The organism is Collinsella sp. AM10-26, assembly GCF_003472525.1.
Taxonomy (GTDB): domain Bacteria; phylum Actinomycetota; class Coriobacteriia; order Coriobacteriales; family Coriobacteriaceae; genus Collinsella.
In genome coordinates this window covers 115,344-230,686 of the sequence record NZ_QRMC01000001.1, presented here as the reverse complement: position 1 = coordinate 230,686, position 115,343 = coordinate 115,344, and the positions used below count along the sequence as shown (strand labels likewise).

At 59.3% G+C, this 115,343-nt stretch carries 94 protein-coding genes, 2 pseudogenes and 1 riboswitch (2 of these 97 cut by a window edge); of the genes and pseudogenes, 63 read left to right on the top strand and 33 right to left on the bottom strand.

The genetic code is table 11. The features are described 5' to 3' along the window. The 7 genes from DW123_RS01020 to DW123_RS00990 all read left to right on the top strand — a co-directional run. Positions 1–740: the 3' portion of a DegV family protein gene (locus tag DW123_RS01020; protein ID WP_117743234.1), read on the top strand. 115 nt of this gene lie to the left of the window's left edge; 740 of the gene's 855 nt are visible here — the last part of the coding sequence; its start codon lies beyond the left edge, outside the window; its stop codon occupies positions 738–740. 188 nt (positions 741–928) lie between these two features. After that, positions 929–1,747, top strand: a complete 819-nt coding sequence (gene pflA / locus DW123_RS01015) for a pyruvate formate-lyase-activating protein (protein WP_117635676.1) — start codon at positions 929–931, stop codon at positions 1,745–1,747. A 316-nt stretch (positions 1,748–2,063) separates the two neighbouring features. After that, the gene (locus DW123_RS01010; RefSeq protein ID WP_117635677.1) at positions 2,064–3,182 is read left to right on the top strand and encodes a serine hydrolase; all 1,119 of its coding nucleotides are present in this window, start codon (positions 2,064–2,066) and stop codon (positions 3,180–3,182) included. A 78-nt stretch (positions 3,183–3,260) separates the two neighbouring features. Next, positions 3,261–4,001: a 5'-methylthioadenosine/S-adenosylhomocysteine nucleosidase gene (gene mtnN / locus DW123_RS01005; protein ID WP_118272973.1), complete on the top strand. Its 741-nt coding sequence runs from the start codon at positions 3,261–3,263 to the stop codon at positions 3,999–4,001. 39 nt (positions 4,002–4,040) lie between these two features. Beyond that, positions 4,041–4,631 (top strand): ribosome biogenesis GTP-binding protein YihA/YsxC, encoded by a 591-nt coding sequence (gene yihA / locus DW123_RS01000; RefSeq protein ID WP_006234871.1) that lies wholly within the window; start codon positions 4,041–4,043, stop codon positions 4,629–4,631. A 93-nt stretch (positions 4,632–4,724) separates the two neighbouring features. Beyond that, a complete protein-coding gene (locus DW123_RS00995) occupies positions 4,725–5,408 on the top strand; it encodes a DUF3990 domain-containing protein (protein ID WP_118272972.1) in 684 nt (227 codons plus the stop codon). 31 nt (positions 5,409–5,439) lie between these two features. Then, on the top strand, positions 5,440–6,072 hold the full coding sequence (locus DW123_RS00990; RefSeq protein ID WP_118273031.1) for a helix-turn-helix transcriptional regulator: 633 nt from the start codon (positions 5,440–5,442) through the stop codon (positions 6,070–6,072). A 283-nt stretch (positions 6,073–6,355) separates the two neighbouring features. Here the strand turns inward: DW123_RS00990 and thrB are convergent, their stop codons facing one another. Beyond that, the gene (gene thrB / locus DW123_RS00985) at positions 6,356–7,237 is read right to left on the bottom strand and encodes a homoserine kinase (RefSeq protein WP_006234874.1); all 882 of its coding nucleotides are present in this window, start codon (positions 7,235–7,237) and stop codon (positions 6,356–6,358) included. 208 nt (positions 7,238–7,445) lie between these two features. Next, positions 7,446–8,963: a threonine synthase gene (thrC, locus tag DW123_RS00980; RefSeq protein WP_117635681.1), complete on the bottom strand. Its 1,518-nt coding sequence runs from the start codon at positions 8,961–8,963 to the stop codon at positions 7,446–7,448. A gap of 104 nt (positions 8,964–9,067) precedes the next feature. Between thrC and DW123_RS00975 the strand changes: the two genes are divergently transcribed. The 3 genes from DW123_RS00975 to DW123_RS00965 all read left to right on the top strand — a co-directional run bounded on the left by DW123_RS00975 (position 9,068) and on the right by DW123_RS00965 (position 12,637). After that, positions 9,068–10,456 (top strand): aspartate kinase, encoded by a 1,389-nt coding sequence (locus DW123_RS00975; protein ID WP_117743714.1) that lies wholly within the window; start codon positions 9,068–9,070, stop codon positions 10,454–10,456. Positions 10,457–10,629: 173 nt separating this feature from the next. After that, entirely contained in the window at positions 10,630–11,655 is a 1,026-nt protein-coding gene (locus tag DW123_RS00970; protein ID WP_117743715.1) for an aspartate-semialdehyde dehydrogenase, read from the top strand. Between the two features lie 403 nt (positions 11,656–12,058). Beyond that, on the top strand, positions 12,059–12,637 hold the full coding sequence (locus tag DW123_RS00965; protein WP_233503857.1) for a methylated-DNA--[protein]-cysteine S-methyltransferase: 579 nt from the start codon (positions 12,059–12,061) through the stop codon (positions 12,635–12,637). A 206-nt stretch (positions 12,638–12,843) separates the two neighbouring features. Here DW123_RS00965 and DW123_RS00960 read toward each other — a convergent pair whose 3' ends face one another. Further along, positions 12,844–14,079, bottom strand: a complete 1,236-nt coding sequence (locus tag DW123_RS00960) for a chloride channel protein (protein WP_199407155.1) — start codon at positions 14,077–14,079, stop codon at positions 12,844–12,846. A gap of 317 nt (positions 14,080–14,396) precedes the next feature. Between DW123_RS00960 and DW123_RS00955 the strand changes: the two genes are divergently transcribed. Both DW123_RS00955 and DW123_RS00950 read left to right on the top strand, forming a co-directional pair. Beyond that, the gene (locus DW123_RS00955) at positions 14,397–15,098 is read left to right on the top strand and encodes an ABC transporter ATP-binding protein (RefSeq protein WP_117743716.1); all 702 of its coding nucleotides are present in this window, start codon (positions 14,397–14,399) and stop codon (positions 15,096–15,098) included. Between the two features lie 5 nt (positions 15,099–15,103). Continuing rightward, on the top strand, positions 15,104–17,869 hold the full coding sequence (locus DW123_RS00950) for an ABC transporter permease (protein WP_233540099.1): 2,766 nt from the start codon (positions 15,104–15,106) through the stop codon (positions 17,867–17,869). A gap of 116 nt (positions 17,870–17,985) precedes the next feature. Here DW123_RS00950 and DW123_RS00945 read toward each other — a convergent pair whose 3' ends face one another. The 4 genes from DW123_RS00945 to DW123_RS00930 all read right to left on the bottom strand — a co-directional run bounded on the left by DW123_RS00945 (position 17,986) and on the right by DW123_RS00930 (position 22,388). Then, positions 17,986–18,306, bottom strand: coding sequence for a multidrug transporter (locus tag DW123_RS00945; RefSeq protein WP_117734238.1), 321 nt, complete (start codon positions 18,304–18,306; stop codon positions 17,986–17,988). A gap of 444 nt (positions 18,307–18,750) precedes the next feature. Then, positions 18,751–19,689 (bottom strand): helix-turn-helix domain-containing protein, encoded by a 939-nt coding sequence (locus tag DW123_RS00940; RefSeq protein WP_118272971.1) that lies wholly within the window; start codon positions 19,687–19,689, stop codon positions 18,751–18,753. Positions 19,690–20,082: 393 nt separating this feature from the next. Then, a complete protein-coding gene (locus DW123_RS00935; protein WP_118272970.1) occupies positions 20,083–21,162 on the bottom strand; it encodes a 6-phosphofructokinase in 1,080 nt (359 codons plus the stop codon). Between the two features lie 140 nt (positions 21,163–21,302). Next, positions 21,303–22,388 carry a carcinine hydrolase/isopenicillin-N N-acyltransferase family protein gene (locus tag DW123_RS00930; protein WP_118272969.1) on the bottom strand — a complete coding sequence of 362 codons (1,086 nt, stop codon included), beginning with the start codon at positions 22,386–22,388 and terminating at the stop codon, positions 21,303–21,305. Between the two features lie 161 nt (positions 22,389–22,549). On the opposite strand from DW123_RS00930, the gene DW123_RS00925 reads away from it, so the two are divergent. Next, the gene (locus DW123_RS00925) at positions 22,550–23,935 is read left to right on the top strand and encodes a M18 family aminopeptidase (protein WP_233540098.1); all 1,386 of its coding nucleotides are present in this window, start codon (positions 22,550–22,552) and stop codon (positions 23,933–23,935) included. Between the two features lie 251 nt (positions 23,936–24,186). Here the strand turns inward: DW123_RS00925 and DW123_RS00920 are convergent, their stop codons facing one another. The 3 genes from DW123_RS00920 to DW123_RS00910 form a co-directional block, all read right to left on the bottom strand. Then, complete coding sequence (locus DW123_RS00920; RefSeq protein ID WP_118272968.1) at positions 24,187–25,122, bottom strand: D-2-hydroxyacid dehydrogenase; 936 nt, start codon at positions 25,120–25,122, stop codon at positions 24,187–24,189. A 130-nt stretch (positions 25,123–25,252) separates the two neighbouring features. Then, a complete protein-coding gene (locus DW123_RS00915) occupies positions 25,253–26,140 on the bottom strand; it encodes a methionyl aminopeptidase (protein WP_118272967.1) in 888 nt (295 codons plus the stop codon). A gap of 115 nt (positions 26,141–26,255) precedes the next feature. Next, the gene (locus tag DW123_RS00910; RefSeq protein WP_117734244.1) at positions 26,256–27,032 is read right to left on the bottom strand and encodes a radical SAM protein; all 777 of its coding nucleotides are present in this window, start codon (positions 27,030–27,032) and stop codon (positions 26,256–26,258) included. Positions 27,033–27,207: 175 nt separating this feature from the next. On the opposite strand from DW123_RS00910, the gene DW123_RS00905 reads away from it, so the two are divergent. The 4 genes from DW123_RS00905 to DW123_RS00890 are packed head-to-tail and all read left to right on the top strand — an operon-like array spanning position 27,208 to position 29,753. Next, on the top strand, positions 27,208–28,005 hold the full coding sequence (locus DW123_RS00905; RefSeq protein WP_158570701.1) for an alpha/beta fold hydrolase: 798 nt from the start codon (positions 27,208–27,210) through the stop codon (positions 28,003–28,005). Positions 28,006–28,060: 55 nt separating this feature from the next. Continuing rightward, the gene (locus tag DW123_RS00900) at positions 28,061–28,480 is read left to right on the top strand and encodes a hypothetical protein (protein WP_147351586.1); all 420 of its coding nucleotides are present in this window, start codon (positions 28,061–28,063) and stop codon (positions 28,478–28,480) included. Continuing rightward, positions 28,450–29,373 (top strand): HD-GYP domain-containing protein, encoded by a 924-nt coding sequence (locus tag DW123_RS00895; protein WP_199570167.1) that lies wholly within the window; start codon positions 28,450–28,452, stop codon positions 29,371–29,373. The genes DW123_RS00900 and DW123_RS00895 overlap by 31 nt, the downstream gene beginning before the upstream one ends. A 23-nt stretch (positions 29,374–29,396) precedes the next feature. After that, a complete protein-coding gene (locus tag DW123_RS00890; protein ID WP_199570166.1) occupies positions 29,397–29,753 on the top strand; it encodes an Hpt domain-containing protein in 357 nt (118 codons plus the stop codon). Positions 29,754–29,856: 103 nt separating this feature from the next. Here DW123_RS00890 and DW123_RS00885 read toward each other — a convergent pair whose 3' ends face one another. The 6 genes from DW123_RS00885 to DW123_RS00860 form a co-directional block, all read right to left on the bottom strand. Further along, complete coding sequence (locus DW123_RS00885) at positions 29,857–30,666, bottom strand: gamma-glutamyl-gamma-aminobutyrate hydrolase family protein (RefSeq protein ID WP_118066507.1); 810 nt, start codon at positions 30,664–30,666, stop codon at positions 29,857–29,859. Positions 30,667–30,754: 88 nt separating this feature from the next. Then, positions 30,755–31,519: an amino acid ABC transporter ATP-binding protein gene (locus DW123_RS00880; protein ID WP_118272963.1), complete on the bottom strand. Its 765-nt coding sequence runs from the start codon at positions 31,517–31,519 to the stop codon at positions 30,755–30,757. Positions 31,520–31,555: 36 nt separating this feature from the next. Then, positions 31,556–32,389: an amino acid ABC transporter permease gene (locus DW123_RS00875; protein ID WP_118272962.1), complete on the bottom strand. Its 834-nt coding sequence runs from the start codon at positions 32,387–32,389 to the stop codon at positions 31,556–31,558. Then, positions 32,386–33,045 carry an amino acid ABC transporter permease gene (locus DW123_RS00870; RefSeq protein WP_117798473.1) on the bottom strand — a complete coding sequence of 220 codons (660 nt, stop codon included), beginning with the start codon at positions 33,043–33,045 and terminating at the stop codon, positions 32,386–32,388. The genes DW123_RS00875 and DW123_RS00870 overlap by 4 nt, the downstream gene beginning before the upstream one ends. A 138-nt stretch (positions 33,046–33,183) precedes the next feature. Continuing rightward, positions 33,184–34,179, bottom strand: a complete 996-nt coding sequence (locus DW123_RS00865) for a glutamate ABC transporter substrate-binding protein (protein ID WP_118272961.1) — start codon at positions 34,177–34,179, stop codon at positions 33,184–33,186. A 377-nt stretch (positions 34,180–34,556) separates the two neighbouring features. After that, positions 34,557–36,338, bottom strand: a complete 1,782-nt coding sequence (locus DW123_RS00860; protein ID WP_118272960.1) for a 1-deoxy-D-xylulose-5-phosphate synthase — start codon at positions 36,336–36,338, stop codon at positions 34,557–34,559. Positions 36,339–36,566: 228 nt separating this feature from the next. Here DW123_RS00860 and DW123_RS00855 point away from each other — a divergent pair, with 228 nt between their 5' ends. From DW123_RS00855 to DW123_RS09805, 6 genes are all read left to right on the top strand, one after another. After that, positions 36,567–37,124 (top strand): HD domain-containing protein, encoded by a 558-nt coding sequence (locus DW123_RS00855; RefSeq protein ID WP_118272959.1) that lies wholly within the window; start codon positions 36,567–36,569, stop codon positions 37,122–37,124. A 3-nt stretch (positions 37,125–37,127) separates the two neighbouring features. Beyond that, positions 37,128–38,147, top strand: a complete 1,020-nt coding sequence (locus tag DW123_RS00850; RefSeq protein ID WP_233539417.1) for a putative ABC transporter permease — start codon at positions 37,128–37,130, stop codon at positions 38,145–38,147. Between the two features lie 198 nt (positions 38,148–38,345). After that, positions 38,346–39,623: an ammonium transporter gene (locus DW123_RS00845; RefSeq protein ID WP_118273027.1), complete on the top strand. Its 1,278-nt coding sequence runs from the start codon at positions 38,346–38,348 to the stop codon at positions 39,621–39,623. A 192-nt stretch (positions 39,624–39,815) separates the two neighbouring features. Beyond that, positions 39,816–40,154: a P-II family nitrogen regulator gene (locus DW123_RS00840; RefSeq protein WP_118272958.1), complete on the top strand. Its 339-nt coding sequence runs from the start codon at positions 39,816–39,818 to the stop codon at positions 40,152–40,154. A gap of 87 nt (positions 40,155–40,241) precedes the next feature. Continuing rightward, positions 40,242–41,099 carry an HAD-IIB family hydrolase gene (locus DW123_RS00835; protein ID WP_117743732.1) on the top strand — a complete coding sequence of 286 codons (858 nt, stop codon included), beginning with the start codon at positions 40,242–40,244 and terminating at the stop codon, positions 41,097–41,099. A gap of 472 nt (positions 41,100–41,571) precedes the next feature. Then, on the top strand, positions 41,572–41,697 hold the full coding sequence (locus DW123_RS09805; protein WP_255412936.1) for a hypothetical protein: 126 nt from the start codon (positions 41,572–41,574) through the stop codon (positions 41,695–41,697). A 152-nt stretch (positions 41,698–41,849) separates the two neighbouring features. Here the strand turns inward: DW123_RS09805 and DW123_RS00830 are convergent, their stop codons facing one another. Both DW123_RS00830 and DW123_RS00825 read right to left on the bottom strand, forming a co-directional pair. After that, positions 41,850–45,137, bottom strand: a complete 3,288-nt coding sequence (locus DW123_RS00830; protein ID WP_118272957.1) for an ATP-dependent DNA helicase — start codon at positions 45,135–45,137, stop codon at positions 41,850–41,852. A gap of 7 nt (positions 45,138–45,144) precedes the next feature. After that, positions 45,145–46,155 carry a YafY family protein gene (locus tag DW123_RS00825; protein ID WP_158570700.1) on the bottom strand — a complete coding sequence of 337 codons (1,011 nt, stop codon included), beginning with the start codon at positions 46,153–46,155 and terminating at the stop codon, positions 45,145–45,147. A 222-nt stretch (positions 46,156–46,377) separates the two neighbouring features. On the opposite strand from DW123_RS00825, the gene DW123_RS00820 reads away from it, so the two are divergent. The 3 genes from DW123_RS00820 (at position 46,378) to DW123_RS00810 (ending at position 49,657) form a co-directional block, all read left to right on the top strand. Beyond that, entirely contained in the window at positions 46,378–47,475 is a 1,098-nt protein-coding gene (locus DW123_RS00820; RefSeq protein WP_118272955.1) for an RtcB family protein, read from the top strand. A gap of 10 nt (positions 47,476–47,485) precedes the next feature. After that, positions 47,486–48,316, top strand: coding sequence for a hypothetical protein (locus tag DW123_RS00815; RefSeq protein ID WP_118272954.1), 831 nt, complete (start codon positions 47,486–47,488; stop codon positions 48,314–48,316). Between the two features lie 219 nt (positions 48,317–48,535). Continuing rightward, positions 48,536–49,657, top strand: coding sequence for a hypothetical protein (locus DW123_RS00810; RefSeq protein WP_118272953.1), 1,122 nt, complete (start codon positions 48,536–48,538; stop codon positions 49,655–49,657). Positions 49,658–49,871: 214 nt separating this feature from the next. Here the strand turns inward: DW123_RS00810 and DW123_RS00805 are convergent, their stop codons facing one another. Genes DW123_RS00805 through DW123_RS00795 form a run of 3 tightly spaced genes read right to left on the bottom strand, consistent with a single transcriptional unit; the run spans position 49,872 to position 54,123 of the window. After that, positions 49,872–50,906, bottom strand: a complete 1,035-nt coding sequence (locus DW123_RS00805; protein WP_118272952.1) for a hypothetical protein — start codon at positions 50,904–50,906, stop codon at positions 49,872–49,874. A gap of 8 nt (positions 50,907–50,914) precedes the next feature. Next, positions 50,915–51,988 (bottom strand): hypothetical protein, encoded by a 1,074-nt coding sequence (locus tag DW123_RS00800; RefSeq protein ID WP_118272951.1) that lies wholly within the window; start codon positions 51,986–51,988, stop codon positions 50,915–50,917. 2 nt (positions 51,989–51,990) lie between these two features. Further along, on the bottom strand, positions 51,991–54,123 hold the full coding sequence (locus tag DW123_RS00795; protein ID WP_118272950.1) for a hypothetical protein: 2,133 nt from the start codon (positions 54,121–54,123) through the stop codon (positions 51,991–51,993). Between the two features lie 147 nt (positions 54,124–54,270). Between DW123_RS00795 and DW123_RS00790 the strand changes: the two genes are divergently transcribed. Further along, positions 54,271–54,861, top strand: a complete 591-nt coding sequence (locus DW123_RS00790) for a macro domain-containing protein (RefSeq protein WP_158570699.1) — start codon at positions 54,271–54,273, stop codon at positions 54,859–54,861. A gap of 70 nt (positions 54,862–54,931) precedes the next feature. On the opposite strand, the gene DW123_RS00785 is transcribed toward DW123_RS00790, so the two are convergent. Continuing rightward, complete coding sequence (locus DW123_RS00785; protein ID WP_118272948.1) at positions 54,932–57,055, bottom strand: hypothetical protein; 2,124 nt, start codon at positions 57,053–57,055, stop codon at positions 54,932–54,934. A gap of 506 nt (positions 57,056–57,561) precedes the next feature. Here DW123_RS00785 and DW123_RS00780 point away from each other — a divergent pair. Further along, complete coding sequence (locus tag DW123_RS00780) at positions 57,562–58,272, top strand: TetR/AcrR family transcriptional regulator (protein ID WP_117743743.1); 711 nt, start codon at positions 57,562–57,564, stop codon at positions 58,270–58,272. 12 nt (positions 58,273–58,284) lie between these two features. Next, positions 58,285–63,084: a 2-hydroxyacyl-CoA dehydratase gene (locus DW123_RS00775; protein ID WP_118272947.1), complete on the top strand. Its 4,800-nt coding sequence runs from the start codon at positions 58,285–58,287 to the stop codon at positions 63,082–63,084. A 574-nt stretch (positions 63,085–63,658) separates the two neighbouring features. On the opposite strand, the gene DW123_RS00770 is transcribed toward DW123_RS00775, so the two are convergent. The 6 genes from DW123_RS00770 to DW123_RS00745 all read right to left on the bottom strand — a co-directional run bounded on the left by DW123_RS00770 (position 63,659) and on the right by DW123_RS00745 (position 68,998). Beyond that, on the bottom strand, positions 63,659–64,801 hold the full coding sequence (locus DW123_RS00770) for a hypothetical protein (protein ID WP_117743989.1): 1,143 nt from the start codon (positions 64,799–64,801) through the stop codon (positions 63,659–63,661). A 364-nt stretch (positions 64,802–65,165) separates the two neighbouring features. Next, positions 65,166–65,528, bottom strand: a complete 363-nt coding sequence (locus tag DW123_RS00765) for a YccF domain-containing protein (RefSeq protein ID WP_117743990.1) — start codon at positions 65,526–65,528, stop codon at positions 65,166–65,168. Positions 65,529–65,600: 72 nt separating this feature from the next. After that, positions 65,601–65,801, bottom strand: a complete 201-nt coding sequence (locus tag DW123_RS00760) for a hypothetical protein (protein WP_118272946.1) — start codon at positions 65,799–65,801, stop codon at positions 65,601–65,603. 104 nt (positions 65,802–65,905) lie between these two features. Beyond that, positions 65,906–66,370, bottom strand: a complete 465-nt coding sequence (locus tag DW123_RS00755; RefSeq protein WP_117743930.1) for a low molecular weight protein-tyrosine-phosphatase — start codon at positions 66,368–66,370, stop codon at positions 65,906–65,908. A 165-nt stretch (positions 66,371–66,535) separates the two neighbouring features. After that, on the bottom strand, positions 66,536–67,729 hold the full coding sequence (locus DW123_RS00750; protein WP_117743929.1) for a site-specific integrase: 1,194 nt from the start codon (positions 67,727–67,729) through the stop codon (positions 66,536–66,538). 204 nt (positions 67,730–67,933) lie between these two features. Further along, positions 67,934–68,998, bottom strand: a complete 1,065-nt coding sequence (locus DW123_RS00745) for a Rep family protein (RefSeq protein ID WP_117743928.1) — start codon at positions 68,996–68,998, stop codon at positions 67,934–67,936. A 66-nt stretch (positions 68,999–69,064) separates the two neighbouring features. On the opposite strand from DW123_RS00745, the gene DW123_RS00740 reads away from it, so the two are divergent. Further along, on the top strand, positions 69,065–69,259 hold the full coding sequence (locus DW123_RS00740) for a hypothetical protein (RefSeq protein WP_117743927.1): 195 nt from the start codon (positions 69,065–69,067) through the stop codon (positions 69,257–69,259). Between the two features lie 289 nt (positions 69,260–69,548). Here the strand turns inward: DW123_RS00740 and DW123_RS00735 are convergent, their stop codons facing one another. Then, the gene (locus DW123_RS00735) at positions 69,549–70,277 is read right to left on the bottom strand and encodes a B3/4 domain-containing protein (RefSeq protein ID WP_117743926.1); all 729 of its coding nucleotides are present in this window, start codon (positions 70,275–70,277) and stop codon (positions 69,549–69,551) included. 174 nt (positions 70,278–70,451) lie between these two features. Between DW123_RS00735 and DW123_RS00730 the strand changes: the two genes are divergently transcribed. The 11 genes and pseudogenes from DW123_RS00730 (at position 70,452) to DW123_RS00680 (ending at position 84,612) form a co-directional block, all read left to right on the top strand. Then, positions 70,452–71,198, top strand: coding sequence for a carboxymuconolactone decarboxylase family protein (locus DW123_RS00730; RefSeq protein ID WP_117743925.1), 747 nt, complete (start codon positions 70,452–70,454; stop codon positions 71,196–71,198). A 357-nt stretch (positions 71,199–71,555) separates the two neighbouring features. Beyond that, positions 71,556–72,101 (top strand): annotated as a pseudogene (locus DW123_RS00725) (polyphosphate polymerase domain-containing protein); the annotation flags it as partial. A 14-nt stretch (positions 72,102–72,115) separates the two neighbouring features. Beyond that, entirely contained in the window at positions 72,116–72,799 is a 684-nt protein-coding gene (locus DW123_RS00720; protein ID WP_117743924.1) for a DUF4956 domain-containing protein, read from the top strand. 10 nt (positions 72,800–72,809) lie between these two features. Continuing rightward, a complete protein-coding gene (locus DW123_RS00715) occupies positions 72,810–74,360 on the top strand; it encodes a CotH kinase family protein (RefSeq protein ID WP_118272945.1) in 1,551 nt (516 codons plus the stop codon). A 47-nt stretch (positions 74,361–74,407) separates the two neighbouring features. Then, a complete protein-coding gene (locus DW123_RS00710) occupies positions 74,408–76,564 on the top strand; it encodes a hypothetical protein (protein ID WP_118272944.1) in 2,157 nt (718 codons plus the stop codon). A gap of 6 nt (positions 76,565–76,570) precedes the next feature. Beyond that, a complete protein-coding gene (locus tag DW123_RS00705) occupies positions 76,571–77,695 on the top strand; it encodes a HEAT repeat domain-containing protein (protein ID WP_117743921.1) in 1,125 nt (374 codons plus the stop codon). Next, entirely contained in the window at positions 77,689–79,113 is a 1,425-nt protein-coding gene (locus DW123_RS00700) for a glycosyltransferase (protein ID WP_118272943.1), read from the top strand. The genes DW123_RS00705 and DW123_RS00700 overlap by 7 nt, the downstream gene beginning before the upstream one ends. 114 nt (positions 79,114–79,227) lie before the next feature. After that, positions 79,228–80,595 (top strand): diguanylate cyclase, encoded by a 1,368-nt coding sequence (locus DW123_RS00695; protein WP_118272942.1) that lies wholly within the window; start codon positions 79,228–79,230, stop codon positions 80,593–80,595. 122 nt (positions 80,596–80,717) lie between these two features. Then, complete coding sequence (locus tag DW123_RS00690; protein WP_199570165.1) at positions 80,718–81,683, top strand: HD domain-containing phosphohydrolase; 966 nt, start codon at positions 80,718–80,720, stop codon at positions 81,681–81,683. 2 nt (positions 81,684–81,685) lie between these two features. After that, on the top strand, positions 81,686–82,048 hold the full coding sequence (locus DW123_RS00685; RefSeq protein WP_117743917.1) for an Hpt domain-containing protein: 363 nt from the start codon (positions 81,686–81,688) through the stop codon (positions 82,046–82,048). Positions 82,049–82,053: 5 nt separating this feature from the next. Next, positions 82,054–84,612 carry a hybrid sensor histidine kinase/response regulator gene (locus DW123_RS00680; RefSeq protein WP_117743916.1) on the top strand — a complete coding sequence of 853 codons (2,559 nt, stop codon included), beginning with the start codon at positions 82,054–82,056 and terminating at the stop codon, positions 84,610–84,612. 103 nt (positions 84,613–84,715) lie between these two features. Here the strand turns inward: DW123_RS00680 and DW123_RS00675 are convergent, their stop codons facing one another. Continuing rightward, entirely contained in the window at positions 84,716–84,931 is a 216-nt protein-coding gene (locus DW123_RS00675) for a hypothetical protein (protein ID WP_199407170.1), read from the bottom strand. Between the two features lies 1 nt (position 84,932). Here DW123_RS00675 and DW123_RS00670 point away from each other — a divergent pair. From DW123_RS00670 to DW123_RS00640, 7 genes and pseudogenes are all read left to right on the top strand, one after another. Then, positions 84,933–85,358: pseudogene (locus tag DW123_RS00670) on the top strand (ZIP family metal transporter); the annotation flags it as partial. Between the two features lie 41 nt (positions 85,359–85,399). Then, the gene (locus DW123_RS00665; RefSeq protein WP_117743915.1) at positions 85,400–86,257 is read left to right on the top strand and encodes an HAD-IIB family hydrolase; all 858 of its coding nucleotides are present in this window, start codon (positions 85,400–85,402) and stop codon (positions 86,255–86,257) included. Between the two features lie 125 nt (positions 86,258–86,382). Then, on the top strand, positions 86,383–87,234 hold the full coding sequence (locus DW123_RS00660) for a TetR/AcrR family transcriptional regulator (protein ID WP_233505150.1): 852 nt from the start codon (positions 86,383–86,385) through the stop codon (positions 87,232–87,234). 2 nt (positions 87,235–87,236) lie between these two features. Further along, positions 87,237–91,850: a 2-hydroxyacyl-CoA dehydratase gene (locus DW123_RS00655; protein ID WP_118272941.1), complete on the top strand. Its 4,614-nt coding sequence runs from the start codon at positions 87,237–87,239 to the stop codon at positions 91,848–91,850. Between the two features lie 414 nt (positions 91,851–92,264). Further along, the gene (locus DW123_RS00650; RefSeq protein ID WP_118272940.1) at positions 92,265–93,224 is read left to right on the top strand and encodes a 3-hydroxyacyl-CoA dehydrogenase; all 960 of its coding nucleotides are present in this window, start codon (positions 92,265–92,267) and stop codon (positions 93,222–93,224) included. Positions 93,225–93,348: 124 nt separating this feature from the next. Further along, on the top strand, positions 93,349–94,146 hold the full coding sequence (locus DW123_RS00645; protein ID WP_117763482.1) for an aminoglycoside N(3)-acetyltransferase: 798 nt from the start codon (positions 93,349–93,351) through the stop codon (positions 94,144–94,146). 263 nt (positions 94,147–94,409) lie between these two features. Next, positions 94,410–94,859, top strand: coding sequence for a hypothetical protein (locus tag DW123_RS00640; RefSeq protein ID WP_118272939.1), 450 nt, complete (start codon positions 94,410–94,412; stop codon positions 94,857–94,859). A 123-nt stretch (positions 94,860–94,982) separates the two neighbouring features. On the opposite strand, the gene DW123_RS00635 is transcribed toward DW123_RS00640, so the two are convergent. Then, complete coding sequence (locus tag DW123_RS00635) at positions 94,983–96,122, bottom strand: DUF389 domain-containing protein (RefSeq protein WP_117734262.1); 1,140 nt, start codon at positions 96,120–96,122, stop codon at positions 94,983–94,985. A gap of 215 nt (positions 96,123–96,337) precedes the next feature. Beyond that, positions 96,338–98,041, bottom strand: a complete 1,704-nt coding sequence (locus DW123_RS00630; RefSeq protein ID WP_117734263.1) for an OPT/YSL family transporter — start codon at positions 98,039–98,041, stop codon at positions 96,338–96,340. 306 nt (positions 98,042–98,347) lie between these two features. Here DW123_RS00630 and DW123_RS00625 point away from each other — a divergent pair, with 306 nt between their 5' ends. The 11 genes from DW123_RS00625 (at position 98,348) to DW123_RS00575 (ending at position 108,732) form a co-directional block, all read left to right on the top strand. Further along, complete coding sequence (locus tag DW123_RS00625) at positions 98,348–99,199, top strand: type III pantothenate kinase (RefSeq protein WP_117734264.1); 852 nt, start codon at positions 98,348–98,350, stop codon at positions 99,197–99,199. An 83-nt stretch (positions 99,200–99,282) separates the two neighbouring features. Continuing rightward, positions 99,283–99,807, top strand: coding sequence for a dCMP deaminase family protein (locus DW123_RS00620; protein ID WP_117763487.1), 525 nt, complete (start codon positions 99,283–99,285; stop codon positions 99,805–99,807). 172 nt (positions 99,808–99,979) lie between these two features. Next, positions 99,980–100,258: a NifU family protein gene (locus DW123_RS00615; protein ID WP_035137589.1), complete on the top strand. Its 279-nt coding sequence runs from the start codon at positions 99,980–99,982 to the stop codon at positions 100,256–100,258. A 109-nt stretch (positions 100,259–100,367) separates the two neighbouring features. Further along, complete coding sequence (gene lgt, locus DW123_RS00610) at positions 100,368–101,189, top strand: prolipoprotein diacylglyceryl transferase (protein WP_118272938.1); 822 nt, start codon at positions 100,368–100,370, stop codon at positions 101,187–101,189. An 85-nt stretch (positions 101,190–101,274) separates the two neighbouring features. Then, positions 101,275–103,458 (top strand): DUF6020 family protein, encoded by a 2,184-nt coding sequence (locus tag DW123_RS00605; protein ID WP_233540096.1) that lies wholly within the window; start codon positions 101,275–101,277, stop codon positions 103,456–103,458. A 165-nt stretch (positions 103,459–103,623) separates the two neighbouring features. Continuing rightward, positions 103,624–104,430 carry a YebC/PmpR family DNA-binding transcriptional regulator gene (locus DW123_RS00600; protein WP_117734266.1) on the top strand — a complete coding sequence of 269 codons (807 nt, stop codon included), beginning with the start codon at positions 103,624–103,626 and terminating at the stop codon, positions 104,428–104,430. Positions 104,431–104,596: 166 nt separating this feature from the next. Further along, positions 104,597–105,142: a hypothetical protein gene (locus DW123_RS00595; protein ID WP_118299280.1), complete on the top strand. Its 546-nt coding sequence runs from the start codon at positions 104,597–104,599 to the stop codon at positions 105,140–105,142. Beyond that, a complete protein-coding gene (locus DW123_RS09695) occupies positions 105,135–105,512 on the top strand; it encodes a DUF2273 domain-containing protein (RefSeq protein WP_233505175.1) in 378 nt (125 codons plus the stop codon). The genes DW123_RS00595 and DW123_RS09695 overlap by 8 nt, the downstream gene beginning before the upstream one ends. Before the next feature lie 44 nt (positions 105,513–105,556). Next, positions 105,557–106,078 carry an Asp23/Gls24 family envelope stress response protein gene (locus DW123_RS00585; RefSeq protein ID WP_117734268.1) on the top strand — a complete coding sequence of 174 codons (522 nt, stop codon included), beginning with the start codon at positions 105,557–105,559 and terminating at the stop codon, positions 106,076–106,078. 207 nt (positions 106,079–106,285) lie between these two features. Then, entirely contained in the window at positions 106,286–107,308 is a 1,023-nt protein-coding gene (locus DW123_RS00580; RefSeq protein WP_117734269.1) for a YitT family protein, read from the top strand. 149 nt (positions 107,309–107,457) lie between these two features. Then, positions 107,458–108,732 carry a zinc-ribbon domain-containing protein gene (locus DW123_RS00575; protein WP_158570698.1) on the top strand — a complete coding sequence of 425 codons (1,275 nt, stop codon included), beginning with the start codon at positions 107,458–107,460 and terminating at the stop codon, positions 108,730–108,732. Between the two features lie 140 nt (positions 108,733–108,872). On the opposite strand, the gene DW123_RS00570 is transcribed toward DW123_RS00575, so the two are convergent. Further along, positions 108,873–110,336, bottom strand: a complete 1,464-nt coding sequence (locus DW123_RS00570; protein WP_118272935.1) for a M20 family metallopeptidase — start codon at positions 110,334–110,336, stop codon at positions 108,873–108,875. 168 nt (positions 110,337–110,504) lie between these two features. On the opposite strand from DW123_RS00570, the gene DW123_RS00565 reads away from it, so the two are divergent. The 4 genes from DW123_RS00565 to DW123_RS00550 form a co-directional block, all read left to right on the top strand. Next, a complete protein-coding gene (locus tag DW123_RS00565) occupies positions 110,505–112,142 on the top strand; it encodes an amidohydrolase (protein ID WP_233540095.1) in 1,638 nt (545 codons plus the stop codon). A gap of 380 nt (positions 112,143–112,522) precedes the next feature. Next, entirely contained in the window at positions 112,523–112,816 is a 294-nt protein-coding gene (gene groES / locus DW123_RS00560; protein WP_022094351.1) for a co-chaperone GroES, read from the top strand. A 96-nt stretch (positions 112,817–112,912) separates the two neighbouring features. Beyond that, positions 112,913–114,550 carry a chaperonin GroEL gene (gene groL, locus DW123_RS00555; RefSeq protein WP_117763491.1) on the top strand — a complete coding sequence of 546 codons (1,638 nt, stop codon included), beginning with the start codon at positions 112,913–112,915 and terminating at the stop codon, positions 114,548–114,550. 372 nt (positions 114,551–114,922) lie between these two features. Next, positions 114,923–115,115, top strand: a riboswitch (FMN riboswitch). 5 nt (positions 115,116–115,120) lie between these two features. Next, a protein-coding gene (locus DW123_RS00550; RefSeq protein ID WP_118291468.1) for an ECF transporter S component crosses the window boundary here: on the top strand, positions 115,121–115,343 show its beginning. Its footprint extends 368 nt past the window's final position; only the first 223 of its 591 coding nucleotides appear in the window; the start codon lies at positions 115,121–115,123; its stop codon lies beyond the right edge, outside the window.

The following is a 115,343-nucleotide window of genomic DNA, read 5'->3' as shown; positions in this document are numbered from 1 at the left end:
AGGACGGCTCGATCGATCCGCTCGAGATTTATTCGCGCTGCAACGAGTTTGGTGTGATGCCCAAGACCAGTGGCTGTTCGCCAGCGGATTTTGCGTATGTGTACGACCGCATCCATGCCGAGCAACCCGACGCGACTATTTTGCATCTTGCATATTCCGAGGCCACGACCTGTTCGCATCAGTCCTCTAAGATTGCGGCTCAGGGGCGCGACTACGTGTTCTCCATGGACACGCGCTTTGTCTCGGTGGGCCAGTCGCTCGTTGTCGTCGAGACCGCCAAATACATCGAGGCTCACCCCGATGTCACCGTCGACGAAATCTTTGCATTTACGAACTCCGTCATGGACCGCGTGCTGCTGGGCTTTGTTCCTACGGACCTTGCCTTCCTTAAGGCGGGCGGTCGCTTGTCCAACGTCGCGTTCCTGGGCGCCCATCTGCTCAAGATTAAGCCCTGCATTGAGGTGACGGGTGGTAAGTTCGTGGCGACCAAGAAGTTCCGCGGCTCTATGCTCAAGTGCGCCCGTGCCTTTATTGATCACATGGTAGAGAAGGGCGAGATCGACTACTCGCATATTGGCCTGGCGTATTCGGTAGGCCTTTCCGAGGAATTGCGCGACGACATGGAAGTCTATGCGCACGGCCTGGGCTTTAAGGACGTTACCTGGACTCAGGTCGGCGGCGTCATCTCGAGCCATTGCGGCCCGACCGCCTTCGGCGCGGTGCTCACACTCAAGGCGTAAAGGCCTGGCGTCTATCGATTTCTATTGCCACGGCGGCGGGCGGGTTGCGATAACCCTCCCGCCGCTCTTGCGTGGGGTCAAATAGAACAATCCAATTGACCGCTAAACCATTTCACCATCATGCGTATGGGCTAGAATGGCTCTGGCATTTTAATTGGTTGCACCCAAGGAGAGGCAAGGTAGCGCGAATGGCAGAAATGACGCTTGAGGGTGTGGACGCTCGTCCCGAGGACTCTGCGTTTGCCCTTGGCCGCGTGCATTCAATCGAGACGATGGGAACGGTCGACGGACCCGGCATCCGCTTTGTGGTGTTTGTCCAAGGCTGTCCCATGCGCTGCGCGTATTGCCACAATCCCGATACCTGGTCGGTCAACGGCGGCACGATGGTGACCGTCGAGCACCTCATGGATGAGTTCCAGAGTAACCACGAGTTCTATCGCAGCGGCGGAATTACGGTGTCCGGCGGCGAGCCGCTCCTACAGCCTGAGTTTTTGGCCGACCTGTTCCGTGCAATGCACAACAACCCCGATGGCCGCGTGCATACCTGCTTGGACAGCTGCGGCTATGCGTTCGATCCCAACCACCCCGAGAAGTTCGATGCCGTTCTCAACGAGACCGACATGGTGCTGCTCGACATCAAGCATGCCGATCCGGCTGAGCATAAAAAGCTGACCGGTTGCGATCCCGCACGCATCTTGGCGTTTGGCGATGAGCTTGCACGTCGCAAGATCAAGGTCGTTATCCGCCACGTGGTGGTGCCCGGCATTACCGACACGGTGGAGGAGTGCGAGGCGCTCGGTCGTCTGATCGCTCCATGGCACAACGTGGTGGGCCTGGAAATGCTGCCGTATCACACCATGGGTGTCGCCAAGTACGAGCAACTGGGCATTCCCTATAAGCTTGAGGGCGTGCCCCAGATGGATACCGCGCGCATGCCCGAGCTGCGCAACGCCGTCATGACGGGCATGAAAAAGCGCCGCGCCGAACTCAAAAACGCCATCGGCTAGCGAGCCATTTTCGCTCCCCAAAGGCACTCATTGGGGACAGACTTAAATGAGTACCCCTGGGCACCAAGTTGATTGCCAAAGAGCCCCGTCAAGTTGCGGTGGAATAGTTCTTGTTTTTCGGCTTATGCCGTCCAAACAGGAACTATTTCACCGCAACTGCGTTTTGGGTAGAGATGTGCAACAGAATTGGCAAAAATGCATAGAAACGCTTGTGGTTTCTTTAAAGACACCTTAAACGCCACTGAATATCTTTGGAAAGAAATGCCTGCTCGGTATCATGCTGCTCGTATATAAACGGTAGCAGTCAGGAGACCACGTGCGAAACATCGCATCGCGGGACGAGTATGTGCCGCAGCATGGCAGCAGATATAAGACGAAGGACACGTCTTCGCGTGGCCTTGCCGACACTCGCATCCGCGTGAGGAAGATTGCCGCCATTGGGATGCTAACGTCGGCGGTTATTATCCTCGGAATTACCGCCAAAACCTACGCGTCGGAGCGAATGGCACACTCAGATGCGTCAACGGTACAGACGCAAAACAAAAAGGTCTCTGAATCTAAAGTCACCGCAAGTCAAACCCTGTCGACAGCGAACCTCAAGACGGGGCTTTCGAAGGCGGACTTTAACGATATTCCCTCAGGCGATACCGTGCAGACCTTCTCGCTGGTTGATGACCAGATCCTCGCCCTGGAGGATGAGAACCTCGCCGCACTCCAGAATGCGCTTGACCAGGCGCAGGAGCTGGGCGATGTGGGCGTGGTGTTTTACGACCTGTCGAGCGGTAAGGGCGTGACGTATAACGCTGATGTCGAGGTGTACGGTGCGAGTAGCTACAAGGCACTCTATGCGTTGTACATTTGCGAATCTCTGGTCGAGACGGGCCAGGTTTCACTCGATGACTCCCTTGGCACCTATGGTGGCTACAACATGGGTTGGCAGACGGTACGCGACTTGATCGAGGCTGCGGTCGTTTATTCAGACAACGATTCGTTTATTGCGTTACGTGCGGCGTTTGACCGTGTCGGTTACGAGGATTGGATTGTCGGTCTTGGCATCGATTACGATACGGCACTGGATCCGATGAGTGATTTTCCGACCTACTGCCCGCGCACTTCTGCGAGGTTATGGCGTGAGATGAGCGAGTATCTGAGCATGGATACCGAGACTTCACAGTGGTTGTCGGGCCTTCTGACATCAACATCGCGCTCGTTTATTCGCGATGGCATTGCGGACGAGCAGGTTTTGGTGCGCAACAAGGCAGGCTGGATTAGCGAGGATGGTTACTATTCGACATGCGATGCAGGCCTCATCGACATCGATGGCCGTACCTATGTCATGAGCGTCATGACATCGATGCCATGGAGTGACCGTTCGAGCGAGGTTACGGCCGCGATTGCAAAGGCTCTGTTTGATACGCGAGCTGCACTGGCTTAGCGTGTTCGTTTGGCGAGGTCAAACAAAATGCTGGTACCATACCTTGGTTGAGAATTTCGTATAGGTTTGGGGAATGGTATGGCTACCATCGCGATTATCGGTGCGCTCGAAAAAGAGATCATGCAGATTAAGGAAGAGCTGAGCGACGTTTGCGAGGCACGGGAGGCGGGCTTGACCGTTGTGAGCGGTGGGCTCGACGGCCTGACAGTTGTCGCCACAACGGCGGGCATGGGCACGGTGAACGCCGCCGCTGCGACACAGCATCTCATAAGCAAATATGCCCCGCAGGCCGTTGTGTTTTCGGGCATTGCGGGCGGCCTAAATCCCAAGCTCCATATTAACGACGTGGTTATAGGCAAGTGCCTGCGCTATCTCGATACCGACACGGCGCTCATCGCCGAGTCGGCGCCGGGGCTCGAGGAGTTTGTCTCGACGCCGGCGTTGGCTGATGTTGCCGCCGCCGTGCTTGCCGAGCACGGGTTTGTGGACGTATCGCTGGATGTGGCGGCTGCGGAGAAGGACCCCAAGCAGTTCCTGCGTGGCACTATCGCCACGGGTGACCGCTTTGTTACGGGTGACGCCATGCGTAACGCTGCGATTGAGGCCACGCATGCCGATTGCGTCGAGATGGAGGGCGCGGCAATTGCGCACATCGCAGCCAAGAATGGTGTCGATTGCCTGGTGCTGCGCGCTATCAGCGATAATTGCGACGAGGCATATGACGCGTTTTGCGAGCGCGAGTTCGATCTGGATGAGTACGCTCGCACCGCGAGCGGCATCACGCTTGACATCGTTCGTCGTATCGCCGCCGCGCAATAGCACGCCCGTTTTGTAAAAACCTACGACCAAGGAGTGTCCATGGCCGATTCCATTAACTACCAGCTTGCCAAGTTCGTCGCCAGCTACGGCAAGGTTTCGCAGATTCCCGAGTCCACCTGCCCCGAGGTGAGCTTTGTCGGCCGCTCCAACGTGGGCAAGTCGTCGATTATGAACAAGCTCTTTGGCCGCAAGAACCTGGTCAAGGTTTCCAGCACGCCGGGCAAGACGAGCAACATCAACTTCTTCGAGGCCGATGACGTACACTTTGTGGACCTGCCGGGTTACGGTTTCGCCCGTCGCTCCAAGGCCGAGCGCGACCGCTGGGCCGAGCTTATCGGCGACTTCTTCGACTCCGAGCGCAGCTTTAACCTGGTTGTGTCGCTGGTGGACATTCGCCACGACCCCAGCAAGCTCGACCACGACATGATTGACTACCTACAGGGCAACGAGTTCAACTTTATCGTCTGCCTCACCAAGGCCGACAAGCTCAGCCGCACCCAGCAGGCCCGTCAGGCAGCGGCCATCAAGAAGCAGCTTAACGTCCCGGCCGAAAACGTAATCATCACAAGCTCCCAAACCGGCACCGGCATCGACGAACTAAAAAAGCGCATCGCCGAGGCTTGCCTCTAGTAAGGCTGCAGCCCCTCAAAAGCTCTCATCTATATCACCCCAGTGATAGTTATTGGTAAACTATCACTGGGGTGATATTTTTAGGAGGTCGATATGGAGCTTTGGCACGGGTCGGAGGTTGTTGTCGAGCATCCATCGTTGGATAAATGCAGGCAATTCAATGACTATGGGCGCGGGTTTTATTGCACACCACATGAGGAAATGGCAATGGAATGGGCATGCCGGACCGAGTCTGATGGCATTGCCAATCGATATGAGCTTGATTTAGATGGCCTTGCGATTTTGGATTTGGAATCAGGTGGGTTCTCGATTCTCAACTGGCTTGCAATTCTGGCGAATAACAGAGAGTTCAATGTTTCAACGCCAGTAGCACGCGAGGGGCTTCGTTATCTGCTGGATAACTGCCTGATTGATATTTCTCCCTATGACGTTATTCGAGGCTATCGTGCAGACGATTCCTATTTCTCGTTTGCAAGACAGTTTGTCAACGGCATGATCTCGCTCAGGCAATTGCAGCGCATTATGTTTTTGGGGGATTTGGGCATTCAATATGCGCTTATGAGTGAGCGTGCGTTCTCGGCGATTAAGTTCCGCGATTGGAAGCAGGCTTCGGGAGCTGAGTTTTATCCCAAACGATTTGAGCGAGAACAGAACGCTCGACGAAAGTACCTGGATACGGTAAACGGATTTGACTCTGATGGTGTCGACATTAGGGATTTGATGGCAGGGAGGGTTGATTTAAATGATCCAAGAGTTAACGGATCGTGGGCCGAGTAGGACATATCCCGTCTATTACCTTGAGGACGCAATGAACAACCTCGGGGATTGCTTCGACTATGCCGTTAACGATTACGGAGCAGAAGGATCGGAAGTTGCTGAACTCTTTTGCCTGAGCGGCGTAGCTCGCGAGTTCGAACGCGGCAACGCATGGGTAGTGTCGGGAAAGTCGGGCGTTGAACTATTTGCGCTCATCTCCGAAAGATCTGGTTACCAAACAGGGTCGATGCCAGATCGGACCTACCGATTTGAGAAGACACCAGAATATTGGACGGGCTGGATACTGGCATATTTGCAGTGGCGCCTAGGGGAATCGTTCGAAGATCTGCTTCATGTTGTTCCATTTGATGCGCTGCGAAACCTGTACTACCCCTGGCACGAAGCCTCGGAGGAACGCGTGGCTCGTCTCGTCTGCGATATGGCGAAAAAAGCGTCCAGGCAAACCAAACTTGCGTTAGCGAGAAAGAAGCTTAAGAAAACCCAACAAGACCTAGCATACGAATCGGGTGTGTCACTCCGCTCAATCCAAATGTACGAGCAGCGCCAGAGAAACATCAATGAAGCTTCGGTAACAAGCGTAAGAGCCATAGCAAAAGCCCTCCACTGCAACATCGAAGACCTCCTAGAACCAGTCTTTGAATTCAAAGAATCCAGCGCCGCCTAAACCAAGCACACAGCCGATGCCCGCCTCTAGGAAGTGCTCCAGCCTAGTAAGAGCCCCTATCAATAAAAAGCCAAACTATCAGCCCGGCGCTTTTACAGAGCGAAGGTCCCTGTAGCCGCCGCCAGCGAAGTTAACGTAGGGAGGCCAGGGGCTTTGCCCCCAAATCTTTCCGCAGGACGGCAGGACCCCCGCCGCACGAAGTGCGCAGCGGGGGTCCTGTCATGTCCGAGGACGATTTGGGGGCAAAGCCCCTGGCCTCCCCGGCGGGTATAAAGTACGGCGACTACAGGTATTCGATTTGAGCGCCTTCCGTGTCGCACGTCAGAATATGCGTATCACACTTGGGGAACTGCTCGCGCAGCTTGACCTGCAGGAACTTGGCTACGATGGTGTCATCGGTTACGGCCATGAGGGTTGAGCCCGAACCGCTGATCCAGATGGTCTTGGCACCGCCGTTCAGGCAGGTGTCGCGCACGGCGTTGTAATCGGGGATCAAGCGGCGACGATAGGGCTCCTGGATGCGGTCGTCATTGGCGGCGGCAATAAGGTCCAGGTCGCCGGTCTCCAGGCCGCGCGTCATGCCGGCGATGCGGCCCATTTGCCACACGGCGGTGGAGAGCGGAATCTCCTGCGGCACGACTTTGCGCGCCTCGCTCGTGTGCACCTCGTAGGGCGGAATCACGGTAATAAAACGCAAGCGATCGCTCACCTCATAGCGCAGGCACTGGGGCAGCGAGTCGGTCGGCGTAAAGGAGCAGACGGCGCCGCCCAGGATAGCGGGGGCGACGTTATCGGGATGGCCCTCGACCTCGGTGGCGATGCGGACGAGCTCGGCGCGGTCGACGGTGTGGCCTGTCAGCGCGGCGGCAGCCATAATGCCGGCGACGACGCAGGTGGAGCTGGAACCCAGGCCGCGGGCGACGGGCACGTCAGTCTGAATGTCGATAGCGACGGGGAATGCCGGCTCGCCCCAGGCGGCCAGAGCATCGACAAAGCTCACATAGACCAGGTTATTCTCGTTTTGGAACTCCTCGGGGCAGCCCGTGATGGTGAGTTTGTCGGCGCGCTCGAAGGTGAAGTGCGAGTAGAGGCTGACGGCCATACCGAGGGTGTCGTAGCCGATGCCTAAGTTTGCGCTGGTGGCGGGGACGGTGATCTTGATCATTGCTGTTGGTCCTCCTGGGGGTCGGTTTCACGCTTGCTCCGCTGCTCGGACAGTCCTGCTCGCACGAAGGCCACATTTAGTGGCCTTCGGCTCGTGCGGAACTCGCGACGGAACAAGCGTGAAACCGGCCTACGCCGTCTCCTCACCGCGCTGGGGAGCCAAATTAAAAGAAAGTGCGCCGGCTTTCGCCGGCGCCTTATAAGGGGTTTTAGTTGGTAGTCATCTTTTTTGCTGCAGACTCTACGTAGTTGGCCATCTCATCGACGTCACAGACGTCTTCGAAGCGGACGGGTTTGGATTCGAGTTCGGCGAGCTGGGTCGGGGCGACCGTGTTGGTGGCCTGCTCGAGCACACGCATGGCCTCAAAGTCGTCCTCGGGAACGTCGAGGCCCAGGGCGTCGCAGCAGGCGCGCGGGAACTTGTAGGGGCTGGCGGTCGAAAGCAGCACGCGGACCTTGGCGCCCTCGGCGGGGGCGACCTGCTCAAAGACGTGATAGCCGCAAGCGGTGTGCGGGTCGATCACGTAGCCGTTGGCGTCCCAGCAGCTCTTGATGGCAGTGCGGACCTCGTCCTCGCTGGCCCAACCGCAGCCAAACACACTTTGGATCTTGGCCAGCAGCTCGGCGGGCACCTCGTAGCGGCCGGTCTGGGCAAGCTGCTCCATAAGGCCGGCAACGAGCTCGCAGTCGCCGTCGGACAGGAAGTAGAGCATACGCTCCAGGTTGGAGCTGATAAGGATGTCCATCGACGGCGAGATGGTCGTGAAGAACGGACGGTTGCGGTCGTAGACGCCGGTGGTCAGGAAGTCGGCCAGCACGTTGTTCTTGTCGCTCGCCACGACGAGCTTGGCGACGGGCAGACCCATGCGCTTGGCGTAGTAGCCGGCCAAGATATCGCCAAAGTTGCCGGTGGGCACACAGAACTCTACGGCGTCGCCAGCCTCGATAGCGGCGGCGCGCAGCAGCTGCGCATAGGCGGCAAAGTAGTAGACGACCTGCGGCACCAGGCGGCCGACGTTGATGGAGTTGGCGCTCGAAAGCACCGTGCCGGCGGCCTCCAGGCGCTCGGCCAGCTCCTTATCGGCAAAGATGCGTTTGACGGCGCTCTGGGCGTCGTCAAAGTTGCCGCGGATACCGCAGACGGCGACGTTGTCGCCCTCCTGTGTGGACATCTGCAGATTCTGGACGCGGCTGACCTTGCCCTCGGGATAAAAGACGGTAATGCCCGTGCCCGGAGCATCGGCAAAACCAGCGAGTGCGGCCTTGCCCGTGTCGCCTGACGTGGCGGTGACGATCATGATGCGCTCGGCGCCGCCTTCTTTGGCGGAGGTGCGGGCCATCAGGCGGGGGAGCATCTGCAGGGCGACGTCCTTAAAGGCGCTCGTGGGGCCGCCAAAGAGCTCCATCACATAGGTCTGAGGGGCGTCGGCGCCCGGTGCGGCATCGAGTTTGACGAGCGGCGTAACCTCTTCGCTCGCGAACGTGCCGCGGTATGCTTCGTCGACACACGCCGAAATTTCTTCGGCCGTGTAATCATTCAGTAACATTCCCAACACATCTTGAGCGATTTCAAAGTACGATTTATCTGCAAGCGAGCTGATATCGACCTGCTGGGTGCCGAGCTCGTCCGAGACAAACAAACCCCCGTCGGGAGCGATGCCAGTACGGATTGCCACCTTACTTGAGCACGATAAAGTGCGTCCTCGTGTACTATGATAAGTTCCCATATAACACTGCTCCTCGGATGCCTTGGTCCCAATCGGTGAAACCATGGTATCAGAGCGCGCAAAATAGGTTCGCAGAGGCTTTTTAGAAAGGTAACCTCCAGCCCATGATTAAGATTGCCAAGTTTGGCGGCTCGTCGGTCGCCGACGCCGAACACTTTAAGAAGATCAAGGCCATCGTCGATGCCGACCCTGCCCGCCGTTTTGTGGTGGTTTCTGCCTGCGGTCGCCGTTTTAAGGGCGACACCAAGGTGACCGACCTGCTTTACCTGGTTAACGCGCACGTTAAGTACCACGTGTCGTGCGAGGAACTGCTCGAGGACATTGGCCAGCGCTACTTTGATATCGCTGACGAGTTGGAGCTCACCTATCCCATCCGCGAAGAGTTTGCGGCCTTTGCCGAGCGTGCTCGCTCGGGCGGCTACTCCACCGAGGAGCTCGTGAGCCGCGGCGAGTACTTCACCGCTCGCCTGATGGCCGAGTACCTGGGCCTGCCGTTCCTGGACGCCGCGACGGTCGTTGCATTCCATCACGATGGTACGCTCAGCATGAACCGCACCTCCGAGTTGGTGCAGGAGTACGGTCAGCAGGGCGGCTTTGTTATGCCCGGTTTCTATGGCGCGACGCGTGAGGGTCAGATCAAGCTGCTCGATCGTGGCGGCGGCGATATTTCCGGCTCGATTCTGGCCAAGTGCCTGGGCGCCGATCTGTACGAGAACTGGACCGACGTTTCGGGCTTCTATTCTGCCGATCCGCGTATTGTGCCCGAGGCGCAGCCCATCGCCCGCGTTACCTACGAGGAGCTGCGTGAGCTTTCGTACATGGGCGCAAGCGTCCTGCACGAGGAGGCCGTGTTTCCTGTGCGTGAGGCGGGTATTCCGCTGGTCATCAAGAACACCAATGCGCCGCAGGACCCCGGCACCATCATTAGCGAGACGGCTGACGAGGGCGAGGCAGAGCCCATCATTACCGGCGTGACCGGCAAGCGCGGCTTTGTCGCCATCAATGTGGCCCGCGACCGCACCAAGCCCCGCGTCGGCTTTATGCGCCGCGCGCTTTCGGTGTTCGAGCGCTATGACGTTTCCGTTGAGCACATGCCCACCGGCGTCGATCGCTTTGGCGCCGTGGTGCAGGAGCAGGATGTGCACGATTCGCTGTACTCGCTTGTGGGCGACATTCAACAGGAAGTCGAGCCGCTCGAGATCGAGGTGGTTGAGGGTCTGGCACTTATTGCTACCGTCGGTCGTAACCTGCGCGGTCGTGCAGGTATCTCGGGCCATCTGTTTGGCATGCTCGGCCAGGCCGGCGTGAGCGTGCGCATGATTTCGCAGAGCTGTGACGAGATCAATATCATTATCGGTGTCGAGGAGAAGGACTTTGACCTGGCGATTCAGACCATCTACCGAGCCTTCTCCGACGAGAACGGCATTGTGAAGGTCTCCGATCTGGAGGCTCCTGCGCCGGTCGATCCCGCTCTGGCCGCACTCCACAAGTAGTTTCCGTCCCGGTAGATTTTTAGGATGTCCCAAAAATCTACTGCCGGGCGTTTCGTTTCGGTTTCGTTTCGACGGGGCGGGTTTTGTATCCGCCCCGTTCTTGTATAAACTGGGCAAGAATATCCGGCCTGCTTGGCGTGCGGGCGATAGCTACAACCTTTAAAGGGGGAAGCATGAAACAGTACACGGTTGCTATTTTGGGCGCGACGGGAGCTGTGGGCACCCAGATGCTCGAGTGCCTCAACGAGCAGGAGTTTCCGGTCGGTAAGCTCAAGCTGCTGGCGAGCGCGCGCTCTGCGGGCAAGACCGTTGAGTTCCGCGGCGAGCAGGTTGTGATCGAAGAGGCTTGCCCCGAGGCCTTTGAGGGCTGCGACATCGTACTCGGCGCTGCCGGCGACGATATCGCCAAGGAGCTGCTGCCCGAGGCCGTCAAGCGCGGTGCCGTTGTGGTCGACAACAGCCACGCCTTCCGTCTGGATCCCGAGGTGCCGCTGGTCGTGCCCGAGATTAACGCCGATGACATTAAGTGGCACCACGGCCTGATCGCCAACCCCAACTGCGCGACCATCATCGGTCTGGTTCCTACGTGGCCGCTACATCAGCTCGCCGGCGTGAAGCGCATGATCGTGTCCACGTATCAGGCAGCTTCGGGTGCTGGCGCTCCCGGTATGGCCGAGCTCGAGGCTCAGCTGGCCGCTCTGGGCCGTGGCGAGGAGATTCCCGAGCCGCGTGCATTTGCCGCCCAGCTGGCGAGCAACCTGATTCCGCAGATTGGCGGCGTCAAGGAAGAGGGCTTTACCTCCGAGGAGATGAAGCTGCAAAACGAGGGCCGCAAGATCATGCACCTGCCCGAGCTGCGCGTGAACTGCACCTGCGTGCGCGTGCCCGTGCTGCGCTCGCACTCCGAGAGCATTACGCTCGAGTTCGAGCGCGACATCACGGTGGAAGAGGCCCGTGCTGCGCTTGCCGCCGCTCCGGGCGTCAAGCTGGTTGACGATCTGGGTGCCGAGGATGCACACGATCGCTTCCCCATGCCGATGGACACCTCCGACCAGGACCTGATCTGGGTCGGTCGCGTGCGCCGTGATATCTCGAACCCCGAGGCCGCACGTGGCATCACCTTCTGGTGCTGCGGCGACCAAATCCGTAAGGGCGCGGCAACCAACGCCGTCCAGATCGCTAAGCTGCTCTGCGAGTAGGTTGACCTGTCCGGCGGGGGCCGGGTTTAGTTTTCAGAACGTCCTCGACCATGTGTGGCGCCTTGTCCTGCTCCTTCGGAGCCGCGGACAAGGCGCCACACTGGTCTGCGGAGTGTTCTGAAAACTAAACCCGGCCCCCGCCTGCGGTGACGCTGCTGCGCGCGGCCTGCGATGGGGCCGTTGTTGGTTGGGGCCGTTGGGCTGATGTGGGGGCACGTGGTTGTTGCGGGCCCTGGTCCCGGCGGCGGCCTTGGCGCTTCGCGCCTGCCGCCTTTGGGGACTGTGGGGCTCGGCCGGCAGCTGCGGCGCGTTCGCGCCTGCTGCCTTGGGTGACTTTGGGGTCGATTGGGGTTGTCTGCACAATTCGCGGTATTATGTTGCGGAGTTTTGAAAGGAGCCGCTGGTGGTCACGACGACGTTTGCTTCGCCTTTGGGCGAAATCCTGCTTGCCGCTGATGGCCGCGGTTTGACGGGGCTTTGGTTTGAGAGGCAGGAGCACTTTGGCTCTACGCTACTCAAAGAGGATGCGGAGTATGTCGTAGGTGCCGATGCGGTTTCTGGTGCCGGTGGGATGTCTTCGGTGAGTCCGGCAAATGGTGCGGCTTCTTCGGTGCTTGAGCGTTCCTGGGCTTGGCTGAATGCTTATTTTGCGGGGCAGGAGCCTCGGTTTACGCCGCCGTTGCATATGATTGGCACGGCGTTTCAGCGTGAAGTTTGGTACGAGCTGCTTTCAATTCCGCGTGGCGAGGTCGCTACGTATGGCGAGATCGCCCAGCGTGTTGCGGCTCGACATCGTGTGCCGGGAAATGAGGCACCCGTTGTGTCTCCCCGTGCCGTGGGGGCCGCGGTCGCGCGTAATCCCATTTCGATTATTGTGCCGTGCCATCGCGTGGTTGCCGCCGATGGTTCGCTCAACGGATATGCTGGCGGCCTTGACCGCAAGGAGTGGCTGCTGCGGCTTGAGGGCGCGTACGAGGAGTAACGCTCGAGCACTTTGCATAGCCAAGATGCCGTGAAAGAACGGGACACGCTTTCCGAATGGAGGCTCAGACGGAAACCACGTTCCGGAACTCTGTTATAAAGCGGGATGCGCTTTCCGAATGGCGTCCCGAGCGGAAACCGTGCCCCGGAATACAGCCTCAGAGCGGGACGCCGCTTCCGGTTGAGACCACCTGCCTGGACATCGATCTACGCCCGCTCCTGCAGGGCGTAGATGGACTTGTCCATGTTGAACAGATAAGCCACAACGCAGACGATGAAGAACGCCGGCAGATTACCGAAACCGAAGACCTCGCAGCCAATGAGGATCGGCGCGAGCAGCGTGTTGGTGGCGCCGCCAAAGACGGCGGCGTAGCCCAGCGCGGCGCAGAACTCGACGGGCATGCCGAGAATTCCGGCGAGCACGACACCCAGGCTTGCTCCGATGGAGAACAGCGGCGTTACCTCACCACCTTGATATCCTGCGGCAAGCGTGGCGATGGTGAGTGCGAATTTAAGCGCCCAGTCCCAAGGCATGATGGCAATCTTGCCGTTGTCGTCCAGCGCTGCCGATATCAGGTTTGTGCCAAGGCCGCAGTATCGCCCCTGCCACAGTACGAACAGAATCGCCGACAGTGCAAGGCCCATAACGGCAACGCGTATGTAAGGGTTGGGGAACAGCCGCGCTGCAAGGGTCTTGGCATGGGCAAGGCACCAGGCAAAAGCGCCGCCTACCATACCAAACGCGATACCCAACAGCGCTAGCCGTCCAAGACCGGGGAGGTCGAGCGCATACGAGGCGGTAACGGCGACCTCGAACTTCTCGAGTCCTAGGGCGCCGGAGGTCATACTTGCTGCGAGTGAGGCCGTAAGCGCGGGAAACAGCGCGCGGTATTCCATGCGTCCTGCGACCAGCACTTCGATAGCAAAGACCGTGGCTGCAAGTGGCGTTCGAAAGAGTCCGGCAAAGCCGGCAGCCATGCCGATAAGCAAAAACGTGTTGCCGGGGTCGCGGAAAGGCAAACGTCGGCCGATCCAATGTGAGACGGTTGCACCGATCTGCACGGCCACGCCCTCGCGTCCCGCGCTGCCGCCAAAGAGGTGCGTTCCCCACGTGCTCAGCATAATGAGCGGCACCAAGCGCGGGGAGATAGCGTCTTCGCGCCCGTGGCCTACGTCGAATACTAAGCTCATACCGCGTTCGGTGCCTTTGCCCCAAGTGCGGTAGGCAAACACGATGGCAAGGCCCGCGAGGGCGAGGAGGGGAAGGAGCAGAGTGATGTGCTCGTCACGGAAGGTGCCAATCGCCAGAAGCACGCGACCAAAGAGCGCGCAGATGGCGCCAACGATAATGCCGACGGGGATTCCGACAGCGCCCATAAGCACGAGGCCGCTATAGGTGTTGACCAGGCGTTTAATCCTGCTCGATGTGCTGCTTTCTGACACTTCTCCTCCAAAACAAAAAAGACTCCTGCCGCGGCGTGATACCTAGGAGGCACCACGTAACAGCAGAAGTCATCAGCAACAAGGCGGTTTAGGGTGACGCGACAGCTTAGCTAGCGCACCCAGCGGAGACATTCATTCCGAAGCGGCATCATAGCGGTGGGCGAGGCTTGGGTCAAATGGTTGACTTGGATAGCCTCAATGCCTCGCCCACACCCGCCATTCCCCCATATAAAACCTGCCAAAATGAGCCTGTCCCTTTTTGGTGGGTGGGAAATGGGTAATACTAAAGAGTTATCCGACCAGATGGGAATTAATCGATGGCCTATATTGAATTCAAAGACGTCATCAAGGCATACGGCGAGGGCGACGCCCGCATCCACGCGCTCGACGGCGCGAGCTTTACGGTCGAGCGCGGCGAGCTCGCCATCATTCTGGGTGCTTCGGGTGCCGGCAAGACCACGGCGCTCAACATTCTGGGCGGCATGGATACGGCGACCTCCGGCACCGTGACGGTGGACGGGCGCGACGTGAGCTCCGCCAACGAGGCGCAGCTCGTGGAATACCGCCGCGCCGACGTCGGCTTTGTTTTCCAGTTCTACAATCTGGTCCCCAACCTGACGGCACTCGAAAACGTCGAGCTCGCGGCGCAAATCTGCCCCGATTCGCTCGATGCCGAGCAAACGCTTTGCCAGGTCGGCCTGGGCGAGCGCCTCGCCAACTTTCCCGCGCAGCTTTCGGGAGGAGAGCAGCAGCGCGTGTCCATTGCCCGCGCGCTGGCCAAGAACCCTAAGCTGCTCCTTTGCGACGAGCCCACGGGCGCGCTCGACTACAAAACCGGCAAGCAGATTCTGCAGCTGTTGCAGGACACCTGTCGCAAGCAAGGCATTACGGTCATTATCATCACCCACAACTCCGCGCTGGCGCCCATGGCCGATCGCCTGATCCGCTTTAAGAGCGGCCGCGTGGAGAGCGAGACTGTCCAGCAAAATCCTGTACCTATCGAGACGATCGAGTGGTAGCGCCCATGGACCAGGATCGCCAAAACAGCCAAAACCGTGATACGGAGCACGTCTGTCGCGACCGAGAGTTCGCGACCTACCGCACTGCCCAAAGTTCAAACGACATGGTGCCGACGGTGTTTCGCCGTGGCATCTACCGCACAATCCGAGGCGGTCTTAAGCGCTTCTTGTCCATCGTGGTCATCACGGCGCTTGGCGTGAGTGTGATGTGTGGCCTTAAGGCGGGCTGCGAGGACCTGTGCGATTCGGTTGACGCCTACTTTGACCAGCAGAATGTCTATGACATTAACGTGCAGTCGACCTATGGCCTTACGCGCGACGATCTTGCGGCCATTCAAGAGGTCGACAGCGTCGAGACAGCCGAGGGCATCTACACCGAGACCGCCTACACCGCCGTGGGTACAACGCGCGAGCGCGTGGTCGTCCAGAGCCTTTCCAGGGATAATATCGATCAGCCGGTGCTGGTGAGTGGCGATTTGCCCGAGCGTGCCGGCGAGGTCGCGGTGACCTCGCGTTTTTTGAAGGCTTCGGGCAAGAAAATCGGCGATACGGTGAGCTTTGCCGCCAACGATGCGAGCTCGTCCAATCAAAGTGCCAAGGATCAGTTCGCCGCGGGTGATTACACCATTACGGCTGAGGTCCTTGACCCCACCGATGTGAGCTCCGACTCGACCGTCAATGCCTTTCGCGCTGCTTCGGCTGCGGACTATAAGTTCTATGTGAGCGAGGATGCCGCGACATCTTCTTCCTACTCCGCGGTTCACGTGACCGTCGAGGGGGCTAAGAGCCTCAATTCCTATTCGGATGCCTACACGACAAAGATTAATGAGGTCAAGGGCAATATCGATAAGATCCGCGACGGACGCGAAAAGGCACGTGCTCAAGAGTTGACGGTCGATACGCCGGCAAGTTTGGATGCGGCCGAGCGCCAAGCGAATATGCTCTTTGGGATTGAACAGGACAACATCGATCGTATGGCCGAGGGCAGCGAGGAGCGTGCGCAGGCGCAAGCCGACCTGGACCAGCGCCGTGCCGCCGCCGACCAGCAGTTTGCCGATGCCCGCGCCGAGATTTCCGACCTTGGCGAATGCACCTGGTACATCCAGGACCGCGGCAACATCGCGAGCTACTCGAGCGTCGAGAGCGATAGCTCCTCGATCGAGGCCATCGCCACGGTTTTCCCGTTCATCTTCTTTATCGTCGCTGTGCTCATCAGCCTCACCACCGCCACGCGTATGGTCGAGGAGGAGCGCACGCTCATCGGTCTGTACAAGGCACTCGGCTATTCACGCGGGCGTATCCTGTCCAAATACGTGGACTATGCGCTGTGGGCTTGCCTGATTGGCGGCGTGCTGGGCAACATCATTGGATTTGTGGGCCTGCCGCTGTTCCTGTTTACGGTATTCGACGACATGTACTCGCTGCCCCAGATGCTGCTTTCGTACGACATCGTGTCCTCGATCGTTTCGGTGGCGCTGTTTGCCGTGGGCGTGGTGGGCGCCACGATTATCGCCTGCCGCCACGAGATGGCCGAGACCCCGGCCTCGCTCATGCGCCCCAAGGCCCCGCGCGCCGGCTCGCGCATCTTGCTCGAGCGCATCGGCTTTATCTGGCGCCGCATGGGCTTCTTAAATAAGGTCGCTGCACGTAACCTATTCCGCTACAAAAAGCGCGCCTTTATGACCATCTTTGGCATCGCGGGCTGCACGGCGCTCGTGATCTGCGGTATGGGCATCCGCGATACATCGGTGGCGCTTTCGCCCAAGCAGTACGGGCATATCACGCGCTATGACCTGCTAGCGGTCGCCAATCCCGACGATTTTTCGCAGACGTGCGCGGCGCTCGACGAGCGAAGCGCAGCCAAGGATTCCGACGTGACCGTGACTTCGACGCTGCCGATTATGACCGACAACGTCACCTTTACATTTGGCGGCAAGAGCGAGACCGTGCAACTGATCGTGGTGCCCGATGACCGCACGAACGACCTGGACGACTACGTGTGTCTCGAGGACGAGTCCGAAGAACCGCTCGCCCTGCGCGACGGTGATGTGTATTTGAGCAAGAGCTCTCAGCTGGTGCTGGGGATCAAGCCGGGTGACACGGCTCACGTCCAGGATTCGTCGCTCAATGTTGCCAAGGTCAAAGTCAGCGACATTTCGCTTAACTATCTGGGCAACACGCTCTATATGACGCAGAGCACCTATGAGAGCGCGTTCGGTCGAAGCGCGCGCCTCAACGGCATCCTTGCGCTGCTTAAGGGTTCGTCGGCCGATCAGATTGCGTTTACCAACCGTCTTAAGAGCGATGGTTGGATTACGCTGTCGAGTACCGCCGAGCATTGGGAAAACTATGAGGCAAACTTTACGATTATCAATTCGGTCGTGGTGCTTGTGACCTTTATGGCGGCGTGCCTGTCGTTTGTGGTGGTATTTACGTTGTCTAATACCAACATCTCGGAGCGCGAACGCGAGCTGGCGACTATCAAGGTGCTGGGCTTCCGTCGTGGCGAGGTGCACCACTACGTTAACAAGGAGACGCTGATTTTGACGGCGATTGGTGCCGCGCTGGGCGTGCCGCTGGGTGGCCTGCTTGCCGAGAGCTTTACGTACATCCTGCAGATGCCGTCGCTGTACTTTGACGTCGAAGTCGAGCCGCTGAGCTACGTGCTTGCCGTGGTGCTTTCCTTCGGCTTTACGATCATCGTCAACCTCGCCACCAACCGAACGCTCAACAAGATCGACATGGTCGGCGCCCTCAAGAGCGCCGAGTAACCTGCCAAAAAGGGACAGGGTTATTTTGGCAGGTTTTATCTGGGCGAACGCCGGACAACCATTAGGTGGCCCAGCGTTTGCCCCGTTTTGCTGGGGAGGTCTGTCGTTCAGTGCTCTTACTGCCCAATCCAGCGTTGCGCATAGCTCTTAATGTCCTCGGTAAAACCGTCAAGGTCGTCAAGGGTGATCACGCTGTCGATAAGCAAATTGGCTATCTCGCGGTGCATTGTGCTGCGGCGAATGTTGTTTGCGATTACGCCTGAGGACAGCTTGTCTCTATTGAGGCGCTCTTCTAATGCCCAAAATCTACTGGACGCTTCGCTGTCGCCGTTCAGCATCTCAACGTACTGGGCGATGAGCTTTTCCATATAACGTTCTTGCCATTGAGGAAGCATTTTCTTAAACAGCTTCCAGTCGCTTTCGGCTACGTCGCGCATATGTCCTCCGCTCGTCAAACGGGCTTTCCATTTGCCTTTCATTCTATTTGGTTTTCGCTCCCAGGCGTGGATGAGAGGCTCTCTTTAGCCTTCGAGATTGGGCTTGAATGGGTCGTATGCCACAAAACGGGCCTATCTACTACGTTTGCTACCACACCCTCGACCATGACAAAGATTATGAAATTAAAACCGCAGGTAGAGGGCTTGCCATTTTTCGGAAAAGGCGGGTATGGTCGGCCCTCTCGAGTTAAACGTAGTAAATAGGCCCTTTTCTTGGCGCGCGGTCAGCTCAATGCTAATCTCCGTGCCGGAACTGACCCAGTTGTTTGTAAGTTGTGGTGATATACGGACTGTTTGGCGCTTTGGAACTTCGAAACAGTCCCTATCTCACCGCAACTTAGGAGAAGGGCGGGGGGTGGTTGGGTGCTGGTGGGTCGGAGCGTGTTAGGCCTGTTTGCGGTGCTTCCATTGTTTGCGGCACCAGCGCATGAGCGCCTTTATGACGGGAATCGTGATGAGGATGATCCATGCAGGATGGGGCTGTCCCAAACAGAGCCACATGTAGAGGAACCAAGCGATGGCGGCTGCCGGGTAGATGGCCTCGATCAGCTTAGACAGGTGGCGCCGATCGATGAAGTCACCAATCGCGTAGTAGACGGGAACCAGAAAGACGAGGAAAAGCCCCATGCCCCATGTGCCGTAGACAATGCCGAGCACCAGATAGGCGAGAGCGACAAGTGCGGGGAAGGGAAACTTGTTCCACGCACGACCGACCTTGGTGTGGAAATGCTTGCCATGATGGTCGAGCTTGTCGTGTGCTTCCTTCCAGCTGGAAAACGTCTCGCCGTCGATGGTGACGGTGCCATCGTCATTGGTATGCACGTTATGTCCATCGTCCTCTAGCGTATCGATATGCAATCCGCCTGGCCCCACATGGACCTCTTCACCCTTGCGCTCGTTAGCCACATGGATGCCACTCCAGCCAACATGGACCTCTTCGCCTTTGTTGGGATCAATAACGTGGATGCCGCGCGCGAGGGAAATATCGACAAGTGGCTTATCGCTGCAATCAGCGTGCTCAGTAGAAGCCTCAGCCTCTTCAGCCCCATCTGGAGCTTTGGTGCCGGCGTTGCTGTTCTGTGCCTCATCATCAGTCTGCGAGTCATCAGTGCTATCCACCGCCTCTCCATACAGCAGTTCATCCAGCGACACGCCATACAGCGCGGCGAGCGCAATAAGGTTATCGGTATCGGGTGAGGATTCGCTGCGCTCCCATTTACTGACAGCCTGACGACTCACACCCAGCTGGGCGGCAAGCGCCTCCTGAGAAAGCCCGGCAGCCTTGCGGCAATCAACGAGCTGCTGCGCCATCGCAAGATCCATAACAGTTCCTTTCATGTGGTGACCGTAATCGAGTGAGCCGAGTATGCCGAGAACAACCAGTAGCGACCACCATTTCTAGTTAGAATCTGCTCCAACCCTACCGCAACTACCGGTAGCAACCCCTAACGACCAGCCATTTCAGGACAAATGTCAGTGCTACTCTCAGCTAAGAGCCTGCAACATCCCAAAATCTCAGCCCACGCACTTGCAGCAAGAAGACGAATAGCCTCGACCTCCCTAGTTACCGCAGGAGGCCCCAGGGCTTACCTCCCAAATCTTTCCGCAGGACGGAAGGATCCCGCCGCGCGGAGCGCACGGCGGGATCCTGACATGTCCGAGGACGATTTGGGAGGTAAGCCCTGGGGTCTCCGATGAGAGCAGTTTCGGCCGAGGCTATTCGTCGCCGAAGCTGATGCCCAATGCCTTGGCCTCGCGCACCAGGTCGCTCTGGGGGTCGACAAACTTGAGCTTGCCGGCGACATCCTCGAGCGGCATGTGGCACATCTTGCCGTCACGCAGGGCAATCATGTAGCCAAACTCGCCGCGTAGGCAGCCCAGTGCCGCCTCGACGCCGCACTGGGTCGCAAAGATGCGGTCCTGGGCGTCGGGCTGACCGCCGCGCTGCGTGTGACCGGGGATGGCGACGCGGGTCTCGCGACCGGTCTTGGCCTCGATCTCCTTGGCGATGTCGTAGACAATCGACGGGCTCGTACGCTCGGCGAGCTTCTTCTTGTACTCCTTCTTGGACAGCGCCGAGTCCTCCTTGGAGATAGCGCCCTCGGCGACGGCCACGATGGTAAAGCGGCTGCCGGTCTCCATGCGATGCTCAATGGTCTTGATGACGTTATCCATGTCGTAGGGGATCTCGGGAATCAAGATGACATCCGCGCCGCCCGCGACGCCGGCGTACAGCGGGATCCAGCCAACCTTGTGGCCCATGATCTCGATGACGAACACGCGGCCGTGGCTCGAGGCGGTGGTGTGGATGTCGTCGATGCACTTGGTGGCGACGTCGATGGCGCTCGTAAAGCCAAACGTCATCTCGGTGCCCCAGGTGTCATTATCGATGGTCTTGGGCAGAGCGATAACGTTGAGGCCTTCTTGGCGCAGACGGTTGGCGGTCTTGGTGGAGCCGTTGCCGCCCAGCATAAACAGGCAGTCGAGCTGCAGCTTGTGATAGGTGTGGACCATCGCGGGCACCTTTTCGACGCCGTCAGCCTCGGGAATGTCCAAGCGCTTGAACGGCGTGCGGCTCGTGCCCAAAATGGTGCCGCCGCGGGTGAGGATGCCGCTAAAATCGGCGGGAGTCATAACGCGGAACCTGCTGTAGATAAGGCCCTGGTAGCCGTCCTCAAAACCATAGATCTCGATAGGCTCTTCGCTATTGGTCATGAGCGTTTTGACAATGCCGCGCATGGTGGCGTTGAGCGCCTGGCAGTCGCCGCCACTGGTAAGAAGACCGATCCTAAGCATGATGAATCCTTCCGGGCAAGTTATAACATGCGCATAAGTTTACCCCCGCACACTGTTGATACAGGGGTAAAACGTGTTAGCTCAAGCGTATAGAAATGTAAGCAACGTCAGGCGAGCGTAAGGTCGACGGGCCTGGCTCCTTACAGCGCGAAGGCGTCGACGTCGCCCCAGTGGCGGCGCAGCGTGATGGCGGCAGCGGGCTCGGTGTTGTCAAAGACGACCGACCACTGCGTGTTGCTGGTGATGTCTTCCGGATTGGGCTCTTGCGCCGCAGCGCGTAGGGCCTTCCAAGCGACTGCCTCGTCTTGGGCGCCGGCACGGGCGTCGAGGACATCGGCGATTGCGACGGCGCGTTCTTTACCATGGCCCAGCTCGCCGTTCTTTTGGTTGGGGAGCACCTCGTCACCATAGCAGGCGTAGAAGTTCGTGACCTGGCGTACGGGCGTCGCCTTGCATGCACGGTCAGGATCGCGCGGATCCCACTCCACCACCCGCGCGTCACCGGCGGCGTCGTTGATAAAGAAGTGGTAGTCGCGTCCGGCCATGGCGTGCATGTCGTAGGCAGAAAGCAGGTTGACGGCCTCTTGCGTGGTGGCGGCACGGTCGAGCACCAGACGGATGGCGAGCGAGGTATTGATGACGGGGCGTTGCGTGTCCTGGTCACAGGGTTTGGAATCCAGGGTGAGCACGGCAATGGACACGCCACATTCGTTGACGCCGTCGAGCTGGGCAAACGGGCCCATCAACGCCGCAGCGCGTCCGTCGACGGAGTCAAGCGGAGTGTTATCGCCCAGGTTGTTAAGGGCGGCAAACCCGATGGAGGCATAGCCGTCGCACGGGTGATTACGCACCAGCAGCGCCGAGGTGTCGTCCTTAAAGTCGTAATTGCGACCGGTGCGCACGCGGCCTTCGGCATCTACGGCGACAAAAGCGCTGCAGGCAAACTGGGGCGCCTGGACATGTGCCGGCACACCGGGCAGCACCTGTGCCACCACGGCATCGATGTAGGCCTGGTCGTCGCGCACGCCAGTGGCGATGATGCGATCAAGATCGTAGTCGTAGGCAATGTCGATTGCGTACAGGTCATAGCCATCCGCGTAGCCGGTCAAGCGTTTGAGTGACGCGGCAGACTTGATTTGTTTGTGATAAACGATGCCGGTGGCAGCGGCAAGGCCGACGGCGACTCCTGCGACACCGCAGGCGATGGCAATGTTACGTGGCTTCATGACGGCTCCTTTCGTCCTGTTAGCGTAATTGTCGCAAAAGGAGTGCGGGCATGATGGCTCAACTTGGCGAGCGGCGCGGGATTAAACATGGAATGAAAGGCACGGCACTGGCGCGGCGGGGTATGCTGGAGGGGACCATCAGCCCAGTGAAAGGGGAGAGCATGACGGATCAGGAAACGCCCGAGCGCGCGCATGTGACGGCCGACGATATCGAGGCCGCCAACGACCTCATCGACTTTATCGAGGCATGCCCCAGCATGTTCCATACGGCGGCGACCATTATGGCCGAGCTCGACGAGACGGGCTTTACCTTCCTGCCCGAGAATGCGGCGTGGGACATCGAGCCGGGCGGGCGTTATTACACGCAGCGCAATACCTCGAGCGTTGTTGCCTTTAAAGTGGGCGAGGACCTGGCTGCTACGTGGGGCGAGGACGGCGTTGCCGGCGACTACCATTTTCAGCTTACGGCGTCGCACAGCGACTCGCCGACGTTTAAGGTCAAGGCCGTGCCTGAACTCGACGGCGCGGGCGAAACGCTGTGCCTGAACACCGAGGCATACGGCGGCATGATCGACTACACCTGGTTCGACCGTCCGCTGGCACTCGCGGGCCGCGTGTTGGTACGCGAGGGCGACCGTATTGAGAGTCGTTTGCTCGCTACCGAGCGCGAAGTCGCCATCATCCCGAGCCTTGCCATCCATATGAACCGCGGCGTTAACGAGGGCTTTGCGCCCAACCGAGCCGTTGACCTGTGCCCTCTCATCAGCGCTGGCGACCTTAAGCAGGGCGACTTTGACGCCCTGATCGCCGACGAGCTGGATGTTGAGCCCGAGCAGATTTTGGGCCGCGATTTGTTCCTGGTCAACCGCCAGGATGCGCGCATTTGGGGCTGGGCCGACGAGTTTATCTCGACGCCCAAACTCGACGACCTGGCCTGCGCCTACACCTCGCTGCAGGCATTTTTGGGAGCTGAGAACGCGCACGACGTTTCGGTCTTCTGCTGCTTTGATAACGAGGAGGTTGGCTCCGAGACCAAGCAAGGCGCCATGTCGACGTTCTTGGCCGACGCGCTGCGCCGCATTAACGGATCGCTGGGCTTCGACGACGAGTCGTACCACCGTGCGCTTGCCGCTTCGATGCTCGTGAGCTGCGACAACGCGCATGCCGTGCACCCCAACCACGCCGAGAAGTGCGACGCCCGCAACCAGGTTGTGCTCAACGGCGGCATCGTCATCAAGGAGGCCGCCAACCAGCACTACTGCACCGATGCCTTTAGCCGCGCGGTGTTCCAGGCTATTTGCGATGACGCCGACGTACCCACGCAGGCCTTCGCCAACAAGAGCGATATGGCCGGCGGCTCCACCCTGGGCAACCTGTCGAACATGCAGGCGAGTATGCACGCTGTGGACGTGGGCCTGCCGCAGCTGGCCATGCACTCGAGCTACGAGACCGGCGGCGTGCGCGATGTGATGTGCGCCATCCGCGCCCTCACCGCTTTCTACGAGCGCGACCTGAACATCAACGGCGCCGAAAGTGTAGAGCTCTAAAACCTACCAAAAAGGGATGTTAATTTTGGCAGGTTTTATCTGGGCGAATGCCAGCGACATTACAAGCCGCTGAGTCCCTAAAGCTTTGCGGGTAGAGAAAAAGTCAGCGAGAGCCCGTCTGGGCGAGCAAGGTGCCTTGAAAGAGGAGGGCATTGGCCTTCTGGCCATGCCCGACGATTGAAAGGCAGATTGCCGTCCAGACGGGCTCGTAGCGTCGGCTCATTACGCCGTTCGTTAGAACGGCGTAATACCTAGTGCTCAATCCAGCAGCGTAGCGTCTCGCCAGCCAGAAGATGGCGTAGATTCTCGGCGGCGATGTCGACCACGTTGTTGAGCGTGGCCTCTAGGTGGAACCAGCCCGAGATATGCGGCGTGATGAGCATGTTGGGAGCGTCCCACAGCGGGCTTGTCGCGGGCAGGGGCTCGGGGTCGGTGACGTCGACCGCGGCGCCGGCAAGATGTCCCGACTCCAGGGCGGCAACCAAGTCGTCGGCGACCACAAGGTCACCGCGGCCGCCGTTGGCAAAGAAGGCGCCCGGCTTCATTGCGGCAAAGAACTTGGCGTTCGCCAGACCGCGGGTCTCGGGCGTGCTGGGCATAAAGGATGCGACGATGTCGGCCTCCGCCAGGCGCTCAGACAGGGCATCCATGCCGTCCATGTCCTCAAACACAATGGGGTAGACGAGCGGATGACGCTTGATGCCGCGGACGTGCGCGCCCATGTTGCGGCAGAGCGTGGCGAAGTGACCGCCAATGTCGCCCGCGCCCAGCACCAGCACATTGGCATTTTTGAGCGAGGTGACCGGGCCCAAGTCCTCCCAGCGATGCTCGCGCTGCAGGTCCTGGTAGCCGGGCAGGCGCTTCATCATTGACAGCACCATGGCAAACATGTGCTCGCTTACGGCCTGACCGTAGGCGCCGATCGAGGAAGACAGCTTGGCGTCAGCCGGCACGGTGCCGGCGGCCAAGTAATCGTCATAGCCCGCGGTCTGCAGTTGCAGTAGCTGGAGGTGCTCGCATGCGGTAAGCAGGGCAGGGTCTATGTTGCCCAAGATTACGTCGGCGTTGGCGACCTGCTCGCACGTGATGGCGTCGGCGCTCGTGTAGATAAAGTCCTCGCCTGGAGCGCTCGACTCGAGGATCGCTCGATGACGGTCGTTGACGGGCAGCAAAACTAGGATGTTCACAAGCAGTCCTCTCCGCTTGACCTACCAAAAAGGGACAGGTTTATTTTGTCAGGTTTTATCAGGCAAAACGTTCAAATAAAAACGCCGGATGCAAGACGAGCGTGCCCGTCAGCATCCGGCGCATCCACGGTTACCAGCTCAGCAGCTCGTAACCGTCCTCGGTCACCACGAGCTGTACCTCGCATTGAGCCGAATCGCTACCGTCTTTGGTGCGCACGCACCAGCCGTCGCCCTTGCTAATCTTGATGTCGGGCGCTCCGGCATTGACCATGGGCTCGATGGTAAAGACCATGCCCGGAGCCATGATGATGTCCACATCGGGCGCCTCGGTGGTAAAGCCCACAAACGGGTCCTCGTGGAACTCCTTACCGATTCCGTGTCCGCCGTACTCGCGCACCACGCTAAAGCCGGCGTCCTCGACGGTCTTTTGCACAGCCTCGGCCATCACGGACAGCGGCAGCCACGGCTTGACGGCGGCAAGGCCAGCCTCCACGCTGGCGCGGGTGACGTCGACCAGGCGCTGGCGCTCGGCCGAGACCTCGCCGATGCAGAACATACGGCTCGAATCACTAAAGTAGCCGTCCAAGATTGTGGAACAGTCCACGTTGATGATGTCGCCCTCGTGCAGCACATCCGCATCGCAGGGGATACCGTGGCAGACGACGTCGTTGATTGAGGTACACACGCTCTTGGGATAGCCCTCGTAGTTGAGGTCGGCCGGCGTGCCGCCGTGCTCGACGGTGTAGTCGTAGATTATCTGGTCGATCTGGTTGGTGGTCATGCCCGCGGCGATGTGTTCGCCCACGTAGTCGAGCACGCCCACGTTGATGGCGGCCGAGCGCTTAATGCCCTCGATATCGGCGGGCGTCTTGTAGAGCGTGCGGGGCAGAACCTCCCAGCCCTCTTCCCACAAGCGCTCGAGGCGCTCATCAAAGGCGCTATGGCATTTCTTGTATTTCTTGCCGCTGCCGCACCAGCAAGCGTCGTTGCGGCCAGGCACGGGTCCTTTGTCATACATGGCTAACTTCCTTTCATTTGCAGCTAGTATAGCTCACCCGCAGACCAGCTCATTTGGGACGGGGCTTTTTTAGCTACCCTGTCAGTTGAGGATGATTTGCTGGCGGGCGGCCGCGCTAGTAGCTCACCTGGCAGGGAATGCCGAGGGCGCGCACACGTGCGGCGATCGCATCGAGCGCCTCGGGCGCTGCTTTGGCAAGGCCGGCGATCGGTGTTTCGCGCGCTACCGTGTAGATGGTCGCCTCCTGTGGGCGAATGCGCTCGAGCGCCGCGAGCCAAGGGCCGACATACGCTTCGCCGGTGTTATCGAGGGACTTGCCCTGATACTCGCCGGTCAAAAAGATCGTCTGGATAATAACGTGACCGTCAAAGCTCGCGAACGTCTCGATCTGGTGCTCGACGTCGTAGGGGCCAACAGGCTGGTCGAGCAGCTGGATAAATGTCGGGTCGACGGTATCGAGCTTGAGGATGTTGTCGTCGACCATCATGAGCGCATCGTGCACCTCGGGGCGATCGGTGCGCGTGCCGTTGGAGAGCACGGCGATCTTGGAGTTCGGGGCAAGCTCGTCGCGCAGCGCGACGGCGCCGGCGATGGCCTGCGGAAACTCCGGTGCGGCGGTGGGCTCGCCGTTGCCTGCGAAGGTGATCACATCGGGGAGCTCGCCCTCGGCTGCCATCTCGCGCAGCTTTGCCTCGAGCGCGTCGAGTACCACGGCAGCTGTGTTGTACGGCTCATGGCAGGGGCGCTCGGCGTTGAGGCCGTTCTCGCAGTAGATGCAGTCAAACGTACAGATCTTGCCCGATGCCGGCATCATGTTGACACCGAGAGAAAGGCCCAGACGGCGGCTGCGCACCGGTCCAAAGATGGGGCTGGCATTTAAAAACGTAGACATAGGCATATGCTCCTTGGGACAGTTGTGCCTAAGCATAGCATCGGCGCCAAAGTCTGGTTTGGGCTTGTGCTCTTAGGTTTCGTTTTTTCATTCCGCCCTCGATGCCTGCGATATGAAAGGTTTCGGGTCGGGTACAGTTCATGTGTTAACAAGGCACAAGACGATGGGGCATAACATGGATTTTACGGTCGAGAATGCGGGCACTACGATTGCCTGTCGCGAGTTTGCCGAGTCGGGCGTGCCGTCGGATGCGCCTGCCTTGATATGCGTGCACGGTGCCTGCGTCGATGGCACATTTTTTGAGGGCATCGCCCGCGAGCTCAGCCAAGTGTGCCGCGTAGTTGCCTACGACCGCCGCGGCTGCGGCGAGAGCGGCGACGCCGCGGACGGGCGCTACGACCTCGCCGCCCAGGCCGACGACCTGCAGGCCGTTATCAAGCATATCGGCGCTCCGGCAAACGTGCTCGCGCACAGTGCCGGTACGCTGGTGACCCTGGAGCTTCTCCGTACAAACCCGACCATTGTCTCGCGTGCGATTCTGCATGAACCCGCCGTGACAAACGAAGGCGCCGGCCTGGGTGCGGCCCCGGTTTTACTCGAGATGATTGCTGCGGGAAAGGTCTCGAGGGCGCTAAGGGCCTTCCTGGGCGCCATCGGCGATTCGGACCCTCAAGCCCCCAAGTTAACCGAGGCAGAAGCCAAGCATGCCCTGCGCAACGGCCGCAGTTTCATGGCAAACGAATACGAGATCACTATGACCTGCGTTCCCAATTGGGATGGCGTCCGCGTATCGAAAACGGTGGCCGCCGTGTTTCTGGGCGAGCTCTCGATTGGCACGCCCCGCGAGGCGGGCACGAGAACGGCGGCTGAGCTTTTGAATTGTCCGCTCGTAGTAGTTCCCGGCGCGCACAACGGGCTGCGCGATCGCCCGACAGCGGCCGCCCAGGCTGTCCGCGGCATCTTGGGGCTCTAGCGGCCGAATCATCAAACGGGCTTCTTTCGTAGACGTTTCGGCTGTGTTAACAAGGGTGCTCAAAACCCAACGTCTGCGGCTTCAGCCCTACCCCGTGGTGCGTTTGCTGTCGGCCGACCAGATTAAGGGCGATCCCAACTGCCTGCTCGCCGGCGATCGGTGTCCCTGTCTGCGCCAGTCAGGTCTGGAGGCCTTGGCAGGTTCCGATGATGTATCGGAGCAGCTGCTCAATGATGGTACCGAGTACCGCGCTCGCCTGCGCCCTCTGAAGGTCGAGGGCGAGCCTCACGTCCTGCTGATGGTGCGTCCGATTGATGAACAGGAGGCCGCAGAAGAGGACCTTGTCTACACCGACGTGCTGACGAGTGTGCGCAATCGCCGATATTACGAGGAAAAGCTTCGCAGCGCCCGCATGCAGGCCGGTGTGGCGATGAGCTGTCGCTCGTGCTGCTGGACATTGTCATGCCGGGCATGAACGGCTTTGAGGTGTTGGGCGATCTGTCGCGCCGGTCGATTATTGACAATCTGCCTGTCATCATGATCTCGAGCGAAGATTCCGACGATGTGGTGCTGCGCGCGTACGAGCTGGGTGCTTCGGACTATGTCAACCGCCCGTTTGACTCCCGTGTCGTGCGCCGCCGTGTAAGCAACACCATCCGCCTGTACGCCAAACAGCGTCGTCTGACGAGCCTGCTGTCCCAACAGTACAACGAGCGCGTCAAGAACAGCCGCATGCTCATCGGCATCATGGCCGGCGTCATGGAGCTTCGCAATGGCGAGAGCGGCAGGCACGTTACGAACATCGAGAAGCTGACCGAGCTACTGCTCGGCTGCCAGGCCCACCGTAGCGACAACATCTCCCTCGACAACGAGGAGCGCTCCACGATTGCCCTGGCTTCGGCGCTGCACGATATCGGCAAGATGTCGATTGACGATGCGATTCTCAACAAGCCCGGGCGCCTCACGCCCGAGGAGTTCGAGATTATGAAGACGCATACCACGATCGGCGCCGACATGCTGCATGAGCTGGGCCGCCATCACGCCGGCAATGCGCTTATGGAATATGCGTACCAGATTGCGCGCTGGCACCACGAGCGCTGGGACGGCAAGGGTTATCCCGACGGCCTTAAGGGCGACGATATCCCCATCGCCGCGCAGGTAGTTTCGGTGGCCGACGTGTACGATGCGCTGACGAGCGTTCGCGTGTACAAGGATGCCATCCCGCACGAGGAGGCGATCCAGATGATCCTGGACGGTAAGTGCGGCACCTTTAACCCGCTGCTGCTGGACTGTCTGCTCGAGGTGCAAGACCGTATTGCCGAAACATTGGCGCGTCCTGCCGAGGTCGTTGCGCTTCCTACGATTTAGTTTGACCAAAGGAGTTTGAATCCATGATTTCCATGCGCGAGACGTATGAGAAGATCGGCGCCAATTATGATGACGCTTGCGCTCGGCTGATGGGCGAGGAGATGCTTGCCCGCTTTGCCCTCAAGTTTTTGGATGACGAGAGCATGGACAAGCTGGAGGCCGCCATGGCGGCAGGAGACGCCGAAGGTGCGTTTATGGCGGCGCACACGCTCAAGGGCGTGAGCCAGAACCTGGGATTCGATAATCTGTACGAGCCGGCGGTTGTGGTGACCGAAGCGCTGCGCGGCGCCGATGCCGTTGACGGCGCTCGCGAGGGAATGCATGCGCTGCAGCAGCAATATACAGCTACGATGTCGGCCTTACGCGAGGCGGCTGAATAAGAGCTTGCGAGCTTTGATGCGCGCCGGATGCATATAGGCAAAAGGGCGCCCCGTCGGACCATGTGGCCGGCGGGGCGCCCTTATTTGTTGTGCTGTCCGTGAACTAACGGGCCTGCTTAACCTTTGCCGCTGCCTCGACAAACGACTTCCACAGGTTAAAGTCGGTCTCGAGCGTCTGCCAGGTGTACTCGGGATGCCATTGCACGCCTAGGCAGAACGGCTGGCCCTCGACCTCGATGCACTCGGGTACGCCGTCGGTTGCCTTGGCGACCAAGCGCGTGCTTTTACCCAGACGATCGACGCAGCAGTGGTGTGCGGAGTTGGTCTGGATCAACCTGTGCCCGCCAACCGCGCGCTCCAGCAGCGAGCCCGGCACGACCTCGACAGGATGCACAGGGTCGTTGAGCACGTGGGTATGGCGCCACTGCGTGCGGCCCTCGCGCGCGCCCAGGCTCGGCACGTCCATGCACAGGGTGCCGCCGGTGGCGACATTGAGCAGCTGCGTGCCTCGGCAGGTGGTAAAGAGCGGCTTCTTGGCGCGAAGCACCTCGTTAACCAGCTTAAACTCAAAACGGTCGCGAATCTCGCAGCACAGCGTGGGGTCGTAAGGACGCTCGTCGCCCCAGCGTTTGGGGTTGACGTCCGGGCCGCCAGGAATGGCAATGCCGTCGGCGATTTCCACGTAATGACGGATAACATCGATGTCTTCGGTAATAGACATCTGCAGCGGCAGGCCACCGGCGGCAAGGATGGCATCGACAAAGACACTTGCGATTTCCTCGTTGGGGGAGAGCGTTTCGCTTAAAAACGGCTTCGCCTCTTCCCAGCGCGGCGCGACGAGGATGAGCGGGCGGTCGGCGGGGGCAACGTCGACGTGCGGGGTATAGGACGATGAGGTGCGAGTTCCGATCATGGGTGTGGCTTTCGAATCCGGGTGGACATAGCACAGGGGTGACGCGGGACAAACGCTGGTGATGAATTAGTCCCGCGTGGCAATGGGGTTAGTGGCCCTTGATGGAGTTGAGGAAGTCCTGGGCGCGCTTGGTCTGGGGGTGGTCGAAGAACTCGTCGGGCGTGCCAGTTTCCACGATCTGACCGTCGGCCATAAACACGACGCGGTCGGCAACGCGGCGGGCAAAGTTCATCTCATGCGTAATCACGATCATCGTCATGCCCTGTTGGGCCAAGCGAACCATGACCTCGAGCACCTCGTTGATCATCTCGGGGTCAAGGGCGCTCGTGGGCTCGTCGAAGAGCATGGCCTTGGGCTGCATGGCAAGCGAACGGGCGATGGCGACGCGCTGCTGCTGACCGCCCGAGAGCTGTGCGGGCACCTTATCGGCCTGCTCCGCAACGCCTACGCGACTCAACAGGTCCATGGCGCGCTCGCGAGCCTCATCCTTGGAGATGCCCAGCACATCGACCGGTCCCAGCATGACGTTTTGCAGCACCGTCATATGTGCGAACAGGTTGAACTGCTGAAACACCATGCCCAGCTCGGCGCGCATGCGGGCAAGGTCCTTGCCTTCCTGCGGCAGGGGCTCGCCCTCGATGAGGATCTCGCCTGAGTCGATGGTTTCCAGGCGGTTGATGGTTCGGCACATGGTCGACTTGCCCGAGCCCGAGGGTCCAATCACAACGACGACCTCGCCGCGGTCGACCGAGAGATTGATGTCGTTGAGGACGTGCAGATCGCCATAGTGCTTATCGACGTGTCTGAGCTCGATCAGCGGGTGATTGCCGGTGGAAGAGGTGCTCTGTGCCATGGTGCTTGGCTCCTTATGACTCGAAATGGTAAAGCGTTAGCGGATGATGGTCGCGCCGGTCTTGTGCGAAACATAGACAGCGGCCTTGTTGATCGCGACGTTGATGAGGATGTAGATGACCGCGATAACCAGGTAGACCGACACGAGGGCGTCGTAGTTGGTAATGAGCACGCGGGCGTTTTGCATGAGGTCGGGGTAGCTCACCACGTAGGCAACGGTGGTGTCCTTGACTACGACCACAAGCTGCGAAATCAAGGACGGAATGATAAACCGAATCGCCTGCGGCAACACGATTTTGAAGGTGATTTTAGCTTTGGAGAGACCGAGTGCCTGGGCGGCCTCGACCTGGCCGCGCGGCACGGCGTTGACGCCGGCACGGAAGATCTCGGCAAGCACGCCGGCCGCAGCGAGCGCGACGGGAAGCGTGAGCATCCAAAACGACGGCAGCGCAATCTTGTACTGGGGCAGCACCAAAAAGAAGAAGTAGATGAACAGCAGGCTCGGCACGCCGCGGAAGAAATCGGTGAGCACGCGGCAGACCAGTTGCAATGGCTTAATTCCGCTGGTACGGCCGAGCATAAGGGCAAGACCCAGCACCAGCGCGATGGCGCCGGCGGTGAGTGCGACCTTAACGGTGCCCTCAAAGCCGGCAAGCAAGAACTTCCAGGTGGTGAGGTGCGTAAAGAAATACCAATAGTGAACCGAAAGCTGGCCGGTCACATAAAAGCGCTGCAACACAAGGGCAACGAGTGCGACGACGGCAACCAGCGAGATGGCGGTGCCGATGCGAATCTTGGCGCGCATCTTGGGGCCGGGAGCCTCGTAGAGCGCATCGCGCATGGTGAGCGCGGGGGAGGAGTGCTTGCTCATCGGAGGATCCTCACCTTCTTATCGATATAGTTGCCAATGTGGCTCACCACAAAGGCCGTGCCCAGGTAGCCGAGCGCCGAGATAAAGAACGCGGCGACGCCGCCGAGCGAGCGCGTGTTGATATAGCTCACCACGCCGGTGAGCTCCTGCGGTTTAAGCGGCACCTGACTGCCGAGCGCGGTGGTGAGCATGACGGCGATAAAGAGGTTGGTCATGGGCAGCACGCTCGAGCGCAGTGCCTGCGGAATCACGATCTTGGCGAGGATGCGGTTGAAGCTCATGCCCAGCGAGCGGGCGGCTTCCACCTGGCCGACGCCGACGGTGTTGATGCCGCTCATAAAGTTCTCGGAGCCAAAGGCCGAGCCCAGCAACACCGTGGCGACGATAACGCAGGTACGGTAGGGCAGGACGACCTTGAGCGGCGGCAGCGCATAGACGACGATGATGAGCAGCGCGATGCCGGGAATGTTACGGAAGACCTGAACATACAGGTCGCCAAAGACGCGCAGCGGCTTGAGCGGCGACACGCGCATCACGGTGACGGCAACGGCCAGCACCATGGCGATGGCAAACGACTCAAGCGTCATGCTCCAGGTTGCTAGCAGCGCGTCGATATAGTTCTGGCCATAGAGCGACCAGAGCTCAGAGAGACTCATGCGGACCTCCCGCCGATAAGGAAAGGGGCTCCCGCGTGTACGGGAGCCCCGACAACTCAGTGAGGAAACAGTTTAGCGCAATAAAGCGCACCGTGCGTTTCCGTATGGTTTCGTTGCGGCCGTTACTAGGCGCGTTGCCTAGGCGCCGATCTCGGGCAGCTCGGGAACATTGGTGTCGCCCGTGCGGTCGCCGATGCAGATCTGCCACAGCTCGGTCCAGGTGCCGTCGTCCTCGATCTTCTTAAGGAAGTCGTTGACAAAGGCGACGCCGTCGGAATCGAGCGGCAGGCCGATGCCGTAGGGCTCCTTGCTGCCGAAGGGCTTGCCGGCAATCTTGTACTTACCGGGCTCGCGGACCAGGGCGCTCTGCTGCATGTTGTTGTCGATGACATAGGCGTCAACGCGACCCTGCTGGAGTGCCTGGCGGGCCTCCTCGTCGGTCTTGAACTCCTGCTGGCTGGCCTTGGGAGCGAGCTCCTCCAGGATGGCAGGGCCGTTGGAGCCGGACTGGACGGCGACGTTCTTGTCGGCCAGGTCGTCGACGCTCTTGATGTCATCGTTGTCGGCGAGCACCAGGATGGCCTGCTGGGTGTAGTAGTAGGGACCGGCAAAGGAGACGAGCTTCTTGCGATCGTCAGTGATGGTGTAGGTGGCAAAGACGGCGTCGACCTGGCCGTTCTGCAGGACGGACTCACGCGTGTCAGAGGTCACCTGGGTGATCTCGACCTTGTTCTCGCCCAGAATGTAGTTGGACAGGAGCTGTGCGATACCGGCGTCGAAGCCGCGGGTCTGACCGTCCTTCTCGTTGAGGAGGGAGAAGAGCGTGGAGGTCTGGACGCCACCGATCGTAAAGACGCCGGCATCCTTGACGGCCGTAGCCCAGGTGCTGGCGGCGATGACGTCGTCATCGGCCTTGGGGCCGTCGTTGACGAGCTTGTCGAATGCCTTGGCGTCGAGCGTGGTGGAAGCCTCGGTATTTTTGGAGCTCTTGGAAGAGCCGGCGGCGGAACCCTTGTCGGCCTCGGCGCTGGTGTCGGAGCAGCCGGCAAGACCAAGGCCGGCGACGGTTGCGAAGGTGGCGGCAACGAAGCCGCGGCGGTCGAGAACGACCTGCTGGGAGAGGTTCTTGCTCATGGGAGAACACCTTTCTCAAAAAAATCCTAGTGGTTGAGTAGAGTTATACCCTATTGCGCTCAAATGGGTCAACACGAAATAACTTAGAAACATACTTACCTTGTGGGTTATTCTACCTACCAAATAGGGACAGGCACCTTTGTGGTGGTTCTGACCGATGCAGCGGCATGTCTCGCTGCTTTATCTCAATCTGTAACATCTGGACGGCCAAAAGGTCTCTATCTGTTACAGATTGAGACAAAGGTCAGGGGCAAAGACGGTTTGTCTCGACCTGTAACAGTTAGACGGGAATTCGGGTCCTAGATGTTACAGATCGAGATAATTGAGTTGGGGGAAATAAAAACCTCCGCAGGGGTGCTTCCCTTGCGGAGGTTTTCTTACTCGTTCAGCAGCTTCACGGCTTCGGCGGCCATGTTCTCGACCGTCATGCCGCTCTGAGCGAGCAGTTCGTTGGGGTCGTAGCGGTCGGGGAAGCCCTTGGCGATGCCGAAGGTGCGCGTGCGCACGGGCGTGCAGGCCAGGTAACACGCCACACGCTCGCCCCAGCCGCCGTCCAAGATTCCGTCCTCGAGGGTGACGACAACGCGATGCTCGGCGGCAAGGCTGTCGAGGAACTCGCGGTCGAGCTCGGTTGCAAAGCGCGGGTTGACGAGTGTGGCCTCGATGCCGTACTCGGCAGCCAGGCGGTTTGCCACGCGCTCGCCCAGCTCAAAGAAATCGCCAAGCGCGAGCACGGCCACATCGCGGCCCTGGCGCACCATGTTGTAGCGAACGGCGCTGTAGTCGGCGTCTTCGGCGGGCGCCAGATCGGGACGGCTTACCAGGCCAATGCCCGGCACGCGAATCGCCACGGGATGCTCGCGGTGATCGAGCGACCAACTCAGCATGGACAGGTATTCCTCCATGCAGGAAGGCGCCAGGTAACGCATATTGGGAAGACCGCCCAGCATGGAAATATCGAAGAACGAAAGATGCGTCTCGGACGTGGTGCCAAAGATCGAGGCGCCAAACACCAGGATGGTTGCCGGGGCGTCGTTGAGGCACAGGTCGTGCCACAGCTCGTCGTAGGCGCGCTGCAAAAACGTGCCGTACACACCAAAGACTGGCTTGGCGCCCGAGCGCGCAAGCGCGGTGGCAAAGGTTACGGCATGCTCCTCGGCAATGCCCACATCGACGAACTGCTTGCCGGCGGTAGCGCGAAGCTCGGGTGTAAAGCCCATGATGTAGGGCGTGGCGGCCGTGATGCCCACGACCTGCGGATCGTGCTCGATGGCGGCGCTGAGCGCCTCGCCCGTAATGTCGGCATAGGTGCGCGGCGCAGGCTCGCTCGGATGGCCCGGGCAGAGCTTGCGTCCAGTTGCCATGTCAAACGGACCCACGTGGTGCCAGCGCTCGGGGTCGTTCTGGGCTGGCTCAAAGCCCTTGCCCTTGGCGGTGGAGACGTGCAGCACGATGGGATGATCGATATCGCGCAGCTCCTGCAGCGTGTCGACCAGGGCCAACACATCGTTACCGGCATCCAGATAGCGGTAGTCGAGTCCCATCGCGCGGAAAACGTTGCGCTCACAGGTGCCGTTGCTGGCGCGCAGCTCGGCCAGATTGCGATACAGGCCACCGTGGTTCTCGGCGATGGACTGGTCGTTATCGTTGACGATGATGATCAGGTTGCTATCGAGTTCGGCGGCATTGTTAAAGCCCTCAAACGCCAGGCCGCCCGAAAGCGAGCCGTCGCCAATGATGGTGATGACGTTGTACGCATCGCCCGCCAGGTCACGAGCGTGCGCCAGGCCGCAGCCCAGGCTCACCGACGTAGAGGTGTGACCCATGGCGAACAGGTCGTGCTCGGACTCGTCGGGATTGGCAAAGCCAGAAGCCTCACCATAACGCTCCGGATCGATATAAGTGTACGCGCGCCCAGTCAGCGCCTTGTGGGCGTAGGTCTGGTGCGAAACATCAAAGACAATCTTGTCGATGGGGGAGTTAAACACGCGATGAAGCGCAACCGTGAGCTCAACGACGCCCAGGTTGGGGGCAACGTGCCCGCCGACGGCGGCGGAGCTTTCGAGGATGGCGTGGCGAATCTCGCCGCAGAGCTGCGGGAGCTCGGCGCGATTAAGAGCCTTGACGTCCTCGGGCGTTGTCGTTTGCGTAAGCAGCATCGTTGTGGGTTACTCCATGCGAATCGAGCGCCGGCGCTCCCTCGGCCGGCACAATTGCACAAGACAGTCTCGCACATTTTGGCGTTTGATATGTGACGGCGGCGCGGTAATTCGCCAACTGGCGGGGCAAAACGTTTTGCCCGATGCCATACTGATAAGTTCCATGATGATTTTATTCATTGCGTGCAGGCTGTGGCTTGCCGCCGAGAGCCGCTGGAAGGAGGCCGCATGTCCGATACCGTTTGTGCCAAGAGCATCGCGCGCGAGGTCGACAATGCCGCCCGTCAGCTGGCCCAGGCGGGCCGCTTGGGCCTGACGCACGAGTTTATTCAGCATGGTGACGTGACGGTTTATGCACATGTGACCTCGGTGGCGCGGGCGAGCCTGTCTTTTGCCGAGCGCCTTGGCCGTGCTGGCATTTCGGTCGACCGTGCCTCGCTGCTGCGCGGAGCCCTGTTACACGACTACTTTCTCTACGATTGGCATGACCCCGACCCGAGCCATCGACTGCACGGATTTCGGCATCCATTTTTTGCCCTGGCGCGTGCCGAAGAGGATTTTGAGCTGACGCCGCGCGAGCGGAATACCATCGTGCGCCATATGTTTCCGCTGGTACCGGTTCCACCGACGTGTCGCGAGGCATGGATTGTGTGCCTGGCCGATAAATGGTGCGCTCTGTGCGAGACGGTCGCCGGCCGTCTGCCGCGCAAAGGCGGCGCGAACGATTTGAACGAGGGCTCGAGTGACGGCTCGAGCAAAGATTCGAGCGAAAAGAGGAGAGGGTAGACGGTGGGGACCGCGATCGACATGGCATTTGACGGCGCGACGCTTGCCGCCTGTCCGCTCTCGGCGCTGGTGCTCTCGTTTGCCTTCTACGGTTTTTGCGGCTGGGTGTGGGAGTCGACAGTCTGCGCCATGCTCAACCACGGACGATTTGCCAACAGTGGCTTTTTGCTGGGGCCGTGCTGCCCCATCTATGGCGCGGGCGGCATTGCCTGCTGGCTGCTGTTGCGCGGAATTCCTGACGCGTCGAGCCAGTTTGTCGCTGCAGCGCTCGTATGCAGCGTGATTGAGTACAGCGTGGGTGTGCTGTTGGAAAAAACAACAGGCGCGCGCTTTTGGGATTACTCGCACCTGCCGTTTAACTTGCACGGACGCATCTGTCTGTACTGGGCCTGCGCGTTTGGCTTGGGTGCGTTGTGTATTTGCCGCTTAGTGGAGCCGGCATTGCTGGGGCTGCTCGGCCATCTGCCGGTGCTGATTGTGCGGCTGTCCGCCTTTATCGTCGCGGTCGCGATGATGGTCGACGCGGTGTGCTCGTTGGCGAGCTGGCGGCGCCTGTCTGATCAGCTGGAGCGCGTCCGGGCCGACCTTGCCGACCGCATCAATGAGTCGCTTGCCGATGCCTCGGATTCAATGCTCGAACGTATTCCCGATTCTACGATTGACTCGGTGGCACAGACGCACATTCGTAGCCGTGCCGTTAACGCGTGGCTGGCCGAGCTGGGTGACGCCGCGCTCGATGCCCTGCGCGAGAAGGCTTCGATGCCGACGTTTATCGCGGATGGTGCTCGCGGCCTGGCGCTTGCCGCCCGCCGCGTGGCCGGTGCCGCGCCGAGCATGCCGCGTCCGTCGCTCAGTCGTCGCCTTGCCGGCAAGCGCATGAGCCGTCCGGTGCCAAGCGTGTCGCTCAGCCGACGCGACCTGCGCTTCTTCAATGCCTTCCCGCGCTTGCGCATCAACCGCTACGAGGGCGTCATCCGAGCCACCGACCTTCGCGACCGAGCCCGCGAGCTGTTCCGGCGCTAGCCGGGACGGATGCGCTCACGGCTCCCTTGCTTGCGTATTTCCCGTTCGTTTCGCGTCCGTTGCCGCGCCGTTTCCAAGATTGCGGCGCCGTTTCCATTCGACAACGCCGCGTTTAACAACGCCGTATCTGGTCTACACCAGTTGTCCCTCGGCCGCATTATGGGCGCCGACAACGTTCATGCGACCAAGGGGGAGCGAATGTACGATACAGGATCGACAACGTTTATGCTCATCTGCACCATGCTCGTGTTTTTAATGACACCGGGTCTGGCGTTTTTCTATGGCGGCCTGTCTAGGCGCAAAAATGTCATCAATACCATGCTTATGTGCTTTGGCGCCATTGGCCTGGTCGGTGTGCTGTGGATTGTTGCCGGCTGGTCGCTGGCCTACGGCGGCGACGGCTCGAGTCCGTTTATGGGGGGCCTTGACCAGCTGCTGTGCCTGCCGGTGCTCAACCAGGTGCTGCAGGCGGCCGAGGGCAACGTCGCGGACGGCGCCGTCTACCCCCAGATCATCAACATCGCCTTTCAGATGGCGTTTGCCATGATCACGGCCGCTATCGTTACGGGCAGCCTGGCCGGCCGCGTTAAGTTTGGCGCCATGACGGCTTTCCTGGGCATTTGGCTGCTCGTGGTCTATGCGCCACTCGCCCACATGGTCTGGGGCGGCGATGGCTCTTTTATCGGCGACATCATCGGCGCGCTCGACTTTGCCGGCGGCGACGTGGTGCACATTTCGTCTGGTCTTACCGGCCTGATCCTCTGCTTAATGCTCGGCCGTCGTCGCGGTTTTGGCATGGTGAGCTACCGTCCGCATAACGTGCCGTTTGTGGCGCTCGGCGCCGGCCTGCTTTGGTTTGGTTGGTTTGGCTTTAACGGCGGCAGCGAGTTCAAGGCCGATGCCGTTGCGGCGCTTGCTATCCTCAACACCGTGACGGCCAGCGCGGCGGGTATGGTCTCGTGGCTTGTCGTGGAGCGCGTGCATACCGGTCGTCCCACGCTGGTGGGTGCCAGCACCGGTCTGGTCGCGGGCCTTGTGGTGGTCACGCCGGGTGCGGGCTTTGTCGAGCCATGGGCGGCGCTGGTCATGGGCTTGATCGTGTCTCCTGTCTGCTATCTGGCTATCAGCCATCTTAAGACGAGGTTCGGCTACGACGACGCTCTTGATGCGTTTGGCTGCCATGGCATCGGCGGCATTTTGGGCGGCGTGCTCACGGGTCTGTTTTGCGTGCCGGAACTCTCGTGGACCGGTAAAGGCGGCCTGTTCTATACGGGCGACGCGTCGCTGCTCGTTTCGCAGGTCCTGGGCATTGTAGTGACGGTCGTTATCGTGCTGGTGCTCGACGTGGTGATCGCCGCAGTGGTCAAGGCACTGTTCCACGGCAGCCTGCGTGTGGACGAGGCCGACGAGGCGCTGGGCCTGGATGCGAGCCAGCACGGCGAGAGCGCATATCCTTCTTTCTCCGGACTCGATTAGCAGCTTCCCCAAGCACCGCACCTTGCCGTTCAGACCGTCGCGCGGCTTTCCCAGGCGCCCGACCTTGCCCCTCAAACCGTCGCTTGCGTACCGAAGTACGCGGCGCTCCTCTTTCGGGGCAATCTCGGGCACCTCGAAAACCCGCGTCATTGAATGGCAATTCATTTCTTTTATTGAAGAGAGGAATTCACTATGAAGAAGATTACGGCGATTGTTCGTGCTGAGAAGCTTGAGGTTCTCAAAGACGCGCTGTTTGCTGCTGATGTTTGCGGCATGACTATCAACCAGGTGCAGGGCTGCGGCGCACAGCATGGCTGGAAGGAATACGTGCGCGGCAACGAGTTGCTTGTCAACACGATCCCTAAGGTGCAGTTCACCCTTATCTGCGCCGATGAGCACGTCGACGGCATTGTCGACATCATATGCAATGCCGCCCGCACCGGCGCCGTCGGAGACGGCAAGATTTGGGTCGAGCCGGTCGAGGAGGTTATCCGCATCCGTACCGGCGAACACGGCCCCGCCGCGGTGTAGGACGATCTTTCGCCTGACGGGCGTGCCTCTCTTGGGGCGCGCTCGTTCTCGTCTACAATATCGTGCAGACGAAGGAGAGGCACGCCCATGATCAAGATGTTTGCGAGTGACTTAGACGGAACGCTACTGAACGCCCTGCATGAGGCGGACGGGACCATCCGCCGTGCCATTCGTGAGCTGACCGAGGTTGGCTTGCATGTGGTTCCCGCGACCGGGCGCTCGACGTTGCCAATCGGCGAGCATGGCTTCACGGGGCTGGCGCTCGATGCCTGCTGCTCCAATGGGTCCATCGTGCGCGACAGTCATGGCGAGGTGCTCAAGACCTGGACCATCGATCCGCAGATCACCGAGGAGCTGCTCAAGGAGTTTCCGGACATTTGCTTCGACTGCTCCACGCCCGACGGCATGTTCTCGAGCGGTTCGTTCGAGATGCACCAGGCGGGTTTTAAGAAGGACAGCCCTATCAAGCGCATCGTGATGCGCGGCATGCGTGCACGTGGCGGCTATCACGAGGAACAGTATTTCGACCAGTCGATCGGTGACATCCTGCGCCACGATGTGTGCAAGATCAACTGCCGTGTGATCTCGTCCGAGCTGGAGCGCGACCTTAAGGCATATTTGGCCGAGCGATCGGACCGCGTGGTCAACGCGCCGTTCGATCCGGTGATGTTCGAGATCACGGACGTGGCGTGCAACAAGGGTGAGAGCGTGGCCTGGCTGGCGGGCTACTACGGTATTGCCGAGGATGAGGTCGCGGTTTACGGCGACGGCGGCAACGACATCGCCATGCTCAAGCGTTTCCGCCACAGCTACGCGACCAAAAACGCAAGCGATGCAGCTAAGGCCGCCGCTAGTGCGACCATCGGCAGCTGCATGGTCCACGCCGTCCCCAAACACATGCTTGCCACCATGCATAAGCAAAACTCTCGCACCGTCATCGAATAATGTGGCAAAGGGACACTCACTTTGTCGCATGGGAGATGCCGGCTTTTGGCGTATAGGACTGTTACGCTTTCGCCACCAACAAATTTCGAGTTATTCGGCCTGTCGGAGGTCGTTAAATGGCTAAAGATGCCCTCTCGGGAACATTCATGCCTCTAATGGTGTTTGATTCGGTGACGTAAGTGCGCAAATGGGCATATATACGCTCAAATAAGGACAAAAACCCTCAGATAATCCCGGCGGTGCATTTATGCAGAACCAGTAGCGTGGCCGAATAACTCGAAAAATGTAGGTGGCAGTTCGGCGACAGGCTCGGGTATGGCAAAGGAACTGTTCCTTCGCCATACCCGAGCTTTGATCTTCTGAAATGCGAACAAACATTCGCATATCTAACTGCGCTTTGATAGAATCGGTATCGTTGACGGCAGTTCCATGTGCCGGGCAACGCCCTCCATTTGATGGGAGGTGATTCCCCATGACCGGCCTGATTGATTTCGTGAGGCTTCTGACCGCTTTGGTCTCGTTCTTCACAGCGCTTGTCGGCCTTTCCGAGGCACTCAAGCAGCGTTCGAAGCGCAACAGAAGGGGTCGCCGCCGCTAAGGCGTTGACCCCCTAATGCAAACAACGGCGCTGCCCAGCCAGCTACAACTTGGGCTGCCCTCGACACTATTCTACCCACGAATGCCATTTCGGACAATCGGTAATGCCGATTCAAAAGGTGGGCGGGGCGTGACAAAGGGACAGTCCCTTCGTCACATTCCGGGGTTCTCGACTAGCCAATGCTCGTAAGCGCGTTGCACGATCTCGGCTTTGTCGGCCTTTTTGCGACAGCTCTTCTGCTCCTCGATAGCAAGCTCATGGGCATCGCTCTGCTCAAAAGCGCCGGTATCCCAAGCACCGTGTTCAATGCGCGACCATACGGCATCGATGAGTTGTTCGAGCTCGGCAATGTCGTCGGCGTTGGCGGTTGTCGCGAACGGCGGGCGGAGCTCGCCCGTTGTCTTGTCGGGTTCTACATAGTAGTCGCCCATGGAAGTGACGGTGTAGCCATAAAACTCGGGTGACGCTTCGACCAGCAGTTTGTAAAACTTGAGCTGACGATGGTAGCCTGCAGGGACTTCTTTGCCAAAGCCAGTCTTGTAGTCAACAATCTGCACCGTTTTAGCTGCATCGTCAACGAGGAGCAGGTCGAGAAAACCAAAGAGCGGAGTTCCTTCGGTGGTCAGGCACTGCATATTCGCCTCTGTGACGCAGCGATAGCCATGGACGTGCTCGACAAGCCAGGGGACGAATGCACGACAAATGCGTTCGAAGCGCTCCGAATAGCGATGGACGTCCTCGGGGGCAAAATCGAGCCACGAAATCTGCTGGCGATACTCGGCCTCAATTGTCTCAATCGCCGTCTCGCCATCGGCTTCCATTCTATTAACGATCTCCTCGAACATCGCGTGAATGATGGTGCCGAATTCGGTTTGGATCGTGGGCGCCGTGGGCAGGCGCACAATCTGCTTCTCAGGGAAGTGCAGACTATTTGCGCATCCAGGCTCGTACGTCGCAAAGTTGTTGAGTGCTGTGGCAGAAAGAAACTTCACGTCGGTATGAGGATCCAGAAGCGCGCGGAGCTCGGGCGTATCGAGCACGTAGTTGTCGCGCCACTCGGTTTCGATTGCAATGCTGAGCTGGTCTGCTTCAGCAGAAACCTCGCAAGAGTCGATAAGCCCCGTGAGCTCCTGCAGTGCCGACCCGCCGGCACGGTACAGCTCGAGGTGTCGTTTAGCGCGCGTGATGGCGACAAACAGCAGGCGGCGCGCGTCGTCATCATCCTTTTCCTCGCGAATAAGCAGGTTGGACGGGTACAAGCTCATGCCGCCGGCGCCTTTGTGCCAAGTGGAGTCGTCGGCATCGAGCAGGTAGACGCAGTCGAATTCCAGGCCCTTAGAGCTATGGGCGCTGGTGAGGCGAACAGCTCCCGGCGTGCCGAGGTCGATCGATGCGTCGATACTCACGCCAAACTTTTGAGCGGCATCGAGCTTGTCGACAATATCGGGCAGGCGAAGCGCACGTCCCATACGGCGCGCATCTCCCATTTCACCTTCGGCAAAGGTGAGCAGGGCGCGGATGCCGGCATTGAATTCGGCTGCGCCCAGCGGATTTTGTTCCTTGCAATTCTGATAATAGCCAAGGCTGCGTTCGACAATTCTAAAGAGCAGTGGCCTGACAGGGGAGGTGCTGGCTTCGGCCGCCCACTGCATAAGGCCGTCGTACAGCTCTTTGACGCGGACGTTATCGCTCTCGTGCATGGCGGCCATCCAGTCGCCGCGATGCTCACGCTTGGCGTTGAGCGCAAACGCCACGGATGACGGATGATTTCCGCCCAGCTCGGTGGCGCAAATGATCTGGGGGAGATAGCTGCTTGCCAGCCCTTTTTGCCCGCGAGCAAGCGCGGTAACGCAACGCAACAGTGCCAACGTCGTCTGCATACGCTCGGAGGCAAAGAGATTCTGCCGCTCGCGATACGAAAACGGCACGTTCTCCTTAACGAGGAAGGGAATCAGCGAGCGCAATGCGGCGTGTTTGGCAGAGATGACTGCAATTCCTTCATCGGGATCTTCGCAGTCATCGAGGTAGCCAGCATCAATCCTCTGCCTAATGCTCGCGGCAACGGCGGCGTATTCCTCGGCTTTGCCGGTGTAGACGTTCTCGCTAAAGCTGACCTGATCGCCTTGAGGCTTAAAGGCTTCGATTGACTTATTCGAGCTGGCGTCGAGGCGATATTCAATTTGCCGTGCGATAGCTTGACCAAGCTCAACGATGGCGGGCGTGGAGCGATAGTTGGTCTTGAGCACGATGCTCCGGGGCGAGAACTCGGCCGCAAACTGGTTAGCACATTCGATCGTGGCGCCCTGAAAACGCATGATGGCCTGATCATCATCGCCGACGGCCATGATATTGGGCGCACCAACGCCGTCGCAGAGCAGCTCGATGATGCGCATCTGGGCACCATTGGTGTCCTGGAATTCGTCGACCTGAATGTAGCTATAGGTGTCCTGGAGGATTTGGCGCAATGCGTCGTTGTGCTCGACGGCGTTAACAAAGTCGCCGATCATGTCGTCGTAATCGTAGAGATGATGCTGGTTGAGCTCGCTCTGGTAGCGACGTGCAACGTCGCAAGCAGCCTTAAGTCGCTCGCTTTGCTCGGCAATTTTAAACGTACGTCCTTGGGAGTTGCTACCGCCAAAGAATTGGTCGCGTACCTTGGTGTATCCCGACGACTTTCCCTTCTCGTCAATAAGCTCGGTGCGGCGAACGGTGTCGCGCAACTCAAGAATGTACGGTACATACGTGCCGGCAGGACAGTCGATCGGGCGGGTGAGCGCTGTGGGCGCCATGGCGCAGACACGCTCGACCTCCTCCTCAAAGCGTTCTGCCAACGCGGCGCTTGCCCTTTCGCAGGCGAGCGTAAGCAGCTCGGAATGCTCGGTGAGCCAGGCAGCGGCGTCGATATTCTGCTGCGCGATGGCGCCCAGCGTGTCGTAGTCCAGGCCACTGCGTTTGATCTTGGAGACAAAGCCAATCATCTTGCCGATGTTTTGCGCGGGCATATCGGGCGACCCTCCGCCCAAGGGCGACCCAAAGGGCAGCGATTTGAGCAGCCGATCAAAAATCTCTTGCTGGTGCAGGCTGGTAACAAGCGTGTCGGTCGAAGGGCGCATGAAGTACTCGGGAAAGCGCGACCTGATGCTGCTTGCAAATCCGTGGAACGTGCTGACTTCGATGCCGTAGGCGTCGCGCCCGATGAGCTCAATCAGGCGTTTACGCATGGCCTCCGCGCCCGCCTCGGTATAGGTGAGGCAGAGGATGTTGTGCGGGGCGACATCGCACTTGGCCAGGATGTTCGCCGCTCGCAGGCTCAGTAGCTGCGTCTTGCCGGTGCCGGGGCCGGCAATGACGAGCAGCGGACCATCTAGGCATTCGACGGCCTCGCGCTGTTCGGGATTCAGGCGCTCGAACGATACGTTAAATTTGGGGGTCATGTTCATGGCAGTATTACCTGTCTTCCTGGTAGAGCGCACGCGTGCTATCGAGATAGTCGAGATACGTATCGATGGCGCTCTGGGGCTGAACGATCTTAATGAACGTGCTGAGTTGCAGCAGCCAGCCAAAGAACTGCGGCGACAGCGGGGCTTTGACGGTAGCCAACAGGCGCCCATCCTGGTTCTCAAACACAACGGCGTCGAGCCCGAACTTGTCGATGAGCGGGTTCATCGCACGGTCATCGAGTTCCAGCACCACAGTGGTCTTGTCCGCCGCATACACGCCAAATGATGGCGAGACGTGATCTTCGAGGACATAGCCTGCGATACGCGGATCTTTGGTCGCGGACTCTTCGGACACCGTAACATCGAGCATGCGATCGACGCGGTAGGGCGTGAACGGCTGATGGCCTGATCCAGCATTGGCCCATTTATCTCGAAACCCGATCATGTAATAGAGTTCGTCGGAGTAGATAAGGCGCACGGGTGTGAGCTCGTAGGTCTTTCCGTCATGGTTGAAGGCCTTTTGCTTGGCGGTGTTGTAGTGGAAGTAGCGGAAGCGGATCTTGCGCTTTTCGCGCATGGCTTGCTGGATAAGGTCGATATTGTGCAGAGCATCGGAGTTTTGCATCTTCACGCGCGAAGGCACGTCGACACGCTTGTGCATTAGCTCGCGTTCGCCCAGGCTGGCGAGGCTCTGCAGCTTGCCGAGGAGGTGGTCGGTCAACTCATCGGTCAAAAACGGCGAACTCTGCACGGCGTCAACAAGCATGATGAGTTCTTGCAGTTCGAGCGGGCGTGAGACCAGCGCCCATTCCTTGCCACCGCGCTGGTTGATGTTGAGCCCAAAGTCGCGAAGCGTTTGTAGGTCGCGATAGATGGCCTTGCGTTCGGCCTCGAGATCGTGATAGGCGAGCTCCTCGATGATCTGCTGCGTCGTGAGCCCGTGCGTGCTGTCGGTCTTTTCCATCAAGGTTTTAAGCAGGAACAGAAGCCTGAGCTTTTGATTTGGCCTGTTCGCCACGTTGTCTCCTTTCGCCGGCATCGTACCAACCGGAGATTTAAAACAAGACCCGTTATTGGGACTCATTGTAGCCCGCGCGACCGTAGTATTCGCAGCAATAAGAGCCCGAATAGGGCGAAAGGTGGTTAAACGGAGATCGGCGGTTTGGCTGGTTGGTGTGACATGCGCTCTATTGGCTTGGGGTCGATTCCGGTTTACAGGGATCAGAACAGGAGAAATGCGATGGTAGACATCAAAGTCTTTGCCGAGAATCTTGAGGATTCAACCAAGGAGCAGATCGAGGAGATTTCCAGCTGCCCGGCGTTTGAAGGCGCCAAGATCCGCATCATGCCCGATTCCCATAAGGGCAAGGGCTGCGTGATTGGCTTTACGGCAAACTTGGGCGACAAGGTGATTCCCAACCTGGTGGGGGTTGACATCGGATGCGGGATGTACTGTGTGCCGCTTGCGGAGACCATTGCGCGCGACGACCTCATTCAGTTCAATCGCGATGTGAAGCGCGCGGTGCCCACGGGCTTTAGCCTTCATCGCGATCCTGCCTGCGCACTCGCGGACTTTGACATGGAGTCGCGTGATTGGTTGCAGGATAAACGCAAGGTTGAGCGCTCCATGGGCACGCTGGGCGGCGGCAACCACTTCATTGAACTCGACGAGGACGAGGATGGGTGCCAATATCTGGTCGTGCACACCGGCTCGCGCTCCATGGGCAAACAGACGGCGGAGCACCATCAGGCGCTGGCGCAGAAGACGTGCATGGCAGATATCCCCGACGAGCTTAAGTATCTCGTGGGAGATCTTTCTGCCGAGTATCTCGTCGATATGCATAACTGCCAACGCTTCTCGAATCAGAACCGCAAGGCGATTGTCGCACAGATTGTTGAGCGTACGGGAATTCGACTCGACGGAGACGGCTTTACCACCATGCACAACTACATCTCGGAAGGCGGCATGATTCGCAAGGGCGCCATTAGCGCTCATACGGGCGAGATGGTGCTGATTCCGTTCAACATGCGCGACGGTGCCGTTATTGCGCGCGGCAAGGGAAACGAGGACTGGAACTGCTCGGCGCCGCATGGGACGGGTCGTGCGATGAGCCGCACCAAAGCGTTCCAAACGCTCGATACCAGGTCGTTCGTTAACGAGATGCGCGATGCCGGCATCTACTGTCCGAGCGCATGCGAGATGACGCTCGATGAGTCGCCCGAAGCGTATAAGCCTGCGGATGATGTACTGAGACTCATGGACCCGACGGTCGAAGTTATTCACCGACTCAAGCCGATTTGGAATTTCAAGGCTACTGGTAAGCGCGGTAGGCGTTAGGAGGGTTGCGATGACGCTAAAGATGGACTCTAAGGACGGTCGAATCGGGCGTTCTGTGAGTATGGGCGAGATGGTGAGCTTCCCGGGTGTGATGCCGCCGTCCTCGAATCGGCGTGGCGGGAATCGTGGAGAGCGTGATGATGAGGGTTTTGACCTCAGCGGGTTTTACAGTCGGCTGGTTTCTGGGCTCGATCGCGTTATGGAGACGTCGGTGCTTGAAGCCCCGAGAGTGTTGAAGACCGGTATGCCGGTCGATGATGCCCTAGGTGGCGGCATTGGGCTGGGCAAGCTCAGTGTGATTGGCGGTGCGCATGAAGATGTCTCGAACGTGCTGGTGTATGCGACCTTGCGCCTGAGTGAGCAGTGCGCCGTGCTTTACGCGCCGATTCGGGAGCGTGAAGAGGATGCGATTGCCCGACTTGTTCGCGCTGAGATGAATGGCAAGGTGTCAGAGGATCCTGAGGAACAACAGGTTGAGACAATCCGTGCAACGATGCGCCTCAAGCAGCGCAACTTGGGCATCTTTGCCGAAGACAACATGACCATGGACCTTTTAACGAGCTGGTTGCTTGGGGATCAAACGTGGAACAGAGCAGTGCTAGAGAACATCGTGGTCGTAATCGATGGACTCGAAATGCTAGACGACAACCGCCCGGTAAATGCAATCCTGCGCGACCTGCGCAACATGCTCAGCCCGACGGCGGCGATCTTAGCGGGCTGCTTTGCGGCTGGGGATCGAAACAACGATGCGGTATTCGCGGAGGCCCACTGCAATGCGGACGCCTTGGTCCGCATGAGCCCCGATGGCGCGGAACCATTCTGCATGCGAGTTTTCGGCTGAGGCCGCAGCCGATAACGACAGTCCGGCCCGTGGCGCTCATATGCCACGGGTCGGGTTTAATGTCTGCGGATGGCAGTTCGCAAAGAGCCCGGCGATGCGTCTACCAACAGAAGCTAACCGTTCAGCAGCCAAGAAGCTGCTTTTAAGTGAGCCACGAATTACCATCGAATTAAGAGCAAAGCCGAGCGAGCTTCTGCTGGGCCCAGAAAGGAGCGTCCAATGACAACGCGTAAAGATCGGAATGTTAGGCGACTCGTTTCTTCCGTTGAGGCTTCACTTCATCCGGATAAGTATTACGAGTTTGACTTAGACCAGAAAGGTTTCCCAGTTTTTAGCGATAAAAATATTGCCTTTGTGAATGGCCTGGTGAATAACGACTCGAATTACACGTGGATTGATCAGGACACAATTCACGAAAAGTATGTGGATGCCTCAAATGGCGATGCCTGCGCCATCCGGGAGGCTGTTTATTTTACTAATAAAATGAATTCGACGCATTTGGCTGCAGTGACGGTAAAGGGTAGCCAAGATGAGCTAATGGCCAAGATGAATGCCGAGCTCAAACGGCTTTGCGAAATCGAAGAGGATAAGGGCGAAGTCGAGCTTACTGGCGGGACGCTAATAACTGCGGCATATCTTGTGAATCGGTACGCGAATAATAATGAGCTGAGCTCTAGTCTGTTGGGAAAAGATCCTGAGTCTCGAGCGAATCTTGTTGCCAGCATTGCGCGCGCTACAACTAATATGACTTATAAATTATTGCCGGACGAGGACCCTAGCGACCTTAAGTGCAATCGAAGCAATTTTTCCTTTGCAACAAAGTTTTGCCATCATGGCTGTCGCAATCTAAGCAGGCGTGAGGTGAACGACTCTTATATCTATGATACGGATAACTTCTGCATCTATGACACGGTCGTCGGCACAATGCTTCCTTATTTTGCAGATGCTTATATTGATTACGGCAACAATGAGAGTGAGTGGCTTAACGAATGGTGTAAGAAATACAATGACACTCCATTGAGCCGCTATGGAAACCGATATGCATGGATTAGAGCTACGATTAACAAACTCGTTGCCACACCTGACGAGGGTGATAAAAACGCTGACGCCCAGGTCGCTCGGGGCTATCTGGGATATCTCGATCTTTACAGCCATATCGTTGATGGTATTAATGAGTGGCGAAAGCAGGAAAACCAGACAGTTGGTTCAAATAACGGCTCCGCCCCAGATATTGGCTTCCATGAAGTCGACCTGATGATTTGGTATTTCTTCAAGGGCAGTCGTCTTGACGAGGCAAAGGAGACGATGAAAAAAATCGTCCTAAGCATGGCGTTCGATTGATTAATGGGAAAGCCGCCGCCCAAGTTCGACATTAAATACGGGGCTTGGGCGGCGTAAAATACCTTGATATCGCTCAAAGCTATCTTGGTCCTCATTCACGGGCCGTGCCTTGTTGGACACGGCCCCTTTCATATCTATGTAGATTTAGATGCTGAGTAGAGATTGTGGACGAGACCTGCCAAGGGGGATCGCTATGGCTTCTCCGTGGCCTCCATCACCGCGCGCGATGCCGATATATATCCAGCCAGCCGGGCTCTTTCTCCTTGTTGCCGGCACACTCTTCTAGCAAGTCCTCTATCCGGTCCAGCTCGATCGCTTGCAAGGTAGCGCATTCTTCCGGTAAGGGTTGTGTCACTTTCCTTGCTCTGAGCACGGGCGACAACATCAGGTTCGTGTGTGCCCATCCGGCAAAGCAGCTGCCATAGGGGATAGAGCCGCAGTAAATCTGTCCATCGCGATCGAGGTACAGACAGTCCAATTTCGAGTTCGCCACCAGGCAATAACAAGGTCCTGGTGCCCAGGGCCTGCAGTCAATCTCAAGAATGTCGCCTTTTTTGTACGGCGTGGGCAGGCCAATGTATGCCCCTTTAAACCACGGTCCAAAGATTTCGCCCACAATGCAATCGAGCGCCTCGCCACATTCCCCCTCTTCTTCTCTGCAGATGTATTGGATTTCGCCGGAGGCGTTTGCGTAGTAAGTGTAGTCCGGCTCTAGAAAGCCGTCGTAGGGGTATGAACAGCTTGGGTCGTTGGCAAGGTTGAACAGCTCAATCATCCAATATGAGGACGATAAATCTGTCTTTCCGCTCCACTTGCCTGCGTATGTCCTCATTGCCGTCAGGGCGGCCGGCCACGATGCCACGGGGAAGGGGCCATGCGTGATGGCAGATCCCACTTCGCTATCGACAAAGCTAATTTCGCTGATGAGCAGCATTTTCTTGTTTCCGTCGACGGCCTTTAGCACGTTCAAGCAGTCGTCGATGTAATCGATACAATCCTCTGGATCGTACCAATCAAAAGTGTCGTCTGACGAGTTTCGCTCGGCAACAATCAGCCTGCTGAGCATCTCCCGTTTGCGGTTGATTTCAATCGATGCGCCACCGATGATCTGTGAGTAATCATCGCCGCTCAGCAGCTGTGGATTATGCAGCAAATGCTCTCGCAGCTCCGGAGATTCGATCAGGTTGATTATTTCTTCGTGCACGATAGTCTCCGAGTTGTTGGTGCGACTTCTTGTGGATTCGGACATGACGGCCTCTACTTAAATAGCTGCGGGTACTTCTCCTTGAGCGGTGCCTGATCCAGACGTAGCTCTTTCAGGTTGCGCTTTGCCTTGGACTCCATCCTTATGGTGTCGATAAACGCGATGAGTGAGTCGACATACAGGTCGCCGCGCAGGTAGGCCTGGGCGGCGATTAAAATTCGTTGCTCGTCTTCGAGTGGTTTGCGATAGTACTCAAGATTCAGGTAAAGCGGGTCTGGTTCGCCGATGTAGAGGGGAAACGTCTCGTTGTAGGTAATCGAGCAGCCAGTGGCACGCATGTTGCTGATATCCCCTGCATGGCGATAGTGCTCGAGGCGCTGCTGCGCATGATCAAGCCATTCGTCAGAACGGTCTGCCTGCCGAAGCTCTGCCTCATGCCGAGCCCGGTCCCACGTGGGCAGATCGAACAACGTGAACGGCTCACGGACACTGCCTGGCGGCGTCCAGACGATATCGCCGGTATGGAACGGCGTGGGGATATCGACCCAGATGAACTCGAATGCGATCTCCCAATCGTTCTCAACGGGGCCGGCTGAAGGGCAATAAACGGAAAGGGGCTCACCTTTGCCGTTCACCATGAGCCAATCTTCCCGGCGATGAGCTTCATCGATATCGAGCGGGCACCGGGTGATGCGTACGCGTGTCTCTGGACGGCTCGCCAGTTCATCATCACCGCGCAACGCCTCGGCACATTTCTCATAACAGCTGAATGGCGCGCCGAAGGCCCCACAAAGTTGCCCGTCGGGCACAATCTCCTCTTCATACTGATAAACGTAGCCCGTCCCACTCATAAATGCATCGAGACACCGCTTGTTGTAATCAATTGTCCAGTGCAAAAAAGCATGGAAATCGGGGATGGCCGGCCTTCCGAGACCGGCATAAGTAGCTTCCAATGAACAATTGGGCATGGTTCGGGCGATCTCCCGCCAGGCTTCGCATTTCTGCTCGAGCGTGGCGGTCTTCGAAAACCAAACGAGATAGGCGGCTTCGACGGTGCTAGGCCGAAAATCGATGCTGCGGAGATGCTCCCGAATGTCCCGCGAGTCAACAAAATCCAAGATGTCCATGGCTAGCTCCTCTTTGTTTTGAATCGTGCCGGCGGGGCTATCGTGTCATCGAACAGCTCCGGATAGCGGGTTTTGAGCCCGCCGTCTTCCCTTTCAAACAGCTCGGCTTTTTTCTTGACCAGCGCCTGCAGCTCGTAAAGACTTGATAGCGCAATAAGCGAGTCAAGACCCAGGTAGCCGTCGAAATATGCACGCACGCCGTACAGAATTCTCGCCTCCGGCTTGAGCGGGACGCGGCAGTATTCCATGTCGAGAAGAAAACAACTCGGCTCTCCGATATAGACGGGGTACTCCAGGGGATATTCAATCTGACAGCCGTAGGCGTACATGTCGCTCGTATCGCCATTTTGCCGATGGTGTCTGAGCAGGTCGTCGGCATTTTTTGCGGCGCATTCCCTGTAGGTGGAAGGCGGAAGCTCATCCATGACCCGCTGCGTGGTCCATGTCTGCATATTGAGAAGCAGCATGGGGTCGCCAGGGTCGCCGTGACGACAAATGATGTCGCCGGCGTGGAATGGCGTCGGGATGTCAAACCACATCAACTCAAAAGCGAAAGTGGGGTCTTCGCCCTCGCGTTCCATGTCGATGCAGCTCAGCTGGCAGTCCATAATTTCGCCTTTTGCGTTGAGCATGAGCCTGTCGGCGGCATAGTAGTCTTCGTCCGGATCGATCGGGCGGCGCGTTATTTCTATCGAGGTAGGATTTTCCTCCTCAAGCTCATTCCAGATTGCCTCGAAACATTTTTCGTAGCTGGTGTAGGGGCCATAATTGCACCCGCTCTCATGGGGACTTCCCGTCTTGTCCTCAAAGAAATACATGTGCTTGCCAGGCTGTTTGAACCGGGCGATTTTCTTGCGCTCCCATCTGATGACGTCGCGAAGAAAGACATGGAAGTTGGGGATATTGAACGTGCCGTATCGCCTGTTCATCGCACAATTGGGCATGTTGTTGATAATCTTTTGCCAGCCCTTGATCTTCTGCCGTAGCGCCTTTTCGTTCGAACGGGCAACAATAAATGCCGCCTCGGACGTGGTGAACTCGTAGCCGATGTCTCTCAAATGCTCCTTGATGTCAGGCGAGTCGAGAAACTCGAGAATGTCCGAACGTATAGCGTTGGCACTGGGACCGGCCGATGTGCGGTATGGCTGCAGGCAGTCGTGTACGACCGATCCGTCCGACCATTGTTTGCCGTAGCTGGGGTCATCGTGCAGCTTTTTCGAGAGTTCGAGCATAAAGGAGCAATCATCGGGCAATTCGCCGGTATAACGTTCGGCGGTATAGAGGGCAGAGGGCGTGAAGTCGTCGAGGAAGCCGTCCGTGAAATCCCTCAAGCGGAGATTGCCTTCCTCAACGCCGTAGATTTTGCTCGGATAGGCACACCAAACCTGGCCTTTGAACGAACTATCGTAGTCGTCTTCGAGCACGATGACAAAACGGGGACCGTGATCGAAGGGCCGACCGTCGATCTTGATGATGTCGCCGGGGACCCAGGGAGTGTAAAAGACCTCGCCATTGGCGCAGAAGTGCTTGCTATTGTTCCACGGCAAGTGATCGATGCTTTGGTGCGGAGTCCGCTGATTCCGGCGATCGCTCAAAAAGACCAAATCGCCAGCCATGGTCGCGGCGAATATCAGCGAGGCTTGAGCGCACGGGCGGTCGTGTAAGTCTTCGGCGGTATAGAGCTTAATCTGCCAGAATGATTCGGACCAATCTTCATCGGGGTCATCATCGACGTATTGCTTCATGAGGGTTTGCGCAGCTCCCCATGAGGCAACGGGGAAGGGGCCGTCAAAGGTGTCGTGCCCGCGCTCCTCTTCACTGTAAAACATGCCGGAGACCAGCAAGATGCCGTGGTCGCGGTCAACGTTGTAAAGCATATCGAGCGCGCTGTTGAGCTGGTCAAGGCCGGAGTCAATCGCTTCAGCGTAATCCGATGAGACCTCTTTGCGAAGCTGCTCGAGCATGGCTCGTTTTTCGTCGAGCGTCTTGAGGGAACCGCCGATGATTCTACAGAGGGAGCCATCTGCCATTCCCATGTGTTTGAACATATGAACACGCAGCTCATCGTCCTTGATGCAACTGCAAACGAGCTCCCTGCCGGCATCGGTGATCACGGTATCTGCTTTGCTGTCCATAGCAACCTCCAATTCGGTCGTTGCCGTTAGCATCCATCAGAGGTTGTGCTTTGTGGTCCCATTAACGGGTCTGATATGAATCTCGCGGCAAACATACTTTTGGAAACGCACTGGTGCATGGGGGGTGCGCGTACTGAAAGGATTGCCATGGAGAATATAATGCTGGATCTTGTGACGAACAGCACCGGTATGGCGGAGGCCTGGGAGGACACATTTAGGGGCTACAGAGGCATTGCGGTGCATTGCTGTGATTTTAAGGCGTTTGTCGAACAGCAGCCTGAAATCGATGCCGTCGTATCGCCGGCGAACTCATATGGCTTGATGGATGGCAATTACGACCTAGCGATAACCGATAAGTATGGACCGGAGCTTGCCGAACGAGTGCGAACGGTTATTATGGAGCGGTTTTACGGCGAGCAGCCGGTTGGTACGAGCTTTTCAGTTCCAATTCCCGGGCACGAGGACATTCTGCTCATACACACTCCAACCATGCGGGTCCCCACTCCCATCGTTGACTCCTTGGTTGTCTATCAATGCATGAGGACAACGCTTATGGAAGCGATGCGAACCTCACGTCAGCGAATCGTGGTTCCCGCGTTCGGCGGAGCGTGCGGATTTCTTCCGTTCAAGAAAATAGCCATGCTCATGTGGGAGGCCTATCTTCAAATCGTCGAACCTCCCGCAGAGATCACTTGGGAGTATGCGTGGTCGCGCAATTTGGAGGAATGGTACCGCTGATGTGCTGATGAACAGCGCATCGAAGCGTAACAGAAGGGGTCACCGCCGCTGAGGCGTTGGCCCCTTAATCCTAGCAACCGGTACTATCTCCCTTTAGCAAAGGGTCTATCGTCGCATCGAACAGCTCCGGGTAGCGGTCCTTGAGCCAACTGTCTGCGTCCTCGAAGCCACGCACCTTTTTCTCCGCCAGTGCTTGTAGCTCGCATGCGCTGGCCATCGCGGCGAGTGAGTCAACCGCCAGGTCGCCTTTGACATATGCCCTGACGCCGTAAAGGATTCGCTCCTCTGACTTGAGCGGCTTGCGGTAATAATCGATGTCCAAAAGAAAGCCCTCAGGCTCCCCAATGTAGAAGGGGAAATGCAAGGCGGATGAGACTTGGCAGCCGTAGGCGTACATGTCGCTGGTGTCGCCGTCATATCGGTGCCAACGCAATAGCTTGTCGGCCTTTTGCACGAGGCGCTCTTTGTAGACGGAGGAGGCCAGCTCTTTGTCGACTCGTTCGGATCCCCAAGTTTGCAGGTCAAATAGCACCATCGGCTCGTCGGGACGTTGGAGGTTGCAGACGATGTCTCCGGCATGGAAGGGCGTTGGGATATCAAACCACATGTCCTCGAAATCGCTGGCGGTGCCCGCCTCGTCCCACTCGCTTTTGTTGCGATAATCGCAAGACATTACTTCGCCGTTCGCATTGAGTAAGACCATGTCGTCGGCATAGTGATCTTCGTCTGGGTCGATGGGACGACGAGTGATCCTGATGGCTTTGGGATCGTCACCGTCGAGCCCTTTCCAGGTTGCATCGAAGCACTTTTGATAACTGCTGTACGGGCCGTAAAGACAACCGCCCTGCCCGCGCCGGTCCCATGAGTAGTCATCAAAGAAATACAGACTCTGGCCGTCTGTCCTTTTAAAGTGCGCGAGCTTTCTTTGCTCCTGCCTGATGACATTGCGCAGAAAGGCATGGAAGTCCGGGATGTTGATCGTGTCGTTTCTGCGGCTCATGGCGCAATTGGGCATATTGTCGATGATCTTTTGCCAGCCTTCGAGCTTTTGCTGTAGCGTTGCTTTATGCGAGCAATTGACGATAAAAGCCGCTACGGGCGTGGTGAGCTCGTAGTTGATTCGTTGAAGATGCTCCTTAATGCTGCGCGAGTCCAAAAACTCAAAGATGTCCGGACGAATATCCAACTCACATTGGCTGGCGGGCTTGCGATACGGCTGAAGGCAGTCATGTCCGACGGAACCCTCGGACCATTGTTTGCCGTAGTCGGGATCATCGTGCAACTTTTGCGAGAGCTCGAGCATAAAGGCGCAGTCGTCCGGCAAGTCGCCGGTATAGCGCTCGCCGGTGTAGAGGGCAGAGGGGATGAAGGGGTCCAAGAGACTGTCGCTGAAGGTGCCGGATGAAGGCGAACCCTCCTTAACGCCGTGATCTCTGCTGGGGCCCGCACACCAGATCTGTCCCCGGAGCGTGTGCTCGTAGTCGTTTTCGAGCACAATGGCAAAGCGAGGCCCGTGGTCGAAGGGACGGCCGTCGATTTTGAGGATGTCGCCCGGTACCCACGGCGTGTAGATAGGCTCGTTGTTCGCGCAGAACCGCCTGCTATCGTTTCGCCAGGCGCTTTCGACATACGATTTGCGAGTGCGGTTATTGCGCTGATCGCGGAGAAATATAAGCTCGCCATCCCTGGTTGCCGCGAACGACAGGGAGGGCTGCGCCGTTTGATGTTCGTGCAGGTCTTCTGAGGTGTATAGGTCGATCTTCCAGTACGATTCGGACCAGTCGTCTTCAGGATACTCTTCGATGTAGCGCTTCATGAGCGTTTGCGCGGCTTCCCAGGATGCGGTGGGGAAGGGACCGTCAAGGGCGTCGGCGCCGCGTTCCTCCTCGTTGTAGACCATGACGTGCAACAGGAGGATTCCGCGGCCGCGCTCGATGTTGTCGAGCATTTCAAGCGCGCTGTTAAGTTGGGCGAGATGCGAATCGATATCTTCGGTCAGCTCTGGCGAAACCTCCTTGCGGAGTTGCTCGAGCATGGTGCGCTTTTCATCAAGCGTCTTAAGAGAGCCAGCGATGATTGGTGCCGGCCAGTATAAGTATTTGCGCATGTGGTCTCGCAGCTCTTTGCTTCTGATGCAGCTGAGGACAAGGTCCTTGCCAGTAACGCTGATGCTATCGTTTGCGTGGTTGTTCATGTCGGCCTCCTTATCGATTGTTACCGGCATGATGCAACGCGTGGGGCCATTGTTAGTCCTATTAACGGGATCAAGTCGCAACTCGCTACGACATTGAGATAGTCAATTTGCCGCGTTGCGGGCGAGCAAGGCCGGTTTTTGGCAACACCGTTTGCGCCACCAGCAAAAATCGAGTTATTCGGCCTTTCCGAGGGTGCTTACTGACGAGAAGGGCCTTCTTCGAACCGCCTGCGTCCTTTACGGTGTTCGATTCTGTGAAAAGTGAGCGAATAAACGCCCAAATAAAAACAAAGCGGCTCGAGTATTCCGTATGACATTCACGGAGGATTGGCAGTGAGGCCGAATAACTCGAAAAATGTAGGTGGGGTTCTGCGACAAGGGTGAATGTGACAAAGGGACAGTCCCTCTGCCACATTCCAAATATTGCCTTTACGTGTTGATGCACACGGTGTGCAATAATACTCGCACTGTGCAATAGCGCGCAGACTGAGTAACAAGGAGGATGCTTGTCCCAGCTCGAGAAATGCGATCGCCGGTCCCTTCGTTCGCAGCGTGCCCTTCGCCAGGCACTTGCCAGCGAGCTTGCCGAAAGCGGCGACCTTTCGCGCATTAACGTTGCGTCGCTCACCGAGCGCGCCGGCCTTACGCGCCGCACGTTCTATTCGCACTACCGCGATATTCCCGACTTTATCAATCAAATCGAGGACGGCTTGCTGGCCGAGATTCGTGAGCGCATTGAGCTCATCACCGCAGCTCAGCTGCCCGATCTTTACCGTAACATTGACGAGCTCGAGCCGGCGCCCGGTTCGGTTGAGCTGCTGCGTTATCTTGCGGCCAACCGTGACTTAATCGGTGCGCTGCTGGGTCCGGGCGGCGACCAGGCCTTCATTAAAAGGATTATCGACACCGCACGTGAGGCCGTGGCGCCGCGTGCGCAGACGGGCATTTTGGGCCTGGCGCTGGGCACGTTCTTTGACTACTACGTCACCTACGTCGTGAGTGCCGAGGTCGGCATGATTCAGCGCTGGTTTGAGCGTGACCTTTCCGAATCGCCCGAGACCATGGCGCGCATCATGACGGTTATCGCCTTTGTGCGCCCCGGCGACCTGTATGGCCAACCCATCGATATCAACGTGCCGGAATACGGCATGAAGTTATTGAACCTGCAGCTCGAGGACGCGGCCGACACCGCCGCAACCGTCAAGTCCAACAACTAAGAGGAGAAACAGATGAGCAAACTCGTCGAGGGCATTAAAGACCGTGTGGTCGCTGCCGCACGCGAGGCCGCGCCCGCCGTGGTGGACGCTGCGCAGAAGGCCGCGACCGCCGCTGCCGAGAAGGTCGCCGAGGCAGTTGCCGATGCCAAGAACACGGCAGGGGAGACGTCCATCGCTAGCGAGCCCGCCACCGCCGCTGAGCCCGCAGCCGCCACCGCCGCCCAAGCCCCCGAAGGCGCGATCTTCAACCCCGAGGCCGCCCGCGGCAACCTGCACCTGGACATCGACGTGGGCTCCACTACCGTCAAGCTCGCCGTGCTCAACGACGACAACCAGATCGTGTACGCCAAGTACCAGCGCCATCACACCGACGTCCGCGCCTGCGCCCGCGACCTGTTCGAGGGCGCTGCGACCGTGCTGCCGACGGCCCAGATGACCTGCGCCATTACCGGTTCGGGTGGTCTGCTGCTCTCCCAATGGCTCGACCTGGAGTTTGTCCAAGAGGTCATCGCCAGCAAGCGTGCCGTCGAGACCCTCATCCCCGCTACCGACGTCGCCATCGAGCTTGGCGGCGAGGACGCCAAGATCATCTACTTTGACAACGGCATCGAGCAGCGCATGAACGGCACCTGCGCCGGCGGTACGGGCGCCTTCATCGACCAGATGGCAACCCTGCTGCACACCGACGCGAGCGGCCTCAACGAGCTCGCGGCCAACGCCACCACCATCTATCCCATTGCCAGCCGCTGCGGCGTCTTTGCCAAGACCGACGTGCAGCCGCTGCTCAACGAGGGAGCCCGCCCCGAGGATGTGGCCGCTTCCATCTTCCAGGCTGTCGTGACTCAGACCATCTCGGGCCTGGCGTGCGGCCGCCCCATCCGCGGTAACGTCGCCTTCCTGGGCGGCCCGCTGCAGTATCTTTCCGAGCTGCGCCACCGCTTCTACCTCACCCTCAACCTCGACGACGAGCACATCATCGTGCCCGACAACGCGCACCTCTTCGTGGCGTCGGGCGCCGCCATGGCGCATGAGTCGTCCAAGCTCGTGCGTTTTTGCGAGCTCATCGAGGCCATCGACGCTTTGGGCGACACTCAAGGCGATGAGGTCGCCCGCCTTGACCCGCTGTTCGCAACTGAGGAGGACCTTGCGGAGTTCTCCGAGCGCCACGCTCGGGAGGTCGTGCCGCGCGGCGAGCTCGCGGGCTACACCGGGCGCGTGTTCATCGGTCTCGACGCGGGTTCCACCACGATGAAGGCCGCGATGGTGGGTGAGGACGGCCAGCTTCTGCATACCTGGTACGGCAATAACAACGGCGACATCCTCGGCACCGCCAAGACCATCATGGCCGACTTCTACGAGCACATCCCGGCGGGCTGCACGATTGGCCACGTGACCACCACCGGTTACGGCGAGGCCCTGCTCATCGAGGCGCTCAAGGCCGACTCCGGCGAGATCGAGACCGTGGCGCACCTGCGTGGCGCCCGCGCGTTTTTGCCGGGCGTCGAGTTCATCCTCGACATCGGCGGCCAGGACATGAAGTGCCTGCGCGTGCGCGACGGCGTGATCGAGCACATCATGCTCAACGAGGCGTGTTCCTCGGGTTGTGGCAGCTTCATCGAGAGCTTCGCCGTGTCCATGGACATGGACGTGCGTGCCTTTGCCGCCGAGGCCATGTTGGCCAAAAACCCGGTTGACCTGGGCAGCCGTTGCACCGTTTTCATGAACTCTCGCGTGAAGCAGGCGCAAAAGGAGGGCGCCACGGTGGGCGACATCGCCGCCGGCCTGTCCTACTCGGTAATCAAAAACGCCCTGTTCAAGGTCATCAAGCTGCGCGACCCCAAGGAGATCGGTACCCAGGTGATCGTCCAGGGCGGCACCTTCATGTCCGACGCCACCCTGCGCGCATTCGAGCAGCTTACCGGCGTGCATGCCGTGCGCCCCGATATCGCCGGTTGCATGGGTGCCTACGGAGCGGCACTGCTCGCCCGCGATCGCGCCGGTGCAAACGGCGTCTCGACGGTGCTCTCTGCGCCCGAGATCGCCGCGCTCACCGTGGAACAAAAACATGCGCGCTGCGGCCGCTGCTCCAACAACTGCCAGCTCACCATTAACGACTTCGGCGGCGGCCGTCGCTTCATCACCGGCAACCGCTGCGAGAAGGGCGCCGGTCACAAGAAGCAGAAATCCGAGGCGCCCAACCTCTTCGCCGCCAAGAACGACCTGCTGTTCAACCGTCCCTGCCTGAGCCCCGACGAGGCGCCGCGCGGCACGGTGGGCATCCCCCGCGCGCTCAACATGTACGAGAACTACCCGTTCTGGCATGCGTTCTTCACACGTCTGGGCTTTAGCGTCGTGCTGTCCGACAACTCGAGCAAGGCTACGTACGAGAGCGGCATCGAGTCCATGCCGAGCGAGTCCGTGTGCTATCCAGCCAAGCTCTCCCATGGCCACGTGATGAACCTCATCGCCAAGGACCCGGACTTCATCTGGATGCCTTGCGTGCGCTGGGAGCGCAAGGAAGACTCGTCTGCGGGCAACTGCTACAACTGCCCCATCGTGATGAGCTACCCCACGGCGCTTGGCCTCAACATCGACGACCTCACCGAGAAGCACGTCGAGTTCATGTACCCGTTCGTGCCCTACCACGACAAGATCGAACTCAAGCGTCGCCTGTATGAGCTGCTTGCCGTCGAGCGCGTGGCGGACGCCGAGGCTGGTCACGGCCGTGTGCGCGGGCCCAAGCTCACGCGCACCGAGATCGACGACGCCGTGAACGCGGCGTATGAGGCCGACGCGCGGTTCCATCAGGACATCCAGACCATGGGCGAGGAGGCCATGCACTGGATCGAGGAGCACGGCGGGCACGGCATCGTGTTGGCGGGGCGCCCGTACCACAACGATCCCGAGATCAACCACTCGCTGCCCTCGCTCATCTCGAGCTTTGGCTTTGCGGTGCTCACGGAAGACTCCGTGGCGCACCTGGTCAAGCCGGAGCGCCCGATTCGCGTGGTCGACCAGTGGATGTACCACAGCCGTCTGTATGCCGCCGCGCGCTTCGTGACCATGCGCAACGACCTCGACCTCATCCAGCTGAACTCCTTTGGGTGCGGCCTGGACGCCCTCACCACCGACCAGGTGCAGGAGATTCTCGAGGCTTCCGGCAAGATCTACACGGTGCTCAAGATCGACGAGGTGTCCAACCTCGGCGCGGCGCGCATCCGTATCCGCTCGCTGATGGCGGCGCTGAAGGACCAGGAGGCCGAGCGTGCTGCTGAGGCCGCGGCCGCTGGCGACGCGTATGAGGCGGGCGACGCGGCACCTGTGGAGCCGTCGACGGACGCGCCGGTGTTCGCCACGCACAAATATGCGCTCGAGGCGCAACGCGCCAGCAAGAGCGCGGCGTTCCCCAAGGTGCCCTTTACCGAGGAGATGTGCGATGCGGGCTACACCATCCTGTGCCCGCAGATGGCGCCCATCCACTTTGACCTCATCAAAGAGGTCTTCCAGACGGCCGGCTACAACCTGGAGCTGCTGCCGTCCACGGATCGCGGCGCCGTCGAGGCCGGCTTGCGCTACGTGAACAACGACATCTGCTACCCGTCGATTCTGGTAACCGGCCAGATCATGGAGGCTATCGAGAGCGGCCGCTACGACCTGTCCAAGACGGCGGTCGTGATCTCGCAGACGGGCGGCGGGTGCCGCGCGACGAACTACATCGCACTCATCCGCAAGGCGCTGCGCGAGAGCGGTCATCCCGACATCCCGGTGATCAGTCTGTCTGCGGTCAAGCTGGATGAGCAAAATCCCGGCTTCAAGCTGACGCCCGCGATGCTCAAATCGTGTGTGTACAGTGTGCTGTTTGGCGACCTCATGATGCAGATGCTCTACCGTACACGCCCCTATGAGGCTCGCCCCGGCTCTGCGAACGAGCTGTTCGAGCAGTTTATGGACCGTGCGCGCCGCATGGCCCCGAAGTTCACGCGCCGCAGCTACACGCAGCTGTCGCGCGAGGCAATCGACGCGTTTGACGCGCTGCCGCTCATGGGGGAGGGCATGAAGCCGCGCGTGGGCGTGGTGGGCGAGATCCTCGTCAAGTTCCACCCCACGGCGAACAACCACGTGGTCGACGTCATCGAGGCGGAAGGCTGCGAGGCCGTGGTCCCCGGCCTGCTCGACTTCTTCCTGTACTCCATGAGCAACGCGCAGGTGCAAAAGAACGAGCTGGGCAGCTCGGCCGTCGAGCGCGCGACGATGGACGCGGCGATTCGCCTGGTCGATTGGATGCGCAAGCCGGTGGAGGACCTGCTTGAGCACAGTAAGCGCTTCGAGCGCCCCGAGCCCATTCCCGTCATGGCCGAAAAGGCCGGCCAGGTGTTGTCGCTTTGCAACAACATGGGCGAGGGCTGGCTGCTCACGGCCGAAATGCTCGACCTGATCGACCACGGCGCGCCCAACATCATCTGCACGCAGCCCTTTGCGTGCCTGCCCAACCACGTGGTGGGCAAGGCCGTGATCAAGGAGCTTCGCCGCCAGCATCCCGAGAGCAACATCGTAGCGGTCGACTACGACCCGGGTGCGTCGGAGGTGAACCAGCTCAATCGCATCAAGCTGATGATCAGCGTGGCGAAGGAGAACATGCGCTCGGGTAAGGGTTTTGTGATGGAGCCCATCGCGCTCGAGCGGCGCGATTCGGTGACGAGCCGCATGAAGCCACACCACCTCACGAGTGACGCCGAGGTGGAGCGCGTGGCGCACCGCCTGGGTCGCGGCTTGCACTGGAAGCGCGCGAGCAAGAACGATCGGGAAGAGTAGCTGCGGCGACGGGGTCGGCCAGGTGTGGGGTGCCGATCCTGGCTGGGGATGGGCCAGCGAGTCTGGTCGGGCGCGGGGCGCCGATCGCGACCGGGGATGAGGCGACGAGATCGATTTGGTTCGGGGCATCGAGCCCAATAGAAGATGGGATAACAAGCTCGACTTGATGCGGGGCTCCGGGGTGGTGCCCCGCATCAAGATGATTTTGCTGCTTGGGTTCGTGGCTGGATGTAACTCATATTGCTTGTAATCAACGCGCGCCCCTTCGGGCATCGGCAAGAATCACGCCGCCGATGTGAGAAGGGGCGCGCTTTCGCGCGCCCGCACTGTCCCTTGCGGCGAGGCGGCTACCAAATTTGACTAACTTGTAACCGGCACAATCAAAATCGAGCGCGTTCGATGCCACTTTAGGCCTCTGTGGCGAGCGCGCTATCAAACTGCGGGCAAGATAATGGACATATCGTCCATTTACATCGCTTGTCGGTGCTGTCATATCGCATGGGCCGCAGTCTAGGAGGCGCACCCGGTTACAAGTTAGTCAAATTTGGTAGCGCTCCACCCGTAGCCGCGGCGTCTAACTGTTTTTGGCGACCAGGAAGATGGAAATTTGCGGCATGGAGTACTCGTCGAACTCCTCCTCCGGGTCCGTGTCAAACAGCGCCCACGCGCGGAGGGTCCCGGTGTCGTCGAGGTCCGTGTCGATGGCGGTGTAGTAGTCGCCGGCGAGGAATGCGTCGCGGAACTCTTCGGGTAGCGTCGGGGTCTGGACAAGCCCCGTATCGAGCAGCTCGATGCCTTCCGCTTGGAGGTCTACATCGGCGAGCGCCGCGTGAAAGCGAGAGAAGGTCTCCTCGGCAAACGCGAGGTTCTCCTCGGGTGTGCGGTTGATATCCACATCGGCGTTGTAGATCACGCTGTCGACGGCCCCGAGCTCGTTTGTCTCGACCGATACGTTCGCGATGATGTCGCCGTCGACGTTGGTGATGTTTCCGCTCACGCGGTATCCGCTGTCTTGGCGGTGCTCGAGCGGGTCGTCGGCCATGATGTAGCTGCATATCGGTTCGAGTGCGTTGTTGAACGCGGCGATGGTGCGGGCGGATGCCTGCTGCGCGGCGGAGGACTGAGCGGCCGAATCGATAAAGCGCGGAACAAACGCGAGGGTCAGGATGGCAAGCGGCAGTCCGAGCATCATGAGCCTCGTGCGGCCCAGCCCGGGGAGCTGCATGCCGTGCGCGTGCGCCACCGCGGCGGCGGCCTTGCTCATGCGTTGCATGGTGTTGAAGAAGCCGTATGCCGCCATCGCGCCGCCGGCGATTTCCAACCTTGAGCTCAGGGCGTCGAGGTCATCATTGTCCAGGGTGTCGATGAGGCGCCCCGCAGCCGCCATGCCGATGCCACCGCCGACGGCCGCGCTCGTCTCGATGTCCGCGTTGCCTCCGATGGCTGCGCGTTCGAGCTCCTGCCAGCGCTCGCCGCTCAATCCGCGTCTGGCGGCGATTCCGCAGGTGATGCACGCTGCGCCCTCGGCCACCATGAGGGCGATCATGACGACCATCTGCAAGTCCCCAAAACCCTTGGAGCCCAGGCCGATGTTGTCGATCATCACCAGCAGTATCGCGATCCCGCCCGTAAGAAAAAGGGACGCCAAGGAATACCAAGCGGCCTTGGGGAGAAGGTAGTAGCGTCGTACCAGCTTTTCATCACTTGCGTTGAGCATGGGACCCTCGTTTCAAATTGCCGCCCCTCGCGCGAGCGGCCGTCGTTGCGCGTCGCGGCGTTTCGAGTATTCCAAGAGTATGGCGCAGAAGGAAATGACGTTTTACGGGGCGGCGGCTTCAATCCGTGAATGGAGCGATAATGCCGCTGCCCGTGGTGGCCGTTTTTGTCTCTTGTGCTGCTGTTTGTATTGGGGTCCGCGCTGAGTGCAGGCCTCGATGCCTTCCAGTGATTGCCGAGTGCTCTTTTGCGGCGAGGGGCTTCGAACGTCACGCGCCCTGGCGCCAAGGATCCTCGTTGCGGCCAGTGACGTAGGTGCTGGGGTTGGCGCGCATCGCGATTGGTTACGCACCCGACGTTGGGCTCTACCCGAGCACACGCGCGCCAAAGGGAAGCAACGAGAGTTTCGCCATCTTGAATGTCTGCAGTCCGAAGGGGATGCCGATGATGGTGATGCAGTTGATCGCGCCCGCGATGAGGTAGCTCGCCGCCATGGGCAGGCCGGCGCAGATAACCCAAAAGATGTTGGCGACAAGCGATGGCGCGCCGCCTCCGTACTCGATGGTCTTGCCGAAGGGTGCCAGCGTGAGCGACGCCATCTTAAACGCCTGGCGCCCCAGCGGGATACCGACGATGCTGATGCAGAACAGGCATCCCACGAGGAACCAATAAAGCGCGGTGAAGATGCCGCCGAAGAGCATCCAGATGATGTTGCCGAAAAGACGCATGCACCCTCCGATTCCGTGCTATCAGTGTTCGAGGTCATTATATGCCCCCGCTCGGACAACGTCTCTTATGGCCTACTTGAACAGGTCTTTGAGCCCGAATGTGGTCTTGCGGTAGACCTTGTTGTAAGCGGCCTTCTTGGGGTCGCGCAGCCAGCCCATACCCTTCTTGTCGTAACCGGGGATGATGGCCTTCTTGATCGCGCGCTTGGCCTTGCCCGTCGTGCGGGCGCTGATGGATTTCTTAATGCTGGGCGTGCGCATTCCGAATTTCATGATGATCTCCCAAGGCTAGCGTTTATCGCTTTCATTACGATACCCCTTCGTGCGGACTATCGCCGAGGTGCAGCTGCTTCGGCAGGTCGAGACGCCATCAACCGTCAGATGGCGGCGTTTTCGTCGATGCTTGCGAGCAGCCCTTTGCATCCCGCGAGGACGTCCCGATACGTGGCGTCGAAGTCCCCGGTGTACCAGGGGTCGGCCACATCGCGGCTGCTGCCTGCGAAGCTCATGAGCTTTCGGCATTTGCCCTGAGGGTCGCCCCCGAGGAGCCGCAAAAGATTGCGCTCGTTGTTCGAGTCCATGTATACGATGAGGTCCCAGCTTTCATACTCTTCGCGCATGATCTGCCGTGCCCGGTGCTCGAGCACGGGCACGTTGACCTCGCGCAGCTTGCGCACGGTTCCGCGGTGGGGCGGGTTGCCGATTTCCTCGCGCGAAGTTGCTGCCGAGTCGATGACGAATTCACCGTCGCGCCCGGCTCGTGTAACCAGGTCGGCAAATACAAACTGCGCCATGGTCGAACGGCAGATGTTGCCGTGACAGACGAACAGGATTCTATGTATCGTCCCAAACCCTTTCATATATGAGCAAAAGTGCAGATAACAGCATATATCCTACTTCGACTTCCGATACTCCGTAAAACGCTTCCTCTCATATACGAACCGGTTTTTTCATCCCGATGCGGTGTAGGAAATGGTGTAAAACCGAGCTCCGTACACCACGCATGTTTAGACGGATAGCCGGTTCATCTCCTCGCGAGCCTCCTCGAAGCCAAGATGCGTGTACGTGTTGAGCGTCACCCCGATTTCGCTGTGGCCCATCACGTACTGGAGCACCTTGGGATTCATCCCGGCGCGAGCCTGATTGCTGCAGAACGTATGACGGCAGACATGAGGTGTCACCTTGGGGATCTCCTCCTTGTAGATCGAGTTGAACTTGGCGACGATGCGCTGGAAGTAGTGCTCCCAATGCAAGGCGACCAAGGGCATACCGTTCTTGTCCAAGTACAGAAAGCCGCTCAGGCCATCGATTTCGGGTTCGTTTTCCGGTGCGGGTCTCTGTGCAATGACCTTGCGAAAGCACTCGGCAACCTCATCGGACATCGGGACGAACCGGATGCCCTTCTCGGTCTTCGGCGCCTGGATCACGTAGCGCATGTCGCTTGTTCTCTGTAGCTGCCGCTCGACCCGAATGCGTCGCGCCCCGAAGTCGATATCGGCAATTGTCAGGCCGCAGAACTCGGATATCCTCAACCCGGTTTTGAACAGGATGAAGATGCCCTCGTAATAACGCGAGTAGTGACGGTCGGCCTTGACGAACTCAAGGAACCTGCGCTCTTGTTTCCGTGTCAGCGCTTCCCGTGTCACCGAATCGTTCACCACGACCGTGGCCAGCTCGAAGTCGAAGGGGTTCTTTCGAATCCAGTCGTTTTCGACGGCCATCCGAAAGGCGGGACGAAGGACGCCCCGAATCGAATGGATGCTGCTGTAGCCGCGACCATCCACGGTTTGAAGACGCGCGAGCCACGCCTTGGCCTCCGCAAACGTCACCTTGTCGATGCGACGAGACCCAAAAGGGTCTTTACGCAGGACGTTGAGCACCGTTTTGTAGCCGGCGCGGGTGCTGCTCCGCACCCCGGCTCGCAGAGACGTATACGCTTCCGCAAGGCTGAGAACCGTAAGATTGTTTCCATTGGGAACGACCTGGTTGAGCATATCGAATTCGATCTGCTTCTCTTGGGCTCGAAGCGATGTGCCCCGCTTCTTGCCCTTGGGAGCGAAGTCCTTATCGGTAAGCGTCCAGCTGTAGACAGCGCGTCGTTTGCCGCTGAAGTCGGTGTATCTGTACATGTACCTGCCGTCAGTGCGCTGGCTCTCTCCGGGCCTCAAGATGTGATTCTTGCTGTCTCTTCTTTCGGCCATGTGAGCCCCCTTTCTCTATGAAGGGAGCCTCGCAAACGATGGGCCCATTCTACCGTAGCGAGGCGGTTGAAATGCCAGCTTCCTAACCCAGCAGCGATTCGTAGAGCTGTTCGCTGCTGCGGTTTGAGGATTGAGCGCCGCGCCCGAAGCTGGAAAACGGGTTCGGGCGCTCGGAACCCTTGACGGGCCAATAGCTACCCAGTTTCACGTCAAAGCGCGATTCGCAAATCTCCTTCTGCTGCATCTCGACCACGAGGCCCAGACGGCGCTCAAGCTGCCCGAAGCCGTCGATCCGTCATAGCTGCGCAGGGGGCGCGCGCCGCCGACCTGCTCGCTGTAAAACTGCAGGGGATCGTAGGGGCTGGTGACGATGATGAGCTCGACTGCAAGCGCCTTATCGAAATAGCGAGCGGGAGCCATGACCTCATGTTCCAGCGCATGCGGATCTGTGATGCGAAGGAGGTCAGCGTACCCGATGGACTTCGGTCGCAGCTCATCGAGGATGACGGTGTGCTGCCCCGCATATCCCTGGAAGATGTCGCGCGTGGAGCCGGACACGAAGTAGCCTGTGCCCCGTTCTTCCGCGTACTTCTTTGCAAGCGACGTCTTCCCTGCGCCGGGTGGACCGAAGATCCAGATGGTGGTGATTTCCCTGCCCTCTTCGAGCATCCGCTTTCGCCATTCCGCCGCCTGCACCTGAAGTCTGCGGGCGTATACATCATCGATCTGCTTCCGCGCGCGGGCGAATTCCGAACCCGAGAGCTGCGAGACAAGCGCCTCCCTGTCGATGGAGCCGTCGAGAAGCGCGTCGAGGAGCACCTTGATGTTCGAATGGCTGGTGGAGCGGATGACGTCGGCCTCGATGCCCTCCATCTCCTTGACGTAGTCGAAGTTCGCGCGAACGGCATCGAGTGGATATTGAAATTTTCCCCGTGCGCCAGCGGTCCGGTGGCAGAGATAGGAGAAGCCGTTCTTTTCCGCGGCCCTCCCCGTCCAGATTTCGACGCTTTGCGGCTTATCGCCCAAGAGCTTCGCGACGTTTGAGGGGGAGCGCGGGTTGCTGAACGACATCATCACATGGACGTGGTCTGCTACAGACGAGCCGTTGTCCTTCATGTCATGGTCGTGGATGATGCCCGCATATCGTTTTGGGCCGAGCCTGCTCTCGATGGCCTCGTAGAGGGAATCGACGTCGCTGAAGGGCAGATGCGAGAGCTGCTGCGTATACATGAGGGTGCGGCTCTTCGGTGCTGAGGCGCGCTTTGGCATTGTTCCGGCACTCCTTTCATAATCGAGGGCTTTGCGGGGTGGTTTTGGCACCCCTTATCGGGTGCCGTGGGCCATAACAAGCCCGGATCTGGTTCGGGTAACGGCAAACCCGGTCAGGGCACCGGCTCGGGCGGCAAGGCTCCCGAAAAGGGCGGCGAGGCGCTCGTTCAGACGGGCGATGTGCAGCTCGAGGTGGCCGTGGCGTGCGCGGCGTTCGGCCTGGCGGCCATGGCCCCGGCGCTCCGCCGCAAGCGTGGCTAACCACTCGCCCATATGAAACGAAGCGACCCGCGATTCACATTCGCGGGCCGCTTTTTTCTTTGCAGATCGCCTCTGGTGGCGTTTTTTGCCAGTTTTGCACGACGCGACTTCGCTGGCCGACAGTTCTGCGCTCATTTTGTTTGTGCCCGCGTTGCCCCGATTGATAAAACCGCAGGAAACATCCAAGCGCGGCTCCTTTTGAAAGCGCAAGAGTTCGGCCATCGAGCTTTCGAGCGGTCTCCCATCGCGCAAAACTGACAAAAATGGCCAGCCGGGCCCGTCGAGCGAATTATTTCTTGATGACGACCTCGCGGTTGTCGCTAGTCACGAGCTCCTTGACGGCGATCGTTGCGCCGAGGTACTGCTCGACCATTGCGGCGAGTTCGTCGGTGGCCGTGCGGCAGTCTTCGATGCGTTCCGGGTCGACGCACTCAACGATCAGGAACGCATTGCGGGTGTTGTCCGTCAGAGCCGTGCGCACGCCGTCGCGCCAGTTCCAGCAACGGCACACCGCGCCGGCGTCGTCCACGTAGCACAGCTCGCCGGGCAGCGTGGGGTCGTCTTCCGCGTGTTCGCCCAGCGGCGTGAACGCGTCGCCGCCCTCGGTGATGGTGAGGCGCAGGTCGCCTCGGAACGTGTCGATGTCCTCGCCTCCGAGCGGCAGGGCGTGTCGGAGCGACACGGTGTTGTAGATGTCGACGGACGGCGAGATGGAGCCCACGGGATTACCCTTGAGCACGCGTTTGAGCAGGTTCTCAATGGAGCAACGGGCGCCGCGTTTGGTCTTGAACTGCCGATAGGCCTCGCGCCACACGCGCACCGCCGCGTTCTCGGAGAGCGCGTTGCTCACGAGGTGCTTTTCGGCCTGCAGGTTGGCGCGGTCGAGCAGATGGGCGATCTCGGCAACGGCCTCGGGGTCGACTTCCTCGGGCGACTTCATGTTCTGTGCAACAACGATACCAAACGACGCACCGGGAAAGAGCTCCCAAAACGAATCCTCGGTAACAAAACGCTTCATAGACAACTCCAAACTCTCAGCTCAATGAATTAAGTGAGTAAAGTATGCAGAAAAGCTTGTCTTGGAGTCGGCTCCATGGTTTAAGGTGAAACATAGTTCAAATAAAGGCACACATGTCCGCCGCACTCGGGCGGCAGGGTCTCGATCGGTGGTGCAAGGCGAGAGGAGCTGATCATGGTGAAACAAACGGCGGGACGCGATCAACTGGGAAGCTTTGCGCCCAAGTTCGCGCAGCTCAACGATGACGTCCTCTTTGGCGAGGTGTGGTCGCGCGAGGACAAGCTCAGCCTCAAACTACGTTCGATCATCACGGTTACCACGCTGGTGGCAAAGGGCCTGGTCGATAACTCGTTTGAGTTCCATCTTGCTTCGGCGAAGGCCAACGGCGTGACGCGCTCCGAGATGGCCGAGATTCTCACCCATGTGGCGTTCTATGCCGGCTGGCCCAACGCATGGGCGGCGTTCCGCATGGCGGTGAAGGTGTACGGCGCCGAGGCGCCCGAGGGCGAGGTCGACTTCGCCCCCATGTTCGGCGTGGGCACGTTCAACAGCGCATATGCCCAGTACTTCACGGGCAACTCCTACCTCAACCCGCTGACCAACCCCGCAACGCAGGGCATTGGTATGTCGAACGTCACCTTTGAGCCGGGTTGCCGCAACAACTGGCACATCCACCATGCCGAGCAGGGCGGCGGCCAGATGCTCATCTGCACCGACGGTCGCGGCTGGTACCAGGAATGGGGCAAGGACCCGCAGGAGCTCACGCCGGGTACCGTGGTCTACATCCCCGCGGGCGTGAAGCACTGGCACGGCGCCGCTGCTAACAGCTGGTTTGCACACATCGCGTTCGAAGTTCCGGGCGAGGGTTGCTCGAACGAGTGGCTCGAGCCGGTGACCGATGAGGTGTACCCGCAGGAGTAGACCGAGCGGAGAAACATTGCGGGCGGGGTCAAACGTGAACGGGGACCGTATATCCGATACGGTCCCCGTTCTGCGCTTTACATATAGTCACGAACGAGTATAATTAATGTGCTTTTTGTGATGACAAGCAAGTCTGTTTCGCCCGTATGTTCCTTCATGGTCTGAGCGACAGATATTGAGCGTTCTAACCGAAAAGGGTGCCAGTCGATGCGCAATGTGGACAGAAAAGAGAGGAAGTTCCTTCTCGATGCCGCGTCCGCTTTGCAGCTAGAAAGCCAGCTGGGGGCCGTCCTCAAACACGATGAGCATAACCGTCCGGGCGGATACATGGTTCGCTCCCTGTAGTTTGATACCCCGCACGAGAATGATTACGTTGAAAAACTGTTCGGCCTTGCGGTGCGCCGCAAGGTGCGTTTGCGCACGTATTCGCCGGACGCGTCTTTTGCGTTGCTCGAGCTTAAGCAAAAGCAGGGCGACGTGCAGCGCAAACGCTCGCTTTTTGTCACCCGTGACGAAGCCCGCAGCTTGATAAACGGTTCCTATGACTTTTTGGCCACGCGTCCCGAGCCATTTGCGGCGGAGATGCACGCGCTGATGTCCATCAATGGGTACCGCCCCAAGGCGATTGTCGAATACGACCGCACGGCGTTTACCGCGCAGGAAAACTCAACGCGCATCACTTTGGACCGCAATATCCGCGCTACCGAGACGTATTTTGACATCTTTGACGAAAACCTTTGCCTGACCTCGGTTTTCGACCCGTTCAATGTGGTTCTTGAGGTGAAGTACAACGGCTTCCTCCTCAGCTATATCCGCTCCATCGTCAATAGAGCGGACAAAAGCGAACTGTCGGTAAGTAAGTACTGTCTTGCGCGCAGCGCAACCATGGCGTATCAGTTCTAAGAAAGGCAACTGGCATGAAAGAGCAGATCTACCAGCTATTTGAAACGTCGAGCATGTCGCTCACACCCGAGGACGTCGCCCTTCGCATCGGCGTTTCCATCGTGCTGGGCCTCATCATCTCGCTGTCCTACTGGCTTTCGCATTCGGGCACGATTTACTCGCAGAAGTTCAATATCAACCTCGTGACGCTCACGGTGCTCATGGCAACGGTCATGACGGTCATCGGCAACAACATCGCGCTGTCCCTCGGTATGGTCGGTGCATTGTCCATCGTCCGTTTCCGTACGGCCATCAAGGACGCCCGTGACACCACGTACATCTTCTGGACGATTATCTGCGGTATCTGCTGCGGCGTTGGTCAGTTCATGGTTGCAGGCATTGGCAGTGTGGCCGTGTTCGCGGTCCTTCTGGTCCTTGGCCGCGTGCGCAACGACGTCCGCACCCTGCTTGTCATCCGCGGCGCCCGTTCGCAGGAGCGCGCCATCGAGGGCATCGTTTTCGATTACTTCAAGGGCAAGGCCATGCAGCGCGTGAAGAACACCACCGAGGAATCCGTCGAGCTCATGTATGAGATGACGCGCGGCATGCTGAACAAGGGCGAGCGCGCCGCCGAGAAGCCGGTTACCGAGGCCCTGTACGCTTTGGGTGGAATCGAGTATGTCAACATTGTTGCCCAGTCGGACGAGATCGGCAGCTAGGTAACCTGCCATGAAGTACCGTGCCATCGCAGTTGTCACCGCGGTTTTTACCCTGCTGTTCTGTGCGGGTGTGACTTTGGTCTCCTCCGACCAGGTCCAGAAATACGAACGCTACCAGCAACATGAATCCATGCAGCAGCTTGCCGATTTGCCCGAGGCGGATCGGGAGGCTGCTTCGTCGCTGAACATCGATCCCAATACGTTTGCGTCGCACCTGCCCGTCATCAGCATCGATACGCGCGGACAGGAGATCCCGGGGCGGTACCTAACTGATGAAAACGACGGAATGTCGCACGATGAAAACGGCGTACTGCTTACTTCTTTGGCGGCTGATGGTCGTGAGACGATTCCCGTATCTTTTGAGTTGTTCGCATCCGACGAGGACGACCCCGCCGCCGTTCGTCTTTCCGATGACCCCCAAGTGGATGCTCAAGCGGAAATGCGTATACGCGGCCATAGTTCTCGCTATTTTAGTAAACCGAGCTATCAGTTAAAATTTACTCAAGAGGACCGCGTTACATCCGAGGATCACGACCTGCTGGGGATGGGCGATGGCTCGAGCTGGGCATTGCACGGTCCATTCTTAGATAAAACGCTTCTGCGCAACTATGTTGCCATGAGCGTGTTTGGTGAAATCATGCCCTATACGCCGGAAGTGCGTCTTATTGAGCTATTCGTAAATGACACATACCAAGGCGTGTACGTGCTCATGGAGACTGTTCGCCGTGGTGATGATCGCGTTGACATTAAGAAAAGCGACCCCAATTCGATTACGACGAGTTTCATTGTGAAGCGCGATTGGCTTTCGCGCGATAGCGGAACGTTCCGGGATTTCTTAAATGAGATTCGTGAGACTTCGCAACCGTTGGATATCGTCTATCCGTCCGAGGATAATCTGACAGAGGCACAGCGCAATTGGATTGAAAGGGAGTTCTTCCAATTTGAGAAATCGCTGTATTCATACGATTACGATACAAGCGACTACGGTTATTGGAATTACATTGACATTGATTCATTCGTGGACTATTTCCTTATCAACGAGTTGACGCTTAACGCGGATTCTGGCGAGCTTTCGACTTATTTTTATCGCGATTTAGGCGGAAAGCTCGCAGTGGGTCCACTGTGGGACTACAACAACGCATTCAACAATTACATGGCTGATGATTATTCCAATTACAACGGTTTCATAATGATGAGATCACCCCTGTTTTTCATGTTGCTGAAAGACGAGCGGTTTGTGGAGCGAACTATCGATCGCTATAAAGAATTGCGCAAAGGTGCTCTGTCGGACGAAACTCTCATTTCCACCATTGATTCTGCGGCGGCTTATTTGGAGCCCGCTCGGAATCGAAATTACTTGGTGTGGGGATATTCGTTTGACCCGGAACTGGTGACGGCAAATGAAAAACTGTCACCCGATGAGCGTAATCCGAAAAACTACGATGAGGCCCTTGCCCAGCTGAAAGAGACTTTGTTGGAAAGAACGGCGTGGCTCGATGTCAATATCGAGCACCTGCGTCAGTATTGCCACGAGTCTGCAGTGAAGAGATACAACCATTAGCACGTGCGCAATGGGCGTGCAGGACGAGTAAACGAGTGAGGTAGGGTATGAAGCGCTATATCATCGCAAGCGCATGCGTGCTGGCTGTGTGCATGGGCGTTCTATACGCCTATCTATTCCATGGCTTTTACCCGTTCGATGTATTCGCCTCTGCCGAGGTTGAATATGTGCCCGCCAAACAGGAGGGCGATAAGATTTATCTGAACAAAGATGGCAAGTTCGAGGAATTCGAGATTAAAGGCGTCGACTTGGGATCGGGCGTTCCGGGACATTTTGCCTCCGACTATGCCATCGACAAGGAAACCTATCTGCGTTGGTTTAAGCAAATCCAGGCGATGGGCGCCAACACCATCCGCGTATACACATTGCTTGGCACGTCGTTCTACGAGGCGTTTTACGAGTACAACCAAGGTAGGGAGAACCCACTGTATTTGATTCACAGTGTGTGGATTGACGATTACAGCCAGAATTCCCATATGGATGCGTTTGATCAAGATTACATTGGCGCTTTCCGTAACGAGGCGCTGACAGTCGTCGATGTTGTTCATGGTAGGCGCTTTGTCAATCTCGGTCGCGGCACGGGAACGGGATTCTACACCAAAGATATTTCGCAATGGGTGATTGGCTACATCCTTGGTGTTGAATGGGAAGATACGACCGTGGTATACACGGATGAGATGGATGCGGATAAAGCCGGGTATGAGGGGGAGTACCTCTGCACGTCGCCCGATGCCTCACCCTTTGAATCCATGCTCGCGGAGATTGGCGATGACGTGCTACGGCACGAAACCCTTCGATACGGTGAACAGCGTTTGATATCGTTTGCCAACTGGCCCGCGACTGATCCGTTCTGGTATCCCGATGACGTTATTGACCTCTTCAGCAAGATTGCACGAGTCGATGTGGAACATATCGTCTCCACCGACAAGGTCCAGTCGGGACAGTTTGCCTCATACCACATCTATCCGTACTATCCCGACTACTTGAAGTACGTTCCCGAGCTTGCGCAGACGCAGGATTCAAGCGGTCAGGTCAATACCTATTACGCCTACCTCAAGACCCTTGCCGAGCATCATTCAATGCCGGTGATTGTTGCGGAGTTTGGTACTCCTGCTTCACGCGGCAAGGCCCAAGAGGATAGCAATACGGGTCGCAATCAGGGAAATATGGACGAGACCGGGCAGGGCCTTGCAATCGTGCGTTGCTGGCAGGACATCAAAGATGCCGGCTGTTCCGGTGGAATAATCTTTTCCTGGCAGGACGAGTGGTTCAAGCATACGTGGAGCACCATGGCGAACGTCGATTTGCTCAAGGCTCCTTATTGGTCTGACGCGCAAACGAGCGAGCAGTTTTTTGGGCTGTTGAGCTTTGATCCGGGTACGGAGAGAAGTGTTTCTTACGTCGACGGTGATGATGAAGAATGGAAAGCCGGCGACGTGGTATCGAACAAGGACGGCCTCGAGCTCTCGATGAAGTACGACGAAAAATACGTATACCTCAAAATCGCCGGCGAGAACGTCGATGAGCAGACGCCGCTCTACGTGCCTATCGATACGACTCCTAAGAGCGGCTCAACTACTTGTGAGGATCCGAGCCTTTCGTTCAGTGACGCGGCGGACTTCCTGCTCACTATCAATGGACGCGAGAATAGCCGTGTGCTGGTGCAAGAGCGCTATGAAGTGTATCGTCCCATGGCTTCCGGTCTGGCCACCGGTAAAGACGCATTTTCGAATCCGCCCGCGAAGGATTCTTCGAGATTCCTTCCCATTAAGTTGCAACTGCGATACAAGTTTTCCGAGGACACATTGATCACGGATGCGCCTGACTACGAAACTGGCAAGCTAGCGTACGGCGACGCGAATCCCGACCACGAGGACTATTACTCGCTTGCGGACTTCTGCTTTGGCGACGGGTTTGTGGAAGTGCGCCTGCCATGGCAGCTGCTGAACTTCAGCAACCCCTCCGAGATGCAGATTCACGACGACTATTATGAGCATTACGGCGTTGAGAACATGAAGATCGACTCCATGCGCATCGGCGCGGGCCTTGGCAACAGCACCATCGACATGAGTGAGGTGCCGCTTGAGGGCTGGGGAACCAAGGTGACCTATCATGAGCGCCTGAAGAAAAGCTACTACCTCGTCCAGGAAATGTGGGCCAACGGGCGCAGCACGCAGGCCATTTTGGACGAGGCCGGAAAGTAGGGCCGCATGAACGTCGAATGGATCATATTCTTTTATATGGCGGTGTCCATTGCCATGGCCCTGTTCGATTTGGGCTTCGCTGCATTTCAACATGCGCGCGAGACCGTTTTTGTTCGCCGCAACGAACGCATGGCGCAAATGCTATATGAGGAAATAAGGCGCAATGCCGGTTTCCCTACACCCGAGCACAAGAGCGAGCTTGAGCGCCAGCTAAAGACCCTTTCCGGCTTGGAGGCGTTCGACCAGAGCATGGACCATCTGGAGCACCTGGGCAAGGCGGAACGCGATAGGTATCTGCTCGGTATCTCCGAGGTCTTTGACAACCTTGCTCCCCTGTATATGAATCGCAAAGAGCTCAACCAGGCGTATTTTTGCTATATCGTCAAGAATTGGTATCGTCCGGAGGAGCCGTCCCCGGTGATCGATCGCATGCTCATGCTCTTCTTACAGGGCGATACGGTGTATCTGCGCCAAAATGCCTTCGAGGCCATCGCCGGGCAGGGCAACGTGGATACCATGGCCCAGGCCATTGTGGCGATCGACGCCTCTGAGAGGTTTCATCATCCCCGCTTGTTCACTGAGACGCTCATGTCCTTCCCCGGGGATAAGCGTGCGCTGGCGGAGCGCCTGTCGGGCCTGATTGACGGGTTGACGCCCTCTATGCAGGTGGCGGCCACAAACTTTTTGCGCATGCAGCACATGGGCGACCCCCAGTGGTTCCTGGACAAGATGGTCGACGAGAGCGCGAGCCAGGAGGTTCGCATTGCATGCGTGCGCTACTTTATGAGCAACCCCTACGAGCCCGCTCGTGAACCGCTCATGCGCCTTGCCGCCTCCACGCGCGGGGGCGAGTGGGAGTTCGCATCGGTTGCCAACACGGCGCTCGCCTCGTATCCGGGGGAGGATACGATTGCGCTGCTCAAGAACTCGTTGAGCAGCCCCGTTTGGTATGTCCGCTTCAATGCGGCAAAGAGCCTGTACGATTTGGGTGCACAGCCGGAGCGGGACCTCAAGGATATTCTCGATGGGTCCGACCGCTTTGCACGGGAGATGCTTGCGTACCGATGGAGCTTGGAGGGCGTCCCGCTTTCCAACACTGAGGCTGGAGAGGAGATGATCGCATCATGCTAACGGCATCGGCAGCTACGGTTTCGTTGATTCAGGGCTTCCTCTATGGTGTGGGCGTCTTCTTCGTGCTGTACCTCATCGGTTATTCGACGTTCCTGTTCCTCTCGGTAACGGTGGGATTGTCGTTCCTGTATCGGCGCAAGCGCGAGACCCACTACAAGAACCAGATCATGACGGACTGCTACGTGCCCGTCTCGGTCATCGTTCCCGCATACAACGAGAGCGTCACCGTTGTCAGCTCGATTTCCTCACTGCTCAAGCTGGAGTATTCCTTGTACGAGGTCATCGTGGTGGACGATGGATCAACCGACGATACGGCCCAGCAGATCATCGACACCTTCCACCTGCATGAGGTCGATCAACCCGTCCGTATGCAGATCAAGTGCAAGCCCGCAAAGAGCATTTGGACCGGCAGGCACGGGTCGGTTCCCATCACGCTGGTGCGTAAGGACAACGGCGGAAAAGCCGACGCTCTGAACATGGGTATCAACGTGTCGAAGTACCCGTACTTCGTGGGTATCGACGCCGACTCCGTCCTCCAGTACGACTCTCTGCAGGAGATCGTGGCGCCGTTGATTGAGAACGACAATGTTGTGGCCGTGGGCGGCTTGGTGCGTTTGGCCAACGGCGTCGAGCTCAAAGACGGCCGCATGACGAGCTACTCGCTTCCCAAGAAGACCATCGCCGCCATGCAGGTGCTCGAGTACGACCGCTCGTTCCTTTCGGCGCGCATTCTGCTCGACCAGTTCAACGGCAACCTGATTATCTCCGGCGCGTTCGGCATGTTCCGCAAGGACATGGTCGTGGCCGTTGGCGGCTACGACCCCGACACCGTGGGCGAGGACATGGAGCTGGTGACGAAGCTCCATGTGTTCTGTAAGACGAACGGCATCGATTACCTCATCAAGTACGCGCCCAACGCCGTTTGCTGGAGCCAGGCTCCGGAGACCTTGCGCGACTTGATCAAGCAGCGCAAGCGCTGGCACCGCGGCCTGTTCGAATGCATGACCAAGCACTGGATCATCTTCGGCAAGCTGCGCTACGGTCTGGTGGGGTCGCTCTCGTATACGTACTTCCTTATTTACGAGCTGTTCTCGCCCGCCATTGAGTTGTTCGGCATCTTTACCATGGTGTTGGCCGCGATGTTCAACTTCGTGAACATCCCCTATATGTTGATGTTTTTGGGCATTTACGCCGTGTACGGGTCGATTATGTCCCTCACCGCGTTCTTCTCGCGCGTACAGACGCGCGACTTGAGCCTTTCCCGCCGAGATGTGGTGCGCGCGTTGGTGCTCTCCCTGTTTGAGATCGTCGTGCTGCGTTTTATCATGGCCGTGACGCGAATGGTCGCCCTGATTGGCGTTCGAAAGAACAAGAATCGGTGGGACAAGCTGGAGCGAACGGAGTTGCATTCTCAATAATGAACATGTGACGCGCCCGTTTGACAGCTCTCTTATAGAGATGTTTGGCAAGATGGCCCTACATCGTTATATTTGACCATGTTTTAACTGGTTACCGCACGAGGAGGCGATCCCATGTCACACGATTTGGAGCGTTGCGAACAGGACCGCTCGACACAGACTCAGCCCGAGCATTGGGCGGGTTATTCGGAGCTCGAGGTATATGACCTCCTGAGTTCCCTCGTGCATGAGAAGGCTGCGATTTTCGCATATCACGCAGATTCCGATTGCTTCCGCATGCTCAAGGGCGAGCTCCGTGCGGACGCACCGGGAGTCTCGTTTGCGCAGCTTACCTCATTTGAGCTGGTGGACAGGCTTTGTTCCGGCTATATTGCGCGCATGGGTTGGAAGCGGGTATCGGAGTTTCTATCTCAAGAGCACATCGCCTTGTGCATGGAGCATGGCGCCAGACAGTCGATTTCGGTTCCCCTTGATGCGGACGGCTGCGACCGGGATTGGATGAAGCTAACGCTGTTCCCCTCGTCGCTCTCACAACAGAAAGCCTTTCTTATGGTTGAGCTCATGGACCGCAGGGAGCGTCTGTATCCCATTTTTGAGTTCTTCATCAGGAACACGAGCGCTTGCGCGTATGTCATAGAGCTTGAGACGGGCTGGTTTTTCCAGCTCATGGGGGACGAAAAAACATACGGGTGCCTTTCCCAAGAAGGTGGCGACTACTGGCAGGAGACCCTGCGTTACATCGAGCGATGTGTGCCCGAGGCGGAACGGCAGGTAGCTCTGCGCCGCATGAATCCGGAGCACATCCTTCATAAGTTGCAGGAAAACCCCGAGTACTCGTTTGTCATGAACGAGCTTGGGGAGGATGGCGAGACCCGTGCGATGCAGGTCACGTATCGCGCACTCGACATGGAGCGTGGGTTCGTATTGCTTCGACGCAAGGACGTTACCGATGCCCGCCTCAAGGAGCAGATGTTGGAGCAGGCCCAGCACGAGTCGGTGACTGATCCGCTCACGCAGGTCAACAACCGTCGCGGCAGTGAAAGTAAGATTCAAGAGGCGCTCTTGAACCCCGAGGGTTCGAGGGAATCCGCGTTGGTTCTGCTTGACTTGGACAGCTTCAAGGATGTCAATGACCGCTTTGGGCATCCTGAGGGCGACCGCGTCTTGCAGGAGGCAGCGCGCAGGCTGCAGGGGTGCCTCCGTTCCGAGGACTTCGTTGGGCGCCTTGGTGGCGATGAGTTCATCGTTTTCTTGCAAAATATCGCCGGTCTGGACAATTTGCATGTTGTGCTGGAGCGCGTGATTCGCGCGCTGCGGATTGACTGCGGGAATGAAAGCGAGCGCGCCGTTGTTACCGCGTCGGTGGGTGTGGCTTTGTGCGGGGACAAAACGTACGAGGAACTGTACCGCGAGGCGGATCGGGCGCTCTACCAGGCAAAGACGACAAAGGACGGGTATTCGATTTACGGCGAGATTGCCTAGGTTGCCGTTGAGCTGAGGAAAGAGGCGAAACACGAACATGTCGAAGCAGAAGGTGCTCATCGTCGATGACTCTGAAATGAACCGCGCGTTGCTCACTGACATCTTGGAGGGGGAGCTATGACGTGGCGGAGGCGGAGGACGGCGCCCAGGCCATTGAGGTTTTGTCTCAAAACGACGAGGACTTTTGGCTCGTTTTGCTGGACATCATCATGCCGGGTATCGACGGCTTCGGCGTGCTGGAAAGCATTCGCGAGCATCAATGGAGCAACCGCGTTGTCGTGATGATGATCTCCTCGGATGGCTCCCCGGAGAACATCAACCGTGCGTACAGCCTCGGCGCATTCGATTACATCAGTCGCCCATTCGACGCCATGATCGTGCATCGACGCGTTGAGAACACGCTCATGTTGTTCGCACGCCAAGACGACCTTGAGCGCCGTGTTAAGGAGCAGGTCGTTGAGCAGCAGAAGAACAACGACCTCATGATCTCGATCCTGTCTCATATCGTTGAGTTCCGCAACGGCGAAAGTGGGCCGCATATCCAGCATGTCAAGGGGATTACCGAGTTGCTGCTTCAACATCTGCTTGCCATGACGGATCAGTACCAGTTGACGGAAGACGACATCCAACTAATTGTCACGGCGTCCGCTCTGCACGACATCGGCAAGGTCGCCATCCCCGAGGAGATTCTCAACAAACCGGGCCGGCTGACCGACGAAGAGTTCGCCATCATGAAGTCGCATTCCGCGATCGGCTCCCAGATGCTGCTCGACCTTCCGGAGGAGCAGCTCGCCTCGCCGTTGATTAGTGTGGCAAACGCCATCTGCCGCTGGCATCACGAGCGCTACGACGGCCGCGGGTATCCGGACGGGCTGGTCGGGGAGGAGATTCCGATTTGCGCCCAGGTGGTTTCCCTGGCCGATGTGTACGATGCCCTCACCAGCGAGCGCAGCTACAAGAAGGCGTTCTCGCACGAAAAAGCACTTTCGATGATTATCGAGGGGCAGTGCGGGACGTTCAATCCGCTGCTTTTGCAATGCCTCACTGAGGCTTCCGACGAACTTGCCGCAATGAAAGGAATTGGTTGATCATGGATTTGAAGACGTGCTACGAAGAGCTGGGCGGAGACTACGAGAACGTGCTCGGCAGGTTGAGTCGTGAGCAGCTCGTCGAGAAGTTCATGCTCAAGTTTTTAAACGACAAAAGCTACAGCCAGCTTGTGGAGACCATGGAAGCCCACGATGTCGAAGAGGCCTTCCGAGCTGCCCATACGCTGAAGGGCGTGTGCCAGAACCTGTCGTTCTCCAAGTTGAACGGCAGCAGTGTGCAGGTGACCGAGGCGCTCCGCGCAGGCGACTACGATGCGGCCGTGCAGTTGATGCCGCAGCTCACCGATGATTACCAGACTGTCGTGCGTGCCATCGAATCGTACAAAGCGTCTAAGGAGGTCTAAGCACCGTGGCTGAGAATCGAAAGAAAACCCGCACCGAGAAGTTTTTGATCCGCAGCTTTGTGAGCCTGATCCTGTTCAGCGTCTGCGCGTTCGGCGTGCTGGGCTTTTACATGAACTTCCGCAGCCGTGAGGCGTTCCATCAAATCGGCGAAGTGTACATGTCGGGCGTGAACAAGCAGATGTCGCAGCGCTTCGAGAGCATCATCCAGCTGCGTTTCGACCAAGTCCAGGGCTTGGTATCGGTGGTGTCGTACGAGGGGCTCGACGAGGAGGAGCTTCACGAGGAGCTCGCGTACCGAGCTAAGGTGCGCGGTTTCGATTACGTAGCGCTCTGCTCGAATACGGGCGAGTTCGAGACGATTATTGGCGACGCGGTGCAGCCGGTCAAGCCCGGCCCGTTCGTGGAGGCGGTGCTTTCCGGCGAGCAGCGTGTGGCCATCGGCGTCGACGCGGAGGGGCGTAGCGTCGTTTTGTTTGGCGTGAAGGCGGAGTACCCCATGCACGACGGGGGAATGAGTTCTGGACTGATCACAGCGGTCCCGTTGAGTTACATTTCGGATCTCCTCGCCTTGAACGACGAGAACCAGCCCATGAATTACTGCATCGTGCGCGATGACAGCAGTGTTGTGATTGCGGGAGCGGCCGTTCCGGTTGAGAGCGGCGACGAGAGCCTCATGGATTCCCTCTCTGCCTTGCACGAGAGCGCCTCCACCGGCTACTCTGCCGAGGACTTTTCGAGTGCGCTCGAGGAGGGAAGGTCGTACGACGCTACGGTCATATTCGGCGGGGAAGAGCAAGAGCTTTTCAGCACGCCCCTGCCTCATTCCGAGTGGAATCTTATCGCGTTCATGCCGTATAACCAGCTGAATTCCATCATGGAGCAGCTGGACAGCCACCGTACTAACTTCACGATTCTGGCGTGCGTCTCGGTCCTGCTCGTCATGCTGTGGATTTTTGTCCAGTATTACCGCATGAGCAACAACCGCCTCAAGGAGCTCGAGGTGGCGCGTCAGGAGGCCTTCGAGGCGAGTAAGGCCAAGAGCGAGTTCCTTGCGAACATGAGTCACGACATCCGCACGCCCATGAACGCGATCGTGGGCATGACCGCGATCGCGCGTGCTCACATTGACGACATCGAGCAGGTAAAGGGCTGCCTCAAAAAGATCGCGCTTTCGAGTAAGCAGCTCCTGGGTTTGATCAACGACATCCTGGACATGTCCAAGATCGAGAGCGGAAAGCTCACGCTCTCCTACGAGCGCATTTCGCTGAGGGACCTGTTCGATGGCATCGTCAGCGTCATGCAGCCGCAGATCAATTCGAAGAAGCAGAGCTTCGACGTGCACATCGAGAATGTCGAGACGGAAAACGTGTGGTGCGACGGCGTGCGCCTGACCCAGGTACTGCTCAACCTGCTTTCCAATGCAACGAAATACACGCTTGAGGGTGGATCGATTCGCGTCAGCCTGAGCGAGGAGCCGTCTCCCAAGGGCGATGGTTACATTCGCAGCCACATTGTTGTCAAGGACAACGGCATCGGCATGACGCCGGAGTTCCTCGAGAGGATTTACGAGTCGTATAGCCGTGCGGACGGTGAGCGCGTGCACAAGATCGAGGGCGCGGGTCTGGGCATGGCGATTACGAAGTACATCGTTGACGCCATGGAAGGTTCCATTGAGATTGAGAGCGCCCTGGGCGTGGGCTCGGAGTTCCGCCTGACCTTCGATTTCGAGAAAGCCAATGAAAGCGAGGCAAGCATGGTGCTGCCGAGCTGGAACATGTTGGTTGTCGATGACGATGAGTTCGTGTGCAAGGCCACGTCCGATGCGCTGCGCTCGATTGGCGTGAACGCCGACTGGACGCTGGACGGGGAAGAGGCGATTCGCCTCGCGGTGGCCCGTCACCAGCGCGGCGATGGCTACGAGGTTATCTTGCTCGACTGGAAGCTCCCCGGAATCGACGGCATCCAGGTGGCGCGCCGTCTGCGCGACGCGCTCGGCACCGGGTTCCCCATCCTGCTGATTTCCGCGTACGACTGGAGTGAGTTCGAGAACGAGGCGCGCGAGGCAGGTATCAGCGGATTCATTCCAAAACCGCTGTTCAAGTCCACGCTGTACCACGCGTTGAGCCAGTACTGCGACGAGGAGTCCGAGGGAGAGGCCAGCGAGGAGCAGGAGTTAAACCTGGCCGGTCGCCGACTCCTGCTTGCCGAGGACAACGAGCTCAACTGGGAGATTGCGGCTGAGCTGTTGTCCGATTTGGGAATGGAGCTTGAGTGGGCGGAGGACGGCCAGATCTGCCTGGGCATGTTCGAAAAGTCCGAGGCGGGCTACTACGATGCCATCCTGATGGACCTGCGCATGCCGCATATGAACGGCTACGAGGCAACGGAGGCCATCCGCGGGTTGGAGCGTCCGGACGCGCGGAGCATCCCGATCATCGCTATGAGCGCCGATGCGTTTGTCGAGGACCGTCAGCGTTGCCTGGATTGCGGCATGAACGCCCACGTGGCAAAGCCGATTGACGTCGAGAAAGTTGCCAAGATTCTCGAGAGGTTTACGAGCTAGGCCGAACCGGTTGTCAGATTGCGCTGTTGCCGGTTTAGCGCGTGAAGGGGCGCCTCGGATGGTCCGGGACGCCCCTTCACGCATCGAAAACGACGAACGGAGTCTACTTGTCCTGTTCGTGCTCGGCGATGCGCTTGTCGTAGTTGGCGATCTTGTAACCAAGGCGATCGAGTCCCGCTTTGATCTTGTCGAGGCGCTTCTGTGCCTCTTCACGTTGCTCGATGAGAATTGCCTTGCGTGCTTCGAGGGTCGACTCGCCCTGATCAAACAGCTGCATGTACTCGATGAGCGCCTCGATGGAGACGTTGGCTCCGCGCATGCTTCCCGAGGGCATGAGCGTGGGCCTGCTGTTCGCCATGGCCTCTCAGGCGGTGGGCGAGGCCGCCAATGCCTACTTGGGCATGGCGTTTGCCCTGGCCATCGGCATCGGCCTACAGAATTTCCCCGAGGGCGCGGCGATTTCGCTCCCGCTGATGCGCGAGGGCCTGAGCCGCCGCAAGGCGTTTTTGCTCGGTAGCCTCTCGGGCATCGTCGAGCCGATTTTCGGCGTGGCGGTCGTGTTGGTGAGCGGGCAGATCGCGCCGTTCATGCCCTGGCTGCTGTCGTTTGCCGCGGGTTCCATGATCTACGTGGTGGTTGAGGAGCTCATCCCCGAGGCGCATCTGGGAACGCATTCCAATGTGGGAACGCTGGGGGTTATTGCGAGATTCGTGATCATGATGGTGCTCGATGTGGCGCTCGGGTGATAAGGTCGAATACACGACGCGCCTGCGGAAGGAGCCGCCCCATGATCAAGATGTTTGCCAGCGACCTTGACGGAACGCTGTTCAACCTGCTGCATCAGACGGACGACGTGATCCGCAGGGCGGTGCAGGCGGCGCTTGACCAGGGGGTTCGTGTGGTGCCCGCAACAGGTCGCATCGCGCCTCCGTCTGGCGAGGACGGCTTTGGGGGCCTCGCCGTCGATGCGGTGTGCGCCAACGGCTCCATCATCCGCGGGGTTGAAGGAGAGCTGCTCAAAACCTACCCGGTGGATCCGGTGTTCGTAGAGGACATTATCAGGACCTTTCCCCAAATCTGCTTTGATTGCAACACGCCTGAGGGCATCCTTTCAACGGGAACGCACGAGCAGCACCAAGCAGGCTTCAAGCGCGACAGTCTGTTCAGGCAGATTCTCATGCGCGGCATGCACGCGAGCGGCAAGATGACCACGATGCACCTTTATGAGCAACCCCTTTCCGTCATTCAAGAGCACGAGGTCTGCAAGATCAACGCGCGCATCGCCGACCCGGATCTCGAGCGCGAGCTCAAGGCGTATATCGCCGACCACTCCGACACGGTGGTGAATGCTCCGTTCAACCCGGTGATATTCGAACTGACCGACAAGGGCTGCAACAAAGGAGAGAGCGTGGCGTGGCTGGGGCGCTATTACGGCATCGAGGAGGACGAGATCGCCGTGTATGGAGACGGTGGCAACGACATCGTGATGCTGGAGCGCTTCCGTCATTCGTACGCCGTGGCAAATGCCGCCGACGCCGCGAAGGCCGCCGCGAGTGAGACCATCGGCTATAGCGCGTTGCATGCCGTGCCCAAGCACATGATGCGGACGCTGCGCAAGCAGAGCGGTCGCGTGATCATCTCCTAGTAGAGAAGCAGAAAAACGATTTCCGACAGACCGAACCGCGCGCCATTTGCCATGCCGTTTTCATGTTGATACACACATCGTGTAATAATACACAGTGTGAGTAATAGCAACATGAAAGGGGCGTTATGTCTCGATCTGCAAACGCCCGCGCACTCGAGGCGCAAGCGGGCACTCCGATTAGCGGGGACAATCGGGAACAAGCGGGTGTGGCCATGTGCAGCAAGCCCGAGGCCCCGTTCGGCAAACGCGATCGGCGCAGTTTGCGTTCCCAGCGTGCGTTGCAGCGTGCGCTCGCGCAGGAGCTCGTCGCGGGTGGGGACATTGGCCACCTGAGCGTGGCCACGCTCACCGAGCGCGCGGGCCTCACGCGCCGTACGTTCTATTCCCATTACAAGGACATCCCCGACTTCATCAATCAGGTCGAAAACGGTCTGCTCTGCGAGATCGGCGCGCGTGTCCGCAGCTTCAGCGAACTTACCCTACCCGACCTCTATACGAGCATCGATGAGCTCGAGCCTGCTCCCGGCGCTGTTGAACTGCTGCAATACCTGGCGGACAACCGCGAGCTTATCGGCTCGCTCTTGGGGCCCGGCGGAGACCCGGCGTTTATTGAAAAAATCGTCGACCTTGTGCGCAACGAGGTATCGCAGCGCATGCAAACGGGTATCTTCCCGGCCGTACTGAAATCGTTCTTCGATTATTACCTCACCTCGGTGGTGGCCTCCGAGGTGGGGGTGGTGCAGCGCTGGTTCGCCACGGGCCTGCGCGAGTCGCCCAAGACGATGGCGTGCATCATGACGGTCATCGCGTTCGTCCGCCCGGGCGACCTGTACGGCATGCCCATTGAGATCAACGTGCCGAAGTACGGTATGAAGCTGTTCGAGTTGAACGTGGACAACTTCGACCTCGGTGCGGCGCGTGACTTTGAAACCCTGAACGCGATGAACGACGCTTCCAAACAGACGGAAGAGGAGTAGCAATGGCAGAGAATATCAAGGATGCAACAGGTGCGGCTCCGGTGCCCGAGGGCGCGATTTGGAACCCGGGCAACGCGACGGGCCAACTCCACCTGGGTATCGACGTGGGTTCCACCACGGTCAAACTCGCGGTGCTGAACGACGCCAACGAGATCGTGTACGCCAAGTATCAGCGCCATCACACCGACGTCCGCGCCTGCGCCCGCGACCTGTTCGAGGGCGCTGCGACCGTGCTGCCGACGGCCCAGATGACCTGCGCCATTACCGGTTCGGGTGGTCTGCTGCTCTCCCAATGGCTCGACCTGGAGTTTGTCCAAGAGGTCATTGCCAGCAAGCGCGCCGTCGAGACCCTCATCCCGTCTACCGATGTCGCCATCGAGCTGGGCGGCGAGGACGCCAAGATCATCTACTTCGACAACGGTATCGAGCAGCGCATGAACGGCACCTGCGCCGGCGGTACGGGCGCCTTCATCGACCAGATGGCAACCCTGCTGCACACCGACGCGAGCGGCCTCAACGAGCTCGCGGCCAACGCCACCACCATCTATCCCATTGCCAGCCGCTGCGGCGTCTTTGCCAAGACCGACGTGCAGCCGCTGCTCAACGAGGGAGCCCGCCCCGAGGATGTGGCCGCTTCCATCTTCCAGGCTGTCGTGACTCAGACCATCTCGGGCCTGGCGTGCGGCCGCCCCATCCGCGGTAACGTCGCCTTCCTGGGCGGCCCGCTGCAGTATCTCTCCGAGCTGCGCCACCGCTTCTACCTCACACTCAACCTGGACGAGGAGCACCGCATCGTGCCCCAAAACGCCCACCTGTTTGTGGCGAGCGGCGCCGCCATGGCGCACGAGTCCAGCAAGCTCAGCACGTTCCCGCAGCTCATCGAGGCCATCGATAGCCTCGGCGACACGCAGGGTGCCGAGGTCGAGCGCCTGGATCCGCTCTTTGCCAGCGACGATGATTTTGCCGAGTTCAAGGGTCGCCACGACACTGAGGTCGTCCCCAAGGGCAAGCTCGACGGCTACACCGGCCGCGTGTTCATCGGCATCGATGCCGGCTCCACCACCATGAAGGCCGCGCTCGTGGGGGAGGACGGTCAGCTGTTGCACACCTGGTACGGCAACAACAACGGCGACATCCTGGGCACGGCCAAGGTCATCATGGCCGATTTCTACAACCACATCCCTGCCGGCTGCACTATCGGCCACGTGACCACCACCGGTTATGGCGAGGCGCTGCTCATCGAGGCGCTCAAGGCCGACTCCGGCGAGATCGAGACCGTCGCGCACCTGCGTGGCGCCAAGGCGTTTCTGCCCGGCGTCGAGTTCATTCTGGACATCGGCGGCCAGGACATGAAGTGCCTGCGCGTGAAGGACGGCGTCATCGAGCACATCATGCTCAACGAGGCTTGCTCGTCGGGCTGCGGCAGCTTTATCGAGAGCTTCGCCGTCTCCATGGACATGGACGTGCGCGCGTTTGCCAATGCCGCCATCCATGCCAAGGCTCCGGTCGACCTGGGCAGCCGCTGCACGGTCTTTATGAACTCGCGCGTTAAGCAGGCGCAAAAGGAAGGCGCCACGGTGGGCGATATCGCGGCCGGCCTGTCCTATTCCGTCATCAAGAACGCCTTGTTCAAGGTCATTAAGCTGCGCGATCCCAAGGAGATTGGCAGTCAGGTGATCGTCCAGGGCGGCACCTTTATGTCCGACGCCACGCTGCGTGCATTTGAGCAGCTCACCGGTGTTCACGCCGTGCGTCCCGACATTGCCGGCTGCATGGGCGCCTATGGTGCGGCCCTGCTCGCCCGCGATCGCGCCGGCGCCGACGGCACCTCTACCATCCTTTCGGCCGAGGACATCGCGCACCTCACTGTGACGCAAAAGCACGTCCGCTGCGGCCGCTGCTCCAACAACTGCCAGCTCACCGTCAACGACTTTGGCGGCGGCAGGCGCTTCATTACCGGTAACCGCTGCGAGAAGGGTGCCGGCCACAAAAAGCAGAAGACCGAGGCTCCCAACCTCTTCAAAAAGAAAAACGAGCTGCTCTTTGGCCGCGAGGTCCTGAGTCCCGACGAGGCCCCGCGCGGCACCGTCGGTATCCCGCGCGCGCTCAACATGTACGAGAACTACCCCTTCTGGCATGCGTTCTTTACGCGCCTGGGCTTTAGCGTGCAGCTGTCCGACCAGTCGAGCAAGAAGACCTACCAGGCGGGCATCGAGTCCATGCCGTCCGAGAGCGTGTGCTATCCGGCCAAGATGAGCCACGGTCATGTGATGAACCTCATCGACCGTGACGTCGACTTTATCTGGATGCCGTGCGTGCGCTGGGAGCGCAAAGAGGACCCGACGGCTGGTAACTGCTACAACTGCCCCATCGTCATGAGTTACCCCACGGCGCTGGCGCTCAACATCGACGAGATCCGTGAACAGAACATCGAGTTCCTGTATCCGTTTGTGCCCTATCACGATAAGACCGAGCTCAAGCGCCGCTTGTACCAGGTGCTCGCCGTCGACCGCGTGGCCGACGCCGAGGCCGGTCGCGGTCGCGTGCGCGGACCCAAGATCACCCGCTCCGAGATCGATGCCGCCGTCAATGCCGCCTATGAGGCCGATGCACGTTTTCATGAGGACATCCAGACCATGGGCGAGGAGGCCCTTAAGTGGGTCGAGGACCACGGCGGCCACGGCATTGTGCTCGCCGGCCGTCCCTACCACAACGACCCCGAGATCAACCACGCCCTGCCCGAGCTTATCTCGAGCTTTGGCTTTGCGGTCTTTACCGAGGATTCGCTCGCGCACCTGGTGAAGCCCGAGCGCCCGATCCGCGTCGTTGACCAGTGGATGTACCACAGCCGCCTGTACGCCGTCGCCCGCTTTGTGACCATGCGCAACGATCTGGACTTGATCCAGCTGAACTCCTTTGGGTGCGGCCTGGACGCCCTCACCACCGACCAGGTGCAGGAGATTCTGGAGGCCAGCGGCAAGATTTACACCGTGCTCAAGATCGACGAGGTGTCCAACCTGGGCGCCGCGCGCATCCGCATCCGCTCGCTCATGGCGGCGCTCAAGGACCAGGAGGCCGAGCGTCTGGCCGAGGCAACCGCTGCGGGTGAGGCCTACGAGCAGGGCGATGCCGCGCCGGTGGCGCCCTCCACGGATGCCCCTGCGTTCGCGAGCCGTAAGTACAGGTTCGAAGCGCAGCGTGAGAGCGCCTCGACTGCATGGCCCAAGGTGCCCTTTACCGAGCAGATGCGCGACGAGGGCTACACCATCCTGTGCCCGCAGATGGCGCCGATCCACTTTGACCTGGTCAAAGAGGTGTTCCGTGGTGCCGGCTACAACCTGGAGCTGCTGCCCTCGACCGATCACGACGCCGTCGAGGCCGGCCTGCGCTACGTAAACAACGACATTTGCTACCCGTCCATTTTGGTGACCGGTCAGATTATGGAGGCCATCGAGAGCGGCCGATACGACCTGTCCAAGACCGCCGTAGTCATCAGCCAGACCGGCGGCGGCTGCCGTGCCACCAACTACATCGCGCTCATCCGCAAGGCCCTGCGCGAGAGCGGCCATCCCGAGATCCCCGTGATCTCGCTTTCGGCCGTGGCGCTCGGCGAGGACAACCCCGGCTTCAAGATTACGCCGGCGCTGCTTAAGCAGGCTGTGTACGCGGTGCTCTTTGGCGACGTGATGATGCAGATGCTCTACCGCTGCCGCCCGTACGAGGCCACGCCCGGTGCCGCCAACGCGCTCTACGAGGAGTACATGGCGCGCGCCCGCAAGCTCGCGCCCAAGTTCAACAGGCATAACTACACCAAGCTTGCTCGCGAGGCCATCCGCGCGTTCGACACTATGCCGCTCGTGGGCGAGGGCACCAAGCCGCGCGTGGGCGTGGTCGGCGAGATCCTGGTCAAGTTCCATCCCACGGCAAACAACCACGTGGTCGATGTCATCGAGCGCGAGGGCTGCGAGGCTGTGGTTCCGGGCCTACTCGACTTCTTCCTGTACTCCATGAGCAATGCCGAGCTGCAGAAGGACGAGCTGGGCAGCTCTGCTACGACGCGCGCAGGCATGCAGGCGCTCATCAAGCTCGTGGACTGGATGCGTACGCCGGTGGAAGAGCTGCTCGAGAAGTCTCGCCGCTTTGAGGCGCCCGAGCGCATCGGCACCATGGCCGACAAGGCCCGCACGGTGCTTTCGGTGTGCAACAACATGGGCGAGGGCTGGCTGCTCACGGCCGAGATGCTTGACCTCATCGACCACGGCGCGCCCAACATCATCTGCACGCAGCCCTTCGCGTGCCTGCCCAACCACGTGGTGGGCAAGGCCGTGATCAAGGAGCTGCGCCGCCAGCACCCCGAGAGCAACATCGTAGCGGTCGATTACGACCCGGGTGCGTCGGAGGTGAACCAGCTCAATCGCATCAAGCTGATGATCAGCGTGGCGAAGGAAAACATGCGCGCCGGCAAGGGCTTTAAGCTCGAGAAGGTGGCGCCGCTCGCGATGGACGAGGTCACCGGCCAGATGCGTGCCCACGACGGCTGCGCGAACTGCGGACCGGCCAGCGAGGAGGCCGTGGCATCGGTCGCTGAGCGCCTGGGACGCGGCATTAAGAAGTAAACGGCCCGCTTTGGGCTGGATATGAGACAAACGGGTGGCAGCCGTGCCGGCTACCACCCGTTTTTGCTGGACATATGTTGCGTAAATGGGCTTGTTAACGCCTTCAGCGGACTCGGATTTCGGAAGTGCGGGGAAAAACGCGAACCTCCCGAGCACACTCCTCTTTTGGGCTCTCGTTACCTGCGGTTTTGTTGTTAAAAAAGTCGGTCTGGTCGACGAAACTCATTTTTTCACCGCACTTCCGAAAACGACGTCTCGGTGGCACAAAAAATTGCCCTCGGAGCCCTGAGTTAATGAACAGGTGTAGCCGTTCACCGCGTAAAAGCGTCCGTTTGTAGAACCAGCCCCCGGCTCGTAGCCTCCATACGGTTGAATAAAACACATCTATGGAATTACGTAAGAGAGGACCGTTTCATGAGCTACAAGACCGTTTGCGTTGCCGGCGGCGGCGTGCTGGGAAGCCAGATTGCCTTTCAGGCTGCCTACTGCGGCTTTGATGTAACGATTTGGCTGCGCAGCGAGGGCAGCATCGGCCGCACCCAGCCCAAAATCGATCATGTGCGCGAGGAGTACATTGCTGCTATCGAGGGCATGGCGGATGGCACGGGCGAGTGGTGCGCCGGTATCGCCGATAGCGACCAGACCTTCGACAGGGAGGCGGCACTCGCCGCCGTTGAGCGCGCCTACTCCACACTCAAGCTGGAGCTCGATCTTGCCAAGGCAGTGGCCGACGCCGACCTGATCATCGAATCTATGGCCGAGGACACCCAGGCAAAGATCGACTTCTACAAGAAGCTCGCCCCGGTTCTTCCGCAAAAGACCGTTGTCGTGACAAACTCCTCCACGCTGCTGCCGAGCACCTTTGCCAAGTACACCGGCCGCCCCGAGAAGTACCTATCGCTACACTTTGCCAACTCTATCTGGAAGAACAACATGACCGAGGTCATGGCCCAAAGCCAAACCGACAAGCGCTATTTCGATGAACTCGTCGACTTTGCCAACGACATCCGCATGCTGGCGCTTCCCGTCAACAAGGAAAAGAACGGCTATCTGCTCAATTCCATGCTGGTGCCATGGCTGCTTTCGGGCCTCGACCTGTATGTCTCGGGCGTGAGCGATCCCAAGAGCATCGACCTCGCATGGACGCGCGGCACCGGCGCTCCCAAGGGCCCGTTCCGCGTATTCGACACCGTGGGCATCCAGACGGCGTACAACATCGTTATGCAGTATCAGAAGGTCCCGGGCCTGGTGAGCCCGCTGCTCAAGAAGATGATGATGCCCTACAACTTTAAGGCTATGGCGTCCGTCCTCAAGAAGATGCTCGACGAAGGCAAGCTGGGCGAAAGCTCGGGCGAGGGCTTCTTCAAGTACTAAAAAATGATCCCTCGGCAACATTGGGAAACGTATCATTTGCAGCGTCATGCGCCGCATGGCCCGTGTGCTATTTCGGCGCATGACGCAAAAGAAACTGATGTGTGGGGATAGAGGGGAAACGGTAATGAATCGGCAAATCGTGCTTAAGCAGGATATCCTCGACGCGCTTTCCGCCGTCGGTATGTGCGCAGGGCAGACGGTTATGGTCCATTGCTCGCTCAGCGCGCTTGGATATGTGTGCGGCGGCGCGCAGCCGGTGATCGAGGCGCTGCTCCAGATGGTGGGCGAGGCCGGTACCATCATGATGCCGACGCAATCATGGAAAAACTTGGACCCCGAGAGTGGTGTCCATTGGCAAGAGCCGCAAGAATGGTGGCAGCTGATTCGCGATAACTGGCCTGTCTATGACAAGCGCATTACGCCCACCAACACGATGGGTGCCGTGGCTGAGATGTTCCGGACGTGGCCGGGCACGTTTCGCAGCGATCACCCAGCGCGTTCAGTGGCGGCAAACGGCCAGCATGCGCAATTCCTGACGGAGAACCACGACCTGAGCAACATCTTTGGCGATGGATCGCCCATCGCGCGTCTGTACGATTTGGACGGCTATGTTCTGCTGGTGGGCGTTGGCTATGACAAGAATACGTCACTGCATTTGGCAGACGCCCGTGCGCAGTACCCCGGCAAGCACGACTGCGTGGAACACAGCGCGATCATGGAAAACGGCCAGCGCGTGTGGAAGGAGTACCGCACACTTTTTGTCGACGGCGAGGACTTCGACGAGATCGGCGCTGCTTTTGAGCGTGAATGCCCGGTGCGTACGGCGCCTCTCGGTAACGGAATGATTCGCTTTATGCGCCAACGCGAGCTTGTCGATTTTGCCGTGGACTGGATTGAGCGGCATCGCGGCTGCCTTGAATAGTTCGGGGGCGGAAGCATTGGGGGTTTACGGTAGTATGCGACAAGATCTGAATAGGTCGAGCAAGAGCTGTGGCGCGCGTTGACGTTTGCCCAATAGAACGCAAAAAAATGCACCGTTCGCCGATACTCCTCTCGCGAGTGGTTGCCATATGGTTTGATGTTAGAAACACATAGTTTCCGGCGGGCCGCGGGTGACGTTTGCTTTGATATCGGAGGTACCAAGTATGTTTTGCACTCCGTTAAACAAGTATCGGGCTGGTTAACATGAGCCGCCGTGCTATCTCGATAGCCCTTGCAGTGGTCTGCCTGGCTGTGCTCCTGGGCGCTGCAGGGCAGTTTGCTATAAATCGAGAAACATCCTATATGCAGGAATGCGTTTCCGAAGGCTTTGCCATTGATGGTTACTATCGGGATGACAAAACAAGTCTGGAAACTCTGGCCTTTCATGAAGAGGATAACCATCGTTGGCAACTGGTCGACAAAGACGGCAGCTGCGTTGACGGGCAGTTTAAGCGTACGGACGACCCCAATATTTTGGTATTAACGAGGGAATACGGCGAAAAAATCGGTACGGTCCACGTGGCGTATATATCGCGCCGACGCAATCAGGGGCAGATTTACCTATTTAGAGATACCAAGGTGACCCGTTTTTATCTGGTGAGCACCAAACCGGCGTTTATGGTGGAGTCTGGCGATGTCGATGTGGACAGTTGATTCACGGCAATAAAACAGCGAGCGGGGCGTGGTCGTGAACTGCGCCCCGCTTTTTGCGCGTGTTCTTGTCGCGTCTGCGCCTCATCGTGACTTGCACCCGTGCGCATCCATCCTGCGCTCGGATTACTTCACGTCAAACTCTACGCGGTCGAGTTCGGGCACATTGAGGTCGATGAGTTTGCGGGCGACGTGGCGGTCGTGTGCCCCGAGCGCCTCGCTTGTCGTCACGTGGGCGACAATCTCACGCTCGACAAGGCTGTCCTTGTCGCCCTCGGTAGCCGAGGTCTCGACGGCGACGGTGTAATCCTTAAAGCTTGGCAGCACCGCGGCAAGCTCGCGTGTGGTCTCGGTGACGCCGTAGCCGTCTTGCACGCCGGCCTGCGCCGAGCCAATAGAACCCGCCGTCATGACGATGCAGGGGATGGCAAAGATCATCGTGCCCACAATGATGCGGCGGCGCACTTTGCGTGACAGCTCGTCGACCTCAGCGTTTTCCTCGGCGGTCACGACGCCGTCGCCGTTCAGGTCGCGCTTGAGCGGCACGCGCAATAGAAGTAGCACGGTTTCGGCAGCCAGTGCGATAAAGACCACGTTGATGCCAAACTCGTAAAGCGCCGAGAGAAACAGCGATCCGCTTGCGATGGCGATGCCGTAGCCCGCTGCGCACAGGGGCGGCATCAGCGCGGTCGCTACGGCCACACCGGCGATGAGCGTGGCGGGTTCCTGGTCGCGCGAGTTGCCCAGGCCACCCGCAAAGCCACCCGCGAGCGCGACGGCAAGGTCCCATACAGTCGGTGTCGAATTGTCGATGATGGCGGCCGTGGTGGTGCCGAGCGGCGAGAGCTTAAAGTACAGCGTGGATGTGATCAGGCATAAGGCCATCTGCAGTGCGAGGCCGGCAATGGCCTCGACAGTAATCTCGCGGTCGAGCGTGGCGACGCCGTATGCCATGGCAAGGACCGATCCCATGAGCGGACAGATGAGCATGGCGCCCACGATGGCGATGTCCGAGTCGATATCGAGGCCGATGCTCGCGATGAGCATGGCGATGATGAGGATGCACAGGTGCGAGCCGGTCAGGCGCGCCCCGTTTACAAAACGCTTGCGGATCACGTGGTAGGGTGCGCGGCCCTCGCGAATGTTGAATGCGCGCTTTAGGAAGCGGGCGGCGTTCTCCATGGCCTCGCTATGGGCGGGGCGGATGCCGTGGCGCCGGTGATGGCGTTCGCGTAGTCGCTTGATCTGTTGTTTGTCGAGTTCCATGTCCACCTCGTTCTGGCACGGGCCGCGCAACGCGCCCGTTGTCTTAACTCTACACCGTGGCGGGCAGGTCGGTTATCCTGCCATGGAGTTTAGGCGAGCAGACAAATGAGGACGCATCATCTGCGGATACGGCCGAGGGTTTTGGCAGATACAAAAAAGCGCGGGATCGGATTGGCTCCGACCCCGCGCTTTGCGTTGGCGCGTTGTTGTTGGGCCTAGCCCAGCAGGCTCAGGCCCACGGAGACAAATGCCAGGATAACGCCGACGATAGACTCGCCGCCGAGCAGGCCGCTGGCGACAACCAGGCCCTGTTCCTGGAAGGCGGCGTCCTTGGCAGCCCTCTCCTCGTCAGAAAGATCAGCGGTGGCGTCGCGGTGGGCGGACCACTTGTCGTAGGCGAGCTTGACGCAGGAGCCCAGGAATGCCGTGAGTGACATGTAGAACGGCAGATACACGCCCAGGCCGATCATCATGGCCGGAATGCCGAGCCAGTACATGACGATGCCGGCGATAAAGCCGCCTGCAAACCACGGCACGCTCGGAATGCCCGAGACCATGGTGGCAACCACGCTTGCCTGCGCGGCCACAAAGCTCTTGTCGGGACCAAAGGCATCCGGACCATAGGCGGTGACGAGCGCGACCATGACGGCTGCGGCGACCAGGGCGCCCACGATGCCGCCGATGGCCTGGCCGATCCACTGCGCACGCGGGTTGGTGCCCAGCACGGCGCCGGCTTTAAAGTCGTTCATGACGTCGCCCGCAAGGCCGCACGCCACGGCTACGATGCCGGCGATAAAGAACAGCTTGACCTGAGTAATCTGTGCAAAGGCAGCCACGATGAGCATAACGATGAGGCCAAAGATCTCCATGGGGTCGATGCCCGTCTGGCCGCAGCTCTGTGCGCTCATGATGGTGGTGACAAAGGTGAACAGCGTCACGATGACGGCCGGAACGGGACCAAGGTCAAGCACGATGGCGATGATCACGGCGATGGCGGCAGCGCCCAGGCCGATGATGCCGGCGTCGAGCTTAAGGGAGCCCGAGATGAGCGATTGCTCGTCGGTGTCGGTGGAGCTGTCGGCGGCAAGACCGCGGACGATGCCGGTGACCTGCGGCAGGATGTCCTTAAGGACGACGGCGACGCCAAAGCCCATCATGAGGCCCATGCCGAGCGACTTGACGATGCCCTGCGCAGTCACAACGTCGAATAGACCGGCAGCGGTGCCGCCCACGATGATGCCAAAGTTACCTAGCAGCGCACCGGCAAACCAGAAGGCAACCGGGGCGAAGCCCACCAAAAAGCCGATGGAGAGCAGCATGGGCGAGTTATAGATGGCAAAGGTCACGCCGGGGATATTGAGCGTGCACAGCATACTGGGCACCACGCCCAGAGCGTCGCGAAGCACGCTGTAGATGCCTGCGATGGCCATGGAGCCAAAGAGCTGCTTGCCGGTCTTGCCGCCGGCCTCGGTGGCGCGCAGTGTCTGAGCTGCGGCGTTACCGGTGGGAAACTCCAGCGCGGCGTCCACGATAAAGTGGCGATGGATGAGCGCCGTTGCCAGAAGGCCCAAGATGGTGCCGGCGAGCGCCACGATAAACATGTCGAGCCAGCTGATCTGGTCGGCATAGCCCAGCATCCAAGCGCCCGGGATGGTAAACGCCAGGCCGCCGGCGACCATGGCGCCCGCGGACATGATGGTGTGGGTGACGTTGGCCTCGTTGAGGCTGGCGTTGCCCATGAGTTTGAGGAAGAACAGCGAGATGACGGCAGCGAAGATGATCGGCCAGGGGAGCGCGCCCATCTTGAGGGCGGTGTAGGCCGAGCTTGCCGTGATGATCACGCAGCCAAGGACGCCGATGACGACGCCGCGCAGCGTGAGTTGCCCGCGCATCGAGGTGCGGTTCGAGGGATTGCTCATATAGAACTCCTTTGCGTATATCCGCTTCCCCCGGGAGCGCCGCTACGGATACGGCGCGGGAAGTCGGGTTACCAAGGGCCGCCGCGTGAGCCCGCGCGCGACCGCGCATCAGTATAGCCGCAAGGTAGTCATTTTGGGACGGGGCTATTTTAGCTACCCTTTGACAGTCGACGAATTATCTGGGATTGGGGCAAATATCAACCGACATATTGGGGTAGCTAAAATGGCCCCGTCCCAAAATGACTACCTGGGATGGCTGGTTCGGGTAGGCGATATACTGCTGGGCAGACGAAAGGAGCGCCGACGATGCTTAATGGGTGCGCATATATATTGACGGTCGACGTGGGCAACACGTTCATTCGCTTTGGCCTGTTTGCAGAGGATTCGGCCGCGGCGCAGGAATGTCCGCTTGCGACGTGCGAGATCACCACGCCGTCGAGCATCACAGCAGACGAGGCGCGCATGCGTCTCGTGCAGGTCATGGCCGCACTGGCGGCCGATGCGGGCATGCCGGGTGCGCTTGTGCCCGCAGCCGCAGTGCTGAGTTGCGTGGTGCCGGCGCTCGAGCGCCCGTGGAAGACGGCGCTTTCCCGCACTTGTACGGGGCGCGTGCTCACCGTGGGGCCGGGCCTCAAGACCGGCATGCCCGTGCACTACGACGATCCGGCCGAGATCGGCCCCGACCGCATCGCCGATGCCGTGGCGGCACGCGCCGTCTACGGCTCTCCCTGTATCGTGATCGACTTGGGTACCACGACCAATATCGAGGTCATCGACGCGCGCGGTACCTTTGTGGGCGGCGTCATCGCGCCGGGTCTGGCGCTTGGCGCCCGCTCGCTTTCGGCTGCTGCGGCGCGCCTGCCGCAGGTTGAGCCTTCGGCGCCAACGCACGTCATCGGCCGCAACACGCGCGAGGCCATGCGCTCGGGCGTGGTTCTGGGCGAGGTGGCCCGCATCGACGGCATGCTCGACATGGTGCTCGCCGAGATGCGCGCGACCAAGGCCGCGGGGGAGGGCGATGTGCCCATCGTCATTACCGGCGACGATGCCGACCCGCTCGCGGCGCTGGTCGGCCATAGCCTGACGGTCGATGACGCGTTGACGCTGCGGGGTCTCGCCGAGCTGTACCGCATCAACCAAAAGCCCCGCCGCGTGTAAATGTGAGGGCGCCGGTGGGACAAACGCCCTACCTTTCACCTGCTACAATGGGTCAAACTATTGCGATTACGGAGGTGTCTGCCATGTCGGACGATCTTCATCAAACTTCGTCAGGCAAGCGCCTGGACGTCATTAGCTGGGACGAGTTCTTTATGAGCGTGGCCATCGCCGCGCAGCGCCGCAGCAAGGACCCCAACACGCAGGTGGGCGCGTGCATCGCCAGCACCAACCACCGCATCCTTTCGGTGGGCTACAACGGTACGCCCTCGGCGCTCAACGACGACTTTTTCCCGTGGGGCACGAGCGACGACCCGTTGCAGGACAAGCACAACTACGTGGTGCATGCCGAGGCAAACGCCGTGCTCAACTACCGTGGCTCGCTCAAAGATCTTGAGGGTTCCACGGTCTACGTCACGCTGTTCCCGTGCCACGACTGCGCCAAGATTTTGGCGCAGGTGGGCGTGGGCGAGGTTGTCTACCTGGACAACAAGTACGCCGACACCGATGACGGACGCATCAGCCGCCGCATCCTCGACTCCTGCGGCATCAGCTACCGCCAGGTTATCGTCGATGTTCACATCGGCACCGAGGGGCAGGCTCGGCAGTAGCGCGTGGCAACGCCAGCTGGCAACAAAAAGCAGCTAAAATGGCCCCGTCCCAAATTGACTGCTCGTGAAAGTCGTGTCCGCACGCATGGCTGGCGCCTAAGCGGGTACATGGCTGTAGTAACATAGCCCCTGTCCGCGGGCGTGCCCGCGTTATTGTGAGAAAGGAGCCCCTGTGGCTGTTAACGAAGAGCTGCTTAAGAAGGTTCTTGAAGAGATTCGCCCCAACCTGCAGGCCGATGGCGGCGATATGGAGTATGTGGGCGTCGACGACGAGGGCGTTGTCAAGCTGGAGCTGCAGGGCGCCTGCGCCGGCTGCCCCATGAGCTCGCTAACCCTGTCTATGGGCATCGAGCGTATCCTGAAGGAGCATGTGCCCGGCGTTACCCGCGTTGAACAGGTCAATGCTTCCGGCGAGGCCGAGGACCTGTACGACGAGTACGCGCCGTTCTAAGATGCGAAAGCTGCGGACGGTACGCTTCGCATAGACGTTACGCCATAATATGCGGCTGCGAGCGTAAGGCCCGCGGCCGCATTTGTATGTAGGGAGCAGGGGGATCGATATGCTCAACGACCTCTACCATATGCTTGATCCCGTCGCGATCTCGGCGGGCCCCATCACCATCTACTGGTACGGCCTGGCCTACGTGGTCGGTGCTCTGCTCACGGCGGTCGTTATGTACCGCACGCAGCGTCGTTGGGGCTTCGACATTACGATTGATGACCTGACGAGCGTCGTGGTCGGCGCGGTCTTTGGCCTCATTATCGGTGCGCGCCTGTTCTACGTCGTCTTTTACGGTGATGGCTACTACTGGGCGCACCCGCTCGAGATCTTTGCCACCAACGAGGGCGGCATGAGTTTCCACGGTGGCCTGGTCGGCGGCATTATCGGCGGCATCATCGTGTGCCGCATGTATAAGCTCGACGCCTGGACCATTGCCGACCTTGCAGTTATCGGTGCTCCGCTGGCGCTGTGCCTGGGCCGTTGTGCCAACTTTGTCAACGGAGAGCTGTGGGGCAAGCCGACCGATCTGCCGTGGGGCGTGGTCTTTGGCGGGACTGCGGGCGAGATGCCTCGTCACCCCTCCCAGCTCTACGAGGCATTTCTGGAGGGCATCGTGCTCTTTTGCATTCTGCAGGTGCTCAGCCGCAAAAAGCCGCTACTGCCCCAAGGCACGTTTATGGGCGTGTTCGTGATGGGTTACGGCATCGTCCGCTTCCTCGTCGAGTTCGTGCGCGTGCCCGACGCCCAGCTTGGCTATCTGCTGGGTGGCGTTATCACCATGGGTCAGCTGCTGAGTTTGCCGCTCGTGATCGCCGGCCTGGCGCTCATTATCTTCGCCCGACACCGCAATCGCCCCCAGCGCATCTACCTCGACGCCTAACCACCACATACCACCACAAAGGGGACAGGCACCTTTGTGGTGGTTTTGCCGAGTTTGATAGGTTTCTAGAAAGGCTCTTTGGACCGTGAAGGATTCCGACCTCTCCACAACGGCTGCGCGCGATGCCGCTCGCATCGTCTGGTTTAAGCGCTACCCCGCCAAGCAGACGCTCATCGCATTTTTGCTCGCGCTGTTGGCGACCACGGCGTTTTCCATCGATCCCGCCCCGGTGTCGAGCAACGCAGTCTTGGCGATTGACCCCAAAGCCTCAGGTATGCTGTACGTGTGCTACGAGGTACTCCTCTCGTTTGCCGGCCATACCGACGCGGTCATGCTGCTTGCACTTGCCTGCCTGCTCACGCTGCCGTTTCGCTACGTGTTCTTTGGCCGCGGCGACACCTGGCGCCCATCAATCATTCTGCCGTCGCTGTTTTTCGCCATCTGCATGGTGTTCGGCCGCAGCTACGACCTCACCGACTCGGCCGAGATCGTCCTTGGCGACAAAGCTCGCATCATCTGCGCCTGGATTGGCGGCGCGGGCTGGATGCTCCTGGCGATCGTTGCCTTCTACCTTGCCTTTGAGTGTCTAGATTGGCTGAGCTCTCGGCGCATTCCGTTTTCCGAAGCGCACTTTGGCCGCATATGGCGTGTGGCTCACGCCGTACTCTCGGTCCATCCCTTTGCCGGGCCCTTCCTGGTGCTTATGATCGCCTGGGCGCCCACGCTCATCGCTTCGCTGCCCGGCCTTTTTATGGGAGATACGGGTGCGCAGATTCGCCAGTGGTTCAACTATCCCAACGGCACGAGCGACTACCTGCGCCTACTCAACCCCAACGTGCTGCTCAACGGACATCACCCCGTGGTGCACACGGCCATTATCGGCTCGTGCGTTCAGCTGGGGCTTTCGCTGTTCAACAGCGCTAACGCGGGCCTCATCATCTATACCTGCGCTCAATTTGTCATCACGGCTGCCTGCATGGCCTATTCCATCTCGTCGCTGCGCAAACTGGGCGTGAGCCTGCCGGTCCGCGGCGTGATCTTGCTGTTCTTTGCGTTTATGCCGATGTTCTCTAACTACGCGGCGTTGCTCACCAAAGATGTGCTGTTTGCCGACGCGTTTTTAGTGCTGTTGGTGCAGACCGTCAAGCTCGTGGCATGTGGCTTGCCCCGTCGTGATGCCAATGTCGAGCGAGCGGGCGAGAAAGCCACCGTGCTCTTTGCGCGCCACGACTGGCTGCTGCTCGCTCTGGGCGCCATGGGTTCCACGTTTCTGCGCAACGGCGGCCTGGTGTTTCCCCTGGCGGCATGCGTAATCGCGTCGGCGTTTTGCGCATGGGACGCGCATGTGGCTCGTCGTGCAGCCAAGCAGGCTGGTGCTGCGCCTTCGGGCGCCATCTCGCGCTTCCGCTGGGTGGGAGTTCTTGCGGTGCTTGCACTCTGCCTTGCCTTTAATATGTGCTTCACCAAGGTCTTTATGCCGGCGCACGACATCACTCCTGGTTCCAAGCGCGAAATCCTCTCGATTCCGTTTCAGCAGACCGCTCGTTTCGTCCAAAAGCACGACGGCCTCAACTCGGGCGTCAACCCCACGGTTAAGGAGGACGGCACCATCGTGGAGGCTCCTTGCGACGGCTTGGTGACCGACGAAGAGCGTGCCGTGATCGACCGTGTGCTCAAGTACGAGAATCTGGGCCGCCGCTATAACCCGGATAAGTCGGATGCCGTCAAAAATTGCTTTAACGAATACGCCTCGCAGGAGGACATCAAGGCCTATTTTGAGGTGTGGGCCCAGATGTTCAAAAAGGATCCCGAGTGCTATATCTCGGCGCTCATCAATAACTATTACGGCTACTTTTATCCGAGTGCCCGCGATGCGTGGGTCTACAGCACGGCGCGCAGTGCCGAGATTATGGCGCGTCCCGACAATCTCAAGTACTTCGACTTCCATCCGGTCGATAGCAAGGTTGTGCGCTGGTGCGACCACCTGATCAACCTGTATCGCGTGGCGGTGCAGCGCATCCCGTTTATCTCGCTCACCATGAGCTCGGCCACTTATGTGTGGATCATGATCGCCGCGGTGGTCTACCTGCTGCGTCGTCATTCATGGCGTGCGCTGGCGATTTGGGTGCCACTGATGGGTGTGCTCGCCGTGTGCCTGATTGGCCCGTGCAACGGGTCGACCTACATGCGCTACCTGTATCCGGCCATCGCCTGCATGCCCTTCGCCATCGGCGCCACCGTCACCCGCAGCGACTTCCTCTGGTCCTAACTTGGTGCATTGGGGTCAGGTTACTTTGCACCAAAGGGTGGCATCATCACGACGCCTTCATTTTGGGGTTTATCTCGCAGGCCAGTAGGTATATCATAACGACGTTTGTTTATATTGCCCGAGCATCTGCGCTGGGCTTTAGGTCGAAACCGATAGGAGACACGTATGTCCGGACACTCTAAGTGGGCCACAACCAAGCATCGTAAGGGCGCGCAGGACGCCAAGCGTTCCGCCCTTTTCTCCAAGCTCAGCCGCAACATCACCGTTGCTGCCCGTCTCGGCGGTGACCCGCTGCCCGAGAACAACGCCAGCCTCGCCGCTGCCGTTGCCAAGGCCAAGGCTCAGTCCATGCCTAAGGACAAGATCAAGTCCGCTATCGACAAGGCTTTTGGTTCGGGCGCCGATGCTGCCGTCTACGAGAACATCGTGTACGAGGGCTACGGTCCCGCCGGCGTTGCCGTCTACGTCGACTGCCTGACCGACAACCGCAACCGTACTGCCGCTGATGTCCGTTCCGCCTTCTCCCACGCTGGTGGCAACCTGGGCACCTCCGGCTCCGTCGCCTTCCAGTTTGAGCGCAAGGGCCAGATCGTCGTCGCCAAGGAGATCCTGGACGAGAACGCCAAGAAGGAGACCATGATCGCCAACGGTGCTGCCGGTGACGAGGATGAGTTCATGATGGCCATCGCCGAGGCCGGTGGCGAGGACTACGAGGACGCCGGCGAGGAGTGGATCGTCTGGACTGCTGCCAACGACGTTATGGCTGTCTCCAAGGCGCTCGAGGAGCAGGGCGTCCAGGTCAAGGGCTCCGAGACCACCATGGTCCCGACCACCCCGACCGAGGTCTCCGGCGCCGACGCCAAGAAGGTTCAGCGCCTCATCGACCGTCTTGAGGAGCTCGACGACGTCCAGGATGTTTACAGCACCATGGACATGACCGACGAGGTCATCGCTGCCCTCGAGGAGGAGTAGCGCCCGCACGGGTTAAGCCGTGCATATCTGGGCATAATGAAGCGAGCATGCAAGCCTCGTGGAATAGATGAGCCGGATCCGCGTGCGTAGAGCACCGGACCCGGCTCTTTTATAATGATGCGAACCGTTTTGCATTTCGAGAGCCGAGATTTGAAGGGAGCGCCGCGTGCGCGTACTCAAACGAGCCCTAGCGATCGTGTACCTTGCCGCCACCATCGTGGCGCTGGGTACGCTTGTCTGCCAGTTTTGGGGGCCGTATACGTATCGCTTTATGTTGCTGATGCGCGACCCCATGCCGCGCATCGTCGTCACGGCGTGCGCCGGCGTCGTGGCGATCGGCGTGCTGGTAAGCTTCTTCCGCCTGATGTTCGCCCGTCGCGAACCGTCCTGCGTGCATCCGGCGGGGGAGCGCAATATCGAGGTTACCCTCGCGGCGCTTTCTTCGTGCGCCAGGGCTGCTGCCGAGCGCGACGACCGCGTGATGGTCGAGCATGTCGAGGCCCGCGTCCAAGGCTCCGACGATTCGCACGTCCGTTTTAAGGTCGAGGCTATCGCGCTTGACGATAAGGACGTGGCATCTCTGGCTACCGCGATGCAGCAGCGCATCGAGAAAGCTTGCGACACCATGCTCGGTACGCCGGGTACGACTACGCGCGTCCGTTTTTTGCCGTCCAAGACTACCGTCCAGACCGTGGAGGTTTCCGGTGAGTGATACCAATCAAGATAAGACCGTCCGCACCCCGCGCCTGACCATCGATCAGAGCGCCGCGCCGGCAAGCGAGGTCGTCGATCCCAAGGTAGAGGGCACCGAGTCGCGTGACGCGGTCGTCGACGACTTTGACGAGGCCATGGGTCTCATTAAGGGCACGGGGGCGGCTATCTGGAGCTATGCCGTTCGCCATCCCAACACCACGCTCGGCGCCGTCGCGGGTTTTGTGCTCGCGGTGCTGGTGCTCACGCTCGGCCTGTGGGACACGCTGGTCATCGCATTCTTCGTGCTGATCGGGGCTGTGATCGGCCAGATTCGCGATGGCGAAAACGGGATCGTCAACTTCTTCGGCCGCCTGTTTAGCGGTCGCTAGCATGTATTCGACCGCCGCGTATGCGGTGGGCATAAGGAGGAACCATGGCTTTTAACACGAAGGTCGATGTGACCGATACCGAGCTCGAGGCGGACGAGACCGTCGTCGCCGAGGCCGAAGGCGTGACGCTCGAGGACGAGGCGCTTGTCGAGGCCGAATCCGAAGACGAGGTTGACGAGGACGACGAGGAGGCTGACGAGTCCGAGGACTCGCTGACCTATTCTAACGGCGTGATCGAGAAGATCGTCGCCATGGCCACTCGCGAGGTGCCGCACGTCTTGGGCATGAAGGGCAACCTCATGCACTTTGTACAGGAGCAGTTTGGTGCCGAGAACCTGACCAAGGGCGTGACGGTCGAGGTCACCGATGACAACCGCGTGGTCGTCAACATTTCCGTCATTATCGAGTATGGCGCCTACGCGCCCGCGATTTTCGACGACGTTAAGGCGCGTGTGACCGAGCGCCTCGCCGCGATGACCGGCCTTGAGGTGGCGGGCGTCAACCTACGCATCGAGGATGTCATCACCCCCGAGGAGTACGAACGCCGCACCAACCAGCACGAGTAACCTGCCAAAAAGGGACAGGTTTATTTTGGCAGGTTTTATCTGCGAAAACGTCAAACGGCCGGCCGCGCAGGAACATGCGCGGCCGGCCGTTCTTTGTATGCCCCCGATGCGGGCATACCGCTCGTCTAACTAAGGGTTGCAATTGCCGCGTTCCGCGTTACCCTAATGGGCGCATTGTTTCCAAATTGTTAACGAGGAGTTGCCGTAATGGCTGACGAGCACGAAACAGAAAGCAAGGCATGGGCGATTGAGGCCGCTGCGGCAGAGGCGGCATCGCGTGCTGCCGAGGAGGTGCATCGTCCTCCGGTGGTGCCGATGGAGCGCGTTGTCGATCGCGATGTTATTGAGCAAGGCGAACGCGCCGGCCGCAAGCGCAGCCAGGAACCAGGCTTTCCGCGCTTTTTTGCCGAGCTCAACCTGGGCCTGATCCTCACGGCCTTTGCCATCGTGGCTTTCAAAACGCCCAATCACTTTGCCTTCGGCGGCACCTCGGGTGTGTCGGTCATTCTTTCTACGCTGTTCCCGACTCTGCCCGTCGGCGTCTTTATGTGGATTATCAACGCGGTCCTGGTCATCTTGGGCTTTATCTTTTTGGAGCGTAAGGCAATCCTGTGGAGCGTCTTCGCCTCGTTTGCGCTTTCCGCCTATGTTTCGCTGTTTGAGCTCTTTATCCCGACCGATGTCTCGATGACGGGCGATATGTGGCTCGACCTGTGCTTTGCCGTGATTCTGCCGGCCCTCGGCAGCGCCATCGTCTTCGATATTGGCGCCTCGACGGGTGGCACGGACATTCTGGCCATGATCCTCAAACGCCGCACCACGCTCGAGATTGGCCGCGCGTTGCTGCTGGTCGATATCGGCATCGTAACTATCGCGGCCTTTTTGTATGGCCCGCGCGTCGGCCTGTATTGCGTGCTCGGCCTGTTTGCCAAGACGCTTGTGGTCGACAAGGCCATCGAGAGCATTCACCTTCGTAAGGTCTGCACGATCATTTGCTCCGAACCCCTTAAGGTCGAGGAGTTCATCGTCAAGCATCTCAACCGTACGGCGACCATCAGCCGCGGCTACGGCGCCTTCTCGGGCAAGTGCGTGACGGTGATCATGAGCGTGCTAAGCCGCCGCGAGGCCGTGCAGCTGCGTCGCTACGCGCGCGAGGTCGATCCTGGTGCCTTTATCACGATCGTTGACAGCTCCGAGATCGTCGGCAAGGGCTTCCGCGGAACGAACTAACGCGAGCGCGCTCGTCTAACAATCAAATAACGCCCTGCGCGTTGCAAAAACGTCATCTAGGAGAATTTGTCCTCACACTGGGTGATAATGATGACAAGACATCGTTTGCGATCCAGGTGATTCGCTCAAGATACGAAGGGATGATTTCGATGTTCTGTTCGCAGTGTGGCGCTCCCATGGGCGATAACGACAAGTTCTGTGGCGCGTGTGGTGCTCCTAATGCAGCGGCCGGTGCGGCTCCTCAGGGGCAGCCTCAGCAGGTCATGACGCAGCCGCCCGTGGTCAACGTGCCCAAGGGCTGTGTGGCTCAAGCGTTTGAGGATATGACCAAGATGCCGGGCGTACTACAGCGCGTGTGCCAGATCGCCTTTTTGCCGGCGCTTATCTGCGTCGTGTCGGTGCTCGTGCTGTTCATTCCCGTTATCGGCGGTATCGCGGCTGCTATCGGCTTTTTGGCAGCCTGTGTGGCAAGCGCGTGCGGTTCTGGCTTTGGCATCGAATGGGGCCGCGACCTGTCGCTCAAGGTCGATGACGGCATCGACCGTCCGTTGATGCGCTCCACGTCGTTTGGTCTCGGAGTCTTTTCGGGCGTCATCTCGAGCGTGCTCAAGGTCATTGCTGCCATTCCCGTTATTGGTGTAGTGCTCTCGGTAATTGAAGGCGTTGCGCTCGGCGCCGCAGGTTCGTACTCTTACTACGGCTCCTATGCGCTCGAGGCCGCGCTGTTTGGCTCGCTGGGCCTGCTTGTCCTGGCTCTGATCGCTTCGGCGGTCCTGGGCGTCTTCTTTAAGATGTTCGCCGACATCGCCGTGATGCACTTTGCGGTGACCGGTCGCGTTGAGAGCGCGTTTTCGCTCGATAAGGTCTGGGCGGCCTTTAAGAACAATAAGACTAAGCTGTTCTGCGCTTCGTTTATTCCCGAGTTTTTGACGGGCCTGATCGCCAACGTCATCACATGGATCTTGACGGCCGTCTTTGGCGCCATTGCCTCTGTTGGTATGTATAGCTACTACTACCGCCCCACGGTTATTGAGGCAATCGTTTCCGGCGGCGGCGTCACGCTCGTGCCGTTTCTGGTGCTGATCGCATTCGTCACCGTATTTCTTACGGTCTTTGGCAGCATGCTCAAGCATCGTGCCGTTGGCTACTGGGTGGCGCGTTACGCAAGCGAGTGGGCCGACGAAGACAAGGACGACGTCCTGACGTTTGTGCTGCCGTTTGAGAAGAAGGCCGCTCCTTCGGGCTATAGCGCTCCGGATGCTGCGCCCGCGCCCGAGCCGGCGCCTGCACCCGAGCCTGAGCCCGCCTCTGATTCCGAGCCCGCACCAGAGCCGGCGCCCGAGTCCGAGCCCGAGCCAACGCCTGAACCTGAGCCCGAACCCGAACCCGAGTCGAGTTCCGACGAGGACCTGCAGGACGAGTAGCCCTGCCGCCTGCCATTTGGGGACGGGGAGAAATGGTAGAAATAGAGCCTGACAAATGAGCGGGGGCGAACGTTGAGATAGCGTTCGCCCCCGCTTTGACATCGCGATGCGGCTATGACTGCGAGATAGTCGCGAATCGACTACTCGTCGTGCTTCTCCTCGCGGCGAGCGGCGGCGCGAGCTTCGTGGATGCCCTTGATCGCGGCATGGCGGGCGGTGCGAGCATCGTGCATGGCGTCGCGCGCCTCAGCGGCAGTCGCCTTGGCAGAGCGCAGCCTGGCGGCCAAGTCGGGGTTGGTCTCGGCAACCGCGGCGATCGTGGGGCCGTCGAGCTCCTCTTGCGTGGGCTCGGCCAAAAAGTCGATGGCATACTGGGCGGCCACCATGGAACCCTTGGCCAGTACGGTCTCGTCAATCTTGTAAAAGCAGGAATGTTGGGCGTACGTGGCGCCAATCTTGGGGTTGCGCGTACCTACAAAGGCGAGCACACCCGGTACGCGGCGCAGGTACTCCGAAAAATCCTCGCCCGAGAGCGTGCCGCGATAATGGCCTTGGCCGGCGGGGCCGAGACATTTAATTACAGCCTGACGGCAGCGCTCGCTCGAGGCCGCGTCATTTTCGACCTTGTAGTTGGCGATGGTGTAGTCGGTGAGCTCTGCCTCGGCGCCCAAGGCTGCCGCAGTATGCTCCACGATGCGGCGCATAAGCTCCGGCATTTCCTCGTGGGTCGAATCGCCGTAGGTGCGCACCGTGCCGGCGAGGTAGGCCGTGCCGGCAATAACGTTGCGCGCAGTGCCGCCGTGCAGCTCGCCGACGGTGATGACCGCCGGCTCGTAGGGGCTAATCTCGCGCGAAACGATAGTCTGCAAGGCGTTGACGATCTCGGCGGCAACCATAACGGCGTCGTGGCCGCGCTGGGGCATGGCGCCGTGGCATGAGGTGCCGCGTACGTCGATGCGGAACCAGTCGGTGTTGGCCATGCGTGGACCGGGCTCGCAGCTTACGGTGCCGGCATCGACCTCGCTCCAGATATGCGCGGCGTAGGCGCCATCGACGCCGTCGAGCACGCCCGTGCCGATCATGAGCTTGGCGCCCTGGCCGTTTTCCTCACTGGGCTGGAAGACGATGCGGACCTCGCCGTGGATGTCGTCGGTCATATGGCGCAGAATCTGCAGCGTGCCGAGCATCATGGCGATGTGGCAGTCGTGGCCGCAGGCGTGCATGCAGCCCTCGTTGACGCTAGCAAACTCCTCGCCGGTCTGCTCGGTAACGGGCAGGGCGTCGATGTCGGCGCGCAGCAGGATGCGGCGGCGCGGCGTGCCGTCCTCGCGGTAGGCGTCGGGCGCGGTGCCGCGAAGGGTCGCCACCAGGCCCGTCTTGAGGGGACGCTCGTAGGGGATATTCATGGCATCGAGCTGATTGGCGATGTCAGAAGTCGTGCGCTCCTCGGCGAGGCTCAGCTCCGGGTGCTTATGGAAGTGACGGCGCTGCTTGATGATGTAGGGCTCAAACTCGGCAGCGATATCTTGGATGGCTGCGGTGATGTCGTCAGCCGCTCGCACCCCGGTCGCTGCCATAATCTGCTGTGCCTTGGTCTTCGTCATGATCGATTTGCTCCTTGCTGGGTTGATCGCAAAATCGTACAGGCTGCCTCCAGTATGCCACCTGCCACTTGGCGTGGCAAAGCAGCCGTTTGCCGCTTGGGGTTTAGTAACAAGAGTGGGGGAGTACACTCGGGGGTGTTGAATTTCCTGCCAGAGATGGGGATGCCCATGCAACATATCGATCGGATAATCCGCTCCAAGAACGTCTTTACCGCACAAGACGGCATCGATGATGCCCGTGAGCTGGCGATTGCCATCGCGGGCGACCGTATCGTCGCGGTCGGCAAGCCTGACGATGTGATCGCCGCGGCTCCCGCCGTCACGCCGGTTATCGATTACGGCGAGCAGTTTGTTTGCCCCGGTTTCCACGACGCGCACTTGCACTTCTTCCATACCTCGGTCGGCTCCTCGCCGTACATGCTCATGGATATGGGCACGTCCGAGGCAGCACTGGTACAGCATGCGCTCGAGTTTTCCCAGGACCTGCCCGATGACGCTTGGGTTGTGACGCAGGGCTGGCGCGATTACCGTTGGGACCCGCCCGAGCATCCAACCAAGGCGTCGCTCGATGCGGCATTCCCCGATCGTCCTTGCGTTATGTATTCGGGCGACGGGCACACGCTTTGGCTCAACAGCCGCGCACTCGAGGCGCTCGGCGTCACGCGCGACAGCGAGCCACCAGCGGGCGGCAGCTACGACAAGGACGCAAACGACGAACTCACGGGCATTGCGCACGAGGCGGCTGCCATGCAGCTGCTGCCGCGCTGCCTTGAGTGGCTGGGCGAGGATTGCATCGCGAGCGCTTACGCCGACCAGATGAAGCGTATGGCAGAGCAAGGCATCACCTCAATCTGCGATATGTCGCTCATGCCCATGCCGGGCTGCGACTTTATCCGCGACGACGTCTACGACAAACTACAGGCAGCCGGCAAGTTGGGCATCCGAGCCCATCTGTTCCCCACACTGCTGGATGACCAATCGCGTTTGGAAGAGCTGCAGGCACGTTACGCGAACAATGTGCTGCTCTCGGCGCCGGGCTTTAAGCAGTTCTTCGACGGCGTGTCGAGCGAACACACGGCATATCTCACCGAGCCCTATACCAATCCGCGCTTCCCGGGCGACCAGGGCCGTCTGACGGTTCCCGCCGAGCGCATGCGCAAGCTAGTTCTGGCTGCCGCGGAGCGCGGCCACACCGTGCGCATCCACGTCATTGGCGACGGTGCCATCCATGCCGCGCTCGATATCTTCGAGGAAGCGGCCGAACTGTACGGCCTGCCCCAGCACGGCCATAACACGCTCGAGCACCTGGAGAATTTGCTGCCTCAGGACATCGATCGCCTGCGCAAGCTCAACATCCTTGCCTCGAGCCAACCCTGCCACATCACGCTCGACCCAGGTGGTCCGGAGCGCGACCTGGGCCTGGAACGCAGCCGCATCATGTGGCCGTTCGCGACCTATAAGCAGCGCGGCATTCGCCAAGCCTTCGGTACCGACAGCCCTATCACGCTCGTTACCAGCATGAACGTGCTCTACACGGCTATCACACGCCAGGACCCCAAAAGCCACTGGCCCGAGGGTGGCTGGCTGCCGAGCGAGCGCATCGATGCAGCAACAGCCCTGCGCAACTACACCCTGGGCAGCGCCTATGCAGCGGGCGACGAGCAAAACCTCGGCAGCTTGGAGCCCGGCAAGTATGCCGACCTGGTAGTCCTGGACCAAAATCCGCTCACCATCGACCCCCAAGAACTGCAAGCCACCAAGGTTCAGGCCACCTACCTGGCAGGCAACTTGATTTACGAGCGCTAACCCCATCTGCATCGCCATTTTGCTGCACTGACTTTTCTGAACACCGGGCCCGATAACGTTGACTCAGCTCCCGTGTGGCGCCGGAGGGGCGGGGCATAAGGTTTATCGCGAGTTCCGCACGAGCCGAAGGCCACTTAATGTGGCCTTCGTGCGAGCAGGACTGCCCGAGCAGGAAACCTTATGCCCCGCCCCTCCGGCGCCACACGGGAGCAACCGCTAAGTTATCCCCCGGCATTCAGAAAATCTAAGTGCCAAAAAATAAGATTTTTTGACTCCGTGTTGTATAACCCGCCATTCGTGGGTACCATTCAACGCGTACGCAAACAAAAAGGGTTAATTCGCGTGGTATAACCGCGCGGCCCAAAAAGGAGGAGACAAGCATGTCGTCTTTGAAGCCGCTTGCAGATCGTGTTCTGGTCAAGCCCGACGAGGCCGAGCAGAAGACCGCTTCTGGTCTGTATATCGCCAGCAACGCTCAGGAGAAGCCGCAGCGCGGCACCATCGTTGCCGTTGGCGCCGGCAAGGTCAACGACAAGGGTGAGCGCATCCCCATGGACGTCAAGGTCGGTGACGTTGTCATCTACGGCAAGTTCGGTGGCAACGAGGTCAAGGTCGACGGCGAGAAGTATCTGCTGATGCGCGCCGACGACATCTACGCCGTCGTCGAGGCCTAGTCTCGTCAGAATCTCTGATTCGTCTTTGAACGCGCCCGCCGCATAGGACTCGGAAGCGGCGACGCGAGTCGCATTTCTTTTGGAGGATTACCTACCATGGCAAAGAACATTACGTTTAACACCGATGCCCGCGCTAAGCTTGCCAAGGGCGTCAACACTCTGGCCGACGCCGTTACCGTCACCATGGGCCCCAAGGGTCGCTATGTTGCACTGCAGCGCACGTTCGGTGCCCCGACCATCACCAACGACGGCGTTTCCGTCGCCAAGGAGATCGAGCTCGAGGACAACATCGAGAACATGGGTGCTCAGCTGGTGAAGGAGGTCGCCACCAAGACCAACGACACCGTGGGTGACGGTACCACCACCGCAACCCTGCTCGCCCAGGCCATCGTCAACGACGGTCTGCGCAACGTCGCCGCCGGCGCCAACCCGCTGGCCATCCGTCGCGGCATCGACAAGGCCGTCAACGCCGCCGTCGCCGAGATGAAGAAGCAGGCCAAGCCGGTCGAGACCAAGGAGCAGATTGCTTCCGTCGGTACCATCTCTGCCGGTGACCCCGAGGTCGGCGAGAAGATCGCCGAGGCCATGGAGGTCGTGGGCAAGGACGGCGTCATCACCGTCGAGGATTCCCAGACGTTCGACATCACCATCGACACCGTTGAGGGCATGCAGTTCGACAAGGGCTATGTCTCCGCTTACTTCGTCACGGACAACGACCGCATGGAGGCCGTGATGAAGGATCCGTACATCCTCATCACCGACCAGAAGATCTCCAGCGTTCAGGACATCATGCCCGTTCTCGAGGCTGTCCAGCGCGCTGGCCGCGGCCTGCTCATCATCGCTGAGGACATCGACGGCGAGGCTCTGCCTACCCTGGTCCTCAACAAGATCCGTGGCGCCCTCAACGTCTGCGCCGTCAAGGCCCCGGGCTACGGCGATCGCCGCAAGCGCATCCTCGAGGACATCGCCGTCCTCACCGGTGGCCAGGCCGCTCTGGACGAGCTGGGCGTGAAGGTCGCTGATATCACCGCCGATATGCTCGGTACCGCTAAGTCCGTCACCATCTCCAAGGACAACACCGTCATCGTCGGCGGCGCTGGCTCCAAGGAGGCCATCGACGCCCGTATCGCTCAGATCAAGGGTGAGATGGAGAACACCACCTCTGACTTCGACCGCGAGAAGCTCCAGGAGCGCCTGGCCAAGCTCTCCGGTGGCGTTGCCGTCATCAAGGTCGGCGCTGCTACCGAGTCCGAGCTCAAGGAGATCAAGCATCGCGTCGAGGACGCCCTTCAGGCTACCCGCGCTGCTGTCGAGGAGGGCATCGTCGCCGGCGGCGGCGTCGCCTTCATGGACGCTGTGCCCGCGCTCGATGCTGTCGAGATTGACGACCCCGAGGAGAAGATCGGCGTCGACATCGTCAAGAAGGCTCTGACCGCTCCGGTCGCCACCATCGCCAAGAACGCTGGCTTTGAGGGCGCTGTCGTGGTCGACAAGGTTGCCGAGCTGCCCGCTGGCCAGGGTCTAAATTCTGCCAACGGCGAGTGGGGCGACATGATCGAGATGGGCGTCCTCGACCCCGTCAAGGTCAGCCGCGTCACCCTGCAGAACGCTGCTTCTGTCGCCAGCCTGATCCTCATCACCGAGGCCACCGTCTCCGATGTGCCCAAGAACACTCAGCTTGAGGACGCTATCGCTGCTGCTACCGCTGGTCAGCAGGGCGGCGGTATGTACTAAGGCCGACAAGGTCTAGAACTCCCACCGGGGAACCGGCAGGGGGGGACGGGGGCTTTTCCCCGGAACGTCCTCGGACATGCAAAGAGGCTCCGCATCGCGCTTCGCGCTGCGGAGCCTCTTTGCGTCCTGCGGAATGTTCCGGAGAGAAGCCCCCGTCACGCCCCCGGATTCCCTGCGTTTACGGCCTTGAGGTCGGCTCGCGGAGAAGGACGTGGTTGATAGGGATGCGTGTCCCGGTCGCTGTTTCGCGCTTTGCGCGAAAGGCGCGCCACTTTGGGGTGGGTGGGGAACGTGGTTGTTTCGGCAACTGATCTCCGCCACAAATTACCCTCGGCATACTTGCGCGAAAGCCTGCTGGTGCTACACTTGCAATTGCTGTTTCAGGGCGGGGTGGAATTCCCCACTGGCGGTAAATCGGGCGGTGTCAAAGGGGCGCCGTGGCGCAGGTAAAGTGCCTGCGACCGAGCCGATGAGTCCGCGACCCGTGTGTGCGTTGGTTCGCATGCCGGCTGAACTGGTGAGATCCCAGTACCAACGGTTAGAGTCCGGATGAAAGAGGCAGGTGATCTTATGTCTGAACAGTCGCAGCATATCCATTTTGAGAACACGAATAGGTGGAGCACCAAACAGCTCGTTACCATGGCGCTGATGTGCGCCCTGGGCGCCCTGTTTATGTACGTGCAGCTGCCCATCCTTCCTTCGGCGCCGTTTTTGACGTATGACCCGTCGCTGGTGCCGGCGATGGTGTGTGGGTTTGCGTATGGCCCTGGTGCCGGCACAGCTGTTGCCGCCA

Bases quoted from the DNA above. Each gene is read 5' to 3' on its own strand.
- pflA (WP_117635676.1), top strand. From the start codon at position 929: ATGGCAGAAATGACGCTTGAGGGTGTGGACGCTCGTCCCGAGGACTCT.
- mtnN (WP_118272973.1), top strand. From the start codon at position 3,261: ATGGCTACCATCGCGATTATCGGTGCGCTCGAAAAAGAGATCATGCAG.
- yihA (WP_006234871.1), top strand. From the start codon at position 4,041: ATGGCCGATTCCATTAACTACCAGCTTGCCAAGTTCGTCGCCAGCTAC.
- DW123_RS00995 (WP_118272972.1), top strand. From the start codon at position 4,725: ATGGAGCTTTGGCACGGGTCGGAGGTTGTTGTCGAGCATCCATCGTTG.
- DW123_RS00990 (WP_118273031.1), top strand. From the start codon at position 5,440: ATGAACAACCTCGGGGATTGCTTCGACTATGCCGTTAACGATTACGGA.
- thrB (WP_006234874.1), bottom strand. From the start codon at position 7,237: ATGATCAAGATCACCGTCCCCGCCACCAGCGCAAACTTAGGCATCGGC.
- thrC (WP_117635681.1), bottom strand. From the start codon at position 8,963: ATGGGAACTTATCATAGTACACGAGGACGCACTTTATCGTGCTCAAGT.
- DW123_RS00975 (WP_117743714.1), top strand. From the start codon at position 9,068: ATGATTAAGATTGCCAAGTTTGGCGGCTCGTCGGTCGCCGACGCCGAA.
- DW123_RS00970 (WP_117743715.1), top strand. From the start codon at position 10,630: ATGAAACAGTACACGGTTGCTATTTTGGGCGCGACGGGAGCTGTGGGC.
- DW123_RS00955 (WP_117743716.1), top strand. From the start codon at position 14,397: ATGGCCTATATTGAATTCAAAGACGTCATCAAGGCATACGGCGAGGGC.
- DW123_RS00950 (WP_233540099.1), top strand. From the start codon at position 15,104: ATGGACCAGGATCGCCAAAACAGCCAAAACCGTGATACGGAGCACGTC.
- DW123_RS00945 (WP_117734238.1), bottom strand. From the start codon at position 18,306: ATGCGCGACGTAGCCGAAAGCGACTGGAAGCTGTTTAAGAAAATGCTT.
- DW123_RS00940 (WP_118272971.1), bottom strand. From the start codon at position 19,689: ATGGATCTTGCGATGGCGCAGCAGCTCGTTGATTGCCGCAAGGCTGCC.
- DW123_RS00935 (WP_118272970.1), bottom strand. From the start codon at position 21,162: ATGCTTAGGATCGGTCTTCTTACCAGTGGCGGCGACTGCCAGGCGCTC.
- DW123_RS00930 (WP_118272969.1), bottom strand. From the start codon at position 22,388: ATGAAGCCACGTAACATTGCCATCGCCTGCGGTGTCGCAGGAGTCGCC.
- DW123_RS00925 (WP_233540098.1), top strand. From the start codon at position 22,550: ATGACGGATCAGGAAACGCCCGAGCGCGCGCATGTGACGGCCGACGAT.
- DW123_RS00915 (WP_118272967.1), bottom strand. From the start codon at position 26,140: ATGTATGACAAAGGACCCGTGCCTGGCCGCAACGACGCTTGCTGGTGC.
- DW123_RS00910 (WP_117734244.1), bottom strand. From the start codon at position 27,032: ATGTCTACGTTTTTAAATGCCAGCCCCATCTTTGGACCGGTGCGCAGC.
- DW123_RS00905 (WP_158570701.1), top strand. From the start codon at position 27,208: ATGGATTTTACGGTCGAGAATGCGGGCACTACGATTGCCTGTCGCGAG.
- DW123_RS00890 (WP_199570166.1), top strand. From the start codon at position 29,397: ATGATTTCCATGCGCGAGACGTATGAGAAGATCGGCGCCAATTATGAT.
- DW123_RS00885 (WP_118066507.1), bottom strand. From the start codon at position 30,666: ATGATCGGAACTCGCACCTCATCGTCCTATACCCCGCACGTCGACGTT.
- DW123_RS00880 (WP_118272963.1), bottom strand. From the start codon at position 31,519: ATGGCACAGAGCACCTCTTCCACCGGCAATCACCCGCTGATCGAGCTC.
- DW123_RS00875 (WP_118272962.1), bottom strand. From the start codon at position 32,389: ATGAGCAAGCACTCCTCCCCCGCGCTCACCATGCGCGATGCGCTCTAC.
- DW123_RS00870 (WP_117798473.1), bottom strand. From the start codon at position 33,045: ATGAGTCTCTCTGAGCTCTGGTCGCTCTATGGCCAGAACTATATCGAC.
- DW123_RS00865 (WP_118272961.1), bottom strand. From the start codon at position 34,179: ATGAGCAAGAACCTCTCCCAGCAGGTCGTTCTCGACCGCCGCGGCTTC.
- DW123_RS00860 (WP_118272960.1), bottom strand. From the start codon at position 36,338: ATGCTGCTTACGCAAACGACAACGCCCGAGGACGTCAAGGCTCTTAAT.
- DW123_RS00855 (WP_118272959.1), top strand. From the start codon at position 36,567: ATGTCCGATACCGTTTGTGCCAAGAGCATCGCGCGCGAGGTCGACAAT.
- DW123_RS00845 (WP_118273027.1), top strand. From the start codon at position 38,346: ATGTACGATACAGGATCGACAACGTTTATGCTCATCTGCACCATGCTC.
- DW123_RS00840 (WP_118272958.1), top strand. From the start codon at position 39,816: ATGAAGAAGATTACGGCGATTGTTCGTGCTGAGAAGCTTGAGGTTCTC.
- DW123_RS00835 (WP_117743732.1), top strand. From the start codon at position 40,242: ATGATCAAGATGTTTGCGAGTGACTTAGACGGAACGCTACTGAACGCC.
- DW123_RS09805 (WP_255412936.1), top strand. From the start codon at position 41,572: ATGACCGGCCTGATTGATTTCGTGAGGCTTCTGACCGCTTTGGTCTCG.
- DW123_RS00830 (WP_118272957.1), bottom strand. From the start codon at position 45,137: ATGAACATGACCCCCAAATTTAACGTATCGTTCGAGCGCCTGAATCCC.
- DW123_RS00820 (WP_118272955.1), top strand. From the start codon at position 46,378: ATGGTAGACATCAAAGTCTTTGCCGAGAATCTTGAGGATTCAACCAAG.
- DW123_RS00815 (WP_118272954.1), top strand. From the start codon at position 47,486: ATGACGCTAAAGATGGACTCTAAGGACGGTCGAATCGGGCGTTCTGTG.
- DW123_RS00810 (WP_118272953.1), top strand. From the start codon at position 48,536: ATGACAACGCGTAAAGATCGGAATGTTAGGCGACTCGTTTCTTCCGTT.
- DW123_RS00805 (WP_118272952.1), bottom strand. From the start codon at position 50,906: ATGTCCGAATCCACAAGAAGTCGCACCAACAACTCGGAGACTATCGTG.
- DW123_RS00800 (WP_118272951.1), bottom strand. From the start codon at position 51,988: ATGGACATCTTGGATTTTGTTGACTCGCGGGACATTCGGGAGCATCTC.
- DW123_RS00795 (WP_118272950.1), bottom strand. From the start codon at position 54,123: ATGGACAGCAAAGCAGATACCGTGATCACCGATGCCGGCAGGGAGCTC.
- DW123_RS00790 (WP_158570699.1), top strand. From the start codon at position 54,271: ATGGAGAATATAATGCTGGATCTTGTGACGAACAGCACCGGTATGGCG.
- DW123_RS00785 (WP_118272948.1), bottom strand. From the start codon at position 57,055: ATGAACAACCACGCAAACGATAGCATCAGCGTTACTGGCAAGGACCTT.
- DW123_RS00775 (WP_118272947.1), top strand. From the start codon at position 58,285: ATGAGCAAACTCGTCGAGGGCATTAAAGACCGTGTGGTCGCTGCCGCA.
- DW123_RS00770 (WP_117743989.1), bottom strand. From the start codon at position 64,801: ATGCTCAACGCAAGTGATGAAAAGCTGGTACGACGCTACTACCTTCTC.
- DW123_RS00765 (WP_117743990.1), bottom strand. From the start codon at position 65,528: ATGCGTCTTTTCGGCAACATCATCTGGATGCTCTTCGGCGGCATCTTC.
- DW123_RS00760 (WP_118272946.1), bottom strand. From the start codon at position 65,801: ATGAAATTCGGAATGCGCACGCCCAGCATTAAGAAATCCATCAGCGCC.
- DW123_RS00750 (WP_117743929.1), bottom strand. From the start codon at position 67,729: ATGGCCGAAAGAAGAGACAGCAAGAATCACATCTTGAGGCCCGGAGAG.
- DW123_RS00745 (WP_117743928.1), bottom strand. From the start codon at position 68,998: ATGCCAAAGCGCGCCTCAGCACCGAAGAGCCGCACCCTCATGTATACG.
- DW123_RS00735 (WP_117743926.1), bottom strand. From the start codon at position 70,277: ATGAAGCGTTTTGTTACCGAGGATTCGTTTTGGGAGCTCTTTCCCGGT.
- DW123_RS00730 (WP_117743925.1), top strand. From the start codon at position 70,452: ATGGTGAAACAAACGGCGGGACGCGATCAACTGGGAAGCTTTGCGCCC.
- DW123_RS00720 (WP_117743924.1), top strand. From the start codon at position 72,116: ATGAAAGAGCAGATCTACCAGCTATTTGAAACGTCGAGCATGTCGCTC.
- DW123_RS00715 (WP_118272945.1), top strand. From the start codon at position 72,810: ATGAAGTACCGTGCCATCGCAGTTGTCACCGCGGTTTTTACCCTGCTG.
- DW123_RS00710 (WP_118272944.1), top strand. From the start codon at position 74,408: ATGAAGCGCTATATCATCGCAAGCGCATGCGTGCTGGCTGTGTGCATG.
- DW123_RS00705 (WP_117743921.1), top strand. From the start codon at position 76,571: ATGAACGTCGAATGGATCATATTCTTTTATATGGCGGTGTCCATTGCC.
- DW123_RS00700 (WP_118272943.1), top strand. From the start codon at position 77,689: ATGCTAACGGCATCGGCAGCTACGGTTTCGTTGATTCAGGGCTTCCTC.
- DW123_RS00695 (WP_118272942.1), top strand. From the start codon at position 79,228: ATGTCACACGATTTGGAGCGTTGCGAACAGGACCGCTCGACACAGACT.
- DW123_RS00685 (WP_117743917.1), top strand. From the start codon at position 81,686: ATGGATTTGAAGACGTGCTACGAAGAGCTGGGCGGAGACTACGAGAAC.
- DW123_RS00675 (WP_199407170.1), bottom strand. From the start codon at position 84,931: ATGCGCGGAGCCAACGTCTCCATCGAGGCGCTCATCGAGTACATGCAG.
- DW123_RS00665 (WP_117743915.1), top strand. From the start codon at position 85,400: ATGATCAAGATGTTTGCCAGCGACCTTGACGGAACGCTGTTCAACCTG.
- DW123_RS00660 (WP_233505150.1), top strand. From the start codon at position 86,383: ATGTCTCGATCTGCAAACGCCCGCGCACTCGAGGCGCAAGCGGGCACT.
- DW123_RS00655 (WP_118272941.1), top strand. From the start codon at position 87,237: ATGGCAGAGAATATCAAGGATGCAACAGGTGCGGCTCCGGTGCCCGAG.
- DW123_RS00650 (WP_118272940.1), top strand. From the start codon at position 92,265: ATGAGCTACAAGACCGTTTGCGTTGCCGGCGGCGGCGTGCTGGGAAGC.
- DW123_RS00645 (WP_117763482.1), top strand. From the start codon at position 93,349: ATGAATCGGCAAATCGTGCTTAAGCAGGATATCCTCGACGCGCTTTCC.
- DW123_RS00640 (WP_118272939.1), top strand. From the start codon at position 94,410: ATGAGCCGCCGTGCTATCTCGATAGCCCTTGCAGTGGTCTGCCTGGCT.
- DW123_RS00635 (WP_117734262.1), bottom strand. From the start codon at position 96,122: ATGGAACTCGACAAACAACAGATCAAGCGACTACGCGAACGCCATCAC.
- DW123_RS00630 (WP_117734263.1), bottom strand. From the start codon at position 98,041: ATGAGCAATCCCTCGAACCGCACCTCGATGCGCGGGCAACTCACGCTG.
- DW123_RS00625 (WP_117734264.1), top strand. From the start codon at position 98,348: ATGCTTAATGGGTGCGCATATATATTGACGGTCGACGTGGGCAACACG.
- DW123_RS00620 (WP_117763487.1), top strand. From the start codon at position 99,283: ATGTCGGACGATCTTCATCAAACTTCGTCAGGCAAGCGCCTGGACGTC.
- lgt (WP_118272938.1), top strand. From the start codon at position 100,368: ATGCTCAACGACCTCTACCATATGCTTGATCCCGTCGCGATCTCGGCG.
- DW123_RS00600 (WP_117734266.1), top strand. From the start codon at position 103,624: ATGTCCGGACACTCTAAGTGGGCCACAACCAAGCATCGTAAGGGCGCG.
- DW123_RS00585 (WP_117734268.1), top strand. From the start codon at position 105,557: ATGGCTTTTAACACGAAGGTCGATGTGACCGATACCGAGCTCGAGGCG.
- DW123_RS00580 (WP_117734269.1), top strand. From the start codon at position 106,286: ATGGCTGACGAGCACGAAACAGAAAGCAAGGCATGGGCGATTGAGGCC.
- DW123_RS00575 (WP_158570698.1), top strand. From the start codon at position 107,458: ATGTTCTGTTCGCAGTGTGGCGCTCCCATGGGCGATAACGACAAGTTC.
- DW123_RS00570 (WP_118272935.1), bottom strand. From the start codon at position 110,336: ATGACGAAGACCAAGGCACAGCAGATTATGGCAGCGACCGGGGTGCGA.
- DW123_RS00565 (WP_233540095.1), top strand. From the start codon at position 110,505: ATGCAACATATCGATCGGATAATCCGCTCCAAGAACGTCTTTACCGCA.
- groES (WP_022094351.1), top strand. From the start codon at position 112,523: ATGTCGTCTTTGAAGCCGCTTGCAGATCGTGTTCTGGTCAAGCCCGAC.
- groL (WP_117763491.1), top strand. From the start codon at position 112,913: ATGGCAAAGAACATTACGTTTAACACCGATGCCCGCGCTAAGCTTGCC.